Source organism: Janthinobacterium sp. RA13, from assembly GCF_000745325.1.
GTDB lineage: Bacteria > Pseudomonadota > Gammaproteobacteria > Burkholderiales > Burkholderiaceae_D > Janthinobacterium > Janthinobacterium rivuli.
The window spans coordinates 3,945,324-4,060,666 of sequence record NZ_JQNP01000001.1 but is presented as its reverse complement, the minus strand read 5'-3'; the positions used below and the strand labels follow the sequence as shown (position 1 = coordinate 4,060,666).

Sequence of the window (115,343 nt, the reverse complement as noted above, 5' to 3'; positions counted from 1 at the left end):
ACTTCCGCGGCCGCGATGCCACCGTGGAACCATTGCTGGAACGCCGCGGCTTGAACGCCAAGTAAGACGTCCTCATCAGAAGCTTGCGTTGCGTTGACCTGGCGCACGCAAGCTTTCTGTGTCGGCGGCGTAGAATTGAGTAAGATGTAAACAAGAAGGCAGTCGAAAGAAAGAGTTTATGAGTCAGCAAGATTTGAATGGCATTACCCTGGAAGGTATCGTGACGCGCCTGCAAGCCCATTACGGCTGGGATGGCCTGGCCAAGCACATCGATATCAATTGCTTCATCAGCGATCCCAGCATCAAGTCGAGCCTGAAGTTTTTGCGCAAGACCCCGTGGGCCAGAAGCAAGGTGGAACAATTGTTCCTGGACACGCAATTTACCGACTGACAGGAAAAAACATGGATAGCAAACTCAAGGAATCGTTGCAACAGCTGCAATCGACCATCGCATCTGGCGATCCTGTGGATGAAGAAACGCATGGTTTGCTGCAAAAGCTCAATGGCGATATTCAGCAACTGCTGGAAAAGCGCGCCGCGCAGGAGCAGGAAGAAGAGTCGATCACCTATGGCCTGGCCGAGCGCAGCCAGGAATTGTCGGCCAAGTTTGCCGTCAAGCATCCGAAACTGGAGCCGGCGTTGCGGGAATTGGGTGAGATTTTAGCTAATATGGGGATCTGATGTAACCCAGGGAAAAGCTGGGGTCAGACCCCGGAAGGGTCTGACCCCAAGGGCCTTTTTTCCTCAAGTGATTGAAAAATAAACGTTTTTTGTACTGAAATCCAACAGTAAAAAGCAGGCCGTCAGGTTGGAAATGGCCAATTCCGGTACAATCCGTACCCTATGAGCTCCCCTACCAATTTATTTGCGACCGTTCCCAAGCGGTCTGCCCGCGCTGCCGTGGCGCCTTTCCTGCCGATGTCGCGTGCCGAGATGGACGCGCTGGGCTGGGACCAGTGCGACGTCATCCTCGTCACGGGCGACGCCTACATCGACCATCCGAGTTTCGGCATGGCCCTCGTTGGCCGCCTGCTCGAAGCGCAAGGTTACCGCGTCGGCATCATCAGTCAGCCGGACTGGCTGTCGGCCGACGCCTTCCGCATCCTCGGCAAGCCGCGCCTGTACTACGGCATTACCGCCGGCAACATGGATTCCATGGTCAACCAGTACACGGCCGACCGCAAGATCCGCTCCGACGACGCTTACACGGCGAACGCGGAACCGAATAAACGCCCGGACCGCGCCGTCACCGTGTACGCCCAGCGCGCGCGCGAAGCGTATCCCGACGTGCCCATCGTCATCGGCAGCATCGAAGCGTCCCTGCGCCGCATCGCCCATTACGATTACTGGTCGGACAAGGTCCGCCGTTCCGTCTTGCCCGATTCCAAGGCCGATTTGCTGATCTTCGGCAATGCCGAGCGGGCGCTGGTCGACCTGACGCATCGCCTGGCCGCCGGCGAACACATCAAGGATATCCGCGACTTGCGCGGCACGGCCTTCATGGTGCCGTCCGGCTGGTTGCCTGGCGACGACTGGGGCGTGCACAACTCCACCCGCGTCGACGTGCCCGGCAAGGTCGATCCGCACTACAGCCCGTACGAGATGGTGCAGGAAGACAAGACCGCCTGCGCCACGGAAAATGCGTCGAAATCGGCCGAAGTCATCAAGCCGATCCGCATCATGAGCCGCGAAGAGCGTCTGGCCATGGCCAAGGAAAAGCACGACAAGACGGTGGTGCGCCTGCCCGCGTATGACGTCGTCAAGGATGACCCCGTCATGTATGCGCACGCCTCGCGCGTGTTCCACCTGGAATCGAATCCCGGCAATGCGCGCGCTATGGTGCAGGCGCACGGCGAGCGCGACGTGTGGCTCAACCCGCCGCCGCTGCCGCTGGCCATGGACGAGATGGATGGCGTGTACGACATGAATTACGCGCGCGCCCCGCATCCAAGTTATGGCAAGGCGCATATCCCCGCCTGGGAAATGATCCGCTTTTCCGTCAACATCATGCGCGGCTGCTTCGGCGGCTGCACCTTCTGCTCGATCACGGAACACGAAGGCCGCATCATCCAGAGCCGCTCGGAACCGTCGATCCTGCGCGAAATCGAGCATATCCGCGATAAAACCAAAGGTTTTACGGGCACCATTTCCGATATGGGTGGCCCGACGGCGAATATGTACCGCCTCGCCTGCAAGGAAAAAGAGATCGAAGTGTCGTGCCGCCGCCTGTCGTGCGTGTACCCGTCCATCTGCGTGAACCTGGGCACGGACCACAGCAAGCTCATCTCGTTGTACCGCAAGGCGCGCGCCATTCCCGGCATCAAGAAAGTGCTGATCAGCTCAGGTCTGCGCTACGACCTGGCCGTGCGTTCGCCCGAATACGTCAAGGAACTGGTGACGCACCACGTCGGTGGCCTCTTGAAAATTGCGCCCGAGCACACGGAAGAGGGGACTTTGTCGAAGATGATGAAGCCCGGCATCGGCGCGTATGACGAGTTCAAGGAAATGTTCGACCGTTTCTCCCTGGAAGCGGGCAAGAAGCAGTATCTGATCCCGTATTTCATTGCCGCCCATCCGGGCACGACGGACGTGGACATGCTGAACCTGGCCCTGTGGCTGAAGAAAAACAATTTCAAGCTGGACCAGGTGCAAACTTTCATGCCCACGCCGATGGCCATGGCGACGACCATGTACCACACGCGCAAGAATCCCTTGCGCAAGGTCACGGCGGATTCGGAAGTGGTGGAAACGGCCCGCAGCGGCAAAATCCGCCGCACGCATAAAGCCTTCCTGCGCTACCAAGATCCGGCCAACTGGCCGATCCTGCGCGAAGCTCTGGTCAACATGGGCCGTGGCGACTTGATCGGCAATGGCGACAAGCATTTGATTCCGGCCTGGACCTCGTCCGAGTCGGGCGGCCTGGCCGCAGGCGAACGCAGCCGCCAGACGCATGGTGCCGGCACGCCGGACAAGTTCAAGGTCACGCCGGGCAAGAACCGCATCGCCCTGGGCGGCACGGCCGCCGCGCCGAAGGCGACAGCCGTCGAATCGAAAGTGCGTCCATCGATCCTGTCGACCATCAAAACGAAGGCCAAGCCGGCCGCCGTGCCGATGGGTCGTGGCGGCAAGCCGCCAGCCAAGGGCGGCCATGCCGCACCGGCACGGGGCGGACGCAAGTAAGCCAGCGTCACTGTCCCCGGCATCGACTGAGAACCCGGCAACGCATACAGCGTTGCCGGGTTTTTTGCCATCTGCGCACCAACATGGGGCGCAGCACGCCATGCTGGCAGGATTTTTACCAATATTTAAAAATTGAATAGAGCAAAAGGCAATTTTCCCTTGTGGCAACTTGGTATTTGAAAATATACTCGTTGAACATTTACCCGTACGTCAACAATACTGCCATTCTGGCAATCGCCAGCGTACGCGGCTCCCAGCGTTTAGATGAAAAGAGATGCCAATTGAAATGCCTTTCCTGCCAGGCCGAGAATAAGCCGGGCGCCAAATTCTGTTCTTCCTGCGGCACGACGTTTGCCGTTGCCACGACCGTTGCCGCGCCGGTGCCGGGAAAATCCTGTGGCCAGTGCGGCCATGACTGCAAGCCGGACGCCCGGTTCTGCCCCAAGTGCGCGTTCAGCTTTGCCGTGGCGCCGGTGGCCGCAGCGGTGCCGCCGCCGCTGCCAGAGCCGGTCATCGCGCCGGAGATTGCTCCCGTCATTGAACCTGTCATTGAACCCGTCATTGAACCCGTGTCGGTGCCTGAGCCTGCCCCGGCACCGGTGGCGGAACCGGTCGCGCCACCTGCGCCGCCGCCGGTGCTGGAAAAGCGCCGTGCTGATCCTGTCCCTGCGCCCGCCCCTGCACGGGAACCAGAAGCCGCTCCCGCAGCAGTGACAGACAGGGTTCCCGACACGCCGGATGACAGCCTACCGGCTGGCAAGCGCATGAAACTGATCGCCGCGGCCGTCGCAGCGGTGGTGCTGCTGGGCGGTGCGGGCGCTTACTATTTCTTGTCAGGCAAGCCGCCTGTTGCCGTGCCTGAACCGGAGCCAACCTTGGCAGTGCAGGAAGACCCTGCGGCTGCCGCCGAGCAGCCGCTGGCCATCGATGACGCTGCGCTCGATGGCGGCTCGGCGGGCGACCTTGCCGCGACACCTGCAGCCGAGCCTGAGCCAGAGCCAGCGGCAGCGCCTGCTCCGGCACCCGAGCCGGCTCCAGCAGCGGCCCCAGCCCCTGTCGTGGAAAAACCGGCCAAGCCCGTCAAGGTGACCCCGCCACCGGCGCCTGTCAAACAGACGACCGGCCTGGAAAGCGTGATCACGGACAGCCTGTCGGAAGCGAGCCACTGCATGAGCCAGCGCAAATACGACTGTGCCATTGCCAATGCGAATGCCGTGTTGCGCATGGACAAGGGCAACCGCCCTGCGCAGGACATCAAGCGCAAGGCGAAGGAAGCGCAGGACAAGGCGCTGTCGCAAATTCAGATCGAGTAAGCCGCGGCTTGCCTCCCATTCCTATTTTGATTCTTTCGGAGAATAACGTGAAAAACTTGAAACAAATGGCCAAGCCCCTAGTGGCGATGCTGGTCGTGTCGTCGATGCTGGCCGGCTGCGCCGCGCCGGGCGGCCCTGGCGCCACAGGCAATACCACCACCGCAGGCACGGAAGCGGCCAGTGGCGAATGCAATACGGCCATGCTGGCCGGCATCGGCGCCGTCGTGGGCGGCTTGCTGGGTGGCGGCAACAACACCGTGCGCGGCGCGGCCCTGGGCGCCAGCCTGGGCGCGCTCGCCTGCGTGGCCCTGAATTATCAAAGCCAGCAAGTCAAGACGGCGCAGCAGGTGCAGACCGACTACAAGGTGGCCAACAAGGGCAAGCTGCCCGAGCAGTCGACCCTGGTGAAATACGAGACGGGCTTTACGCCGTCCTCCGTGCGTCCGGGCCAGAAGGCGCAGACCAATTCGTACATCGAAGTGGCGGCCGGCACGCGCGATCCGAACCCGCTGGTGGAAGAGGAATTGAGCCTGTACAAGCCAAATGGCGACCTGATCAAAACCGTGCGCAAGGTGGTCAGCAGCAATAACGGCAGCGGCGCCTACAAGGGCGGCTTCTCGATTCCCATGCCTGAAGGCGTGCCGCAGGGCATTTACCCGGTACGCACGGCGCTGTACCTGAATAGCAAGCGCGTCGGCGGCCAGGACGTCAAGCTGCAGATCGTCCAGCGCCAGGCGCCCGCGAACGAGTTGCAACTGGCGCTCGCCTACTGACACAGCATGACCATGGGACGGCCAGGCAGGCCGTCCCCTCCCGATTCACCCCTTCCAGGCCAGACATGACCATTTCCACACAAACACATCAACCTCTTCCCTTTTCCTCCGCCGTGGGCTCGCTGATCGAAGCGACCGACGCCATCAGGAACTTTCGCGCGATTGCGCTGCTGGCCCTGACCTTCATCAGCGCCGTGCTCGTCGGTGGCGTGCTGACGATGCTTGCCGGCGGCATGAGCAGTCCGCTGCTGGTCTTTGTCGGTGGCCTGATGGCTTTCCTCGTGATGTTTTACGGCTCCAACGCCGTCGGCATCATGCTGATGCGCGATGCGCAAGGCCAGCCTGGCATGAGCCTGGTTGATGCCATGCTCGTTTCGCTGTACACGAGCCACCGCCTGATCGCGGTCGTCTTCCTTGAATTTTTGATCGTGCTGGCGGCCATGATCACCATCGCCATCATCTTGTTTGTATGCAAGATTCCCGTGCTCGGCCCCGTGCTGTACACGGTCGTCTTCCCGCTGTCGGCCATCGTGCTGGGCGTGCTGGTGTTTGCGCTGTTCTACGTGATGCTGCCGCTGGCCGGCCCTGCCGCCTGGTCGGGCGCCACCATATTCCAGATCATTGCCCGCCTGAACCTGATCGTGCGCACCAAGCTGGTGTCCGTGATTCTGCTGGAAGTGCTGCTGTTCCTGATCACGACGTTTGTGGCGCTGCTGATCTTTGGCGTGGTCGGTACCGGCGTATCGCTGACCAGCGGCATGTCCGCAGGCATCCTGGGCCTGGGCGGCCAGATGAATATGTACACCCTGGCTTCGGGTCTGAATGGCGGTTCCGGCTACATCATCGCAGCGGGCCTGGGCGGCGGCTTGCTGCTGGCGGCCGCGGCCGTGGTACCTGGCCTGATCTTCACCAAGGGCGTGTGCATCATTTACCTGAACGCCACGCGCAATGTCGATTTCAGCGCCTCGGAAGCGAGCCTGAACGACGGCCTGGCCACGGTCAAGAAAAAAGCCGAGGAAGCGCGTGACCGTGCGCGCGCCCTGGCCGAGCAAGCTGCGGCACCGGCCACGCCAGCCGCTCCCGCTGCTTCGGCCGCTGCGCCGGCCGACAGCCTGCAATGCCCGAGCTGCAAAGCGCCGGTCGCGTCCGATGACGTGTTCTGCGGCGCATGCGCGCATAAACTCAAGTAAGGCACACCATGGCTCACTTCTGCACCAAATGCGGCACCGCCCATGTCCCCGGCGCGCGCTTCTGCGATGAATGCGGCAAGGCTGTCAACGCCGCACCGGCGCCCGCGTCCGCTCCTGTACCGGCATCCGCACCAGCCGCGACGCCGGCGCTGTCCGGCGTGAAGCGGCGCCACGTGGTGATCGCCGGCGGCGTGCTGGCGGTGGTCGTCGTGGCTGGCGGCGCCCTGGCGTGGCTGCTGAAGCCAGAGGCGGCCTCGGCCAGCAGTTTTAGCCGCGCCATCGATGCCCACCTGGCCGCTGACGAGGCGGTGCGCGACAAGCTGCTGTGCCTCACCAACTTGCCGTACCAGAAGGAAGAGATCCGCGTGGCGTCGTACGACAGTTCGACCCGGCAATGGCTGGATATCCTCGTGCGTAGCGGGCTGTACAACGCCCCCGTCGAACAGGGCAGCGGTGGTTGGGTTGCGCAATCGCAATTTGTCTACGCGCTGGCCGCGCCGGGCAAGGCGGCCTTGCGCGGTGACAAGCTGTGCGTGGCCAAGGGCGTGAAAGTGGCCAAGGTCAGCGGCTACGATCAGGTGCGCGACCTGGGCGTACAGCAAGTGGCGATGGCCAAGGCCACCCTGACGCTGACCGATGAGGCGGCGTGGTTCGCCAAGTCTGCGGATCGCGCACTGATCCTGCAGCGCTTGCCGGACGGCGATCTGCAAGTGCGACTGCCGATGGCGCTGGTCGACAAGCAATGGCAAGTCATCGACGAAACACAGATGAGCCAGGCGGCCATGAGCGGTGTGATAGGCAAAGCGCCAGCCGCGCAGGGTGCGGGCATGCTGGACAAGCTGAAAAGCGTGTTCAGCTTTGGCGGCCACCCGGCGGTGGGGAAATGGCAGGCGGCGATGGGCAACGTCCTGGAATTTACAAGTGACAGCGTGATCAATAACGGCACCTCGACCAAGGCCACCTTCACCACCAAGGGCAATACCGTGACGATCGCTCCGGAAGGCGCGGGCGAAGCGGCCATGGATATTATCGTCAGCGACGATGGCAGCACGGCGCAGATCAGCATGGGCGGCGTGCGGGTAACGACCCTGCGCCGCGTGCGCGATTAAATCTGTCAGGCGGCGCAGCTTGCCGCCTGATCTGCTTCCCCGAGCCCGGCCATGCCGGGCTTTTTTACGTCCGCAGGCAGCGGCGCGCACGCCCATTTGTCTTGACATCAAGATAGTTCGCGTCCACACTGAGTTTTTATCTTAGTGTCGAGATAGTTGTATGGCTTCTTCTTCCGTCCGCCCCGCCTGGGGCGATATTCTGCTCACGGCGCTGGCGCCCCTGATCTGGGGTTCCACGTATATCGTCACGTCCGAACTGCTGCCGCCCGACCGGCCCTTCACGGCGGCCCTGATCCGCGTGCTGCCGGCCGGCTTGCTGTTGCTGCTGGTCATGCGGCGCCTGCCCGCGCGGCGTGACTGGATGCGCGTGCTGATCCTGTCCGCGCTGAATATCGGCGTATTCCAGGCGCTGCTGTTCGTGGCCGCCTACCGCTTGCCGGGCGGCCTGGCGGCCGTGGTGGGCGCCATCCAGCCGCTGCTGGTAATGGGCCTGGCCTGGGGCGTGGAAGGGCGCCGTCCGGCCCGCCTGGCCCTGGGGGCCAGCGTGCTGGGCGTGGCTGGCATGGGTGTTTTGTTGCTGTCGCCGCGCACCGTGTGGGAACCGATCGGCATCGCCGCCGCGCTGGGTGGCACGGCCTGCATGGCGGCCGGCACCTATCTGACGCGGCGTTGGAAGCCGGACTTGCCCGTGCTGGCGCTGACGGGCTGGCAATTGCTGCTCGGCGGCCTGATGCTGGCGCCCGTCGCCTGGCTGGCCGACGCGCCCTTGCCGGCGCTATCCCTGCAGCAAGTGCTGGCCTACGCCTACCTGTGCCTGGCCGGCGCCCTGCTGGCGTACGCCTTGTGGTTCCGTGGCATCGCCAGGCTGTCGCCCGTGGCCGTCTCCTCGTTGGGACTGCTCAGTCCCCTGATGGCCGTCGTGCTGGGCTGGGCCTTGCTGGGCCAGACCATGACGGGCTGGTCGATGCTGGGCTTGCTGCTGGTGCTGGCCAGCGTGCTGGCCGTGCAGTGGGCCAGCGCCCGTCCCGCAGCAAATTCCTGAATCCACGCATTTTCCCTCGCCAGGCTGATCGCATCAGCCTGGATGTTTCCCTCTGGGCGCCGCCTTTTTGCTGCACCGCACATACAGTTTTGCTTGCACTGTAATAGGGCATTGAGGCACTATTCGCTTCGCGCAAACGTTTGCGCGCAACGAATTTCCTAAAAAGCATGCAGTACACGTGCTTGACCAACAACTCTGGAGACGCTCATGACATCCCGTATTCGCCTGAAAATGATTGCCGCCGCTGTCCTCGTGTGTGCCTTGCCCGCCGTGCCGGCGATGGCGCAGACACCTGCCAAACCGAAGGTCGCATTGGTGATGAAGTCGCTCGCCAATGAATTTTTCCTGACCATGGAAAATGGCGCCAAGGCGCATCAGAAGGCCAATGCCGCCAAGTACGACTTGCTGTCGAACGGCATCAAGGATGAAACGGATACGTCGAGCCAGATCAAGCTGGTCGAGCAAATGATCGTCTCGCGCGTCAACGCGCTGGTGATCGCCCCGGCCGATTCGAAAGCGCTGGTGCCGGTGCTGAAGAAAGCCATCGACGCGGGCATCATCGTCGTCAATATCGACAACAAGCTCGACGAAGGCGCCCTGAAAGAGAAGGGTATTTCCGTACCGTTCGTTGGCCCGGACAACCGCAAGGGCGCCAAGGTCGTCGGCGACTTCCTGGCCAAGCAGATCAAGAAGGGCGACCCGGTCGGCATCATCGAAGGCGTCTCCACCACCTACAACGCGCAGCAGCGCACCCTGGGCTTCCAGGACGCCATGAACGCGGCCGGCGCCAAGGTCGTCAGCGTGCAGTCGGGCCAGTGGGAAATCGCACCCGCCAATACGGTCGCGGCCGCCATGCTGAACGCCAATCCGAACATCAAGGCTTTGCTGTGCGGTAACGACAACATGGCCATCGGCGCCATTTCCGCCATCAAGGCGGCCGGCAAGACGGGCAAAGTGCTCGTCGTCGGCTACGACAACATCAACGCCATCAAGCCGATGCTGGCCGATGGCCGCGTGCTGGCTACCGCCGACCAGTTCGGTTCGCAGCAAGCCGTGTTCGGCATCGAGACCGTGCTGAAAGCGCTGGCGCAGAAGAAGAAACAGGTCGATCTGGGTGGCGTCATCGAAACCAAGGTCGAACTGGTCGCCAAGGGCGCCAAGTCCTGATCGTTTGATCCCGCCGGGGCCAGCGCCATCGCAACCTTGCTGGCGCCGGCCCCGCCGTCTTTTTCCGCGGAGTTTTATCATGCCCATCGACATCCCCCCGGCGCCATCAGCCGCCACCCCTCTATTGACCCTGGATAACATCGGCAAGTCCTATGTCGGCCCCGTGCTGGGCGGCGTGGGTCTGCGCTTCGCCCCTGGCCAGGTGCTGGCGCTGACGGGCGAGAACGGCGCGGGCAAGAGCACCCTGTCGAAGATCATCTGCGGCCTGGAGCAAGCCACCACGGGCACGATGCTGCTCGACGGCAAGCCCTACCAGCCCGCCTCGCGCGGCGCCGCCGAGGCGCTGGGCATCCGCATGGTGATGCAGGAACTCAATTTGATTCCCACCCTGTCGATCGCGGAAAACCTGTACCTGAAAAACCTGCCGCAGCGCTTCGGCTTCATCGACCGTACGCGCCTCGAACGCGACGCGCGCGAACAGATGGAAAAAGTGGGCCTGGGCGGCCTCGATCCGTGGACCCTCGTGGGCGAACTGGGCATCGGCCACCAGCAAATGATCGAGATCGCGCGCAATTTGATCGGCGCCTGCCGCTTGCTGGTGTTAGATGAGCCGACGGCCATGTTGACGCACCGCGAAGTGGAATTGTTGTTCCTGCAAATTGAACGCCTGAAAGCCGAAGGCGTGTGCATTATCTATATTTCCCATCGCCTGGAAGAACTCAAGCGCGTGGCCGACCGCATCGCCGTGCTGCGCGATGGCCAGCTCGTCTGCGACGACGATATCGCGGGCCATTCCGCCGCCGACCTGGTCAGCCTGATGGTGGGCCGCTCGGCCGACGATGCGGTGGACTTGAGCGGGCGCACCATCGGCGCGCCGCTGCTGCGCGTGCGGGGACTGGCGCGCGGCAAGGTCGTCAACCCGACCTCGTTCGACTTGCGCGCCGGTGAAATCCTCGGCATCGCCGGCCTGATCGGCTCTGGCCGCACGGAATTGCTGCGCCTGATCTTCGGCGCCGACCGTGCCGATGCCGGCGACGTGTTCCTTGGCGACAGCGAAACGCCGGCCGCCTTGCACTCGCCGCAGGCAGCGGTGAAGGCCGGCATCGCCATGATCACGGAAGACCGCAAGGGACAAGGCTTGTTGTTGCGCCAGTCCATCGCCGTCAACACGACCCTGGCGGCGCTCGACACGGTCAGTGGCGCGGGCTGGCTCAACGACGCGTCCGAAGCCTCGGTGGCCGACGATTATATTCAACGCCTGGGCATCCGTTCGCGCAACAGCGCGCAAACGGTGGCTGAATTGTCCGGCGGTAACCAGCAAAAGGTGGTGATCGCCCGCTGGCTGTACCGCGACTGCCCCGTGATGTTGTTCGACGAGCCCACGCGCGGCATCGATATCGGCGCCAAGTTTGATATTTATCAGGTGCTGGCCGAACAGGCGCGCCAGGGCAAGGGCCTCGTCATCGTATCGAGCGACTTGCGCGAACTGATGCTGATCTGCGACCGCATCGCCGTCATGAGCGCCGGCAGCATCGTCGACACCTTCGAGCGCGGCGCCTGGAGCCAGGACGCGCTGCTGTCGGCCGCCTTCTCCGGCTATTTGACCCCCACTTCCACTCCAGCTGCGGCCTGATCCGCCGGAAAGATTCCCATGACCACTACCTCTTCCCCATCGTATCTGCAGCGCAGCCTGGCCGACCTGAAAAACTATGCGGGCCTGATCGGCGCCCTGGTCGCCATGTGCGTGCTGTTCTCGTTTGCCAGCGAAAACTTTTTCACTCTGGCCACCTTGAGCACCTTGTCGAACAATATCCCGACCCTCGTCGTGATGGCCGTCGGCATGACCTTTGTCCTGATCATCGGCGGCATCGATTTGTCGGTCGGTTCCGTGATGGCGCTGGCCGCGTCCGTGCTGTCGCTGGCCGTCGTGCACTGGGGCTGGCCCGTGTGGAGCGCGGCCCTGCTGGGCATGTTCGTTGCCGCCCTGTGCGGCGCCACGACGGGCCTCATTTCCGTCGGCTGGCGCATTCCCTCGTTCATCGTTTCCCTGGGCGTGCTGGAAATGGCGCGCGGCATGGCGTATCAGGTGACGAACTCGCGCACGGAATACATCGGCAGCGCCGTTGACGGCATCAGCTCGCCGATCGCCTTCGGCCTGTCGCCCGCCTTCATCGCCTCGATCGCCATCGTCGTCATCGGCCACCTGGTGCTCACGCGCACGGTGCTGGGACGCCACTGGATCGGCATCGGCACGAATGAAGAAGCCGTGCGTTTGTCCGGCATCAATACAAAACCATCGAAAGTGCTGGTGTTTGCCTTGATGGGTTTTCTCGCCGGCGTGGGCGCGCTGTTCCAAGTCTCGCGCCTGGAAGCGGCCGACCCGAACGGCGGCGTGGGCATGGAATTGCAAGTGATCGCCGCCGTCGTGATCGGCGGCACGAGCCTGATGGGCGGACGCGGTTCCGTCATCAGCACGTTTATTGGCGTATTGATCATTTCCGTGCTGGAAGCGGGCCTGGCGCAAGTGGGCGTGTCCGAACCCGTGAAACGCATCGTCACGGGCCTGGTGATCGTCGCGGCCGTCGTGCTCGATACCTACCGCCGCCGCGGTGAACGTTCATAATACTGGCCCATGGCAACCATCAAACAAGTGGCGCAGGCGGCGGGGGTGTCGTTTACCACCGTGTCGCACGTCCTCAACAATACCCGCCCCGTCAGCGACGAGGCGCGCCGCGCCGTGCTGGCGGCGGCGGAGGCACTGCATTACGTGCCCAGCGCGCTGGCGCGCTCCCTGCGCAGCCGCAGCACGGGCACCATCGGCCTGATCATTCCGAATAATACGAACCCGTATTTTTCGGAAGTGGCGCGCGGCATCGAAGACAGTTGCTACGCGGCCGGTTACAGCGTCATTTTGTGCAATTCCGATGACGACCCCGTCAAGCAGCGCGACTATTTAAATGTGCTCTTGACCAAGCGCTGCGACGGCCTGATTTTGTCCGCGCTGGCCGACAGCGATGGCGAATTGCTGCGCAAGATGAAGGTACCGGCCGTACTGCTCGACCGCGCGCCCAGCGACCTGTCCATCGATGCCGTGGCCGTCGACAACCGCGCCGGTGGTGCGCTGGCCGCGCGCCATCTGCTGGGGCTGGGACGCCGGCGCCTCGCCTGCATCGCCGGCCCGCGCGAAGTGAGCATTTCCAATGACCGCATCGCTGGCGTGCGCAGCGCCATGGCGGACGCAGGCGTAGTCCTGGCCGATACGCTGTGCCGCCATAGCGATTTCACGAGCGCGGGCGGCTATGCTGCCGCGCTGGACTTGCTGGCGCTGCCGCCAGGCCAGCGCCCGGACGCCTTGTTCTGCTGCAATGACTTGATGGCCTTTGGCGCCTTGCGCGCCGCCGCCGAGCGCGGCATCGCCGTGCCCGGTGAACTGGCCGTTGTCGGCTTCGACGATATCGACCTGGCCAGCTTCGTACATCCGGCCTTGACCAGCGTGGCGCAAAATACGCGCGAGCTGGGCCACATCACGGCCGCCTGCCTGCTGGCGCGCATCGCCGACCCCGCCTTGCCGCGCCAGCAGCGCAGCATCGCACCCGAGCTGCACGTGCGCGGCTCCAGTGTCGCCGCAGTGCCTGCTTCTGTACCTACTTCTTTACCTGCAACTGAACTGATGGGAATGACATCATGATCGTGGTTATCGGCAGCATCAATATGGACCTGGTCTTGCGCGTACCGCGCATGCCCCTCCCCGGCGAAACCCTGACGGGCGGCGCTTTCCGTACGATTCCTGGCGGCAAGGGCGCCAACCAGGCCGTGGCTTGCGCACGGCTGAGCGGCAAGGTGGCGGGCGCCCAGCAAGTGGCCATGGTCGGCTGCGTGGGCGACGATGCGTTTGGCGCGACCTTGCGCGCGGCGCTGGTGGGCGACGGCATCATCGACAGCCACATCACCACCTTGCCGGGCGTGGCCTCGGGCATCGCTTCCATCCTCGTCGACGACAATGGCCAGAACAGCATCGTGATCGCCGGCGGCGCCAACGATCTGCTCAGCCCCGCGCACATTGACGCGGCAAAAGAGCTGATCGAACAGGCGGACATCGTCGTGCTGCAGCTGGAAACGCCGATGGCCACCGTCGTGCATGCGATCAAACTGGCCCGTTCCCTGGGCAAGACCGTGGTGCTCAATCCCGCTCCGGCGGCCAGCCTGCCGGCAGGCGTGCTGGAACTGGTCGACTACCTGATTCCGAATGAAATCGAAGCGGCCATGCTGGCCGGCGTCAGCCCGGAAGGCGCGGACGCCAAGGCGCTGGCCGCCGCGCTGCAAAAGCTGGGCAGCGACAACGTCATCATTACCTTGGGCTCCAAGGGCGTGCACGCGGCCCTGTATGGCGGCGATTACACCTTCCCGGCCGAAGTGGTGCAAGCCGTCGACACGACGGCTGCCGGCGACACCTTCATCGGCGGCTTTGTGGCGGGCCTGGCATCCGGCATGGACGAGGCGGAAGCGATCCAGCAAGGCCAGCGCGCGGCCGCCTGGAGCGTCACCAAGCCCGGCGCGCAAACCTCGATTCCCCACTTGCACGAGCTGTTCTGAACCCATGAAAAAATCACCGCTGCTTAATATCGCACTGTCGCAACTGATCGCTTCGCTGGGCCATGGCGACATGCTCGTCATCGGCGACGCGGGCTTGCCGTCGCAACCGGGCGTGCCCCTGATCGACCTGGCCCTGACGCGCGGCATTCCCGGCTTCATCGATACCGTGAATACCGTGCTGAGCGAAATGCAGGTGGAATACCATTTGCTCGCCAGCGAATTGCCGCAGCATAATCCGGCCATGGCGGCGCAGGTGGCGGCCCTGGCCTTGCCCGATGCGCGCCAAGTGACGCACGAGGAGTTCAAGCAATTGAGCAAGGGCGCGCGCGCCATCGTGCGCACGGGCGAGTGCAGTCCGTACGCCAACATCATTCTGGTGGCCGGCGTCGTGTTCTAGCGCAAACAATGGCGACATTGTTTGCCAAAAACATCAACGCTATTGTCCTCACTGAAATAGTTATCCATTGGCAAAAGGGGCGGCTACAATAGCCTTACCCCTGCCAGCTTGGCAGCTTCCTGTGGTGTTGCGCCATGCCGATGAAAGCCCCCGACGCTTTCCGCTGCTGTTTCTTCCTGCTGCTGTGCCTGGTCACGCCTGCGCGGGCGCTGGAACCCGTCTCCCTGCATCTCAATTTCACGCACCAGTTCCAGTTCGCCGGCTATTACGCAGCCATCGAGCAAGGCTATTACCGCGAGGCGGGGCTGGAGGTCAAACTGGTCGAAGGCGGTGGCGGACAAATCGCCGAGGCAGCCGTGCTGGCGGGGCGGGCCGAGTATGGCGTGGGCAACAGCACCTTGTTGCTCAGCCGCCTGGCGGGCAAGCCCGTGGTGGTGCTGGCCGTCGTGTTCCAGCATTCGCCCAGCGTGCTGCTGATGCGCCAGCAGGGCGGCGCGCCCGACGTGCGCAAACTGGTGGGAGCGCCCGTGATGATCGGTGCGGCCAGCGACGTGGCCCTTGCCTCCGATGAAGTGTCGCTGTTCCTGGCGAAAATGGGCGTCGCGCCGCAGCAGATGCGCCACTTGCCGCCCAGCTACCGGATCGAGGATTTTATCAATGGCAAGGTCGATGCGATTGCCGCGTACTCCACCAACGAACCGGACTACCTGGACCGGGCGGGCTTTCCCTACTACCAATTTACGCCGCGCACGGCCGGCATCGATTTCTACGGCGACAACCTGTTTACCAGCGAGCAGGAACTGCGCCGCCATCCCGAGCGTGTCAAAGCGTTCCGCGCGGCCAGCCTGCGCGGCTGGCAATACGCGATGGCGCACCGCGAGGAAATGGCGCAACTGATCCACGCCAAATACAGCCAGCGCCACGACCGTGCGCACCTGCTGTACGAGGCGCAGCAGATGGAATTGCTGCTGCAGCCCGTGCTGGTGGAGCTCGGCTACATGAATCCCCAGCGCTGGCAGCACATCGCCGACACCTATGCCAGCATGGGGGTGCTGCCGCGCCATGCCACGGACAGCCGCGCCTACAAGGGTTTTCTGTACCGCCCCGTGCCGGGCGCCGACCTGGGCTGGCTGTATCTGTCGCTGGGCCTGGCGGGCAGCCTGCTGGCCGTATCGGCCGCCTTTCACTTCAACAACCTGGCCCGCGAGCGCCGCCGTACCGAGGAAACCATCCGCCAGGGGGAATTGCGCTTTCGCACCATGTTCGAGGAAGCGCCCATGGGCATCGCCCTGATCGATACCGTGAGCGGACAGTTTCTCGACATCAATCCACGCTACCTGGCCATCAGCGGGCGCAGCCTGGAACACATGAAACAAACGAGCTGGATGGAGATCAGCCATCCCGATGATGTGGCTGGCGAACTGGAGCAGGTGGCGCAGTTGCTGGCGCGCAGCTTGCACGGCTTTCGCCACGCCAAGCGCATCGTGCGGCCCGATGGCGGCGTGGTGTGGGTCGACGCGTCGGTGACGGCCATCGCCACGGCGCGCCATGGCGAACCGCACCACCTGTGCATGCTGGAAGACGTGACGGACAAGCGGCAAACGGAAGCGCTGATCTGGCAGCAAGCCAATTTCGATACCCTGACGCAATTGCCGAACCGGCGCATGTTCCACGAACGCTTGCGCCAGGCCTTGGCCCAGGGCCGGCGCGATGCGAGCCGCGTGGCCATCCTGTTCATCGACCTCGACCATTTCAAGGAAGTCAACGATACGCTCGGCCACCACCAGGGCGATATCCTGCTGATCGAGGCGGCGCGGCGCATCCGCGTGGGCGTGCGCGAGACGGACACGGTGGCGCGCCTGGGCGGCGATGAATTCACGGTGATCCTGTCCGACCTTGATGATCTGCAGCAAGTCGACCGCATCGCGCGGCAGATACTCGACGGCTTGCTGGCGCCGTTCCTGCTGGGGCAGGAGCAGGCGTTCGTCTCGGCCTCGATCGGCATCACCCTGTATCCGGACGACGCGGGCAATATCGAGGACTTGCTCAAGCAGGCGGACCAGGCCATGTATGTGTCGAAAGGGGCGGGGCGCAACCGCTACAGCTACTTTACGCCCGCCATGCAGGTGGCGGCCGTCAACCGCATGCGCCTGGGGGCGGACTTGCGCACGGCCTTGCGCGAGCAGCAGATGCAGCTGTATTACCAGCCCATCGTCGAGCTGCACAGCGGTAAACTTGCCAAGGCGGAAGCCCTGCTGCGCTGGCAGCATCCGCAGCGGGGCGTGGTATGCCCGCCGGATTTCCTGGCGCTGGCCGAAAGCAGCGGCCTGATCGTGGAGATCGGCGACTGGGTGCTGCACACGGCGGCTGCGCAACTGCTGCGCTGGCGCGCGCAAGGCCAGGCCATCGGCTTGCCGGGGCTGCAACTGTGCCTGAACCAGTCGCCGCTGGAATTGCAGCGCGAAGTGGAGGCGCCCGGCACCTGGCTGCGCCAGCTGATGGCGCTCGATGTGCCGGCCTCGGCCATTGTGCTGGACATGCGCGAAGATGTACTTTTACCTAACGGCAATAGCATGGCGCCACGCCTGCAGCACCTGCGCGAAGCGGGTCTGCAGATCGCCCTGGACGATTTTGGCAGCGGCCATGCCTCGCTGACGCAGCTGCAGCAGTGCGGCATCGATTACCTGAAGCTCGATGGCATGCTGGTACGCAAGCTGGCGGACGGCAGTAGCGAGCTGGTGCTGTGCGAAGCCATCGTCACCATGGCGCATAAACTGGGTTTGCAAGTCATCGCCGAGGGGGTGGAGACGCAAGCACAGCGCGCGCTGCTGCTGGAAATCGGCTGCGATTTTGCGCAAGGCGAGCTGTTTGCGCCGCCGCTGTCCATCGAAGCGTTCGATGCGCTGCTGCACGCGCAGCGGCCCTTGCACCCTTGAAACAGGCATCGCCCGCCACCAGATTTCATCCAGGCCTGCGGGACGGGGCTCCCGGCTTGAACGGGCTTATACTCGACGGGCTGGCGCCTGCGCCCGGCTTTGCTGTCACCGGTAGCTAACGGGGTGCGCAGGCAATATTTCTTCCATTCACTCAACTCGAGGTGACCTCATGGGCATTTTCAGCAATATCTACAATAAAATCTTCCACCATTCATCCGACGCCGCACCAGCCGCCACGCCGGCCGCCGCCACGACCGCAGCTGCCGCAGCACCGGCGGCCGCACCTGCCGCGCCAGCGGCTGCCGCGCCCGTGGTGGACGTGGAAGTGGTGCTGGTCGACCTGGCCAGCAAGAACGCGGAAAAACTCAATTGGCGCACGTCCATCGTTGACCTGATGAAACTGCTTCAACTCGACAGCAGCCTGGCGTCGCGCAAGGAACTGGCGCAAGAGCTGCATTTCACGGGTGACACCAACGATTCGGCCAGCATGAATATCTGGTTGCATCGCCAGGTGATGATCAAGCTGGCGGAAAACGGCGGCAAAGTACCGGACGAACTGAAGAACTAAACACCTGGCGGCGGCAGGGGTATCCACTGTCACCGCTATCCAATCGCGTGGGAACTGCCTATCATGGAGTTCCCATGATGTCGTGATAGCTAAAACCAATTGAAACTATTGTGACAATCAATTTTGCATATGGGTTAAAACCCCTTACACTAGAGTCTTACTGATTCACCACACGAGAGGAAATGAAATGTCGCTGATCAATACCCAAGTTAAACCATTCAAGGCAACCGCATACCACAATGGCAAATTCGTCGACCTGACGGAAGCGTCGCTGAAAGGCAAGTGGTCGGTATTCGTCTTCTACCCAGCCGACTTCACCTTCGTTTGCCCAACCGAACTGGAAGATCTGGCCGATCACCACGCTGAATTCCAGAAGCTGGGCGTCGATGTCTACGGCATCTCGACCGATTCGCACTTCGCGCACAAAGCATGGCACGACACCTCGGACGCGATCAAGAAAGTGCAATACGCACTGATCGGCGACCCAACCGGTACCCTGTCGCGCAATTTCGAAGTCATGATCGAAGAAGAAGGCATGGCACTGCGCGGTACCTTCGTCATCAATCCGGACGGCTTCATCAAAGTGCTGGAAGTGCATGACAACGGCATCGGCCGTGACGCATCGGAACTGTTGCGCAAAGTGAAGGCAGCTCAATACGTTGCCGCTCACCCAGGCGAAGTGTGCCCAGCCAAATGGACGGAAGGCGCAGCAACCCTGACCCCATCGCTGGACCTGGTCGGCAAGATCTAAGTCTCGATGCAACACGTAGCAAACAAGTAGTTACCGCGATGCCGGACCGGGCGTCCGGCCCGGCATTCGCCTAAATATTTGTAAAGGAAGAAAAAATCATGTTAGACGCAACCCTCAAAACCCAACTGAAATCCTACCTGGAAAAAGTGGTGTATCCGCTTGAGCTGGTCGCTTCTCTCGATGACAGCGCAAAAGCCCGCGAGATGAAGGAATTGCTCCAGGAAATAGTCCTGTTGAGCGACAAGATCACGCTGGTCGAGCGCCTTGACGCTGGCGTACGCGCCCCGTCGTTCAGCATCAACCGTGCAGGCTCCGACATCGGCGTGCGTTTCGCCGGTGTGCCGCTGGGCCACGAATTTACCTCGCTGGTGCTGGCGCTGCTGCAAGTGGGCGGCCACACCATCAAGTTCGACGAGGCCGTGATCGAGCAGATCCGCAACCTCGACGGCGATTACGAATTTGAAACGTTTATTTCGCTCTCCTGCCATAACTGCCCGGAAGTGGTGCAGGCCCTGAACGCCATGGCCGTGATCAATCCGCGCATCAAGGTCACCACCATCGATGGCGGCGTGTTCCCGAAAGAAGTGGAAGAGCGGCAAATCATGGCCGTGCCGATGATGTTCCTCAATGGCCAGCACTTTGGCCAGGGACGCACGAATGTCGAGGAAATCCTCGCCAAGCTCGACACCAATGCCGGCGCACGCCAGGCCGAAGCGTTGAACAAGAAAGACGTGTTTGACGTGCTGATCGTCGGCGGCGGCCCAGCCGGCGCGGCAGCGGCCATCTACGCGGCCCGCAAAGGCATCAAGACGGGCGTGCTGGCCGAGCGTTTCGGCGGCCAGGTACTCGACACCCTCGCCATCGAAAACTTTATTTCGGTCAAGGAAACCGATGGTCCGAAGTTCGCCATGGCGCTGGAACAGCACGTCAAGGAATACGAAGTCGACATCATGAACACCCAGCGCGCCGCGAAACTGACGCCGGGCAAGTTGGTGCAGATTGAAACGGCCAATGGCGCCATCTTGAAAGCCAAGACCGTCATCCTGGCCACCGGTGCCCGCTGGCGCGAAATCAACGTGCCGGGCGAGAAGGAATACCGCAACCACGGTGTCGCCTACTGCCCGCACTGCGATGGCCCGCTGTTCAAGGGCAAGCGCGTGGCCGTGATCGGCGGCGGCAACTCGGGTGTGGAAGCGGCGATCGACCTGGCCGGTCTCGTGAAACACGTGACCCTGATCGAATTCGGTGCGGAATTGCGCGCCGATGCGGTGCTGCAACGTAAGCTGCACAGCCTGCCTAATGTGACCGTGATCACGTCGGCGCAAACGACCGAAATCCACGGCGACGGCAAGATCGTCAATGGCCTCTCCTACACGGACCGCGTCAGCGGCGAGTCGAAAAAGGTCGAGCTGGAAGGCGTCTTCGTGCAAATCGGCCTGGTGCCGAACACGGAGTGGCTCAAAGGTACTGTAGCGTTGTCGCGCCACGGTGAAATCGAAGTGGACGCCCGCGGCCAGACCTCGATCCCCGGCGTGTTTGCGGCCGGCGACGTCACCACGGTGCCGTACAAGCAGATCATCATCGCCACCGGTGAAGGCGCCAAGGCAGCGCTGTCCGCCTTTGACCACCTGATCCGCTCGGATGACGAGGAAGTGGTCGAAGAGTCGGCAGCGAAAGAAGCATTGACGGCGTAAATCTTTACGCTGAAAAAACCGGAACGGCCGCGAGGCCCTTCCGGTTTTTTTATGCGTAGAAGAAACTTAGCTGCCCGCGTACAGGGGATTGGCGGCCACATACACCCGGATGCCATCGACGGCCATGTCCTTCGGCGCGATGTCGCTCAGGGCGAAGACGGTCTTGTTGTTGAAAGTTTGCACGTGCCATGTAAAACGCTGGCCGGCGCGCGCGATGGTGACGGTTTCGCCGCGCGTGACGTTGATGTGGCGCGTGTCGGGCTGCAACTCGATGCCGCGCTGGGCGGCGGCGTGCGGGGCGCTGCTGCCATAGTCGGCGGCCGTGCCCGTGGGGCCGGCAGCGATGGCGGAGGTGGCAAAGGCGGCGCACAGGATGGCCAGGGCGCGGCGGTGGGTGTTCAACATGCTGATCTCCAAGAATAGGCTGGACGCGGTGAATAACCGCGCCGTTTTATGGTGGTGGCTGCACCGGGATCGCCGGTTTTTGCAACACGGCATCGTAAGCTGTCCTTGGCCGATCTGCAAAGCTGTATTTCCTGTCTATATTTCCACCGTCGCCGCCAGCGGCACGTCCGGCGCCAGGTGGCTGGTCAGCACGATGCACTGGCGCGCCAGGCGGGACGGGTCGGACAGGCGCTGGCGCAAGTACGCCATGGCGGATGCATCGAGGCCGTTGAACGGTTCATCGATCAGCAGCAGGCGCACGGGCAAGGCCAGTGCCAGCGCCAGTTGCAGCTTTTTGTGCTGGCCCAGGGACAGGGCGTTGATGCTTTGCTGCAGGGTGGACGTCAGGGCAAACGCGCTCAACTCGTCGTTCAGCAGGGCCTGGTCGCAGCCCGGATACAGGGCCAGGTGCAGGTCCAGAAACTCGTGCACTTGCAGCCAGGGCAGGGCGGGTAGGTCGCCGCCGCAATAGAAGGCTTGCGCGCGGTAGGCCAGCGGCATGCAGCCACTGTCGATAGCGTCCAGGCGGATGGTGCCGCGCGCGGGCAGCAGGGCGCCGCCCGCCAGCTTCAGCAAGGTCGTCTTGCCGGCCCCGTTCGCGCCGCGCAGCCAGCTGATGCCGGGACCGCATTGCAGATTGAATCCCTGGAACACGCTGTGCGTGGGGAAGTGAAAATCGAGGTGCTCGATGTGCAGCACGGGAGAGGTGGCATTCAATTCCATAATTCGCTTCCGATGGCGCTCAAGGCAAGGATGGAGAAAACGACGAGGGCGACGCGTCCGCGCGCCGTGAGGCGGGGCAGGCCGACGATGGCCAGCAGGGCGGCGCAGGCCGTGATGGCGTAGACGCTGGTCACGCGCTGCTGCAAGGTTGCCGGATCGATGACGTACAGCAAGACGCCGGCGCCCAGCAGCACGGTCAACGCCGGCAGCAGGCTGGCCGCGCAGGCCAGGCGGATGAGGTTGCCGCTGGCCAGGGGCCAGGCGTTGAGCACGGGACGCAGCACGGCGATCTGCTCGCGCACGGCCTTGTCGCCGCGGTCCGTCACGATGACCAGGCTGGCGCTGGCCAGCAAACCGAGCAGCGGCGCGGGCACGAGCGGTGCGCGCAGCAGCCAGGCCAGCATGCTGGCGCCAGCCGTGGCCAGCAGCACGCTTTGCTGCAGGCCGGTCACATTTTCGTTGCGCCAGAACGGCAGCCAGAATAGCTGTCGCCACAGGAACACAGTGCGCCAGCGGAGCCTTTGCGGCACGTATGCCGTCATCGTTGACGGGCGCGCCGCTTGGGCGGGCCGCGGCGCGCGCAGGCGCTGCGCCACGATCAGCGTCGTCAACAGCCAGGTCAGCAGCCAGACGGCGATGGTGGCGGCAATGCCGGGCGCGGCGACCGGACGCAGCCAGGGTGGCGACTGCGCCAGCCAGATGCTGGCCGAGACGGCATAGGCCAAGCCCAGCGGCAGCATCAGCAGGCCGGCCACGGCGATGTCGGCCTGCCAGCGCAGGCGCGGCGGCAAGGGCAGCTGGCGCAGCCAGGCGGCGGTACTGGCTGGCAACAATCGCTTGCGCAGCAGCCAGGCGGGCATGCACATCAGCAGCACTTGCGCACCCAACAGGCCCAAGGCGGCGGGCCAGGGTAAGGTCATGGCGAGGAAACCGGGCAGGGCGATGACGCTGAGCAGACCCAGCAGGACGGGAGCGGCCAGGAAAAAGAAGATCTCCATGGAACTCGTCAGGCTGGCGGCAAATTGCAGCAAAGCATGATGGGCCAGGCGCAAGCGCAGGGCAAGATAGGGGGAAAAGCTGCGGGGCAGGCGCATCAGGCAGGAGTGGAGTCAGGGTAGCGCTGATTCTAGAGCATTTGCGGCCCCACAATGGGAAAAGCCCTTCGGTTCAGAGAACCAAAGGGCTTTTCTTTTATTGGCGGAGCGGACGGGACTCGAACCCGCGACCCCCGACGTGACAGGCCGGTATTCTAACCAACTGAACTACCACTCCAAGCTCGTATGATCTGTGTTGCTGATCCATGAAGCACTGGATAATTTTCTGTATTGGTGGTGGGTGCTGAGAGGCTCGAACTCCCGACCTACGCCTTGTAAGGGCGCCGCTCTACCAACTGAGCTAAGCACCCGCATACCCAGAAAACTATCCCGACGTTTGTCACCACGTCTGGAAGAGGCACTATTATAGGGGGCGCTTTCGTGCTTGTGCAACTATTCTTATGGGATAAAAGCATTTTTTTGCTGAAAAACGCAAAAATGTTGAGGCGAGGGGGGATTGGCGTGTTTTTGGCTTCTGAAATGGGAAAAGCCCTTCGGTTCAGAGAACCAAAGGGCTTTTCTTTTATTGGCGGAGCGGACGGGACTCGAACCCGCGACCCCCGACGTGACAGGCCGGTATTCTAACCAACTGAACTACCACTCCAAGCTCGTATGATCTGTGTTGCTGATCCATGAAGCACTGGACAGTTTTCTGATTTGGTGGGTGCTGAGAGGCTCGAACTCCCGACCTACGCCTTGTAAGGGCGCCGCTCTACCAACTGAGCTAAGCACCCGTTGCTTGTCTCAGAAAACCATCCCGACGTTTGTCACCACGTCTGGAAGAGGCGCTATTATAGGACGGCTAAAATCCTTCTGCAAGCGCTTTTTTCACATTATTCCGTGATATTCCACTGCGACAGCATCCACGCCATATTGAATGCGTTCTCGGCGATGGCGTTATAGCGGCCCGAGGCACCGCCGTGGCCTGCACCCATATTCGTTTTCAACAGCAGGGGATTGCCGTCCGTTTTATACGCGCGCAGCTTGGCCACGTATTTTGCCGGCTCCCAGTACATGACCTGGCTGTCGTTCAGGCCCGTCGTCACCAGCATGGCGGGATAATTCTTGCGCGCAATGTTGTCGTAAGGCGAGTAGCTGAGCATGTAGTCGTAGGCGGCCTTCTGGTTCGGGTCGCCCCATTCCAGATATTCTCCCGTGGTCAGCGGCAGGCTGGCGTCCATCATGGTGTTCATCACGTCGACGAACGGCACGGCCGCGTGCACGGCGTGGAACAGGTCGGGGCGCATGTTGACGACGGCGCCCATCAGCAAGCCGCCCGCGCTGCCACCCTGGATGATGAGGCGGTTCGGGCTGGTCCATTTTTCGCGCACCAGATAGTCGGCGCTGTCGATGAAGTCATTGAAGGTGTTTTTCTTCTTCATCAGCATGCCGTCTTCATGCCACGCTTCGCCCATGTCCGTGCCGCCGCGGATATGCGCCTGCGCATAGATGACGCCCCGCTCCAGCAGGCTGATGCGGCTGATGGAAAAACTGGCTTCCGTCGAGATGCCATACGAGCCATACGAGTACAGCAGCAGCGGCGCGGAACCGTCGAGTTTCACGCCCTTCTTGTAGACGATCCACAGCGGCACTTGCACGCCATCGCGCGCCTTGACCCACAGGCGCTGCGTCGTGTAGCGGCTGCCGTCAAAGCCGCCGACGATTTCCTGCTGCTTGAGCACCGTGCGCTTACCATCTTGCATGCTGACGTCGATGACGGTGGGCGGCGTGACGGGAGACTGGTAAGACATGCGAAATTGCGTGGCGGAAAACTCGGGCGTGCCGGCCGCCGTGGCCAGGTAGACGGGGTCGTCGAACTGCACCGTTTTCCAATTCTTTTGCGCAAAATCAAGGATGCGGGCGCGGTTCAGGGCGCGCGCCTTTTCCATCACCACCAGGTAGCCCTGGAAGACGTCGATGGACTGGATCACGGCATCCTTGTTGTGCGGCACGACGCTCTTCCAGTTCTTCGGCTGCGGGGCAGCCACCGGCGCGCTGACGACACGGAAATTCTTCGCCTCCTTGTTGGTCAGAATATACAACTGGCCGTCGCGGTGCTCGATGCCGTAGCGGTGGCCTTTTTCGCGTTTCAGCACGCTCTGGAAACTGCCTTGCGGCGTGCTCGTTGGCAGCAACAGCACTTCGCTGGTATCCGTGCTGCGCGCGGTGAGCACAAAGTAGCGATGGTCGCGCGTGCGGCTCACGCCGATGGCGAACTGTTCCACCGGCTCGTGGTAGACCTGCTGCAAGGTGCCGCCCAGCGGCAGGCGGAACAATCGGTCCGCGCGCTTGGTGGTGGCGTCTTCCTGCGTCAGTATCAGGGTGGCGTTGTCGGCCGCCCACGCCAGCGACGTCACGCGCGGCATGCTGTCGCCCAGCAGTTTGCCCGTTTTCAAATCCTTGACATGCAGCTCGTACTGGCGGAAACCCGTCGTGTCGGTGGTGTAGGCCAGCAACTGTTCATTCGGGCTGACGCTGAAGGCCCGCACGGCAAAGAATTTGTGGCCTTCGGCCAATTGATTCTGGTCCAGCAGGATTTCTTCAGCCGCCTGCGCATCGTAGGCGCCACTGGCGCCGACGGGGCGGCGGCAATGGATCGGGTATTGCTTGCCCGCTTCCACGCGCGTGTAATAGTAGAAATTGCCCTGGCGCGCGGGCACGGACAGGTCCACTTCCTGCATGCGGCCCTTGATTTCCGCATATACCTTGTCGGCCAGCGGCTGGATCGGGGCGGTCACGGCCGCCGTGTAGGCGTTTTCCGCATTCAGGTAGTCGATGACGGCAGGATCGGTTTTCTTTTGCAGCCAGCGGTAGTCGTCCGTGACGACCGTGCCGTGGCGCGTTTCCTGCCAGGCCGTTTTGGCGGCGACCGGTGCGCTGGCGGCTATGGTGGTGGTGTCGGCCAGCGCGGATGGCGCCAGGGTGGACAGGAGCAGGGCCGGCACGATGGATGAGCAGACGGCCAGTTGGCGTAAGACGTGAGGTACTGTGGACAAGGCAACTCCCTAGGTTTCGTTGTTGTGCAGCGATTCTATTCTTGCTAAATAGAAAAGCCAATCATGATTTCAATCAATACCGTCCCGGTGCTTGCATCCACTGGCATTTGCAGCGATACTGTATATAATTACAGTATCCGACAGCATCCCGCCGCGAGGTGTCCTTGACCGCATCTGCCCCTACATTGCCTGAATCCCGCCGCTGGATAGCCCACCTGGACATGGACGCCTTCTTCGCCTCCGTGGAACTGTTGAAATATCCGGAACTGCGCGGCGAAGCCGTCGTCATCGGCGGCGGGCGCTTGCAGCAGCCGGTGCTGCAGGAAGATGGCACGCGGCAGTTTGCGCGCATGCGCGACTACGTGGGGCGCGGCGTCGTCACCACCTCGACCTACGCGGCGCGTGCGTTTGGCGTGTTTTCCGCCATGGGCATCATGAAGGCGGCGAAACTGGCGCCCGACAGCATCCTGCTGCCGGCCGATTTCGAGGCTTACCGCGACTATTCGGCCCGCTTCAAGCAGGCCGTGGCCCAGTTGTGCCCCATCATCCAGAACGTGGGCATCGATGAAATCTATGTCGACCTGACCGAATACGGCGAGCAGGCGCCGGCCATGGCGGCGCGCCTGAAGGCGGCCGTGTCCGAGGCGACGGGCCTGTCGTGCTCGATCGGCCTGGCGCCGAACAAATTGTTGGCGAAAATCTGTTCTGACCTGGAAAAGCCGGACGGCCTCACCATTTTGTCGCCCGAAGATATCGCCACGCGCGTGTGGCCCTTGCCGGCGAAAAAGATCAACGGCATCGGCCCGAAGGCGACGGCCAAGCTGGAAGCCTTGGGCATTGTCACCATCGGCGAGCTGGCGCAGGCCGACATGGCCATGCTGCGCACGCAGTTTGGCGACCTGTACACGGGCTGGCTGCGCCAGGCGGCGCTGGGCATCGACGAGCGGCCCGTGCAGACGAGCCGGGAAACCAAGTCCGTCAGCCGCGAAACGACGTTCGAGCGCGACTTGCAGGTGGTGCGCGACCGCGCCACCTTGTCGGAAAAGCTGGAAAGCCTGTGCACGCGCGTGGCCGGCGACCTGGACAAACAATCGCTGGCGGGGCGCACGGTGGGCATCAAGCTGCGCTTCGAGGATTTCAGCACCGTCACGCGCGACATCACCTTGCCCAGCGCCACGGCAGACGCCGCCGCCATCCTGCGCGCCAGCCGCGATTGCTTGCGGCGCGTGCCATTTGAAAAGAAAATCCGCCTGCTGGGCGTGCGCATCTCGACCTTGTCCGATCCGGCCATCGTGACGCGGCAGGCGCCGGCCCAGGCGGAGCTGTTTCCCGCCCTGTAGCGGCATTCCCCACGCATCAACTACACCGCGCCAGTCCGCGCTTTTGACGGCATTCCCGTGTCGAAAGTGTAGAATGGCGTTCCCCTGGCACTACTGAAACAAACGGAAGACAAAAACTATGTGGTTCAAGAATCTTCAGATTTACCGCCTGCCCGCACCATGGGCCTATACGCCAGAACAACTGGAAGAGGCCTTGTCCTCGAACAAATTTACGCCGGCGACCAGCATGGATCTGATGCGCCAGGGCTGGGATACGCCACGCCCGAACGGCGGTCTGGTCCACGTGGTCAACAAGCAGATGCTGATCCTGCTGGGCACGGAAAAGAAACTCTTGCCAGCGACCGTCATCAACCAGGTGGCCAAGGCCCGCGCTGCCGAGATGGAAGAAGCGCAAGGCTTTGCGCCTGGTAAAAAGGCCATGAAGGAATTGAAGGAGCGCGTGGCCGACGAGCTGCTGCCGCGCGCCTTCAGCATCCGCAGCAACGTCTGGACGTGGATCGACCCCGTCAATGGCTGGCTGGTGGTCGATGCCGCCAGCCCGGCAAAAGCCGATGAAGTCATCAAGCTGCTGTTGAAAGCCGTCGACAAACTGCCGCTGGAAAGCCTGCGCGTGCAGCGTTCGCCCGTGGCGGTGATGACGGAATGGCTGCAAGCGGACGATGCGCCGGCCGGCTTCACGGTCGACATGGATACGGAATTGCGCGCCACGGGCGAAAGCAAGGCCACCGTGCGCTACGTGCGCCACACCCTGGAAGCGGACGACGTGCGCCGCCACATCGCGGCCGGCAAGCAGTGCACGCGCCTGGCCATGACGTGGAACGACAAGATTTCGTTCGTGCTGACGGAGTCCCTGGCCATCAAGAGCGTCAAGCCGCTGGACGTGATCAAGGAAACGGAATCGAGCACGAAGAACGACGAAGAGCGTTTCGACGGCGACGTGATGCTGATGACGGGCGAGCTCGCCAAGCTGATGGCCGACGTGGTCGAAGCCCTCGGCGGCGAAGCGACTGCATAAGCGTAGCCATGCCGGTACGAAAAAGGAGCTGCGGCTCCTTTTTTTCGCCTATGCAATGTGTTGCTGCATAAAAAAAGCGCCTTGCACGGTGAGGTGCAAGGCGCTTTCGAGACCAGCTAATTCACAACGTCAAATTAGAACTTGTAGTTGCCGGTGATGTAGAACGAACGCAGCATTGGATCGGCGTAACGTGGGTCGAAACCAACCTGGTGGCCCGACGAAGCGCGCAGCGACAGCGGCGGTGCACGGTCAAACAGGTTTTTGATGCCTGCGCGGATCGTGGTTTGCTTGTCAAAGGCGAAACGTGCTTGCCAGTCGAACGTCGTGTACGACGGTACTTGCAGGCGGAAGTCCTCTACTTTGGCTTTGGTGTCCTCGTTGTACACGGTTGCTGCCGCATCGGTGTAACCGTTACGGTAGTTGACCGTTACCGTGTTGCTCAGGCGGCCCGTATCCAGGGTCGTCGTCAGCTTCATCAGGTTGCGGAACGTGACTTCGTTGGTGTCGCCGAAGAAGTCCATGTTGCTGGTGAACACGTTGTTGCTGCCTGCCTTGGTGTAGTTCGCGTGCAACATGTGCGTACCGCTCAATTGAGCAGTCAGCTTACCGAAGGAAAATTTGTGGTTGGCCGACAGATCCCAGTCGATACCACGGTATTCCTTCTTACCAACGTTGACCGACAGTTTCTTGAACGCGTAGTAGGTATTGCCGGTCGATGGCTCCTTGTATTTGTCGAAGCTCGTCGCATATTTGACCGGATCGGCAAATGCTTGCTCTTCGGTGATTTCCGAGACGGCATTGCGCAGTTTCACGTCCCACAGGTCGGCGCCGAACGAGAAGGCCGCGCTAGGCTCAACACGGAAGCCCAGGGTGAATTGCTTCGATTTTTCCGATTGCAGTTCTGGATTGCCTTCCGATACAGCATTGTATTGAATCGGTTCGCCGCGGCAGAACTCGGTACCTGGGTATGGGCAGGCAAATTTCTTGGCGGTAAAGCCGGCATTGACCAGTGGCTGAGCGATGTCCAGCATGCTTGGCGCCTTGAAGCCCGTGCCGTAGGAACCGCGGATCAGCACGGTTTGTACCGGCTGCCAGCGTGCCGATACCTTGTAGGTATTGGCGCTGTCTTTTTTGCCGACTGTTTTTTTGTTCAGCTTGTCATCGATCGCCTTGACCGCATCGTAACGGCCGCCAACGGTCATTTCGAACGACTTGGTCAGCGGTGCCAGCAACTCGACGAAGGCGCCGTAGGTGTCGCGGCTCATGTCGTAGGCGGCCTTCGTATTGAAGTTGTAGAGGTCATCGCCAGTGGCATTGCTGCCTGGCGATTGCTCATAGATATAGGTGCGGTAGTCGCCACCGATACCGAGGCTGGCTTTGCCGCCTGGCAGGTCGAACAGTTCACGCGAGCCGTGCGTGTCGATGCCGCGCATGGTGGTCGATGCGGTACGCACGGAGCCGACGAACTGTGCGCCGGCGATTTGCGCTTGCACGGATGGTTTTTGCGTCGTTGCAAACGCATCGAAATCCGGATTGGCGAGGATGTCCTTGAAGCCCTGATTTGTCGCGTAGCCGCCCGTGTAACGCTCGTTGATCGAGTTTTGCGACCAGGTCAGGCCGCTTTCGAAGTTCCACGCGCCCAGTTCGCCTTCGACGCCCAGCACAATGTGCTTGGTTTCGGTGATGGTGTTGCTGGCGCGCAGGCCGAAGTCGTTGCTGCGGTAGTTGGCCGTGACCGATTTGATATCGCCCTGTTGCGCTGGCGACAGGTAGGGTTGTACGTAATTGGCGTAGGCTGATGGATTGTTGAACACCAATTTCTCAACGCCGGTGACAGGGTCTTTTTCCGTTTGTGCGATCGAGATGGGGATCGGGTTGGCGGCGATACGCGCCGTCAGGTCGTAGCGCGAGTAGGCCAGTTCGGCGAACGCGTTCAGGCTGTCATTGAGCTTGTACGTTGCTTTGGAAAACAGGCTGTCGCGTTTCGATTGTGGCACGATTTCCACGGTGGAACCCGTGTCGAAGCCGCACGCGCGTGCATTGCCGGCCGTGACGAAGGAATCGTCAGGGCAATTTCCTTTGTTTTGCAGTAAGTAAGGCGTGAAGGAAGTCGATGAGCTGTTCTTCGTTTTGTACGCTACAGTGGCGCCTGCTGGCGATGCCGAGGTGCTGGTGCGGTCCCAGATGTAGTTCTTGCCGCCGCGGTTGAATTTCAAGTACGACGTATCGGCGAAATTGCGGTCGGTGGCGCGCAGTTTCGACTGCTCATCATGGCGGTACGACAACAGTACGTTGAAGCGGTCTTCTTCCAGGTCGCCGAAACCATAGGTGACGCTGGTGTTCCAGGCGTTACCGCCCTTGGCTTCCGGAGCGCTGTAAGTGGCTTCCAGGGTGGCGCCTTGCTGGTTTTTCTTCAGAATGAAGTTCAGTACACCGGCAATGGCGTCCGAGCCGTACAGGGCCGAAGCGCCGTCGGTCAGGATTTCGACGCGCTCAACGGCGCTCATCGGGATGGCGTTCAGGTTGACCGTGGTGCCGGAACCTTGTGGCGCGATGCGGCGGCCGTTCAACAGCACCAGGGTGTAGGACTCGCCGATACCGTGCAGCGATGCACTGGTATTGCCGCCCGAATCAGAACCGGCAGCAACTGCGCCGATGGTGAAGCCTTGCATGGCTGGCAGAGCCTGGATCAGGTCGGCTACCGAAGTGGCGCCCGATTTGGCGATCGCTTCTTGCGACAGACGCTGCACAGGCAAAGCGCCTTCGACAGCGATACGCTTGATGCTCGAACCGGTAATTTCAACTTTTTGAATTGCTTCGTCCGCCATGGATTGGCCAGAGAACAAGACGCTACCTGCCAGAACGGTCAGGGCCAGGCGTACGCTGCGTACGCCAATTTTTTCTTTAAATGCCATTGTAACAATTACTCCGTAGTAGTTTTAATAACGACAAGCAGTACACGAGCACGTATAAGCCATCGGATAGATGACCAGCGGTGCTCGTGTACGGTAGGCGGAACCACGTCGGTGGGAGGTGGAAGACTACTTAGCGCAATATTGTTATAAATGCACTTTTGACTTGTCGAGGCGAACATTATGTCGTCTCAGCAAGAAAAAATGCATATCAACCGTGTCGGATTTGGCAATAAATTACGGATACAGAAGAATATTTAAGTTAATTGTTAAATTGCAGTTTTATATTTAATAATATCGGTGTTTTTAAAAATGATGAATGGCGTTTTTTTACAACATAAAATTATTGTATTGGCAATTCGATGTTTTACCTGCAATAATTCGACGAAATCTGTCGCATTGCAGAATTTTTGAAAGGCAAAAAAACGTAAAAAAAGCCCGTTGAAAACGGGCTGGTCGAATTGTGACAACGTGCCAGTCAGACCGTGTGCCGGTCTGCCTGCCGCGTCCTGTCCGGCATCGGCTTACAAAGGCTGGAATACGCCGGCGGCGCGGTTCTTTTGCACATTGTCCCAGGCGAAGATCTGGCCATTCATGGCCACGTACACGCCGGCTGGCAAGGTTTGCGCCACGCCGCAGGCAAAGCCGAGGTTGAACAGGGCGTCGGAATTGTCGATTTCGTAGGGAATCATGGCGCCCGTCAATATCACCGTTTGCTGCAGGTTCGCCGCGCCCAGCACTTGCGCCGTTTCGCGCATGGTGTCGGTGCCGTGGATGATGACGATGGCTTTCTCCTGCGCCGCGCGGCACGAGGCCAGCACGCGCTGGCGGTCCGCATCTTGCATGTCGAGTGAATCGAGCAGGGGCAATTGCTCCAGCGCCACGGGGGCCGTCATGCGCGCGCGGGCAATCGCTGCCGGCAAATGACTGTCGGAAAAGCCCAGGGTACCGTTCAATTCGTTGTAGTGTTTGTCGAAAGTGCCGCCAGTGGCGAGTATGCGCAAAGTCATGATGTGGTCACGATGTCAGTGGAGAATGACGCGCATGATAGCGTGGATTGTGTGCCTTGCGTGAATGGCGGGCCGCGGCGGGCCGTTGCGGATCGCATCTGGAAAATTTGGCCATCTGTGAGTACACTGGTTTCTTTGTTTGCCTGCCACCCCGACTCCGTATGAAAGCGCTCGCTCCCGGCACCGTCATTTTTCACCGCCACCGCGGTTACGGGGTGATCACGTCCGTCAATTTGCTGACGGGCTGGATCGCCGCCCGTTTCGGCAGCGAAGCGCGCACCCTGGACCTGAACCTGTCGACCGACGACGTGCAGTTTGCCGATGGCGAAGCGATCCTGTTTAGGCGCGCGCCACCGGACCGCATGCCGCACGCGCGCCTGATGGCCATGGTGCGCGAGCTGCACCAGGCCGGCTATCAAAAACTGTATCTGTATTCCTGGCCCAAGCCGTCGGGGCTGCACTGGCGCTGGCATTTGTTTACGGGGCCGCGCGACTGGATGCAGCGGCCCTGGCGCGAAGGCTGGTACGGTTCGGGCGCCGATTACAACGTCAACCCCGTGATGGGCTGGGGCGATACGCCCGGCGCCACCACTGGCGAGCTGATCGACGCCCTGGCCCGTTTCGACCCGCAAGGCCTGGCGCAGGCGCTGGGACGCGACGACGACCATAGCGCGTGGTTTGGCCGTGTCTGCGACGCCTTATTACCCAATTACATGTACAGCCTGGACATGCAGCGCACGCCAGGCGAACCCTTGCCCGACATGCCGCCCGTGCCGGTCGTGGCCGTGCGCGCCGGCGTGGCGCCGTACCGTGGGCCGGACATCGCCTGGCCGCCCGGCTGGGCCGGCCTGTGGCGCGGCCGCCACGTGCTGCCCGCGCCCGCCATCCGCATCACGGGCGAGCCGGACTTGCTGAAGGGCTTTCAGCGTTCCTGAAGGGCTTGCCGCGCATGCTGCAATGCTTCGGGATTGAGCAGGCGCGTGCATTGACCCTGCGTAAAATCAACGATGTTTTGCAAGGCGTAGCGGAAATACAGCTCATAGCTGTCACGCTCGACGTAGCCCAGGTGTGGCGTGGCCAGCACGTTCGGCAGCAGCAGCAATGGCGAGCCTGGCGGCAGCGGCTCGTCCGTAAACACGTCCAGCGCGGCGGCGCCCGGGCGCCCCTGCGGCAACGCCGCTTCCAGCGCGCCATCGGCGACCAGCTCGGCGCGGCTGGTGTTGACGAACAGGGAAGTGGGCTTCATGCGCGCCAGGTCCTCGCTTGTTACCAGCCCGCGCGTGGCGTCGGATAGGCGCAGGTGCAAGGTCAATACGTCTGCCTGTTCAAAGAAGGCCTCGCGCGATGTTGCCGCCGTATCGCCGGCCGCCACGGCCGCCGCTCGGCTCGCTTCGCTGCCCCACACGAGGATGGTCATGCCGAAAGCGCGGCCATAGCCGGCGATCAATTGACCGATCTTGCCGTAGCCCCAGATCGCCAGAGTGCGCCCCTTCAATACCGTGCCGAGCGTGTTGCGCTGAGGTTCCAGCGACGACGTCTGCCACAGCCCTTCCTGTAAATGTTGCGCGTAGGGCACGATCTTGCGCTGCGCCGCCATGATCAGCGCCCACGTCAGTTCGGCCGGCGCCGTGGGCGAGCCGATGCCTTCCGCGATGGCGATGCCCAGCTCGGTGGCGGCCGGCACGTCGATGTGTCCACTGACCTTGCCCGTTTGTGAAATCAGTTTCAGGTTCGGTAACTTCGACAGCAAGGCCCGGTTGAAACTGCTGCGTTCGCGGATCAGCACCAGGGCGTCGAACGGCGCCAGGCGGATCGCCAGCTGGCCCAGTCCCCGCGCCGTATTGCTGAACACTTTGACCTCGTGGCCATCGAGCAACTGGAAACAATCGAGGCCGCGCACGGCATCCTGGTAATCATCAAGTATGGCAATTTTCATGGTGGATGGCCGATTTTAGTGAGGATTTGGTAGGGAAATAACAGGATACGGAAAATGCTGAATAGCCTACTACATTAGTCAAGCTATTCTCCTACATTTTTGCGAGAATAGCTGTTACGCGGGTGTACAATCGCCGGCACTTTTGAAGCTTCCTGATTATAGTTATAGCGCAAACTGTTCCTGCAGCCTGGGTGCATGATCCAGGTACACGACACCAGAGCCCTGCCCGCGTGGACACACCGCCCGCAGTGAGCCGCAGCCACTTCTCAACGATGCTGCCTGTCTTGCCGGAACGACCAGAATTTCTTTTATTGGTATTGGAGGTAATATGAATCAGCCCGTCATGGGTGGCGTCGCCGCACTCAACGTCCCAGCTTATATTAAACAACAGAAACTGATCAACTGGGTGGCCGACATTGCCGCGCTGACCAAGCCAGAGCGTATTTACTGGTGCGATGGCTCGCAAGAAGAGTACGAGCGCCTGTGCGCTGAAATGGTTGCCAGCGGCACCATGAAAAAACTGAATGCCGAGAAGCGCCCGAATTCCTACCTGGCCTGCTCCGATCCGAGCGACGTGGCCCGCGTCGAAGACCGCACGTATATCTGCTCGGCAACGAAAGAAGCGGCTGGCCCGACGAACAACTGGACCGAGCCTGGCGAAATGCGCCACACCTTGAACGGCCTGTTCGACGGCTGCATGCGTGGCCGCACCATGTACGTCGTGCCATTCTCGATGGGCCCGCTGGGCTCGCCGATCGCGCACATCGGCGTGGAACTGTCCGATTCGCCGTATGTCGCCGTCAACATGAAGATCATGACCCGTATGGGCCGTGCCGTGTACGACGTGCTGGGCACGGATGGCGAGTTCGTGCCGTGCGTGCACAGCGTGGGCGCACCGCTGGCCGCTGGCCAGGCCGACGTGAAATGGCCGTGCAACAGCACCAAGTACATCGTGCATTTCCCTGAAACGCGCGAAATCTGGTCCTTCGGTTCCGGCTACGGCGGCAACGCCTTGCTGGGCAAGAAATGTTTCGCCCTGCGCATCGCCTCGAACATGGGCTACCAGGAAGCGCAAGCATCGGACAACAATCCGGGCTGGCTGGCCGAACACATGCTGATCCTCGGCGTGGAATCGCCGGAAGGCAAGAAGCATTACGTGGCGGCGGCGTTCCCGTCGGCTTGCGGCAAGACCAACTTCGCCATGCTGATCCCGCCGGCAAGCTTTAACGGCTGGAAAGTGACCACCATCGGCGACGATATCGCCTGGATCAAGCCCGGTGCCGATGGCCGTTTGTACGCCATCAACCCGGAAGCCGGTTATTTTGGCGTGGCGCCGGGCACCAACGAAAAAACCAATTACAACTGCATGGCGTCCATGCGCGACAACACGATCTTCACCAACGTGGCGCTGACGGACGATGGCGATGTCTGGTGGGAAGGTTTGACGAAAGAAGCGCCTAGCCACCTGATCGACTGGCAGGGCAAGGACTGGACGCCAGCGTCCGGCACCAAGGCCGCGCACCCGAACGCGCGCTTTACGGTGGCGGCAACGCAAAACCCGGTGATCGACGCAGCCTGGGACGATCCGGCCGGCGTGCCGATCTCGGCCTTCATCTTCGGCGGCCGCCGCTCGACCACCGTACCGCTGGTGACCGAAGCGCGCAACTGGGTCGAAGGCGTCTACATGGCCGCCACCATGGGCTCGGAAACGACGGCCGCGGCCGTGGGCCAGATGGGCGTCGTGCGCCGCGATCCATTTGCCATGTTGCCGTTTATCGGCTATAACATGAGCGATTACTTCCAGCACTGGCTGGACATGGGCGTCAAGGTGGGCAAGGTCAACCCGGCCGCCCTGCCGAAGATCTACTGCGTCAACTGGTTCCGTACGGACGAGGCTGGCAAATTCGTCTGGCCTGGCTTCGGCGACAATATGCGCGTGCTCAAGTGGATGCTCGAGCGTATCGAAGGCAAGGCGGGCGGCGTGGAAAACCTGTTCGGCACGACGCCGCAGTATGGCGACCTGAACTGGGATGGCTTGCCATTCACGCAGCAACAGTTCGACACCATCACGTCGATCGACAAGGCCGCGTGGGTGGAAGAGTTGAAATTGCATACGGAGTTGTTTGAAAAACTCGCGTATCATCTGCCGCAGGAATTGGCAGATCACAAGGCTGCGCTGGAAAAGCGGCTGAGTGCATAACTAAGTTAGCGTAAAGCGGCATCTGACCAGCGCAGTAGCTTGTCAGGTGTTGAGAGTTGTAGTGGGGGAGAAACACGCTGGCAAAGACTGGCGTGCGATAAATGACACGCCGGCAATGACTGGGGTGCTATCAAAAAGAGAAACGGCGCGGATTGCATGAGCAATCCGCGCCGTTTTTTATTGTGCTGCCACCCTTATTGCTTGAGCAGCGGTCCCAGGTACTTGCCCGTCACGCTGGCCGGGTTCAGCGCCACATCTTCCGGCGTACCCGAGGCGATGATCTGCCCGCCGCCGGCTCCCCCTTCAGGGCCCAGGTCGACGATCCAGTCGGCCGTCTTGATGACGTCGAGGTTGTGCTCGATGATGACGAGGGTATTGCCCTGGTCGCGCAGACGGTGGATGACTTTTAATAATAAATCGATGTCGTGGAAGTGCAAGCCGGTCGTCGGTTCATCGAGGATGTACAGGGTGCGGCCCGTGTCGCGCTTGGACAGTTCCAGCGACAGTTTCACGCGTTGCGCCTCGCCGCCCGAGAGGGTGGTGGCGCTCTGGCCCAGCTTGATGTAGCCGAGGCCCACGTCGAGCAGGGTTTGCAGCTTGCGCGCGATCAGGGGCACGGGTTTGAAGAATTCATGCGCTTCTTCCACCGTCATGCCCAGCACTTCCGTGATGTTCTTGCCCTTGTATTGCACTTCCAGGGTTTCGCGGTTGTAGCGCTTGCCGTGACAGACATCGCACGGCACGTAGACGTCGGGCAAGAAGTGCATCTCGACCTTGATCACGCCATCGCCCTGGCACGCTTCGCAGCGTCCACCCTTCACGTTGAACGAGAAGCGGCCCGCGCTGTAACCGCGTTCCTTGGCCGTCGGCACGGTGGAGAACAGGTCGCGGATCGGCGTAAACAAGCCCGTGTAGGTGGCCGGGTTCGAGCGCGGCGTGCGGCCGATCGGCGCCTGGTCGACGGAAATGACCTTGTCGAAATGCTCCAGGCCGCTAATCGAGTCGTGCGGCGCCGGCTCCGTCTGCGAACCATACAAATGGCGCGACAGGGCAGGATATAACGTATCGTTGACGAGCGACGACTTGCCCGAGCCGGATACGCCCGTCACACACGTCATCAAGCCCACCGGCAAGCTCAGCGACACTTTTTTCAGGTTGTTGCCCGTCGCGCCAGTGATGACCAGCTGCTTTTCCGGATTGCTGGCGTGGCGCTTGGCCGGCACGGCGATTTTCAGCTTGCCGTTCAGGTACTGCGCCGTCAGCGATTTCTTGTTCTTCAAGATCTCGGGCAGGGTGCCTTCGGCGATGATTTCGCCGCCGTGCACGCCCGCGCCGATGCCCATGTCGACGATGTAGTCGGCCGTGCGGATGGCGTCTTCGTCATGCTCGACCACCAGCACGCTGTTGCCGATGTCGCGCAAGTGTTTCAAGGTTTCGATCAGGCGGTCATTATCGCGCTGATGCAAACCGATCGACGGTTCATCGAGCACATACATGACGCCCGTCAAACCGGAGCCGATCTGCGATGCCAGGCGGATGCGCTGTGCTTCGCCGCCGGAAAGCGTGTCGGCGCTGCGGTCCAGCGACAGGTAGTCGAGGCCCACATTGTTGAGGAATTTCAGGCGCGAAATGATTTCCTTGACGACCCGGTCCGCGATTTCTTTCTTGGCGCCCGTCAGTTTCAGCTTTTCAAAGAATTCCAAGGTCTCGCGCAGCGGTTTTTCGGCCACTTCATAGATGGCCCGTTGCTGCTTGCCCGTGCCGACCTTGACGAAGCGCGCTTCCACGCGCAGGCGCGCGCCGTCGCATGAGGGACAGCATTTTTCATTGATGAACTTGGCCAGCTCTTCCTTGACGGCCATCGAATCCGTCTCGCGGTAGCGGCGCTGCAGATTGTTGACCACGCCTTCGAACGTGTGTTCCTTGATGACGGTGCGGCCCCGTTCGTTCACATAGCTGAACGGAATTACTTGCTTGCCGGAACCGTACAGCACTGCTTGTTGAGAATTGAGATCCAGCTGCTCGAACGGCATGTCCAGGTCGAACTCGTAAAAGGCGGCCAGGTTCGACAGCATCTGGAAGTAAAACTGGTTGCGGCGATCCCAGCCCTTGACGGCACCGGAAGCGAGCGACAGGTTCGGGAACGCGACGATGCGTTTCGGGTCAAAGAATTCAATGTGTCCCAGGCCGTCGCATTCAGGGCAGGCGCCCATGGGGTTGTTGAACGAGAACAGACGCGGTTCCAGTTCCTGCAGGGAATAGCCACACACATTGCAGGCGAATTTATTCGAATACACGTGCTCCTGGGCCGTATCCATCTCGTAGGCAATGGCGCGGCCGTCGGCCAGGCGCAGGGCCGTCTCAAAACTTTCCGCCAGGCGCTGTTTGATCTCCTGGTTCACCTTGACCCGGTCGATGACGACGTCGATCGTGTGTTTTTCCGTCTTCTTTAATTTCGGGAGGTCATCGACTTCATAGATTTTGGCCGCATGCGTGCCGCTCTGCACGCGAAAGCGCACGAAGCCCTGCGCCTGCATCTGCTCGAACAGATCGACGTGTTCGCCCTTGCGGTTGGCGACGACGGGCGCCAGGATCATCAGCTTGGTGTCTTCCGGCATGGCCAGCACGGCGTCGACCATTTGCGACACGGACTGGGCCGCCAGCGCGTTTTCCGGATGGTCGGGGCAGTACGGCGTGCCCACGCGCGCATACAGCAGGCGCAGATAATCGTGGATTTCCGTCACGGTGCCGACCGTCGAGCGCGGGTTGTGTGACGTTGCCTTCTGTTCGATGGAGATGGCGGGCGATAAGCCTTCGATCAGGTCGACGTCGGGCTTTTCCATCAACTGCAGGAACTGGCGCGCATACGCCGACAGCGATTCGACGTAGCGGCGCTGGCCTTCCGCGTACAGGGTGTCGAAGGCCAGTGAGGACTTGCCGGAGCCGGACAAGCCGGTAATCACGATCAGCTTATTGCGCGGCAAATCGAGATTGATATTCTTGAGGTTATGCGTGCGAGCGCCGCGAATGCGGATCTGTTCCATGTGATTGCCTTGCTTTCAGTGAGTGGTGCGGCCGGCGCATTGTGCCTGGGTGCGGATGAGGAGCCACAACGGGTCAACCTGTAACTATAGCCGGGTTTTGCTCTGCATGCCTGAGGCAGTCACGGGCGGATTGCGCCGCCAGGCGAACGTGCCCCGACAAAGTTTGATACAGATGCGTGCAGACGTTTAAACACTGTATATAATACCAGTATTCAAGTTTCTTGTTTTCACCTGCCGTGAAAAAAACGTGCTGTCGCGCAGGAGAGGGCGTCCGCCAGAAAGCGGATGCTTTGCGCCGCGTGGTCGCTTATAATCCTCGTTTAGTACACTAAACTAACGCGCGGGACACCGGCTCCCGCTGCAGTTCATCAGGAGTTATTCATGGCATCAGTCAACAAAGTCATCATCGTCGGCAATCTGGGCCGTGACCCGGAAATCCGCTACATGCCTAGCGGCGACGCGATCGCCAACATCGCCGTGGCCACTTCGTACAAATCGAAGGACCGCAACACGGGCGAACAAAAAGAATTGACAGAGTGGCACCGTATCTCGTTCTTCGGCCGCCTGGCGGAAATCGTCGGCCAATACCTGAAAAAAGGTTCGTCCGTCTACGTCGAAGGCCGTCTGCAAACCCGTAAATACACGGACAAGGACGGCGTCGAGAAGTACGCAACCGACATCATCGCGGAACAGATGCAAATGCTGGGCGGCCGTTCCGGCATGGGCGGCGACGCCGGCGGTGGCGATGACAGCTACGGCGGTGGCGGCGGCTACGAAGCCCCGGCCCCGCGCCAGGCGCCAGCCCCGCGTCCAGCCCCGGCGCCGGCGCCACGCCCGGCACCGAAGCCAGCACCGAACTTCTCGGACATGGACGACGATATCCCGTTCTAATTCGTACTAAATCGCAGTTTTGTTGATGCAGGCCCGTTTCTCTTAGTGAGAGCGGGCTTTTTCTTTACCCACACAATATTTTGTGGCTTGCTACCTATTTAACTGAACTACTAGTTGAAAGACTTTGTGGGTTTGATACCCCATGTTTGTGCCTTATGTAACATGGGTTGCTTTTAGGGCCGCTTGATGGAGGATTCGTCAAGCTAACGACCTGCAGTCCAAGTTGTGCAGGCGCTTGGGGATGATGAAGTCACCGATATGGGACATTGAAAAACGACAATTGATACACGACGAAGCTATGCTAGAATTAAAACGGGATGAGGGGTGGTTCCCTTCCGCAGCAAGTTCCGTAATTGCGGGCTTAGAGAGAATAGACTGTACAACTTAGTCCCTCAAAATTTTACAGCTGATTGAGGCTGGCGACTATTCGGTCGCGAATCGCGCACTGGCACCGCTGTCCCGGAGCGCTCTTTGGCAACTCGCCAAGGGGTGTTCATGCTCTTCATATTTTATTATCCCTATCCCCCATCTTCTCAGGTATTACCCCTGGCGCCCGCGCGCATCGGCATAGCGCAATTACGCCTCGGGAATTTCAAGACGTTCTACTCGTTCAGTCTCCCGGCCCCCTTCGGTCACTCTTCGTTTTTACCACGCTATCAACGCAGGTTTCTATACCTTGATAGATACCGAAGGAAGGGGCGAGTGGCCAACACGACTCACTTCGTCTGCGCCAGCCGGAGCTAAGCCGATTGGCGTCGGCAGTCCAGTATCGAGTCGTAGACCTTGAAGAAATGAAGAAAGACGCAGGAAGGTCCAATGTCATCCACATCGGGCGCATGGGTCTACGCAGGAAGAGCGATGACAAACCGCGCCGGCCGGTGGATGTTCAAACGCAAGCGTCACGTTTTCCTTACATTGCTACCTCCGGCCGATAGTCAGTTGAATAATCAAGTTCTGAAAATTGTATCCACACATTATGTGGACCGCAGCGGCCGGTAGCCGCGATATCAAGGATTTCGTCACATGCTGAAATGGGAATACATCAACCAAAATCGTGCAGCTTGTTTCTGTGAGTATGCGACTGGTTTTATCAATGGCCGGGAGGTGTTGGTCGTCAAGCAGACCGCACATTCGAAGACCGCTATCATGAACATGATGGAAGAAATTACCTCTGGTTTGCTTGCTGGGCCGCTACGTGCCACTGACGCCACGCAATTGCGCGTGTTCACATTCTGCCCATCGGAGAAACCCTCTGAGCCTCAGTGGCAGGAAGTGTCGTTCGGAACCATCGTCCGGCGCCCGACCGAGCAGGGACTTGTGCAAGCAATAATAAATTCGCTGTTCCCGCTTAAGCAGCCCTATGTGGTCTCGGAAGCACAATGGGACAGGGTCTCATCTGCCATACAAGTTCAATTGGAAAACATTGATCCTGACAGACTGGCTCGTTAGGTTGGCTTCGTTCATTGACACAACTTTTTATGCCAATACTTGTTAGTAGGCATAACCGTTCTGATCGGATTACCCCGATCACTAAGCAAAGCCCTGCACATCCTTGATGTGCGGGGCTTTTTTTTGCGGCGGACAGGATGGGTTGCCACGCCAGCAGGCGGGCGCGTCCTGTGCACAATATTTTCCAGGGGTAACAAAAAACCGTGGCTTGCCGCTTTACTGTCCAGTCGTGACAAAACGAGAGAATGTCGTAGATGAAAGCTTATAAAATAATCTACGCCACCGTTTGCCGGTGGCCGGAAGCGTGCTTTTTTTGCGGTTCCGAGCGCAGGTCCATCACTCAAGGAGAAACTTATGATTAGTAACACCCAAGTGGTTCATGGTACCGGGTCTTTCAACACCTCTGGCTATTCCCTGAAACGCGCCAGCCGCGACATCGCTGCTGCCAGCAATGTCGCCGTGGCCGCACTGGATATTGCCGCGCTGGAAAACAGCCGCATGCACGGCGCCGCGCCGAAATGCTCGCGCAATAACCTCGAGTGCATCGTCGGCCCGAGCACCGTGCTGTCGTCGATGTAATCACTGACTGTGCCCAAGGTGGTGCTAGCCCCTAGCCCACCTTGGGCTTTCTCCGAGGGAGGCTCAATGAATCGAGAATTAATTGTAGTAACGACCCATGGAACATCCAGTTTTGACATCGGCGAGGATGAGCGCGTGCTCGATGCCCTGGCGCGCAATCATGTGCCCTGGACGGCGGTGGCCACCTACCTGCGCGATCCCTCCGGCGCCTATAGCCTTTTTCCTTGCTTGAGTGAAACTGGCAGCGCGATCCCGCCGGACCGGCAAGTCTATGCATTTTTTCAAAGAAATATTGATCCTTTCCTGCATACCAACAACACCTTGCAGGTGTCGCCGCCGGCCAACAATGAAGAAGCCGTGGCTGAATATATCTACGCCAACGGCGCGGCAAAGGGCGGCCCGAATATCCTGAAACGCCTCTCGTCGAACGAGTGCAAGCTGGCCGTGCGCGATGCCGTGGCACAAACGCTGCGCGACACCTTGTCGCCTGGTGACAAGCTGGTGGTCGGCGTGAGTGGCGGCGGCGACAGCAATGCCTTGCTGTATGCCTTGTCGCAATTTGACGAATTCCCGATTGACATCCATCCGGTCATCATCGAAGGACCGGGCGAGTGGAATTCCGGCGTGCCGCGCGCGCGCGAGCTGGCGCAGGCCTACAATCTGCCGCTGACCGTGGTCTCGGAAGAAGAATCGAAAGCGATACTCGGCGCCAGCGCTGGCGGCCTGGGCATCACCGACCGGTTTGCCCGGGAATTTCCCGACGATGACTTCGAATTCCTCGGCACCCTGATCATCCGGCGCGTACTGACGAGCGTGGCCAAATCGCTGGACGCGAAATTTATCGCCACCGGCCTCAATTTCGAAGACTTGCTGGGCGAGATGTTCGCCATCATGGCAACCGAACGGCGTTTATTGCCGCTGCCGGCCCGCCCGATCGGCGATGTCACCCTCGTCTATCCGCTGTGGATGACGCCCAAGAAAATTATCGACGGCTGCTTCCCCAAGTATTCATTTTCGAATTACGCAGACCGTTATCCGGGCTATGCGGAGGGACGCAACGCGTACTATTCGATGGCGTACTGGATGGCGTCGGCGTTTCCCGGCCTGCCCGAAAAAATGTTGCGCTGGGCGGCAAAGGAAGGCTCCGCCGGGGAAACGGTGTTCCCTGTGGATGAGGTGCTGGGCTATGAGACGCTCGAGCCCGTGAACTGGGCGCTGCGGGAACGCTTCCTCAGGATGTTGCGCACCACTGCCTAGGCTGCCGGACAACCGCTGGCGCGCCTTGCCCAGGGCAAGCTTCGCATCGCCGCGCGCCACGGTTGTTCGGCCGTTATTGATACTCGATTATCTACCGTTGGGAATGCTATGTCCGTCATCACAGAACACACGGCACGCCTGGCTGCCGCCGCGCACGCCCTCACGGCCATCCGGAACGCCTCGGCGCACGCGCTGATCACGGAGCGCGAGGTGGCTGGCAAGATCGCCTGGTCCATGACCTTGCATGCGGCGCAGCAGGCGCTGTCGACGGTACAGGATTGCTGCCATAGCTTTGCCCTGGGTGCGGCAGCCGCCAATCCGCATGGCGCGGACGAGGGCGTGCACATCGACGCGCATTTCGCCACCCTCCGGCACAGCATGCAGGCGCTCGCCTCGCTTGGCTTGTGGGCCAAGAGCGAACTGGCGGCACAGAAAGTCCTGTGGCTCCTGCCTGCCATGCACAGCGGCTGCCAGCGCCTCGAAGGCCAGGTGCTGCCGGCGCAGTGGGATTGTCCGGAGTTGCCCGGGCGCCCCGAGCAGCTGGAAATCGTCGACTACGTGCGCTATGAGCTGGACCGCGATTATCCGCGCAGAAAATTGCACCAGCAAATTTTTAATGTGGAAGTGTGCGCCGGTGAAGTGTGCGCCATGCTGGTGCTGCGATTCCCGGAGTTGCCGGGCGACGTGGCCGAATCGCTGACCTTGCAGTGCGTGGAAGAATTCCGGCACGCGCAGCTGCTGCTGGGCGCATTGGCGAACGAAGGGGGCGGCATCGGCGAAACGCCGGTGTCCCTGGGCATCTGGAAAAGCTGCCGCGCGGCGCAGAATGCGGCCGATTGCATCGGCCTCGAGCAAGTCATCGGCGAAGGCTTTTCGCTGGGCGCCGACCTGTACTATGCAGAGCTGTACCGTGCCATCGGCCGCGCCGATATTTCCCTGCTGCATGAATGCATTTATATCGACGAGGTCAACCACGTGAAGAATGGCCTGGCCAGTTTTCACACGCTGCTGGGCGCGCAGGCCGTGCAGCGCCTGCGCACGCTGGAAGAGTCATCCAAGGTGAGCGTGGTTGGTGGGCGGTTTTTCAATGCCGCCGCGCGCCAGTATGTCGGTTTCAGCGCGACGGAAATCGAACGCCAGCGGGACCGTTCGCAAGCGGTGGAGTTACCTGACCTGCAGGGGATGATGGAATGAATTTCGACGCAGCCCGCCAGTTGGTGGAGCAACACATCCTGCCCGCCTATCCGCATGCCGTAGCGGCGATCATCGGCGGCTCCATCGCGCGCGGCCAGGGAACGGCCACCTCGGATATCGATCTGCTCGTGTTGTTCGAGAACGTGCCGCATGCCTGGCGCGAGACGCTCAAGCTGGGCCAGCAGACGGTGGAATTGTATGGCCATGACCTGCACTCCTTCGATTACTTTTGCCGCAAGATGGATCGTCCCGGCGGCCGCATACCGATGGCGATGATGGTGATCGAAGGCAGGAATCTCTTGCCGCAGACGACCACATCCGCCGCCCTGTACCGGCTGGCGCAAGCCATGTACGACGAAGGCCCGCCGGCGCTGACGGGCGATGCCCTGGCCAGCCGGCGCTATGAAATCACGACCTTGCTGGAAGACCTGGTCGACAGCACGGTTGCCGAGGAAACACTGGCGATCGCCACCAAGCTGTATGACGTGCTGGCCAATTTCGTGCTGCGGGCCGGTGGCGCATGGAGCGGCGTCGGCAAGCATCTGGCGCGCCGGCTCAGGGCCTACAGCCCGGTGATCGCGGACGACCTGCATGCCGCCATGCGCGCGATCCTGCTCGACCCGCCGGCCGGCAAGCAGGCGTTTGGCGACCTGGTCGCGCGTGCGCTGCAGCCGTATGGCGGCCCTTTGCTCGACGGGTTTGCCCTGCATGCGCCGGCGGAATGGAAGAGTGACACGCCAGCGCTTGCCGCCTGAGGCGGCTGGCACCGTGTTGATGCGCACGGTGCAGGGGCGGCCGGTACAGCTATTCGGTTTTCCGCTGGTCTTCATGACCGTCCTGATCGACGTCCTGTGCGCGGGACTGGTGGCCCCCGTCTTGCCGCGCCTGCTGCTGCAATTGAGGGACAGTCCCGCCCAGCCCGTGTTATGGCTCGGTTACCTGGGGATGCTGTTTTCGCTGTCGCAAATGTTTGCCTTGCCACTGCTGGGGGCGCTGTCGGACCGCTTTGGCCGGCGCCCGCTGCTGCTGCTGTCGAACCTTGGCGTGGCCGTGTATTTTTTCTGTCTGGCCGATACGGAAACGCTGGCCCAATTGGTGCTGGGGCGTATCTTGTGCGGCATCACCGCCTCCAGCTTTGGCATCGCCTATGCGTTTATTGCCGACTGTTCCGAGGGCGCCGCGCGCAACCGCGCGTTTGCCTCGATGGGCGCGGCCTACAGCATGGGACTGGTGGCCGGGCCGGCCCTGGGCGGTTGGCTGGGCAATATCGACGTGCGCCTGCCCTTCTATCTTGCCGGCTGGCTGTCGCTCGGCAATCTCGTGTACGGCGTGCTGGTCTTGCCTGAATCTTTGCCGCCGGACAAGCGCGTTCCCGTCAGCTGGCGCATGAGCAATCCATTCGGCGCCGTGTGCGAGCTGGCCAGGCGTCCCGAACTGCGTTTCCTGACCCTGGCGTATCTGCTGGTGGCCAGCGCGCACTGGTCGATTGCCGTGGCGTTCGTGTTTTACACGCAGCAGCGCTATGGCTGGGACTCCACCCAGGTCGGCTTGATGCTTGCCGTGCTGGCAGGCTGGGGCGGCGTGGCGCAGCTGAAATGCGCCCCGTTTCTGATGGCGCGATACGGCCCGCGGCGTACGGCCATGCTGGCCTATGCCGGCTGCTGTGCCGGCTTCTTGTGTCTTGCCCTGTCGCGCCAGTCGGCGGGGGCGTATCTGGCCATTTTTTTGCTTGGCGTGGGAGAAATGGCCAACCCGGCGCTGCAGGGTCTGCTGACGAGTGCCGTGTCGGCGCGGCAGCAGGGCTGGCTGCAGGGCGCCGTCAAGAGCGCCGGCAGCCTGGCGGGGCTGGCGACACCGGCCCTGTTCGCCATGCTGGTCGCCGTCGATCCTGCCAGCCACGACAGCGGTGCTGCCTTTGTCCTGGCCGCCATCCTCTTGCTGGCCGCCTGCCTGGCGCTCGCCGCCAGCAAATACGCGGCGGGCAGCAAGCCGGCGTGACGTGGATCAATGCGCCGCGGCTTCTTTGATGCTCATTTCCAGGCTGTAATTCGCCACCGCATTCCTGCGCGCCGCATTGCGCATCAAATACACCTGCACCGCGTACTCGCCATCGGCCGGCAGTGCCGCCTGGTAAGTGTTGCCGCTGGTCGAGCCGATGAACAGGGCTTCATCCTGGCCTTGCTGGCGGATGTTGAAGTAGTTCGATGGCTGATTGGTTTTCAGCTTGATGCTGAGAGTCTTTCCCGCCTTGCCTGACACCGTGTATTCGGCCGTGGCATAGCCCTTGATCTTGCCCTTGACCGTATGCGTGGCCTGGTTCGCCGTCAATGTCACGTTTTCCTTGTGGATGGGATCGGCGCTCCAGGCGGGCGTGGCAAAGACGAGTGCCGCCAGCAGCAGGCAGGCGTGGATGGGCAATGGACGATGCGGCATGCGGTTTTCCCCTTGAAGTGGACACCAGCGCGGTTGCTGGCGATGCTTGCCATCTTACGCCAGGCACAAAAACCGGCCGCGCACTGGTCGAAGGCGCGGCCGGTTTTTGTTGCATCAATTGCGTTGACGCAAGCCTAATTGAAACTGACTTCCTTGCGGTTATCGCGCGCCACCCGGTCGATCATCTTGTTGTACGGATCGACACCCACCTCAAACGGTTTTTCCTTCACCGTGATGGTGATCACGGGGTCGCTGCCCGACAGCACACGCTTGTCCGTGAACAGGACCTTTTCATCCTTCTCCTTGCCGCCCGGCGCGCGCGCGAAGATGGCGATCTCTACCGGTTCGTCGTAGGCGCGCGGGCTTTCCTTGCCCTTGCCGTCCGATTCCAGCTTGGCCAGGTGCAGCTGCATCGTGACGTCCCACTGGCCATCCTTGCGCTGCACGGCTTTCGCTTGCGTCACGCGGTTGTCGTAGAAGACGATCTTCTCGAACAGGTCCGTGATCAGGGCCTGCTTGTCCTGCGGCGTTTCGGCGCGGATGTAGGCCAGCAATTCCGACGACGTGGTGAACGGCGCCTGCTGGTAACCCTTGTCCTGCAGATAGCGTTTCAGGGCACGATTCAGCGCTTGCTCGCCGATTTCATCGCGCAGGCGGTAGAACACCAGGCTGCCCTTGTTGTAGTGGATGTATTGCTGTCCCTCCACGCGCGCCAGCGGCAATTCCTCGATGGCTTCGCCGCCGCGTCCGCTCAGGTAGCGGTCCAGTTCATAGCGCAGGAAGCGGCGCATCTTGTCGCGGCCGTATTCCTTTTCCATCACCATCAGGGCCGAGTATTGCGCCAGGGACTCCATCAGCATGGTGGCGCCCTGCACGTTGGCGCCGATCACCTGATGGCCCCACCACTGGTGCGCCATTTCATGCGCCGTGACGTAGAACACATAGTCGATGTCCTCCTTGTCGCGCAGGTCGGCGATGAAGCCGATGCCTTCCGAATACGGGATCGTATTGGCGAACGACTGCGCAAAGCTCTGGTAGCCCGGGAATTCCAGAATACGCACCTGCTTGTGCTGGTAGGGCGTGAACTCGGTGCTGAAATAGTCGAGCGACTTTTGCACGGACGTGATCATGCGGTCCGTGTTGTAGCCGTGTTTCTTGTCGAAATAGACCTCGATCGGCACGCCGTGCCAGTCGCCCTTCTTCACGTCCCAGCGCGCCGACAGGTAGGCGAAGAATGGCAGCATCGGCTGGTCCATCTTGTAGCGGTAATAGCGGCGGCCATCCTTTTCCCAGCTGCCTTGCAGGTAGCCGGGCGCCAGGGCGATCTGCTCGCCGCTGGTGGACACCGTCGTGTCGAAATGGATCCAGTCGGCATCGCCACCCAGCACCGTGTCGCCATACGCTGACTTGTCTTCCAGCTTGGCCATGCGCTGCGGCTCGCCCAGGCCCCGCTTGCGGCGCTCGTTGCGGTCCGTCAACTCCATTTCCTTGGCATAGCCGAAGTGCGGAAAATACGCCTGGTTGTTGAAGAAGCTGCCGTTCAGGTTGACCTGGTCCGGCGTGCCGCTGTTGGTAAAGCCTTCATGCGTGACGGCCACCGTGAAGTCGAGCGGCAGGGTGGCGCCGGGCGCCAGCGGCTGCGCCAGCTTGAGGATGCTGAAGCCGAGTTCCTCGTCGTTCAACGTCACCTTGTGCTCAGGCAAGTTCAACCAGTGCGTTTCCAGGTCTGGGTTGCGCTGGATGCGCAAGGTGTCGAGCGCTTGCTGCGTCTTGTTTTGCAGCACGTAGTGGCCCTTGATCAAGACTTTGCGCTGTTCCGGATAGATATCCACGTTGGCCTGGATGTCGGTGATCTTCGGCTGCGGCAAGTCCTTGTACTGCTTGTACAATTTCTCATAGCGGGCCTGCTTGTCCATGCTGACGTCGGACGATTCGTACTGGTTCAGCACATTCGTGTTGTAGAAGATCCAGCCGCCCGTGCCGGCCCAGCACAGCAGCACCACGGCCAGCGCAGCGCCGGCGCGGCCGTGCAGACGCTGGCGCGCCAGACGCACGCGCGCGCGCCAGTCGGCGGACAGGCCGCGCACCCAGAAGGCCCGCGCCAGCATGACCAGCGCCACGGTAAACAGGCACCAGTACAGCGCAAACCAGGCCCAGCCGGTCAGGAAGTGGCCATAGCCATTCATGTCCGAATACTTGATGGCCGGCGTGGCGGCGAAGTTGTACAGGTTGTGCTCGAAGTGCAGCATGCCCAGCACGGCTTGCGCCACCATCAGCAGGATCACCAGCAGGTAGCCGATGAACTTGTTATTCGACAGCACTTGCAGGGTGAGGGCGCACAAGCCCATCAGCACGAAGAAGAGGGCGCCCAGCAGGGTGCCTTTCAGGTATAGGCCCAGTTCCACGGGCGCGCCGCCCTTGACCAGCTGGAAACCGATGGCGGTGATGATGCCCGCCAGCAGGTAGCCGGCGATGACGCCGATCAGCGCCGTGCACTTGGCCAGCAGGGGGACCCAGTTGGGCACGGGCATGGCGTCGCTGACGTCGGCGATCCTGACGTGACGTTCCTTGAAGATCAGTTCACCCGCATAAAAGGTGACGATGATGATCAGCATGAAGCTGAAGCTGTTGCTGATATTTTGCAGCATCAAATGCGTCATCGGATACACGGCCGTACCGTACATGTTCTTGCCGACATTCGCGCCGGCGATCAGGTTGATCACGGCGAACAGCAGCATGACGAGGAAGGGCACGCTCTTGAAGACGCCGGCCGCGTCGAAGCGCAGGATTTGCCACCACTGGCGCCAGGCTGTCGCCGCGGTGAAGCGGGGCAGCGTGCGCGGCAGGTGCAGCGGCGCCGAGATGGCGGGGGTGGCCGTCTGCACCTTGTGCTTGCCGAACAAACGCTTGCCCGTACCCGTGCGCTGCGGCTTGAACAGCGCCACCGTGGCGAGGAACAGCACGGCCGTGATGCCGATCCACAGCAGGCGGTTGGCCAGCAGGAAGCCGGACAGGGGCGGCAGGCTGGCATTCGATTCGGCGGACGTGAAGTAGCGCGTCATGCGGCCAAAGGCGCGCAAGCCGAACGGGTCGAGCAGGACGGCAATCCATTCATTGTTGATGTCGCGCGTAAAGACGCCGGCCATGGCCCACAGCACGAAAAAGCCCAGCACGCCCACGTAGACGAGCATCATCGAGCGCGTGGTGGCGGCCAGCAGCATCAGCAGGGCGCCGATGAAGAGCAGGTTCGGAATGACGATGACGGCAAAGCTCCACACATACGTGTGCAGCGAAAACGCGCCCACGCGCTGTGCATCGACCCAGGGCATGAGGGGGCCGAGCATGGTGGCCAGGGCGATGGCGGCGAAGATCACCAGGCAGGCGACAAAGCCGGCGGCGAAACGGCCGAACAGGTAGTCCCACTTGCGCATGGGTGTGGCGAACAGCATGTCGGCCATGCCCACTTCGCTATCGCGCAGCACGGCGCCGGCGATGAAGACGGTGACGAGGAACATCGACAGCAGGCTGAAAATGCCCAGCATCTGCGCCACCACGGTGGGTGCATTGCGGTTGATGTTGCCGATGGCACCGCCGATCTGAATCGAATCGCTGCTGCTGGCGCCAAAGGCCAGCAAGGCCATGATGGCGGCAAATACCCACAGCAGCGGCTGTTTCAGCTGATAGCCGAGGTCAAACTTGAAAAATTCCTTCCACATGACGCGCTCCTCAGGCCAGAACGGCGGCTGGGGCTGCGGCTGGCGCGGCGGCGCCGTCGCGGGCAGCGTTGCGCACGTGCAGGAAGTACACGTCTTCCAGATCCGGGGCGATCTGCGCGAAGCCGCTGTCGGGCTGGTTGTCGGCATACACATTGATTTGCGGCTTGCCGCCCACCAGGCGCGTCGACAGCACATTCAGGCTTTGCTGGTATTGCGCCAGCTCTTCCGTCGTGACGCTGCGGCGCCACACCTTGCCCAGCAGCGTGTCGATGGCCGCCTGCGGCTCGCCCTGCACCAGTACTTGACCCTTGACGATCATGGCCATGCGTGGGCACAGGTCCGTCACGTCGTCGACGATGTGGGTCGACAGGATGACCACCACCTGCTCGCCGATCTTCGCCAGCAGATTCAGGAAACGGTTGCGCTCGTCCGGGTCCAGGCCCGCCGTCGGTTCATCGACGATCACCAGGCGCGGCGCACCCAGCAGCGCCTGGGCGATGCCGAAGCGCTGGCGCATGCCGCCCGAGTACGTGCCCAGGTTGCGCTTGCGCGCTTCCCACAGATTGGTTTGCTGCAACAACGCTTCCACGGCTTCCTTGCGCGGCCCCTTCTCCGTCAAGCCTTTGAGCACGGCAAAGTGGTTGAGCAGGTTTTCCGCGCTGACTTTCGGATACACGCCGAAATCCTGCGGCAGATAGCCGAGCTGGCGGCGCAGGCCGGCCTTGTCAGTGAGTACATCGACGCCATCGAAATGGATGCTGCCGCTATCGGGATCTTGCAATGTCGCAATGGTGCGCATCAGCGAGGACTTGCCCGCGCCATTTGGCCCCAGCAGGCCGAACATCCCGTTGGGAATCTCCAGGCTGACATTGTTGATGGCCTTGACGCCATTGGCATACGTTTTGTTCAGCTGTTTGATCGATAGCATGTGCAGCACTCTCCAGAGCTTGGGTATGAAAGCCGGCAGATGCATGTCTGCCGGTCTGTGGAAGGGGATCGCCCTTGTTTTGCAGCCGCGATGGCGGATGTTACTTAAAAACAATAATATATAGCCAATTGGGAGAAAATTAATTTTTTTGCGACCAAGTGAGGAAAGGCAGGCATGAAATGCCGGAGGGCGGGGATGAGTGACGCAGTGCTACACTCGCCCGCTTCAGTGACGCCATGGTGCGGAAAGGATGGGGATATGCCTGCAATGCCAGTAAACATGACTTTGCGCGCCATTGCATCGGGCGAAGAGGCGGCATTGGCGCAGCTGTTTCAACTGTACTGTTATGACAATTCCGCCTGGAGCGCAGAAAGCGTGCTGGCCGATGGCCGCTACGACGTGTGCGATGCGGGGCTGGCGTCGTATCTGCATGCCACCGGCCACACGGCCAGCTGGATCGAGGTCGATGGCGAGCTGGCCGGTTTTTTCCTGACGGAGCCTGGCATGGCGGGTGGGTTGCCGGTGCAGGAATTCAGCGACTTTTTCATCCTGAAGAAATACCGGCGCAGGGGCGTGGCGCTGGAAGTGCTGCGGCGTGTGCTGCTCGGTAGCGCGCAGACGTGGCTGGTGGCGACGTTTCGCGACGATGCCGCTGCCTGCGCGTTCTGGCGGCAGGCGTTTGCGCGCCTGCCGTTTGCCAGTGTCGAGGCGTACGACGATCCGGCCTTGCCGCAGTTCCAGCTGACCTTGCTGAAACCGGCGGCCTGAGCGCGTTTAGAAGCGCACTTTCACATACGCAGAAGGTCCCGTCAGGCGCACGTTCAAGTCCGCATCGCGTTCGCTGTCGCGGTGCAGCTTGATTTTCGAGATGCCGTAATCGGCCACGAAACCGATATTTTTGAACGGAAACCATTCCACGCCGATATTGCCGCCGTAGATGTGGCCGTTGATGCGCCCGCCATTTTTCTTGATGCCCGATGCTTCCGCATACATGCGCAAGTCCGGCGTGAAGGCATGGCGCCAGCCCACTTCCAGCAGTGGCGCGAACGCGTGCTCGCCGATGGAATCGCGCGCCGTGGCCGTCTCGCCATTGACGATGCCGGTGGCCGTGCCGTTCAGGTTTGCATTGTAATAGGCCGCACCCAGGCCGATGCCGAAAGTGTCGTTGCCGCTGCCCAGCCACCACCGGTACGACATCTTGGCCAGGTCCAGTTTCAGATCGGCATCTGCGCTGGCCGTGCCCGTCACGGGCTGGCCATTGATGGTGGTCTGGCCGCTGAGCGTGGGGGTATAGGATTTGTCATAGCGGTAGTAGTCGAACGCCAGGCCATGGCGGTCGCCGATCAGCAATTCGGCCTTGATGCGCGGAATGGTCGTATGTTTGGGATTCGATTCGGGCGCATCGATGCGGCCAAACTGCGTGTCGGCGCCGATATTGATGCGCGGATCGGCGGAAAACGCCCCCACCGACAGACTGACACGGTCCAGTGCCGGCGATGGCTCGGCCCGCGCCGTGGCGGCCGCCGTGGCAATACCCAGCACACCCAGCATCATGGCGCCGCGCAAGGCGAGGTGGTGCGGGCGTGGTGGGGACAGGCGGGTGGACACGGACATGGCAGACATGGGCAACTCCTCAAAATAAAGTGAAAACTGTCGCAACGCTTGGGCGACCAACGCTGGGCAACAGTGCGATGAGGAAATGGTAGCAACTGTTACATTTCAATCACGTAGCCGCACGGCGCAAATTACCGTCGGATTTGTCCTACCGCGTGTAACGGCTGGTACATGCCGACATTGCCTGCGATGGGGAACGCGGGCAAAATGGTGCGCAAGAGGAGGAGACACCGCATGAGAATCGCCGCCATATCCGATATCCACGGCAACCTGGACGCGCTGAACGCCGTGCTGGCCGACATCGCCCCGCGTGGCGTGGACGTGACCGTCAACCTCGGCGATATCGTCTCGGGCCATCTGCAACCGCGCGCCACGGCGGCGCGCCTGATGGGGCTCGGCCTGCCCACCATCCGCGGCAACCACGAGCGCCAGCTGCTGGGCGACCCGGCCCGCATGGGCGTCTCGGACGCCTATGCGCGCGCGCAACTGTTGCCGGAGCAACTAGCCTGGATCGCGGCGCTGCCCGCCACCTTGCGCCTGCGGCATGACGTGCTGCTCGTGCATGGCACGCCCAGCAGCGACCTCGTGTATTTTCTCGACAGCGTCACGCCGCAAGGCAGCCGTGCCGCCACTCCGCAAGAGGTGGCCGAACGGGCCGGTTCGGCCGACGCGGCCTTGATCCTGTGCGGCCACACGCACATGCCGCGCCAGGTGCGTTTGGCCGATGGGCGGTTGATCGTCAATCCGGGCAGCGTGGGCTTGCAAGCCTACGACGACGACCATGGTTATCCGCACCTGATGGAAAACGGCACGCCGCATGCGCGCTATGCCATCGCCGAACAGGGAAGCGATGGCGCCTGGACGGCACAGCTGCACAGCGTGGAATATGACTGGGAAAAAGCGGCCGGGCTGGCGCTGGCGAACGGGCGGCCCGACTGGATCACGCCCTTGCGCACGGGCCGGGTTGGTTGATCAGCGGAACTCTTCGGCCACCAGGTTGTACTTCTGCATCTTGTGATACAAAGTCTGTTTCGGCAAGCCGAGCACGGCGCTCACTTCGCTGACGTTGCCGGAATATGCACGCAGTTCCTGCTCGATCAGCGCGCGTTCGAAGCCGTTGACCTGTTCCGCCAGCGACAGGGGGCTGGCCAGTCCGGCCGCCAGCAAGCTCGAGGCGCCGCCGGCGATGCCCAGCACGAAGCGGTCGGCGATGTTGCGCAATTCGCGCACGTTGCCGGGCCAGGAATGGGCCATCAGGTTGCGCATCTGCGCGCTGGAGACCACGGGCGCGGCACGGTTGTAGCGGGCGGCGGCGGCCAGCACGAAGTGTTCGAACAGGATGGGAATATCCTCGCGCCGTTCGCGCAGCGGCGGCAGATGCAGCACGATCAGGTTCAGGCGGTAGTACAGGTCGCTGCGGAATTTCTGTTGCTGCGACAAGTCCTCCAGGTCCAGCTTGGCCGCCGCGATGACGCGCACGTCGACGGGCGTGGGCACGTTCGAGCCCAGCCGTTCGATATAGCGTTCCTGCAGCACGCGCAGCAATTTGACTTGCAAGGACAGGGGCAGCGATTCGATTTCGTCGAGGAAAAAAGTGCCTTGATCCGCGTGCTCGATCTTGCCCACCTGCCGCTTGGCCGCGCCCGTAAACGCCCCCGGTTCGTGGCCGAAGACTTCGCTTTCGAATATGCTTTCGGGAATCGCGCCGCAGTTGACGGCGACGAAGTTGTGCTTGCGGCGGTGGCTGAAGTCGTGCAGGCAGCGCGCCACCATTTCCTTGCCCGTGCCCGTGTCGCCGTAGATCAGCACGTCGGCCGGTTCGTCGGCAACGTCGAGTATTAGGCGCCGTATGTCGCGCATCGCCACGGAATTTCCCAGCAGGCGCGATTCAATGCCGCCGCCGTCTTCCAGCTGGCGGCGCAGGCTGTGCACTTCCAGGGTCAGACGGCGCGTTTCCAGCGCGCGCAGGATGACGTCGACCAGTTGCTCGGAAGAATACGGCTTTTCGATGAAATCATAGGCGCCCGTGCGCATGGCGTGCACGGCCATCGTGATGTCGCCGTGGCCCGTGACGAGGATCACGGGCAGGTTGGCATCGAGCGTCTTGACCGCTTGCAGCAATTCCAGGCCGCTCATGCCGGGCAGACGCACGTCGCTGACGACGATGCCGGGAAAATCGGGCGTCAGCAGTTTATAGGCCAGCTCGGCCGAGTGAAACGCCAGCACGTCCAGGCCGGCCAGCTGCAGTGCCTGCTCGCTGCCTTCGCGTACGGTGGGGTCGTCCTCGACCAGCAAGACCTTCAAGCCGTCAAACATGTTTTTCCTCCTGCGTTGCAATCTGTAGTTCGATGGTGAAGATGGCGCCGCCGCCAGGGGCGTTCTCGGCGCGCAGCACGCCACCGAACTGGCGCGTGATCTGTTCGGAAATGGCCAGTCCCAGGCCCAGGCCCAGACCCTGCGGCTTGGTCGTGAAGAACGGTTCGAACAGGTGTTCATACACCTCCGTCGACAGGCCCGGCCCCGTGTCGGCCACGTGGATCAGCACGTGCTCGGGCGTGCATTCGACGGCCACACGCAGGCTGCGCACGTCGCTGCCGTTCATGGCGTCGAGCGCGTTCGCGTACAGGTTCACCAGCACCTGCTCGAGGCGGTTGCTTTCGCACATGGCGAAGATGTCTTCGGGCGGCAGTTGCAAAGTAAAACGCACACTTTCCACCTGCAGCCGGCGCTCGACGAGGAACAGCGCATTGCTGATCGCCGTGGGGATCGAGACGGAGGTCAGGCTGGTCGTCGATTTGCGCGCAAAAATCTTCAATTGACCCGTAATGGTCCCCATCCTGGCCGCAATTTGCGAGATCTTCGCCAGGTTGCGCCGCGCGTCGTCGAGCCGGCCCCGTTCCAGCAGGATGACGGCATTGTCGGACATGGTGCGCAGCGCCGTCAGCGGCTGGTTCAGCTCATGCGTGATGCTGGCCGACATTTGTCCCAGCACGGCCATCTTGCCGGCTTGAAACAGTTCGTTTTGCGTGATGTGGAGTTTCTGCTCGGCCTTGCTGCGCACCTCGATTTCCTGGCTCAGGCTTTGCGTCATGGCATTGAGTTCCGAGGTGCGCTCCTCGACCATGGCTTCCAGGTTGTCGTAGGCGTGTTGCAAGTCTTCGCGGGCGCGCAATTTTTGCGCCACGGCCGCGCGGCGCTGGCGCAGGTAAAAGAACAGCAGCATGAAAAAGCCCAGCAGCACGCAAGAGAAGGCGGCCGCCGCGCGCGCGCTGGCCTTGGCCTGCGCCAGGTCGGACAAATAAATGAAAGTCCAGCCTTGCGGCGATTTCAGCTTGATCTGCGTCATGACGCTGGAACTGATCTTCGGTGGCGCGTCGGCATGTTCCTGCTCGCGCACGCTGATCACGCGGGCGCCATTGCCCAGCTGGCGGTCGGAAACGAAGGGGATGGCGGCCAGCTGCTTCGAATAGTACTGGCGCGTGCGGTTGAGTTCCTCGACGATCGCCGGCGACAGCGGCGCCAGGGTCTTGTATTTCCAGTCCGCCATGGAGCTGAGAAAAATCACGCCGTGCTCGTCGGCCAGCATGACCTTGTCGGCGCCCTGCACCCAGCGTTTTTCCAGGGTTTCCAGGTTCACCTTCACCGTTGCCAGGCCCAGCATGTGGCCATTTTGGTAGATACCGTGGGCAAAGAAGTAACCGGGTTCGAGCCGCGTCGTGCCCACGCCATAGAAGCGGCCCGGCGTGCCGCGCAGCGCGTCCTGGGCGTAGGGGCGGAACGAGATATTGTCGCCAATAAAGCTGTCGGGCTGCTGCCAGTTGCTGGCGGCCCGCGTGTTGCCGTCGAGGTTGCTGATGAAAATGGTCGAGGATTTCGCCTGGGCATTCATCTGCTCGAGGTAATGGTTGACCGTATCGACCAGCACCGGGTCTTCCGGGTGCTGCAGCAAACGGATCACGTCGCGGTTCAGCTCCAGGGTCTTGGGCAGGAAGTCGTATTTTTCCAGCGCATTTTCCAGGCTGCTGACATACACCTCGAGGCGTTGCGCGCCGCTGGCCTGCAGCTTGCCGATGGCGATGCGCTCCGTCCAGAAATACACGAGCCAGACGGTGGCCAGACAGGCGGCCAGCACCACGCCCCAGGCCAGCGTTTCGCGGCCCGAACGTTGCGACAGGCGCTGGCGCCAGGAAAGGGAGGGTTTACTACTGCTATTCATAAAATCAGCTGCCAACTTGCAAGAACCCACAGTATCGCATTTAAATATTGCGTAAAAAGAAAAAGCCGCCGGACATGCATCCGGCGGCTCACGCTTTTATGTCACGGACAGTTCAAAGTCCTTAGAACGTATGGCGCATGCCCAGGTTAAAACCGCTGTTGCCGGTGCCATCGTCGGTGGCATTGCCAACCTTGTAGGTAGCGCCGTTCTTGTTGCTGATGTGGCCGTAACCTGTGTACAGGTCGCTGCGCTTGGACAGCGCATAGAAGGCGCCGATGGCCCACTGCTGGGCGTCACGGTTGGCATTGCTCTTGTCGTTGTGGCGGATGTACGACGCGACCAGCTTGGTGGCGCCGAACGGGGCGCTGAAGCCAACGAGGATGTCATTGCTCTTGCTGTCGTCGAGGGCGCGGTTGTCGGCGTAGCCGAAGTTGCCTTGCAGCACGCCAAAGTCGTAGCGCGTGGCCAGCAGGGTGTTGCGCGTTTGCTGGGTCGCCAGCGCATTTTCCTGGCGGTGGTGCGTCAGGGTCACGTTCAGCGGACCGTCGATGTAGTGCACGGCGCCGCCCATGCTGCGGTTTTTCGCATTGTCGCCGGCTACTTCGCCAAAGCCATACGCCAGGTCGGCCGACAGCTTGCTCCAGGTCGGCGTGCTGTATTGCACCATGTTGTCGATGCGGTAATTCGTCGCCATAATATTCGACGCCGTGCCGGCCAGGCCGATGACAAACGGATCGGCCACGTCGCGCAGGGCCAGGTAGTACGGCGTATATTGGCGGCCCAGGGTGACGGCGCCGGCGCTGCCGGTCAGGCCCACGTACGCCTGGCGGCCGAACAGCCGGCCGCCCTGGCCCGAGGTACCGGTATCGATATTGAAACCGCTTTCCAGCACGAAAATGGCGGCCAGGCCAGCACCGAGGTCTTCCTTGCCTTTGAAGCCGATGCGCGAGCCCGAGGCGACGCCGGAGGCGACGCGGTTCAGGCGGTCTCCAGCCGCATCCTTGTCAAACACCAGGCCGGCGTCAGCCACGCCATACATGGTCACGCTCGATTGGGCCATGGCGCCAGTGGAGGCTGCGCCGAGGGTCAGCAGGGTAAACAGGACTTTTTTCATGAAAATCTCTCTAATAAGTTGGAATGACTACTGATCGCACTACCTGACTGCTTGTTACTCAACATCGACAACAAATAAATGGCCCGCTTGTGGCGGGCCATGGCGCTATCAGGCTTTGCTAGCGTGATCCGCTTCGCCCCAATGGCTTTCCGTGTTCTGGCTGGCCGCGTTGGCCGCCGCGGCTTCTTCCTCGGTGGCCAGGCCACCTTCCCACTTGGCGACGACGGCCGTGGCGACGGCATTGCCGACCGCGTTGGTGGCCGAACGGCCCATGTCGAGGAATTGGTCGACGCCCATCAGCAGAAGCAAGCCCGCTTCCGGAATATTGAACTGGTTCAGGGTAGCGGCAATCACCACCAGCGAGGCGCGCGGCACGCCGGCCATGCCTTTCGAGGTCAGCATCAGCAGCAGCAGCATGGTGATCTGCGTGCCGATCGACAGGTCGATGCCGTAGGCTTGCGCGATGAACAGCACGGCGAAGGTGCAGTACATCATCGAACCATCGAGGTTGAAGGAGTAGCCCATTGGCAACACGAAGCTGGAAATCTTGCGGTCCACGCCGAACTGATCGAGCGCCGTCAGCAGTTTTGGATACGCCGCTTCCGAGCTGGCCGTCGAGAATGCCAGCAGGAATGGTTCGCGGATCAGGCCGACGAGTTTGAAGATGCGCGGGCCGATGACGACGAAGCCGGCGCCGATCAGCAGGGCCCACAGGCACAGCAGGCCCACGTAGAAGCCGCCCATGAACTTGGCAAACGTGACCAGCACGCCCAGGCCGTGGGTGGTGATGACGGAAGCCATCGCGGCGAACACGGCCAGCGGGGCCAGGTTCATGATGGTGCCGGTGATGCGCAGCATGACTTGTGCCAGCTGGTCGACGACGGCCGTCAGGGTCTTGCCCGATTCGCCCAGGCCGGCCAGTGCGCCGCCGAAGAAGATCGAGAACACCAGCACTTGCAGGATTTCATTGTTGGCCATGGCCTCGATCGGCGACTTCGGCACCAGGTGTGTGAAGAAATCTTTCAAGGTGAAGGCGGCCGTTTTCAGATTCGTCGACGCGTGGACGTCCGGCAATGGCAAGCCCAGATTGGTGCCCAGTTGCATCAGATTCGACAGCACCATGCCCAGCGCCAGCGAAACGAGCGAGGCGACGACGAACCAGCACATGGCTTTCAGGCCGATGCGGCCAGCCGTCTTGCCGTCGCCCATGTGGGCGATGCCGACCGTCAGGGTGGAGAACACCAGCAGCGCAATGATCATCTTGATCAGGCGCAGGAAGACGTCGGTGACGATGGAAATATTGCCAGCGATTTGAGCGCTGAGCTTGGCATCAGGGAAGGCGGTGTTGCATCCATAGCCCACGGCAATGCCGAGGATCATGGCAATCAGGATGTACAGGGTTAATGGCCGTTTCTTTTTCATTTTGACTCCTCCGGTGAAACGCCGCTGTGAGCGGATTATTGATAGCGAGCAACTCAAGCTTGGAGTCAATATTTCTCAAAAACAAGCCCTTGCGTGCCAGCGATTATTTGCAGCAAAACCTGTACATAGCAAAGGATATGCCTGAAATTGGAATTTGCTACATAACTTCTTAAGTTGTTGATTTAAGGTCGATTTTTTGTTGCTAGGATGTTGCAACTTTGCACGCTTGCGCGAAATATTGGACGCGCAAGCGCATCGCTGTATGACTTTTCATACGCTAGTCGCGGCGGGGTGGCGGTAGGCCCAACAAGGCAAGATTATCAGGACAATAAAAAAGCCCCTCCGAAGAGGGGCCCGATGTGGCGCAGTTTCTATGCTATTGATTTCAGAACTTGATATTCGCCGTCAGGCTGAACGAACGCGGCTGGCTTGGGGTGTAGCGGTAGCCGGATTTGTTGATGGCCGCCACATAGGTCTTGTCGGCCAGGTTGTAGGCATTCAGCTGCAAGTCGAGGTTCTTGTTGACGGTATAGGTTGCCATGGCGTCGAAGACCCAGTAGGCATCCACGCGGGCCGGCGTGCCGACGGCGCCATCGGTGCCGCGCAGCATTTCACCCACGTAACGCGCGCCGCCGCCGATCTTCAGGCCGAACGGCAGGGTGTACGAGGTCCAGCTGGTGAACGCCTGCTTTGGCGTGTAGGTGAGGCTCTTCTCGCCGCTGGCCGTGAAGACCTTGTTCGACTCGACCTTGGTATTCATGCGGGTGTAGCCGGCGCTGACCAGCCAGTTCGGCATGATCTCGCCCACCACGCCCAGTTCCAGGCCTTGCACGCGCTTCTTGCCGGTCTGGTAATAAATGGTCGAGATCACCGGATCTTGTTCCAATTCATTTTTGACGGTGGTCTGGTAGACGGCGGCCGACAGCGACAGTTTTTGCTTCAGGAAGTCCCACTTGGTGCCGATTTCCTTGGTGATGGTTTCCTGTGGGTCATAGTTCGGGTTTTGCGCGCTGTTGGCGGCGGCGTTCAGGTTGATGTTGACGCCAGGTGGCGCTTTCGACGTGGCCAGCAAGGCGTACACGCTGCTGTCCGGCGTCGGCTTGTACATGGCCGAGATCTTGCCGTTGGCCAGGGTGTCGCTCAGGGTCAAATGGGTAGGAATCGGCGTGCCGACCGGCAGTTTTTGTACCTGATCCTTGCCCACGGCCGCTTGCAGGGCGACGGCGTCATACGTGGTGTTGAAATGGTCGAAGCGCACGCCGCCGTTGAAGATCCACTTGTCGCCGAACTTGATGGTGTCGAACACATACAGGCTTTGCGTGTTGACTTCGCCTTCCGTGAAGGCGCCGCTGCGCACGGGATTGTGGCCGGTGACGGTGTCGCGCGGATTCGGATTGTACAGATTGGCATCCGGCAAGGTGCCCAGGCTGGCTGGCACATAGCTGTAGTTGGTCTGTTTTTCGCTCGTGAACTCGGCGCCGGCCACCAGGGAGTGCTTCAGCACGCCGGTGTCGAATTGCGCGCTGACCACGGTCTGGTTGGTCAGGATCGTGTTTTCCTGGTCCTTCACGGTGCGCAGCGAGCGCGCCAGGGTCCAGGTCGAAGGGTCTCGCATCACCCCGTTCGTCTCCGTATTCAGGTTGCCGGCGCTGCCCATGAAGGCCGTCAGCAGGTAGTCCTGCTGGGTCTTGCCGTAGCGCGTGGTGTTCTGGAGCTGCACGTTGGACGAGAAATCATGGTCGATGCGCAAGGTGCCCATGTCGGCCTTGATCTTGTCGTAGTCCGAGGTGGAACCGTAGAAATTCTTCGGATCGACCCTGGCGGCGCTGTTCAGGTAGCTGCGGATGATCGGCTTATCCTTCGTGGCGACGTCCGGCGTCGAGTAGCCTGGCAAGCCGATGGTCGGCACGCCGCCGTCGGGCACGTTGTTTTGATCCACGTGCAGGTAGCTGGCCGTGATGCGCGTTGGCTTGCCGATGCCGAAGGTGACGGTGGGCGCGAAGGCCCAGCGCTTGTTCTTGACTTCATCGCGCGCCGCGTTGCCGCTGTCCTGCGTCATCAGGTTCAGGCGCAAAGCCGTGCCGGTATCGCTGTCGAGGACGCGGTTCCAGTCGGCCGTGGCGCGTTTCTGCTTGCCGCTGCCCGCCGTCAGCAGCGAATTGAATTTGTTTTCCATGGTGGCCGTCTTGCTGACCAGATTGATCGAGCCGGTCGGCGAACCGCGGCCGCTGTCGGTGCCCGCCGGGCCCTTCAGTACGTCGATCTGTTCGATGTTGAAGACGTCGCGCGAGATGGAGCCCACGTCGCGCACGCCATCGACATAGATGCTGCCGGACGAATCGAAACCGCGCATGTAGACGGCGTCGCCCGTGTTCGTGTTGCCGTTTTCACCGAGGAAGAAGGTACCGACGCCTGGCGTGTTGCGCAGCGCTTCCGTCAGGGTCAGCGCGCCTTGCTGTTCGATCAATTCCTTCTTGATCACGACGATGGTTTGCGGCGTATTGACCAGCTCTTCCGTGTATTTCGGCGACGAGGCTTTTTCGGCCTTGAAGTCGTTTTCCTTGGAACCCACGACCTTGACTTCGTTCAGCATTTGCTGCGATGCCGGGGCACTTTGACCGGCCGGGTCGGCCGCCTGGGCGGCGACGGGCAGCAGCATCACGGCCAGGGCGGCGCCGATGTGCTGGTTGAAACGGGTTGGGGCGTGTTTGCGGCTCTTGATTGCCATCTTGCTCTCTCGATAAGGTCAGGGTAGTGGTTCCTGGCTGGCTCTGCGCCGCTGTGCTTGGGCACGCGGGCAAGTGGCTGGCGATGGAGACGGAAGGCCGTATTGTAATAAATGGGCGTTATTTCGTAAATGAGAATCGTTATCAGTATCGTTTACGCAACGGATTGGGTGTGCCGTAAAAAAAACACTGTCATGGCCCATGAATGCTTGCTTTGCGCCCCGGCCGCTGCTATGCGCGCAAGGCTCCGCCGGCGGGAGTATGATGAGCAACCTTTACAAATTTCCGCCGAGCATGCTGCAGACTCCCGATGCCTTTGTCCCCCTGATCGATGCCCCCGAACCGGCCCCGTCCGCCGAGCAGACGCTGACGTTTGTCTTTCACCGCGGACGTTTATTGCTGCGCACGCCCGAATTGACCCTGCCCACGGCCGCCGAGGCGGCCGCGCTCGATATCGACCTGAGCCGCGCACAGCCCGTGGGCCTGTGGCAGGGCCGCTATTGCCAGACGGTCTGGACCGACGAAGAGTTGCCGCCGGGCGCCGGCCTGGCCTGGCACGGCATGCGTTCGTTGTTCAATGCCGTCGACGACGCGTTCCTGGGCCTGGCCAGCCGCGCCGTGCAACTGGCCGAGTGGGCGCGCACGCACCGCCATTGCGGCGTGTGCGCCACGCCCATGCAGCGCACGCGCGGCGAACGCTGCTTCACCTGCGCCGCCTGCGGCATGCTCGCGTATCCGCGCATTTCGCCCGCCATGATGGTGCTCATCCGCAAGGGCGACCAGGTGCTGCTGGCCATGCACAAGCACTCGCCATCGCAGCGCTTCAGTCCGCTGGCCGGCTTCCTGGAGGCGGGCGAATCGATCGAGGAAGCCGTGCACCGCGAAGTGATGGAAGAGGTGGGTTTGCGCGTGCATAACTTGCAGTACTTCATGAGCCAGTCCTGGCCATTTCCCCATTCGCTGATGATCGCGTTTACGGCTGATTACCTCGATGGCGAGATTCGTCTCGATGAAAACGAGATCGCCGAGGCGCGCTGGTTCGGCCCTGGCGATGTGTGGCCGGAAGCGAGTTCGAGCGTGTCGATTTCCGCGCTGCTGGTGGGCGCGCACCGGCCGCCGGCAGTGCCGTAAAGCGGGAGCTGCTCGGGCAGCTTGCCGCATTTTCTATATACTGGCGGCAATTGAAAATTTTAGGGTGGTGTAGCATGTCTCAAGAAGAATTCTCCGAAAACGACTGGCGCCGGCTGATCAGCAGCTTTGGCGAAGATCCGCAGCGTCCTGGCTTGCTGGAAACGCCGGCGCGCGTGGCCAAGGCGTGGAAGCACTGGACGTCCGGCTATGGCCAGGACCCGGTGGATTTGCTGAAAGCGTTCGAAGATGGCGCGGAACAGTACAACGAGCTGATCGTCGTGCGCGGCATCCCCGTCTACAGCCATTGCGAACACCATCTGGCGCCGTTCTTCGGCAAGGCCACCATCGGCTATGTGCCCAACGGCAAGATCGTCGGCCTGTCGAAACTGACGCGCCTCGTCGATTGCTTCTCCAAGCGTCTGCAAGTGCAGGAACGCATGACGATGCAGATCGCCAATGCCCTGATGGAAGTGCTGGAACCGAAATCGGTGGGCGTGGTCGTACGCTGCCGCCACCTGTGCATGGAAAGCCGCGGCATCCGCACGCCGGGCGAAGAAACCATCACCTCGGCCATGCTGGGCGAGATGCAGCCGAACCTGGCGCTGCGCACGGAGTTTCTGGCACTGGCGCGCGAAGTCTGATCTTCGGCGCCGATGCGGGACGAAGGCGGCATATGCCGCCTTTTTTTATATTCTTCCGGACTCCCGCTCCGCCAGGTAGCGCGCCGGCGGCTTGCCCACGGCCTTGCGGAACATGGTGACAAAACCGCTGGTGTTTTCATAGCCGAGTTCCAGCGCCACCGCTTTCACGCTGCGCCCTTGCGCCAGCCGTTGCAAGGCCAGGATGACGTGCAATTGCCGGCGCCAGCGGCCCACGCTCATGCCCATTTCCTCCAGTGACTGGCGGGTCATGCTGCGCTCGCTCATGCCGATGCGGCTGGCCCACTCGGCCAGGGTGCTCTTATCGGCGGGCTGCGCCAGCAGCAGCGCGGCCAGGCGGCGCAAACGCGCATCGCGCGGCATCGGCAAATGCAAGTCTTCCACGGGCGCGGCCGCCAATTCATCGAGCAGGGTAAGCACCAGGCGTTCCTGCGCGCCCTGCAGCGCGGCCAGGGTGGGAAAGCCGGCCGCCTTGGCGATCAGTTCGCGCAGCAACGGCGAGACGGCCACGGTGCAGCAAACGGAGGGCAAGGCCGGCGCCATGGCCGGCTCGACAAACAGGCAATAGCACTCCGCTTCGCCCACGCCCTGCGCCGAATGCATCAGGCCGCCTGGTATCCACACGGCGCACTGGGGCGGCACGATCCACACACCGCTTTCCACCTTGCAATGCATCACGCCGCGCGTGGCATACAGCAACTGCCCCTTGCGGTGCTGGTGCGGCGCCTGCTCCGCCTCCTCGGGCACGCTGGCCAGGCCCACGGCCAGCAGCGGACGCAACACGCCATCGATGTCGAAATCCATGAGGGACGCGGTGGCGTCCAGGCCCAGCTCGGTGGTGAGCATGCTGGGCTGCAATAGATGGGGCATGGGGACGCTTTGGCTGGATTGAATAATATTGTGGCTATTTTATGCAATGACGTCCGGCCGCGCCATCGGTATCGTGTGCTGATCCGCAGCCCCGCTTCAACGGCAACCGCCGCCGCCAGTGTTCTGATGAAGGTAAGGAGGAACGGCAACCCTTTGAAGGAGTCATCATCATGCAGCTTGATCTATCCAATTTCCCCCTCGTCTGGATGCGCCGCGAGGCAGCGCCTGTCCAGCCCGATATTCTGTTTGCCCAGTTTGACGCGCTGCTGGCGCGCCGCCAGGCGTTTGTCATTCTCAGCGAGGAAGGTTTTGACGAGGACGGGCATGAACACCCGCAGGAAGAGCGCAAGCGGGCATCACTCTGGATGAAGCGGAACAAGGCGGCCATCCGCGCGTATATCCAGGGCATGGTGCTGGTTGAACCGAGCGCCGCCAAGCGCCTGGCCGGCAAGGCCTTTGCCGTGATGTTCGGCAAGTTCTGGGGCTATCCCCTGCATTTCGGCACCAGCCGCGACGACGCGCTCGACATCGCGCAACACCTGATCAAGGCGTGGCTGCCGCCAGCCGACGGCGGCACGGCCGCGCATCAGTAACGATAATCGTTAATAAAATGTTTGGTGAAGTTGTACTTGCTGCCGCCGTCGAGCAAGTCGACCAGGCGTTTCGGTGCCGAGGCCGACATGAAGGCGTCGGCCGCGCCGCCCGTGCTGCGGAACCGCATGCCGGGGCTGAGGATCTGGTTGGCGCCGATTTTCAGGTGCTGGAAGCTTTTTGTTTTCTCATTGTTGAGAATAAAATGCAATTCCTGCTTGAAGGTCAGGAAGGGGATCTTCAGCCACCAGCCTTCGTCCGTGCCATAGCTGGCGACGCTGGCAAAATGCGTGTTCTTGTCCGTCAGGGTGGGTTTGCCCAGGCGGTCGTTGATGCGTTTCATGGCTTCATTCTTGGTCATGCTGTGCTTTCGTGATTCATCAAGTATATGGCGTGCATTTTGACACAGGCACGTCACCCCCGCCTGCCTTGCCGCCCCTATCTGCAGGCTTTTTTACTGCAATGCAGCATCAATTCTCATCAATTGTCGCAACGCATTAACAACACCGGGCAAAAATCATTGCTTCCCGGCATTGTAAATATCGGTCGTTCGAGCGTATGCTGGAGTCGTCTGAACGGTGCCGCCAGAGCACCGTCGCCGCCGCATTCCTGGCCAGCCGGGCAGGAAGCGGGCCACACCCCTTCGCCGCACAATAGAGAGTTGGAGACACAGCATGAAGAAATTGACGTTCCAGCAGAAGTTATGGATTCCCCTGATTTGCAGCCTGTTGTGCATCACCGTTATTTTTGTCTATAACGCTCTGGAAGTGCGCAAGATCCGCATCGAAGAACGCAGCGCCGACCTGAGCAATGCCGCCGACCTGGGCCTGGGCGCCGTCAAGATGTTCGGCGACCTGGCCGCCAGCGGCGCCCTGACGAAGGAAGAAGCGCAGAAGCAGGCCACGGCCGTCATCAAGAGCATGCGTTTCGGCGAGACCGGTTATTTGTCCATCATCAACCTCGACGCCGTCGTCGTGATGAATCCCGCCGCGCCGCAAACGGATGGCAAGAACATGTCGGACTTTAAAGATGCCAACGGCACCTATCTGTACCGCGACATCGTGGCCGTCGGCAAGAGCGATGCGGGCAAGGGCTTCGTCCACTATTATTTCCCCCGTCCCGGCCAGAAGACCCCCGAACCGAAGATGAGCCGCGTGGTGGCCTACAAGCCATGGAGCTGGACCATCGTGGTCGGTGTGTACATGGACGATATCGACGCGGCCTTCCGCCAGTCGCTGTTGACCTCGCTGGGCGTGCTGGTGCTGGTGTGCGGCCTGCTGGCGGGCGTCGTCGTGGTGATCAACCGCAGCTTGCGCCATGCGCTGGGCGGCGATCCCGAGTATGCGGCCGATGTGGCGGAAAAGATCGCGAATAACGATTTGAGCGGCGTCGTGCGCACGCATGCCAACGACCGTCACAGCGTGCTGTACGCGATGAAAACCATGCAAACCAACCTGGTCGATGCAATCAGCGAAATCCGCCACAGCGCCGAGACGATTGCCACGGCATCGAGCGAGATTGCCAGCGGCAATATGGACTTGTCGGCACGCACGGAAATGCAAGCCAGTTCGCTGGAAGAAACGGCCGCCTCGATGGAGGAATTGACCTCGACCGTGACACAAAATGCGGGCAATGCCGTGCAGGCGAATGAACTGGCGCAGTCCGCTTCCGCCGTGGCGCGCCAGGGCGGCGCCGTGGTGGCGCAAGTGATCGGCACCATGGACACCATCAACGCCTCGTCGCGCAAGATCGTCGACATCATCGGCGTCATCGATGGCATCGCCTTCCAGACGAATATCCTGGCCTTGAACGCGGCCGTGGAAGCGGCGCGCGCGGGCGAACAGGGACGCGGCTTTGCCGTCGTGGCCAGCGAGGTGCGCAATCTGGCACAGCGCTCGGCGGGTGCGGCGAAGGAAATCAAGGAACTGATCGGCGCTTCCGTCGACAGCATCGCGGCTGGCAGCACCCTCGTTGCACAGGCGGGCACGACCATGGATCAGGTGGTCGCTTCCGTCTCGCGCGTGACCGACATCATGGCCGACATCACGGCCGCCTCGCACGAGCAAAGCACGGGCATCGGCCACGTCAACCAGGCGATCACGGAAATGGATAGCGTGACGCAGCAAAATGCGGCACTGGTGGAAGAGGCGGCGGCAGCGGCGTCGAGCATGCAGGACCAGGCGGCCGTGCTGGCGCAACTGGTGGCGCGCTTCAAACTGTCGGCGCAAGAGCCGGGAACATCGCCGCGCCTGGCGGCCACTTCGGCTGGCGCACCGCGCGCCGTGGCGAAAAAGCCGCTGCGCAGCCTGGCGGCGCGCTAAGGTTTTACTGGACTGGCGCTGCCGCTGGCGGCGCCGGTTCGAATTCCAGCTTGTCATCAACGACCACGTATTGCCCGACCGGCTGGCCCAGGTCGGCTTTCGGGTCGTTTTCCATTTCCGTCAGTTCATTGCAGGTATTCGTTTCTGCCTGCCACAACTGCTTGCCCATGCGGATATTCCACAGGCCATCGCCGGCCGCAAACAGCTCGACGGTGATGTCGGCCGGCGCATCCGTCGACAGGGTATGCAGGCGCTGGCATTGCGGCAGATTGGTCGCCATCAGCTGCACTTCCACGGTATCTTGCCAAAAATAACGTTGCTGGCGGCGCACGGTCAGGGAATGGTCCTGTCCATCGAACATGTAGATGGCGAAGTCCTGGACACAGCCTGACAGCAGGACGGACAGCGTGACGATCAGGAGTTTGCGCATGGTCGGCTTTCGTTGATGGTTCTCGGGAATGGCGGCGTTCAATTCTTGCGGCGAGAGTGGGCGCTTGCGCTGCCTGGGCGCCGTCTTGTTTTTCGCTTACGTGGCATTATATCCATGCATATCAGTTGCGGCGCGACAATAGTTATGCCAAGTGCGCCTGCCCCTACTTATCTACCTGGAAAGACCACGATGATCGACCTGTATTACTGGACCACGCCCAACGGGCACAAAGTGACGATGTTCCTGGAAGAAGCGGGCATCCCCTACAAGCTCATTCCCGTGCATATCGGCAAGGGCGAGCAATTCAAGCCCGAGTTTCTTGCCATCGCGCCCAACAACCGCATCCCCGCCATCGTCGACCAGGCGCCGGAAGATGGCGGCGCGCCGCTGTCCCTGTTCGAGTCGGGCGCGATTTTGCAATACCTGGCCGAGAAAAGCGGACAATTCCTGCCGGACGATGTGCGGGGACGTGCCGAAGTCATGCAATGGCTGTTCTGGCAAATGGGCGGCCTCGGCCCCATGGCAGGGCAAAACCACCATTTCGTGCAATACGCGCCCGAACCGATCGACTATGCGATTACGCGCTACGTCAACGAAACGAACCGGCTATATGGCGTGCTGAACAAGCGCCTGGCGGACCGCGCATTCGTGGCCGGCGACAGCTATTCCATCGCGGACATGGCGATCTACCCGTGGATCGTGCCGCACGAGCGCCAGCGCCAGAAACTGGAAGATTTCCCGCACCTGGCGCGCTGGTTCGCGGCGATTGCCGCCCGTCCCGCCACCGTGCGCGCATATGCGCGGGCGGCGGAAATCAATGTGCAGCCGACCGTCAGCGGCGACGCGAAAAGCGTGCTCTTCGGGCAGACGGCGAAGACGCTCGGCTAAGCTTAATTTCCCCGATACGTGGAAAAGCCGAAAGGGCTGAGCAGCAGCGGGATGTGATAGTGCTGCTCGGTCTTTTCCACGTGGAATTGCACGGGGATTTCCGGGAAAAAAGTTTCCTGCTTCAGGCGGGCATAGTGCTCGCCTGTCTTGAACACGATGCGGTAGTCGCCCGCCTGCATGGGCGCATCCACCGGATACATGGCCGCGATGCGCCCCTGCGCATTCGTCACGGCGCTGCCCAGTTGTTGCCAACCGTCGCCCTGCTTTTGCTCCAGGGTCACCGTCACGCCCGCCGTCGGCTGTCCGCTCTGCAAGTCGAGGATGTGCACGCTCAAGGGATTGGCGGCGGCCAGGGCCATGCCGGACAGGCTGGCGAAGGCCAGGGCGGCGGTGATTTTTTTCAGATAGGTCATCGTTGCGTCTTTCAAAGGGTGGGGGAATCGAGTTCAGGAATGGCGGCCAGGGCGGCATGGGCGCAGGCACGGTCTTGCAGGGCGCCGCCGCCACCGGCCACGCCGATGGCGCCCACTACTTCGCCCTTGGTTCGCAAGGGCAGGCCGCCGCCCAGCAGCAACAGTTCCGGCAGTGTCGTCAAATTGGCCATGTCGGGGTTGTCGCGCGCGGCCACGGCCAGCGCCTGGGTATCGTTTTTCGTCGACAGGGCCGTGTAGGCCTTGCGCCGGCTGGCATCCGTGTTGTGCGGTCCGACGCCATCGGCGCGCTGCACAGCGACAATATTGCCGCCACGGTCCAGTACGGTAACGACGATATGCCGTCCTTGCGCCTGGCAAGCGGCCATGGCCGCGTTGGCCAGCTTGTTGGCCGCCGTCAGAGAAAGGTCATCGACCTTGCGCAGCTGGGCGTGGGCTGGACCGGCCAGCAGGCACAGCAGGGTACTGCCGAGTAACAGGGTTTTCATGTGGCTGTCCGTTGAGTAAAGTGACGCCAGTATGGCCAGTGTTACCCTACGAGAAGATGATCGCCGCATGACATTTTTATCATCCGCGGCCGTCTGCGCGCGGCGTAAAATGGTTTTATATTCTTTTAGAAAGTGGCCATGCGCATCCTGGTAATCGAAGACGAACCGAAGACGGGCGACTATCTGCTGCGCGGCCTGGCCGAGTCCGGCTTTACGGTGAGCCTGGCGCGCAATGGCCGTGACGGCCTGCACATGGCAAGTACGGAGTCCCCCGATCTCATCGTGCTCGACGTCATGCTGCCCATCATGGATGGCTGGCAAGTCTTGCGCGCGCTGCGGCTGCAGGAAGGCGGCGCGGACGTGCCCGTGATTTTCCTCACGGCGCGCGACGAGGTGCAGGACCGCGTGAAGGGGCTGGAGCTGGGCGCCGACGATTACCTGGTGAAGCCGTTCGCGTTTGCCGAACTGGTGGCGCGCATCCGTACCCTGCTGCGGCGCGGGCCGCCGCGCGAAGACGACGTCATCCGCATCGGCGACATGGAAATCGACGTGATGAAACGCAAGGTCAGCCGGCAAGGCCAGCGCATCACCCTGACGGCGAAGGAATTCGGCTTGCTGCATTTATTGGCGCGGCGCCAGGGCGAAGTGCTGTCGCGTTCCATCATCGCCTCGCAAGTGTGGGACATCAATTTCGAGAGCGACACCAACGTCATCGACGCGGCCATCCGCCGCCTGCGCAGCAAGCTCGACGACCCATTCGAACCCAAGCTGATCCACACCTTGCGGGGCATGGGCTATGTCTGCGAATTGCGCGCGCCCACGGTGGCTGATAACGGCGCGCCCGCATGAAACTGGCGCAACTTCGCCACTCGCTGACCCTGCGCGTCACGCTCGTCTTCGTGCTGATCGTGGCCCTCGTGTCGGCCGGGCTGGGCATGCATTTGTACCGCTCGTTTGTGGCGGAAATCGAGCGCCGCGACGATATTTTGTTGCTGGGTAAACTGCGGCAGATCCAGCAATTGCTCGGTAATGCGGGCACTCTCGACATCATCCGCGAGCGGCCCCAGTATTTCCGCGACACCATGAGCGGACAAGAGAACTCCCTGGTGCGCATCGTGCGCGCCGATGGCACGCGTTTGATCGATGTCAATCCGAACGGCGAGACGGTGGCGCATGCTGTTCCTGTCGCCGTCGATGCGCCCGTCACCGACGGCGCCATCGTCAGCTGGACCAGCCGCGACGGTTATCCTGCCAGGGTGGTGGCTGCCAGCGCGCGCATTGGCGAGCCGGCACAGATGGCCGACATTTCCGTCGCCCGGGTCTACGGCGACCGCACGGCCATGTTTGCCGCCTACCGCTGGCAGATTGTCGTCTCGGTGGCCGTCAGCGCGCTGGTGGCGGCACTGCTGGCGAGCTTGATGCTGCTGCGGGGATTGCGGCCACTGCGCAATATCGCGGCCCATGCGGCCCTCGTGCGGCCGGGCAAGCTGGAGCAGCAGCTCGATGCGCGCGGCGCGCCCACGGAACTGCTGCCCCTGATCCAGGCCTTGAATGCCATGCTGGCGCGGCTGCAGGAAGGCTATGCACGGCTGTCGCAGTTTTCCGCCGATCTGGCGCATGAATTCCGCACGCCCGTCACCAATCTGCTGGGCCAAAGCCAGGTGATGCTGGCCCGCCCGCGCAGCGCGCACGAGTATGAACAGCTGGTGTCATCGAATGTGGAGGAGCTGGAACGGCTGTCGCGCATGATCGACAGCATGCTGTTTCTGGCGCGCGCGCAGCAGGATGAAATGGTGCTCGTCAAGCAAGTCTTGCCTGTACAGGACGAGTTTTTGCGTCTGGCCGATTTCTTTGAAGGCCTGGCCGAGGAGCGCGAGCTGGCGCTGGCTTGCCACGGCAGCGGCAATGTGACGGCCGAGCCGCAACTGCTGCGCCGCGCGCTGGGTAATTTACTGTCGAACGCCATTCGCCACGCGGCGCCAGGCAGCACGATTTTGCTGCGTTCGCACGCGACGAACGAGGGCGTGGAACTGAGCGTGAGTAACCTCGGCCCCGCCATCCCCGCGCGCCACTTGCCGCACCTGTTCGAGCGTTTCTATCGCGCCGACCCGGCCCGTAGCGATTCGGCCGCCTCTACCGGCCTGGGCCTGGCCATCGTCACGGCCATCATGCAGTTGCATGGCGGCAGCGCGAGCGTGGCGTCGGATGCGGCCGCCACGACGTTCACTTTAGTGTTTCCGCTCGAGGACCGTAGGTCGGATTAGCGCGCAAGCGCGTAATCCGACATCACGCGCCAACCATATTGTCGGATTACGGTCCTGCGGACCTCGGCGGCCCCACCTAATCCGACCTACGCCGTAAAGCATGGTCATGGGGCCGTCAACCCATCTCCACCAAAAACTCATGCATCCCCGTATGCGGCAACTGCGCGCACGCTGGCGCAAAGTGCGGCAACTGTCCCCACAGCAAGGGGTTGCCGACGACGTACACATAGTGCTGCGCGCGCGTCAGGGCCACGTTGAGCAGGTTGGACGTGGCGGCAGCCCATTGCGCGGCGCCCACCGTGCTGTCGTCGGCGCCAAGGACCAGCATCACCACGCTTTGCTCCTTGCCCTGGAAGGTGTGCACGGTGCCCACCATCTGGCTGCTCCACTGGCGCAATTCGCGCGCCGTGGGCGCCTTGCCGTAGCCGAGGCGGCGGTCCCAGTCCATGTCGACGATGCGCGAACGCAATTCATTGCGCACGGCCTTGAACGGCGTAATCACATACATGTCGGGCAGCTTGCCATCGCGGCGATACAGTTTCAGCAGCACTTCCAGCACGAAATCGAGCTGCACGGGCACGACCTGCTTGTAGCTGACGGCGCCGACGGCGTCGATCCAGCGGCTGGGGCCACGCGTGAGACCCCGCGCGCCGGCCGGCGGCGTGCGGTCAGCCAGCCCGTAGACCATCTTGTCTTCGTAGGCGATGCTGTTGGCCAGCGAAAACATCGGTTCCACGCAGCGGCGGTGCACGCGCAAGGGGCTGCCTATCCACAGCGGCTGTGCGCTGCCGGCGCCGACCTGCGCGCCATAGCGGTTGGCCTTGTCCGCCAGCGTCTGCACGGAAACGCTTGTCGGCGCATAACTGCCATCCTGCGTGTGCGGCGACAGGGCGGATAACGTTTGCACGAGACGGCCCGGCACCGTGAACACAGGTTCGATCTGCAGCGGGTCGCCGACGACGACGGCGCGCTTGGCGCGCCACAGGCTGCCCAGCGCCGCCTGTGGCACGGCCTGGCCCGCCTCATCGATGAACAGCCAGCCCAGCGATTCAGGACCCATGCCCTGGAACTGGCGCGCGAACGAGGCAAACGTGGTCGACACGACGGGCACCACCATGAACAGGCTGTGCCAGACCATGGCGATGTGCGACTGGTCGTAGGCGCGCTTGTTTTTCAGTAATTTCGACACGGCCAGCAAGTTGCCGCCAAAGCCGGGACCACCCTTCTTTGCCACTTCCGCCAGCCACGCTTCATGCAGGGCCAGGGCCTTGGCGAACAGGCGCGAGCGCAGGCGCGCCAAGGCCGGTTCATGCCACAGGCCGCCAATTTGCAGGGCGTCGCCGTCCAGCTCGTTCAGGGTCGCTGGCGCGATGATGGTGGGGAAACGCATGCGCGCGCGGCGCAGCAGTTCCGTGCTGTCATCCCATTCGCGCTGGCGCGATTGCGCCGTGCGCAGGGCGATGTGCAGGCTGTTGCGGGCGCGCTCGCAGCGCGGCTCCAGCTCGCCTTTGAGCAGCAGCTTGATGGCGGACACGTCGCGCGCGGCCTGGCGTTGCGCTTCGGCATTGGCGACGACGGCCTCCTTGTAAGCACGCGCAGGTGCCGTGCGGAACAGCCGGGCAAAGAAACCGGGTTGCGTCAGCGCCACCAAGCGTTCCTCTTCCAGCAATTCCTTCTTGCTGGCGAGCAAGGTATCCTGCTGCGCCAGCGCGTCGGTCAGGGCGCCATTCGCCGCATCCATCTCTTGCTCAGCGGCGATCAGCGCTTGCTGGCTGGCCTCGATGAAATCTGCTTCCGTGCAGGTACCCACGGCTTGCCACAGGGCCGCGTATTGGGCGTGCTCGGCCAGGGCCTTTTCCACCACATGTTCCGTCTCGCGAAACTCGCGCGCCGCCTGGGCGAAGCTCACGCCCTGGTAGTTGGCCAGCCACTGGCGGATATTCTGCGTGTTCGGCGTCTTGCGCGCCGTGGTTTTGTCCCAGTCGTCGTCATAAAAATTGCTGACGAAGCGGCGGCGGTTGGCGCTATTGCCCAGCGCACAAGACATCAGTCCCCACGGCGCTTCCTGCTCGTTCAGGGCGCGGTTGGCGCCATTGCCGTCGGCCACGACCCGGCGCGCCACGCTTTCAAAATAGCGCGTGCGCGCCCATTCCTTGCCCAGCTGCTTGGGTTTTGGCAGGTCGCCGGAAATGTTTTCTACCGCTGCATTGTTCGACGAGGCGACGACCATTTCAAAGCCCGTCAGTTCCGGGCGCAAGCGGGCGATGGTGATCGGGTCGCGCACGCCTTCGAAGGCCACGGCCACCTTGCCGATGAAGGCGTCGCCGGCGCGGTCCAGGCAGGACAGCACGCTGGCGCGGCGCACGATGTTGTCGGCGAACAATTCGCGCAGCAAGGTCGTCTTGCCCGTGCCCGGCGGACCGTTGACGGAAAAGATGCCCCGTTCGCTCAAGCCCGTGCGCGCGCCATGGATGGCGAACTGCTGCATCAGGCTCATGGCGTAGCTGGCGTCTTCCAGCCAGTGGCCCCGGTTCATGTTGGCCGGATTGAGCATGGCGGCCAGCGCCTGGCGTCCGGCCGGGCTGTACAGATCGATGCGCTCATCCTGCGCCAGCGGCGTCAGGTAGGCGGCGACCGTCGCGGGAAGCTTGCCGCCACGTAAGGCGCGGATGATCTGTTCCAGGTCATCGAGGTAAAAACTGTTGAGAATGTCGACGCTTGCTTCCACCGCGTCGCCAAAATCCAGCGTACGGTTCTGGCTGGACTCCAGCGTATCGGCTTCCGTCACCGCAGCGCGTTTCTTGCGTGTGCGCACTTGCAGCACGGCCAGCGGTTGGCCGGCCGACGGATGGAAGCCGGCCCAGTCGCGCAGCAGATCGGCCAGGGCCGCGATTTCCATGCCGGACAGGGGCGACGAGACATTGCCGGCCTCGTCCGTCACCTGCTGTGGCGTGCGGCTGGCCGCGAAGTTGCGCAGGCTGTCTTGCAGCGCCAGCTGGCTGTCGCTGAAGGCGTCCAGGCTCAGGCCGGACCAGTCCGGCGTACGGGCGCGGCCCAGCGCCCACGGCAAGGTTGACACGGAGACGGGATCGAACTGCGGCTCGCCCAGCGCATTGAGGTTCAGGCGGGCAAAGCACGAGCGTCCCAGCAGTTCTGTTTTTTCTGTTTCGGCCATGTTTTCCGGGCCGTTGGCCGGCGGGCAAGCCTTGTTGATTTCGGCCTTGTCGAACACGCCGAGGAACAATGAGTAGCCGTCGATCTCGCGGTCGGACGGCACTTGCCATTGCGTGGCGAACTGCAGCGGCAATTGCGCCAGCTGTTCGCGGTGCAGGAGACGCACGGTGGACTGGTCTTCAACGTCCGTGATTTGATTCAGGTCAAACGGGATAAAGAATTCGATCTTGTGCCAATACTCCAGGATAGCCAGGAGGCGCTGCTGTTCTGCCTGATTCATGATGACCAATATTTTGTAAAGCGAGCGAGGATTGTAAAGCGTATGCGCGGTGCACGTTTTGCACTTTCGCCTATTGCGCGGGCTTTGCCGCAAAAAAAGTGGTGATTGCGGACGAAAAAAAGCCAGGCAGCAACTTCCTGCCTGGCTTTCTTGCGGGGAGGGTGTTGCTATTCGTTAAAACTCTTCCCATTCGCTCTCGGCGCTGGCATTGCTGCGGCGCGCCGGCGCGGCCGTGACGGCCTTGCGTGCGGGTGCGGGTTTGGCTGCGGGGCGGGCGATGGCGGGCGCTGCTGGTGTTGTGCGCACTGGCGTCAGCTTGGCTGCGCTGGCGACATGGTTGCCGGTTTTAAAGAAGCCCACCACGTGCGCCAGTTCGCCCGCCTGTTCCTGCATGCTTTGCGAAGCGGCCGCCGCTTCTTCCACCAGCGCCGCGTTTTGCTGCGTGACTTCATCCATCTGGGCAATGGCCATGTTGATCTGCTCGATGCCGATGGTCTGCTCGTGCGTGGCGGAGGTGATTTCGCCCATGATGTCGGTCACGCGCACGATGCTGTCGACGATGTCGCCCATGGTCTGGCCCGCTTCGTTGACGAGGCGCGAACCCGTGTCCACGTTGGCGACGGAGGCCGCGATCAATTCCTTGATTTCCTTCGCTGCGCCAGCCGAGCGTTGGGCCAGATTGCGCACCTCGCTGGCCACGACGGCAAAGCCGCGTCCCTGCTCGCCGGCGCGCGCTGCTTCCACGGCCGCGTTCAAGGCCAGGATATTCGTCTGGAAGGCGATGCCGTCAATGACGCCGATGATGTCGACGATCTTGCGCGACGAGGCGTTGATGGTGCCCATGGTGTCGACCACTTGCGAGACGATGCTGCCGCCGCGCACGGCCACTTCCGACGCGCTTTTCGCCAGTTGGTTGGCCTGGCGCGCATTGTCCGCGTTCTGCTTCACGGTCGAGGTCAGCTCTTCCATGGCAGAGGCCGTTTCTTCCAGCGAGCTGGCTTGCTCTTCCGTGCGGGACGACAGGTCGAGGTTGCCAGCGGCAATTTCGCTCGATGCCGTGGAGATCGCCTCCGTGCCGTGGCGCACTTGCGCCACCACGCCCAAGAGGCTGGTGTTCATGGCTTTCAGGGCGCCCAGCAGGCGGCCCGTTTCATCGCTGGAATTGACGACGATGTGCGACGACAAGTCGCCCGAAGCCACGGTTTCGGCCACGCTGACGGCCGCATTGATGGGCTGGGTGATCGAGCGCGTGATGATCCAGGCAACAAAAGCGCCCAGCAGCACGGCCACGCTGCCCAGGGCAATCATGGAGGCGCGCGCGCTGGCGCTCAGCGTTTCGGCGTCCGTTGCGGCCTGCGCCGCCTGCTGCGCTTCATACGCGACCAGGCTGTCAAGCGCGCCCAGCACGATCTTCAGGCTCGGTGCCGCCTGCTGCGTCAGAAAGGCGATCGCCTCTTCCGTCTGCCCCGCATTGCGCAGCTCGATGACCTTGTTGTTCAGCGGCGCGCCCGATTTCAGGGCGGCATCGAGTTCGGCCATCAGCGCCGTTTCCTTGTCCGTCGAGATTTTCTTTTGCAAGGTTTCCTTGGCTGCGCCGTATTTCTTGCGCGCTTCGCCAATTTTCGCCAGTTCCGCCTGCACCAGCGCTTCCGTCGGCGCCACCACAATGCTCGTGATCGCCAGGGTAATATTGCGCACGTTGTCGCTCATGGTATTGGCGGCCGCCATCTTGACGTTCTTGTCGGCCACGATGTCGTGCGTGCGCGAGCTCAGTTGCCCCATGGAATACAGGCCGACGAGCAAGACGGCGACCAGCAGACCGAGGACGACAGCAAACCCGATCCCGAGCCGGGTGCCGATTTTGAATTGTGTGAGTGACATGATTGCTTTCGTGTTGCGGAAGTGAGGGAAAACGGCGACAGGCCACGGCTACGGGTTTATACGTAGCCACGGCCAGTCTGTAATTGTTCCTCAAAATTCCGCACTGCAATACAAAAACTTGTATCAAGTCCGCGAAAAGCTGAAAAACTGGTAGCAACTTAACTAAGTTGTCGTGTGGAAACAACGAGCGCGGCGCTGGATGCGGGCTTAGTTTTTCGGAAACACGTGGGTGGCCAGGAAATCGATGAAGGCGCGCAGTTTCGGCGTCAGGTGGCGGCTGCTGGGCCACAGGATGCGGAAGGTGCCATCGTGCTGGCGGTGCGCGTCCAGCACCGGCTGCAAGCGGCCTGCGGCCAGCGCGGCGCGCACGGCGAAGTCGGGCAGGGCGGCGATGCCCAGGCCGCTTTCGGCAAAGTGCAGCAAGGTGTCGACATTGTTGCAGTTGAGCAGGGCCGGCAAGCCGGCCGCCTGCAGGGCAGGCCACTCGGGCAAGGGCCAGGCCTCGACCTTGCCGCTACTGGGAAATTTGTACAGCAGACAAGTGTGCTGCGCCAGGTCGGCGGGAAGCCGCGGCGTGCCATGTTGCGCCAGATAGGCGGGTGCGGCCACCAGTTGCAGCTGGAACTGGCCCAGCTGGCGGCTCATCAAACGGCTGTCGGCGCTCTCGCCCGCGCGCACGACGGCGTCGTAGCCTTCCTCGATCACGTCGACCCGGCGGTCGCTGAAGTCGAGGTCGAGTTCCACCAGCGGATAGGCGCGCGCGAACGCGGCCAGCACGGGATTGAGCAGGCTGCCCACCTGCGGCAGGCTGACGCGCAGCCGCCCTTGCGGTGCGCTCTTGCTATTGGATAACTCCAGCTCGGCCGCTTCGATCTCGCCCAGGATGCGCCGGCAGCGTTCCAGGAACACCGTGCCCTCGCTGGTGAGCGCGATGCTGCGCGTGCTGCGCTGAAACAGGCGCACGCCGAGGCGCTCTTCCAGCCGCGCGATGCTCTTGCCCACGGCCGAGGCGGAAATGCCGAGCACCCTGCCCGCCGCCACGAAACTGCGCGTTTCGGCCGCCTGCACGAAGGCCGTGAATCCCGCCAGGTTGTCCATGTGGTTCCTCTTTGATTGCGGATGCCAACGTCCGCACAGACAGAAACTATAGCCTGTTTTTCTTTGATCGCGCCTGGCTTACCTTGGCAGCCTGATCATTTGAAAGGCTACGCCATGATGTACAACTTCTCTCCTGCGGCTTTGTCCGCCCGCATCGATCCCTTGCTGGACGTTGTGTTGCACCAGCAGCGCCTGGTGGGCGCCGTGGTGCTGGTGCGCCAGCGTGGCCAGGAAATTTACCGCCGCGCGGCCGGCTACCTGGACCGCGAGGCGGGCACGCCCATGGTTGAGGACGCCGTCTTTCGCCTGGCGTCCGTGAGCAAACCCATCGTCTCGGCGGCCGCGCTGGCGCTGGTGGGGCAGGGCCGCCTGGGCCTGGACGACCTGGTGACGCGCTGGCTGCCGTATTTTTCGCCGCGCCAGCCGGACGGTGCCGTGGCGGCGATGACCGTGCGGCATCTGCTCACGCACACGGCCGGCCTCGACTATGGCTTTTTCCAGCCGCCGGGCGGCGCGTATGCGCAGGCCGGGGTGTCGGACGGCATGGATGCATCCCGCATTTCCCTTGAGGACAACCTGCGCCGCCTGGCCACGGTGCCGCTCGCGTATGCCCCCGGCGAGCGCTGGGCATACTCGATTGCCACCGACGTGCTGGGCGCCGTCATCGAACAGGCGGCCGGCATGCCGCTGGCGCACGCCGTGGAATACCTGGTGACCGTGCCACTGGCCATGCGCGACACGGGTTTTGTGGCGAGCGACCCGGCGCGCCTGGCCGTCGCGTATGCGGACCGGGCAGCGGGAGAATCCCGGCCGCGCCGCTTGCGCGACGAGGGCGAAGACCATCTGCCGTTTCTCGATGGCATGGCAGGTTTTACCCTGTCACCGGCGCGTGCCCGCGATGCGCACGCCTACCCGTCCGGCGGAGCCGGCATGGTCGGCTCGGCGCCTGACTTCATGTGCCTGCTGGAAACCCTGCGCCTGGGCGGCGCGCCGTTGCTGCCGCCGGCGCTGGCGCGCCAGATGGGAGAAAACCAGACGGGCGGCTTCGACTTGCCGTTCTGGCCTGGTCGTGGCTTCGGCTTGGGTTTTACGATCTTGACGGACCCGCTTGCCGCCTCCACGCCGGAATCCACGGGCAGCTGGCGCATGGGCGGCACGTATGGCCACTCCTGGTTTGTCGACCCGGCGCAGGAATTGTCCGTGGTGGCGTTCACGAATACGGCATTGGAGGGCATGGCGGGGCTGTTCGTCGCGGAACTGTGCCAGGCAGTATATGGTGCAAAGGAAATGCCATGACACGCCCGCACCCGATCGTCTTCCTCGCGCTTGGCTTGTTCGGCGTCTACTGCATCGAGTTTGGCGTGGTCGGCATCTTGCCGATGATTATGCAGCGCTACGGCGTGACGGCCGCGCAGGCGGGGTCATTGGTGAGCCTGTTCGCCCTGGTGATCGCCGTGGGCGGTCCCTTTCTCGTGCTGCTGGCCACGCGCTGGCGCCGCAAGCCCGTGCTGATCGTCTCCCTGCTGGTGTTCGCGCTGGCCAGCGTGGCCTCGGCGTATGCGCCGCGCTTCGGGCTGCTGCTGGCGCTGCGCGTCGTGCCAGCCCTGTTCCACTCCGTGTATTTCTCGCTGGCCATGGTGGCGGCCGCCGCCCTGTATCCGCCGCAGCAATCGGCGCGGGCCGGCGCGCACGCATTTACGGGCACCAGCATGGGCATGGTGCTGGGCATTCCGCTCACCACGTGGATCGCCGCGCAGTATGGCTACGAGGCATCGTTCCTTGCCTGCGCCCTCGTCAATGCCCTGGCGGCGCTTGGTTTATATGTGTTCTTGCCGGACACGCCGCAGGAAGCGCCGATGGCGTATGGCCGCCAGCTGGCCGTGCTGCGCAAACCGGCCCTGTGGTTCACTATTGCCGCCGCTATGCTCGTGTTTGCCGCCATGTTTGCCGTGTATGCGTATGCGGCCGCGTACCTGCAGCAGAAAGCGGGCTTGTCGGCGCGACAGACGGGGCTGGCGCTGGTGGTGTTTGGTGTCGGTGGCGTGGCCGGCAATCTGTTCGCGGGGCGCCAGCTGGGCACGCAGGTGCTGCGCACGGTCCTGCTGCAACCCGTGCTGCTGGGACTGGCGTACTGGCTGCTGTACCGCTATGCGGGCAGCGGTATCGGCTGGGCGCCCATGGCGGTGCTGCTGCTGTTCTGGGGCGCGGCGCACACGAGCGGGCTGATCGTCACGCAAGTGTGGCTCAGCAGCGAAGCGCGCGAGGCGCCCGCGTTCGCCATCGGCGTGTACATCGCCGCCATCAACCTGGGTGTGACGGTCGGTGCATTGGCGGGAGGCATGGCCATCGAGTCCTGCGGCATGCCGGGGGCCTTGGCCTGCGGCGCGCTGCTGGGTGCCTTGGCGCTGGCGGCGATTGCCGTGAAAGCGTGGCTGTACCGGCCGTCGTCAGTCTTCGATATGGTTGGGGATGCGAAACAGTAAATCCGTGTCGCCGATATCCACGCCCGCTTGCGACAGCAGGGTGCTGGCCTGGCCCCGGTGGTGCGTCTGGTGGTTGAAGAAATGCATGAGCAGGCTGAAAAACGCGCGCCGGTTCGGCCCCTTGCTGTTGCGGTAATCGAGCAGGTGGTCCAGGTCTTCTTCGCGGATGGAGGCGGCCCAGGCTACGATGAGCTCATCCAGCCATTGCCGGTGCGCGTGCATGGCGGCAAAATCCTCGGCCGTGAACAGCGGGTGCGTGAGCGAGGCGGGCGGCGTGATGGCGCGGATGGGGTCGAGCAGGGGGAAGCCGGCCGGGTGTTTCGCATAGCGCTGCAGCCACAGCGTGTCGCCCACCATCACGTGGTTCAGGGTGGCCAGCAGGGAACCAAAAAAGGCGCCCCGCTCGCGCTGCAGCTCGCCGGGCGGCAGGCTGGCCGCCGCCGCATAGACCTTGGCATTCATCCACTGGTTGTAATCGGCCATCAGGCAAAGGTGGGCGCAACGGCTCATGCTGGACTCCCTCAGTGGATGAATGACAATATTAAACGGATTTCAGGAACGCGCGTATGCCGGCCAGCAACATTTCTATGGCCATCGCCGTCAGGATCAAGCCCATCAGGCGCTCGAACGCCGTCATGACCCTTGGACCCAAGGCCCGCTGCAAGCGTTCGGCGCACAGGAAGACGGCCAGCCAGACGACGGCCACGGCCGTCAGCCCCGCCACGTGGGCGATGACTTCGTTCATTTCATGCGAGGAAAACAGCAGCACGGTGGCCAGCGCCGACGGGCCAGCCAGCGCGGGGATGGCCAGCGGCACGATGAACGGCTCGCCGCCCATCTCGTGGTCGCTATTGCCCGCGTTTGGCTGTGGAAACACCATGCGCATGGCGATCAGGAACAAAATCACGCCGCCGCCGATGCGCAGGGCCACTTCCGACAATTGCAAGGCGTTCAGGAAATGGCGGCCGAAGAACATAAACAGCAGCAAGATGCCGAAGGCGATCAGGCACTCGCGCACGACGACTTTCCAGCGCCGCTCGATGGGCACCCGTTTCAGGGCATTGACGAACAGGGAAACGTTGCCGAACGGATCGGTGACGAGCAAGAGCAGGATAAATGTCTGGAAGAAATTCTGTGTCATGGTGGTATGAATGAGGTCAACACCGCTGCCAGGATGGGCGCGGTGCGATAAGGCTTGCGATGATAACAAGAGCGGCGGCTATCGCCCATGATTATTGATGCATAGCAGCATTTTTTTTATGCAGCGATGACTTTAGCCTGGTAAAACGCGGTCGGCGTGGTGCCGAAATGCTTTTTGAACATGGCCGTGAACGCGCTTTGGCTCGTGTAGCCGTTGTCCATGGCCACGTCGATGACCTTGCTGCCGTGCGCCAATTGTTCCAGCGCCCGCAGCAATCGGGCTTGCTGGCGCCACTGGCCAAAGCGCATGCTCGTCTGTTTCTGGAACAGTCGGTGCAGGCTACGCTCGGTGATCGCCAGTTCCTGCGCCCAGTGCGCCACCGTCTGCTGTTCGCCCGGTTGTTCCATCAGCCGCGCGCAAATGCCGCGCAGGCGCGCATCGGTAGGTAAGGGCAGATACAGGGGCAGCACGGGCAGGCTGTCGAGCTCGTGCAACAGCAGCTGCAGCAGATGCCAGTCGCGGCTGCCTTCCGTGAAATCGGGCGCGATGTCGACGGCCGCCACGATCAATTGCCGCAGCAGCGGACTGATGTCGAGCACGCAGCTGTGGCTAGGCAGCAATGGAGAATTGGCGCAGTTGACGAACACCGTGCGCATTTTCACCGCGCCGCTCATGCGCACCTTGTGCGCGATGCCGGGCTGCAGCCACACGCCGCGCGTGGGCGGCACCACCCAGCGCCCGCCCTGCGCCTCGATGGTCATCACGCCCTCGATGGCATACAGCAACTGCGCATGCGTGTGGCGGTGCGCGGAAATCACGTGGCCGTGCGCATAGTCGACGGCCAGCGCCATGGCACGCGCCGTAACGGGCAGCAATTCCTGAAAGGCGTGGGAGGAACAATCCATCAAATAAGGTCAGTTTTGCGACAGGTATGGACATCTTAGCGCGAGAAAGCACAATGTGCCTGCGGCATGATGGTTCCCCGCAATGATTTATGGAGTTACGCATGCCTGTGCGCGCTTATCTGTATCCGTTCCTGGCCATGTTGCTGTGGGCCGGCAACGTCGTCGTCTCGAAGCTGGCCGCGTCCAGCATCGCCCCCACGGCCATCACTTTTTATCGCCTGGTGCTGGTCTTGCTGGTGATGACGCCGTTTATCGCCCGCCCCCTGTGGCGCAACCGCGCCGCTATCCGCCGCCAGTGGTGGCAGCTGGCCCTGTGCGGCCTGATGTCGATGGCGCTGTTCCAGAGTTTGTCCTACCGCGCCGCGGAAAGCACCACGGCAACGAATATGGCCATCGTCACGGCACTGGCGCCCCTGATGACGGCCCTGCTCAGCGTGCTGCTGCTGGGCGAGCGCCTGACGGTCGGCATGGCGGCCGGCGGCGTGCTGTCGTTTGGCGGCTTGCTGTACCTGGTCGGACGTGGCGACGTGCTGGCGCTGCTGCATCAAGGTGTGCATGCGGGCGACGCGCTGATGCTGCTCGCTTGCCTGAGCTTTGCCCTGTACGGCGTGCTGCTGCGCCGCTGGCGTCTGTCCATTCCCGCTTGGCAAGCTATTTATTGCCAGGCCCTGGCGGCGCTGGCGTGCATGCTGCCGTTCTTCCTGCTGCTGCCGCCCGGCAGCGCCAGGCTGGACGCCACCACCTTGCCGCTGATCGGCTACGCGGGCATCGGTTCGTCCATCGTGCTGTCCTACCTGTGGATCGAAGGCGTCAAACTGCTGGGGCCGAACCGCTGCAGCATCTACGTCAACCTCCTGCCCCTGCTGACGGCCCTGCTGGCCATCGTCTGGTTGCACGAAAGCATGCATGTGTACCACCTGGTCGGCGGCGGCATCTCGCTGCTGGGCGTGCTGCTGGCGCAGACGGTGCAGCGGCCCCTGTTTGGCCGGCGTCCTGGCGTGAGCGGTCTTGCCTGAACGGCCATGCATAATGGCGGTTTTCAGGCAGTGGAGTGGGCATGCGGCAAACTTTTTGGATGAGCACGATGGCGGCGCTGCTGGCGCTGGGTAACTTGGCGCCAGCGCAGGCGGCGGTACGTTTCTATGAAGGCCAGCCCATGGCCTACGCCACTGCCGTCGAGCGCCGCGACGGCGGCGTGGTGCTGGCCTTCCTGCGGGAAAGTGGCGAAGTCAACGGCTACTACTGCCAGTGCAACGGGGTCAGTGAAAAACGCATGAACCTGGACAAGTACGGCAAGGCCAGCATCGCGGCCGTGTTCCAGCTTGACCTCGACAGCGAGGGCGAAACGACGTTCGTGCTCAGCCGCAACGGCGGTCAGTACGGCTTGCATGCCTACCGCTACGAGCGCAGCGGCGGCAGGATGTTCAAGGTGACCACCTTGCAGCCGACCCTGGACGCCATCGTGCGCGGTGCGAAAACCATGGACGAGGCGCGGGTGCGCGCTGCGCTGGCCCGCTTGCAGCTGATCGACTACAGCATCGCCTACGCACCGACGGGCGTGGCCGAGTTCGACGCCATCGAGCATGGCCACGGTACCCTGGTCGGCTATTTCAATATCGATGGTGACTTGTTGCCCGGCAAGCCGGCCGATGCGCCCGCGTTTGCCTATAAAAAAACCTTCGGGGAAAAGGATGGCCATTTCCTCACGGTGACCTATCTGCTGGGCAAGGGATGGGAAGGGGGCCGCGCGCCCAGTTATCACATCAAGTGGATCACCTGGGAAACGCAGCCGCAGCGCTTTGCCGCCAGCCAGGATGGACTATTTATCGAATACGACGTGAATTGCTGCAGGGGCAGCGTGTTTGCCCGCGGCCTGTATGCGCAGGGCAAGCGCACGGGGCAGTGGCACTATGAAGAGCCGCTCACCATCCGCTCATTTGGCGCCTTTGTCGACGACAAGGCTGAAGGAGCATGGACGTATGTAAGCGGCGAAGAAACGACGACGGGCATGATGCAGCGTGGCCAGCGCACGGGCCGCTGGGAAGTGAGTCCGGGCGTCGAGGAATGGCGCGACGAGGGCAAGGGTAACTACCAGGGCTTCGATACCTACCTCAAGGACAGGCTGGATGGACCCAGTGAGCGCCGCGTCGAAGGCGTGGTGCACTGGCAGGGCAACTATGTCAATGGCAAGAAGCAGGGCCAGTGGGTGGAGCCTGGCGGTGGCGGCAACTACGTCAATGATGTGAAACAGGGGCCGTGGAAGAAAGCGGCGCCCGATGGCGGCTGGCAAGTGTTGACGATGGTTGACGGCAAGCCTGACGGCAAGCTGGAGCAATACGCGGCCAGCGGCCAGCTGGAACTGGCCGAACATTATCGCCTGGGCGAGCTTGAGGGCCCGATGGAGAGTTTTTATCCGGACGGCAAGCGGCGTTACCAGGGCAGCTTTGCCGGCGGCAAGCGCGACGGGGCGGAAACCCTGTTTTATCCCGATGGCGAAGTGCCGCAATTTCACCGCAACTGGCACAAGGGCGTGCTGCATGGCGTCAACATCGAAAATTTCCAGAACGGAAAACCGAAGCAGATCGGCGCCTATACCATGGGCAAGAAAACGGGCCGCTTCCAGTACTTCCGCGACGATGGCCAGCTCATCGAAGAAACCATGTATTAACTAATTGGCTAACATAAATGGCATTCCGGCGCGAGCGCGCACGATTGCGGAATGCCAGTTCTGCGCAAAAAACATCATCCGCTTGTTACAAAGCGTGAAAATCCATGCTGGATGTTGCTACTAGTAATCTTTCCCTGTATCTTGCAGTCAGGAAATAAAAGTACAGAAAACCTCAACCCTGTTGATCTGTCTTGCACTCCTGACGATATGCGCGGGCCGCCTTCCCCCCTGCCGCCGCACACGCCGTATCGACCTGTCCTGAACAATTCACGTGACCCGCCCATCTGGCGCTTGCTGCTATCCCGTTTGGTGAACGCAGGCATGGTTGCGCCCTTACCAAGGAAACTGCATGCTGTCGAATATAACAATAAAAATGCGCCTGATTGCCACCATGAGTGTGCTGGGCCTGCTGATCGCCTTGCTGGGCGTCATGAGTATCATCAGCCTGAAATCGGCCAACAACAGCCTCAACGAGGTCTACAGTAATCAGCTGGCATCGACGCAAGCGATCGGCGAATCGCAGATTCTGCTGGGCCGCGCCCGGTTCACGATGGACCGCGTGATGGTGCATCCCGATGCGGCCGACGCCAAGGATATCCTGGCCCGTGCGGAACAATTCATGGAAGCGTCCAACAAGTCCTGGAAGGTGTACCTGGCCTTGCCGCAAAGCACGGACGAAAAGCGCCTGTCCGACGACATGGACAAGAAGCGCAGCGATTACATGAGCAACGGCTTGCTGGTCATGAGCAAGGCTTTGCGTGAAGGCAACGTTGCACAAGCGGACGGTTTGATGATGACGGGGCTGACGCCGCTGTACCGTACCCTGGACCAGGCCGCTGAAACATTGACGCAATACCAGGCCACTTCGGCCGCCGCGATGTATGCGGCCAGCCAGTCCAGCTACCGCAGCCAGGTGGCCATGGCCATCGGCGGCATGATCGTCGGCGCCTTGCTGACCATTATTTCCAGCTTTTTGCTGCTGCGCGCCATCTTTAACCCGCTGGATCAGGCCCTGCGCCATTTCGGCGCCATTTCCGACGGCAACCTGGCCAACGACATCGTCATCACGCGCAACGACGAAATGGGCGCCTTGCTGACGGGCTTGCTGAAAATGCAGGAACGCCTGTCGACCACCGTGCGCGGCGTGCGCGACGGCAGCGGCGCCATCGCCACGGCCAGCAATGAAATCGCCTCGGGCAATCTGGACTTGTCCAGCCGCACGGAGCAGCAAGCGTCGAGCCTGGAAGAAACGGCCTCCTCGCTGGAAGAGCTGACCTCGACCGTCAAGCAGAATTCCGACAATGCGCGCCAGGCCAACCAGCTGGCCGTGTCGGCCTCGGACGTGGCGGTGAAAGGTGGCGCACTGGTGGCGCAAGTGGTCGATACCATGGGCACCATCAGCGAATCGTCGAAAAAGATCGCCGACATCATCGGCGTGATCGATGGCATCGCCTTCCAGACGAATATTTTGGCCCTGAACGCGGCCGTGGAAGCGGCCCGTGCCGGCGAGCAAGGCCGCGGCTTTGCCGTCGTCGCCACGGAAGTGCGCAACCTGGCGCACCGCTCGGCCAGCGCCGCCAAGGACATCAAGATGCTGATCGAAGCGTCGGTGCAGAACGTGGGCGCCGGCAGCGAACTGGTCAGCCAGACGGGCACGACGATGGACGAGATCGTGGCCAGCATCCGCCGCGTGACGGACATCATGGGCGAAATCAGCGCCGCCGGCCGCGAACAGGAACTGGGTATCGGCCAGATCAATCAAGCCGTGGCGGAAATGGATACCGTGACGCAACAGAATGCGGCGCTGGTGGAAGAAGCGGCAGCCGCCTCGGAATCCATGCAGGAGCAGGCGGCGGCACTGGCCGAGATGGTCAGCATCTTCAAACTCGACGCCAACCATAGCGGCCCTGCCGCCAAGCCTGCCTTGCGCAAGCCTGTCGTGGCTGCCGCCAGCACGGCCTTGAAACGCCCGGCGCTGCGCCTGGCGCCAACCCGCGCCGCCGCAGCACCTGCCGCTGCCGCAAAGCCGCGTCCCGCCAAACCCGCGGCCGATAATAGCGGCGAGTGGGAAGAGTTTTAAGTTACTGCGCCGGCAGGGTGGCCTTGCTGCCCTGTTCCTGCAAGCGCGCCGCCTCGGCCAAGGCCTGGGCGCGCGCTTCTTCCGCTGCCTGTTCCGCTTTCTCATGCGCATCGTGTCGTGCCTGCAATGCCGCCCGCGCGCGCACGAAGACGATCTTGATGGCCGCCATCACGGGCACGGACAGAAAGATGCCCACCACTCCCCCCAACTGGTCGCCGGCCAGCAGCCCGACGATCACCATCAGCGGGCTCACTTCCACGCCTTCGCTCATCAAGTACGGATTGACCACGTAATCCTGGAACAAACGGTAGGCGGCGATAAAGCCGATCAGCCAGAATACGTGCTCGAAGCCGCTGAAACCGGCCACGACGACGGCGATGACGGCGGCTGCCAGCGGGCCGGCAAACGGGATGAATTCCAGCAAGGCGGCCGCGCCGGCCAGCAGCAGGCTGTACGGTACGCCCATCAGGGAAAAGGCGATGCTGTAGGACACAAAGGTGGCGATCGACAACAGCAGCAGGGCGCGCACATAGCGCGACAGCAAGATGTCGAGGTCATCGATGATGGCGCCCCAGAGCTTCTTGTTCGGGCGGTTCAGCAGGGACAGCAAGCCGTCGCGCATGTCCGGCCCTTCCTTGATCAGCAAAAAGCTCAGCACGGGCACCAGCACCAGATAGATCAGGTTGCTGGCCGCATGCATGACGGTCAAGCCCAGTTCTTTCGCCAGTGGCATGGCTTGTCCCGTACCGCTGCTCAGCTGCGACTGCATGAACGACAGCAGGCGCGCGCGCAACGGTTCCATGAATTCCGGCAACGGGATGCGCTCGGCAAAATTATTCCCCTTGAGCAAGGTCGGCAACTGATCGCTGAGCTTGATCGCCTCTTCCTCGATGCGCGCGCCAAAGATGGAACCCAGTATCGCCACCAGCAAGATCACCACGAGAAAGACGATGCCGATGGCGGCCGTGCGCGGCAAGCGTTTCGGGCCATGGCGTTCCAGCAGGCCGATCAGTGGATACACGAGGTAGCTGAAGAAAATCGCAAAGACCACCACGATCAGGGTCGACGAGACCTTGTAGGTGAGAAATAGCAGGAAGGCGATGAGGAACGCCGTCCACACCATCTTGGCAACGCGCAAGTTAAAACCGAACATATGAATTCCTTAGGGCAGGAGGCGACGCAAGCGTGACTGGCTTGAAGGGCAGGGTGGGCAAGGCAGGGACAGGGCCGCGCCGCACGGCCGGAAATCATACCGCAAAATGCCAAAATGCCATGCTCTTGTGCGTAATGGCAATGCTTTCCCTGCTCTTGCGCTTATTTTTCCCGCCAGCTGGCCACGGTGATGACGACGCCATCGTCCTTGTTGGGCTCGCGCAAGGTCACCGTATAGCGGCCGCTCGTATCGCTGCCGGTGAACACCACCTTGTCGTCATGGCCCTTTACTTGTGCGCCCTTGGCCAGCTTGGCGTAGGTGTTGAGCACCCAGTGGAAGTCGGCATAGCTGCGCAGGGTGATGTCCGCATCGGGCATGGGCTCGTCGCCCGCCTCGGCCGCTTCCGTGGGCGTGCGCATGGGCAAACCGGCCAGGCCGGCCGGTGTGACGATCTTGCCGCCGCTGGAACTGCTGTTCAACTCCGCATTCGGTAGCAGCAGGTGCAGCAAGCTGGCGGGAAAGCCGGGCGGCACGTCGCGCGGCTCCCAGCCGGGCTGGTTTGGGCGGGTGGTGATGTATTCCACTGCTGCAATGCTTTGCCGCTGTTCCGGCGCAGCCTGTGCCAGCATGGCCGGCACTTGTCGCGCCCAGACCAGCAGCGGCGCGGCCGTCTCGTCCTCCGCGCCTGGCGGCAGGAACAGGGTCAGCACGGCGTGCGTGGACGGCAGGCAGGCGGGGGCGGCGTCGCCAGTGGCCTGGCAATGGCCGTTGACGAGGCCCAGTGCCAACAGCTTGCGTTGCGGATCGAACAGCATGGCGGCGCGCCATGCACCGTGCGTGCCGGCATCGATGGAGGCCAGCACCGAGCGTCCGTCAGGCAGCATGGTGCGCGTGATGTCATCGAGTGAATGCATGCTGTCGAGCACCTGGCGCGCGATCAGGGTGTTGCCTTGCGTATAGCTGCCGCGCGCATAGCCGAGCAGCTTGAAGACGTCGGCGCGGATCTCCGGGTGCGCACTCAGGCGCAGCGGCGGCGACGGCACGGGCACGGTGGCGGCCACGAAGGCGGCATCTTCGGCAGAAACGGCTTGTGCCATGCTGGAAAGCGGCAAGCACAGGGCGGCGCACAGCGTCAGCATGCGCAGAGTGATTTTTCCTGGGGTGTTCAATGGACATCCTTGTCGAGACGCCATGCCGGACCGGTTGCCGGCATGCGCGGGCCGCGATCTTAGCATTTCAGGAATAAATCCCTTTCTGCCAAGCTTGGCTATTGAATCACTGTCCCGTTGTCATGGCCAAGATCACCATTTCCATCCTCAAGATCGGCGCCCTGGACAGCTGGGACGAGGTGGACCCCGAGCAGCGCGATCCGTGGAAGATGGCGCCACAAGCTTTGCTGGCGCTGCTAGATGCCAAACCCGGCGGCAATGCCTAGGCGGCGTTGAGCACGTAGCGGTTCTTGCCGCTTTTCTTGGCCTGGTACAAGGATTCATCGGCGCGCCGGTAGCTGTGCGACAAGTCCGCTTCCTTGATCAGCTCCGCCATGCCGATGCTGACGGACACCTTGCGTTCCGGCACGAAAGCCGCCTCGACGCTGTCGACCAGTTGCGCGGCAAAGGCGCAGGCCGCGTTTTTTTCGCCCAGGTAAATGACGGCAAACTCCTCGCCACCCAGCCGGCCGCACAGGTGCTCGCCCGACAGTTCAGATATCACGTCGGCGATCTTTTTCAGTACCTCGTCGCCCACGTCATGGCCGTACACGTCGTTGATTTGCTTGAAGTCGTCGATGTCGATCATCAGGAAATACGCGGGCGTGCGCGCCGTGCGCTGCAGGGTGCGGGCGCCTTGCGTAAACATGCGGCGGTTGTTAAGCCCGGTCAAGCCATCCTTGTAAGCCATCGTCGCCAGGTCGCGCTGGGCACGGTAGTTATGAATGCGCAAGACGAGAAAATAGATATTCAGCGCCAGGCCGATGATCACACTGATGGTGACGGCCAGCACGGGCCAATGCTGGTCTGCCTGGCCCGCATGCACGGGAAACTGCCCCAGCCCCAGAATGGCCCACACGCACAGCGACACCCCCAGGTAATACGCGATGTCGCTGAAGATGGGCGCCGTCGTCAGGGTGATCATCACACCCAGCGGCAACACCCAGAAAGCGGGATCGTCCGTGCCCAGCATCAGCACGCGAAAACTGAAAGCGATGAACAGCACGCTGATGGTGCCGCTGACGATGATGGCCTGCAAGGACTTCGCATACTTGGTCAACACCAGCCCGAGCACCATGCCCGTCACGCCCAGCGCCGCCTGCGCATGATCGAGCGAGGCGCGCGGCAAGGTCAGGCTGAACGTGACCAGCCAGCAGACCAGGCCAAACGTCAGGATGGCTATCGAAATGAAATGCAGTTCCTTGAAAAAGCGCTGCTGCTGCTCCCGTTCTCCTGAAAAGAACAGGTAATAAAAGGCAGGAGACAGGCTGCGTGAAGTGAACATTGCATTTGTCCAGGCAGACAACACGCCTTGCGGCAGGGGCGCCTCCCGGCAACGGCAGGCGGTATGGCGCGCGCACAAAATAGTTGCGCTCAGGAACTAGTGTACTGGTTTCTTGGGGGGTGTGGGGGATTGAGGCGAGGAAAACGATGGGCAGTGTCCTGCTGCCGCCACAGTATGAAGGAAGGGCGCTTATTGCTCGATCAGTACAGTTATACCGAAGCCATGCTGAAAACCACCTGGCGCTGCAAGACCAATCAGGATATCACCGCCAGCATCGTCGGCGTCTTGACGCGATGTTGGGCGGCAAGTCGGAACAAGTGTTGTAAACCTTTGGGAAGTGCTGCTGCCGAAGGCGGCTTGATAGCGTCAACATAAAATAAGGATTTCATTATTTCACTTTTCACCTTAAGTTAAAGTAAGGCCTCTATTCATGTTAACTTCAGCGAATCTATGCAACGTGGACTCACAGGGAACGGATACGGCAAGGGCAGCCCATCAGTTTTCGATTGCTGACGGAAGTGTATCAAGCGCTGATGACGTTGGGCAGGGGCATACAGCGCAGTCCAGGCGAATTTCGTCGCAATCAGGTGTGGATCGGCGGCCATCGCGCCGACGAGGCAACGTTCGTGCCGCTGCCTGCCAGCCCGCTCGCTGACTGCTGGACGGCACTGGAAAACTTCATCAACGACGTGCCGCAGCCGAATGCCTGTAACTACGGAATGTAGACTACCGAAATCATGCCATCAGATGCTTTCCCAATTCTTGAATCTGCCACAATCGGCTGGATAACTCATCAAGTTCACGGGTGATCAAACATCGGCTTCCTACCGAGTAACCTATTCCAATATATCCTGTTGCATAGGAGGAGAGACGCCGGCATCGGCGCCTCTCAACAGAGCATAAACGATATCTCCAATTTTTTTCGCGAGAAGGGGAGGAACAGCATTTCCCACCTGATGGAACTGTTCGGTCCTGTTCCCCTGAAAAAAATAGTTGTCCGGGAAGGTTTGCAGTCTTGCTGCTTCCCGCACCGTCAAACTGCGGCACTGCGTTGGATCGTAATGGATGAAATAGTGACCATCCTTGGAAATGTGACTGGTAACCGTCGTGGCTGGCCGCCCGCGCAACTGGACACGGAATCGATCAGAAAACTTGCCCGTTTCCCAGTTATCATGATTAGGTCTCAATCCCTGCAGTGAGAATTCGCCATGTCCTTTCGGCGACCAGCCAAATGTGTCGGCAAACGCCGCCGCGTACGCATAGCGCCGCAGATCTGTGCGCATATGTCCCCGGGCGTCATGATTCAGCCAGACCGAAAGCATCGGATCGTAATACCAGCCATCGAGCAATTCCGGACTCTCTACATCCTGCGTCAGGATGCCAAGCTGCTTGTTACCTGTGCCGAGTCCTCGTTTGATCGAAACAGATGCTTCCCTGAGCACCTCCTGCAATCCAGCATCGCCATGGGCGTCTCTTACCTCACGTGCCATCTCGCTGAAATGGTTCGCCACCACGTCGCCCCAGCCTTCATCCGAGTCGGGCTCTTTGCTCAGCCGGCTGCGTAGCTTGGGAAGAGAGCCAATAACTTGCTCGACTGTAACCTCACCTGCTTTCTCGATCTGCGCGGGAATACCCAAGCCGATACCCTCGCGCACACCGATAAGAATCACGCGGTGTCGTGCCTGTGGTATTCCATGCTGTTCTGCTTTGATGACGAAATCGTGTACATCGATATTGCGTGGAGAGTCTTTGGCGGAATATCTGGTTGCACACGTAAGGGAATGGATGCGGTACCCACTTCCGGAAGCCGGCATTTCCATTGCTTTGTCGGGATCCGAAAGATCTTCAAGGATCGTCTCGAAAATCTTTTTCCCACCAACAGTTGCTGTGAGAATGCCTTTTACGTTCTCCATCACGAACACAGCGGGACGGTATTTCTGAATAATTCGCAGGTATTGCTTATAGAGGAAATGTCGATGATCCTCTTCAGGACGGTATTCGACATTGCTTCGGTTGCGAGCTCGCCCCACGATCGAGTAAGCCTGACATGGAGGGCCACCGATCAGCACCCATGGCGTGTCTGGACCAAGCTCATGTGCAGAAATTCTCCGGTCAAGCTGCTCGTTATCATGAGGCTTCCCCAGCTCCAGTTGTAGAGCTTCATCTCCTGCCTCCACCCATGCATCATGGTTGTTTTCGTCGTACGGACATTCCGATTCGCCGTTGCAAAAACGATAATAAGATTCGATGGAATTTCCACCTCGACGTTTGAGTAGGCGATAGAAAGCCCTCAGACGAAGTGTACTGTGCGCAGAGGAACTCATTTCTGCCGATACAATTATTCTGAAAGGGTCACTTTCTACTGACGAAAATCCTTCACCAAGACCTCCAGGCCCAGCAAAGAGGTCAACGATAGGAATATTTCCCGTAAAACTGGATTTCTGTTTGATGAGCAACTTTGCCTTGGATAAAAATTCGTATGGGTACGTAGGATACCAGGAAAAATGGACATAGTCGATTCAGCTACCCGGTCGAGAATGATGTCAGGGATTCAGTCGAAAAATACAAAACCCGAGATGCTCGTACGCCGATACCTTCATGCGCAGGGATTCCGTTATCGGCTGCATACGCGTGAACTACCTGGGTCGCCCGATCTTGTATTGCCAAAATACCACGTAGTGATTTTTGTACACGGCTGTTTCTGGCATCGACACGCGAGCTGCCGTTTTGCGACTCAGCCTGCATCCAATATCGAGCGATGGGAAACGAAGTTCCAGAGCAATTTGGAACGGGATGCCAAGAATATGGCTGCGTTGCAGGCAAAAGGATGGCGCGTGTTAGTGGTTTGGGAGTGTGAACTCAAGCGCGAACCCTTGGACAGACTTCAGCGGCTCGCTAGCGAGATCACGCAACAAACCATTGATCAGCTGGAATTCATCAAATTGCGTTCAGAATGCTCTGGTTGATGGGACGTTGAAGTAATAGCATCCGATGTGAGCGTGCCAGAAACAGCAACGGACAAAAATGGCGATCTTCCTACCAAATAGAACAATGTCGGGAGTGCCCGGTAAATCATGGCGGTGAAGTCGGAAAACGTAAGCCCGCAGTAAAGATAAGCTCTTTACAAAAACTTTCGGTTTGGGGTTTTCTCCCTTAATGTCAAACATCGTCCGACTTCAAACATATGGTTTAACGATGTCTGTCATTAAGCTACCTATCCCCGACGAATTGGCTTCTACATTGCCTTGAGTTCTGGTATGTCAGTAGCCGGCGCGGAATAACTGGCATTCATGACCTCGTCCTTGCACTCAGGCTTCTTGGCCCATTCCGATACCATACGCCCACCGGCAGAATTATGTAGCACTTCATTCACTTCATTGGCCCACACAGCCAGTTGAGCGAGAAACTCAGGCGATACAGATTGCTTGGTCCAAATACGTTCCAAGTCGATGCGGCTTCCAAGTTTCTCTGACATGAGCGCTACGGTATAAGCCGTGACGTTGGCTTGGAACGCCGGGAACATAGGCCGTAGATGTTTTTGAGCATCGCGGTAGATCTTCGCCTTGGCGATCATCGCTTTGAAGTCCTGAACATTTGGCAGTGGAATTTCTTGGCCTTCAGCGGGGGTAAGACTCGCCATAAAGCGATCGAAATTCTTTTGTGATCCCAAGCTTACGATATCTGGCTTACGGTCCCACGCGGTCAAATACTTCGCCAAATCGGTTTTTGTAATACGACGAGCAGTAGGGATTGCATCTTTAAGTGCTTTGAGTTTTGCTGGAGTGGAGCCCTCGCGGGTAAGCAGGGTGTTATAGCTACCCGACGCTCGCTCGTAGAACCACTGGCCGACGCCATCTGGGCAATAGATTGAGCGAGACAGTTTTTCAATCTCAACATGGAACGGCTTGTTCGCAGACAAGTCCGATTGTTTCACCGCATTCTGACTGTTCGCAAACCGAGAGATGTCCGAGACGAGAGCCTCCTCCTTCGAGGCATCCGTCGTCTTCATGACAATAATCTTGGCTGGAACCCGCACATGGCTCAAGTCCGTCGAAGGAAATTTCTTTTTAGTGAAGTAGAGGGAGGCCGTAGTCTGGCCGCCATTGACGATTTGTAGGCCTTTGAGCCATGCGATGCCGGAGGAACCGTCATTCGCTTTTCCAAGTATCATCTCATCGGCTACAACAACAATACCGTTGTTATAGGCCATAAATCGCTCAGGTGCTGATCGCAGCGTGCTTTGAATCCCCGCATTTACGCCTTTGCCTTTTACACTCAGGAAGGAACGCACGTTTGCTTCAAGCAGCCGTGCACCGAACCGTTCATAGAGAAGACGCAAGGCCTCACCAGGCACGGCAGTTAGGGCGTAGTCGTAGTCATCATTTTCACCAGGCACAAACACACAGGGCAGAGGTGCGCCCGATACCTCGGCAAAGTCCACCACCAGCTCATCCCGTGGCTTCCCTTCGGACCAGTGTCGATGCAGCCTTTCTATGTCCATGACTTCGAGGCGAACGGACTTGCCGCCGACTTCTCGAGTCTTGAAGCTCTTGGATTTCGCTACCTTGTCTGTGATCACATAGACTCGGATCTGCTCCAAGTCGTTATAGATAGCTTGTAGGGTCTCTGCGAGAGACCGAACGTTGGTGGATGGGTCCAGCTTGGGCGCCATCTTTCCTTCGGCGCAAAGCGTCAGAAAGCGAAGGCATTGTTCGACTGCGGTTTTGGTCTCGGAGTCCGGGATCGGCGTCGGATCGTCAACGCCGGCATAGAGGCTGACGAATAAATCTAGCTGATCCAAGTCCTCCGAAATTGCATAGCCGCTAAGACGCAAATTTGCTGAGCCGAACTTGCCTTCAAAGTGGCATTCAACCGGCTCGAATGTCATGCCGATTTCCGACATGTGATCCATTACAATGCCCGAAAAAACCAGCTCCTCATATAGCGCACCTTCTCGCATTTGCGAGCGAACACTAGCCTGCGTTTCACGCAAAAAATCAGTCAAATTCATATCTTCATTGCCCCTAATTTTTTCAATGCTTCATCGATCTCAACCACTTTGCCTGCGGCCTTATCCAGATCGATCTCGTAGCTTGCTTTCGTGATACCCAATGGGACATTTCCGAGAGTCAGACGTGGGAAATCTTCGCTCACCTCAATGATGCGAGTGCTAGCTTGTGTAAATCGTCTGGTATATCGCTCAGCGTGTTGCTCGATATACCCTGCGGCAAGCAGTCTCTCCGAGATAAGGCGCTCAGCTTCGGCGTCCCCTTTGACAATGCACTGCATCTCATCGACTATCTCTGGCATGGTCTTGCCGGTGGTGATTTGTTTCAATCGAACACTGATCACAAACAGCGGCTGCCGAACAGAGTCTTCAAGCTGCTCAAGAGATCCTATCTTTGCGGGGAACCCAATAGCAGACAGTGTAGACTTTACTTCTAATGCCCCGGTTCCCAACTCAAAATCTTGAAGTGCGTCGAGTGGGCCACACCATGAATCAACAGCGACTGGCGCTGGGACCCCCGCGTCGATGATTAATCGAAGCACATAAAGCTCTCCAACCAATCCAATTTCTGCTTCAGGACTGAGGGTCTGAAATCCTTTCCTCATGAACTCTTGCCAAGCTCCGACGCGGCCCAGAAACACACGCAGTAGTTTTTGCTCGTTCGCTCTCGCAGCCACTGCATCATCGAGTGCTCCGACCACATCCGAGGCCATGCTAGCGAAGAGATCTTCGCTGCCTGTGGGTTTTCGTGTCAACGCAAGCCACATCTTATTGTCACCTTGCGGGTCCACTCGCTCAACCGCAAAGCCTTGGCCCTCCGGCAGCTTGTCGGCTGCTGATAAATGTATTGACGGGAACCCGACAAATACAGCCTCTGCGTTATCTGGCGAGCGACGGCCTGCCCGTAGCTCAAGCGGCAATGCTGGAGCAATAGGAATGGCTTGCCAGCCCATCTCTTCACCGAGGCCGGAAAGAGATGACCACGCCATTAAGAATTCATCACTCTGACGGGCCATATTCTTGGGTCCAGTATAAAAGATTGACTTTGTAATCCACGCTGATAGGCTTTTCGCTTGCAGGAAACGCGATGGCGAAAGCCATGATAGGTTTTGTCCATCCTGGCACAATTGGATCTTTCTTCGTATTGTATGGGGTCAGTGGATACAACAGCAGCAGTCCTCTGTCGGCGCTCGCCCCCAAGTTTTTGCGTGCCTCACGAATGCCTTTCCCGCTCGGCTCTGTGGGAGGATTGACTCGACCGCGAGCTGGCTCAGGTTTCCATGCCGCCCGAGTTAAAGCTAGAGCCTCTCGCCATTGCTCATCATTTAGATCTATGCCTTCATCCTTTGGATCCGTCAAAACTCCAATTGCAAATTTTGAAGGTTCTTTTTTTTCAGGCGTTTCGTCTAGTTTTCGAAATGGAAATGAAGACACTTTAATCTGACCGAATTGGTGAGCGTCACCGTCCCCGCTGCCACTGCCGATGAGTGCTACACTCCACTTTTTGAGCTGATCAGTGTCATTCATCCGGGTAATGAAATCGGAAAGTACAGCAGCTTTGGCACTTGTTGCAGCTGGATCTGTCACATAGTTTTCCAAGAAAGTTATGATGCTGGCTGCATCGACATCTCTCCATAGTCCCGTGTTATTCCATCGTTGAGCTTCGCCATCACGCTGATATTCGATATCATGCTGAGATGGAGCTCCAAGATGGCTGATGAGCATATCAGTAGCATCCAGATTTTTTTTCTGAACGTCTGCGTCTCTGCGAAAGAGAATCGTTTGAGGTCTCGTTCCGCTGTAAGTGAGTGACAGCGTTTCAGAATTTCGCATCTTTAGTGGAGACGTAACAGTCAAAAGTTCGTGAGACTTGACCTTCAGCCCGTATTGTTCTGGCGTCAGCTTCGCCTCTGCCATGAAGTCAAATTCTTCACGCAGCTCTTCAGATGCGTCAGCTATGTGTTCAAACCACTTTATTAGGTCTGGTGATGTGTACAGACGACAGAGATCCAAGTAGCCTGGTCGATATCCAAACCAACGGCCCATCTGCATCAAGGTGTCATACATTTTCGTAGTTCGGACGAAGTAGCTAACACAAAGGCCTTCGAGTGTCAGACCTCGTGCAAGTTTATCACCTCCCACTGCGATAACTTTTAATGCAGCACCCGGCGTAGCGTAATCCAAGGCATCCTTTGCCGTTCCGTTGATGGAGCGGACTTGTATATCGTGGAGGATGTTGGGGAGAACAGCTACTACGTCTTCCCATGCAGGTAATACGGGTGGTTGTTCTTCATTAGTAGATAGCTTAGCCACTTCATCGCGTGTCCGAGAAAAATCACTTTCCCACAATTTATACAGTTGAACTAAAAGAGTCTCGGAATCAGTTCCTCTAATGATTCGCTGTTTCATGCGGCGGACAACTTCTTCAACCTGAACTCTCACATGTTTTTGTACATCTACGTATCGTGTGACGTGAATTAGCATGGAACTATGCTGCTTTCCCTGTCCGCGAAGCTCACGCACAGCACTGGCCAACACAAATGAATGTATTGCTTCATGTAACGACGGTGGAACGGTCTCCTGACCTTCATAAAGCGGCTCGTGAGTCTTTTTATGATTAGGTGGCATCCATCCTGATAGAGTCTTCTTGTCGTAGTCGTCCAAGATTTTTCGCGACAAAGGTAACGCTCCCTGACGACCATCTTTGGTTATCCGCCCGAACATGCGAGCTGGACCTACATAGTTTGAAGGTGCGGACAAATTGATGATGAACGCCTTTGGGAATAGGTCCGGGCCCTCTTTTTTTGTGCTGCCTTTTTGATGAATAAAAATGTTTGCAAAGGGTGTAGCTGTGTAGCCTACATAAGCTTTACGACTGAATGCATGTAGAATTTGGCGAATCAGACTATTAATTGTCTTCGGCTTATATTCCTCATTAGGCAGCCCATTTTCATCTACGATATCTTCGCCAGTGTCAACCGATGCATTATCGGCTTCGTCATCAATGACAAGCAACGGTAGCTTTGTCACTAGCTTTCGACCGTCTTCTGAATCTGTGGAGTCTGCGACACGATTCTGGATCCATTTGAGCAAGGCTGTTAGAACGGTTTTCTGCTTCTTGACTACAAACAGCCATGGGCGTGCTTCAGGAGAAATGCCTTGGAAATGGCTCGCGATGGCCTTACTAAAATCGCCGTTGTCTGCACGTGTTGTCGCGGAATGTGTCTTTAGATCTCCACCAAATTCTGCGACGCCTATAGGCATGCCCGGGGATCGATCTAGAGTAGTCTCATAACCTAAAAAACTTTCTTCAAGACGCATCTGGGTCTGTGACCGTAGATTGTTGTGAAGGCCAGCAAGCACAATGATAATTTTGTATTCGGCATCAGCAGCTTTGCAGATTAGACCGGAGTAGTTACTTGTCTTGCCTGATTGGACGTGACCCACGACGAGACCTCGACGATCCCATGAGTCTGTCCGCTGCGGATCCTCTAACAACTCAAGGATGCTATCCGTGGCTTCGTCAATGCCCTCCACAACGGTATCCGATAACTTGGATTCCAAGAAGTCTTGGTAGCGACGCCAGTATTGCCAGTTCGTTTTACGAGCAGCATTCAACCAATCTTTATGGTTGGTGTTGTCCTTCATAGTAGTAGACTTACCCATCCAGTGGCTAAATCGCTGGATCAAAATAGAGATCACCACCTGTTGGTCGATGATGATCGGTTCGTCTTCCGTGAACATGTCCACCGCCTTTTGCACTTTGGCCGCAATGTATCCGGGCGTGACTTTTGACTTGTCTTTCTCGGCTCGAATCAGTCGCTGTGCAGTAGCGATGACATTTTCGATTAACTCGTTCTGTGCTGCGTCCTCTTCAGATACAGTCATGTTTTAGCTCCCAGTTTTGCCACAAGTGTTGGATATTTTTGGAATGGCTCAGTGCGTAGCATAGACTTGCGCGCCTCCTCCACACTGAGACCTTTGCGTTCAATGAGATCGTCAAAAAGAACGGCCGCAACTTCGACGATGGCTGCGTTTGGCTCTCCATCAAAGTTGGTCCGAGGAGTCTCTTTATTCTCTGCGGTATCGAGCCAGATACGTTGCACCGGCACAGTTTCTTCGATGACGCGAAGCATTGACTTAATGAGTGGTTGAAGCTCTCCCGCACTTGCCAAGACCGCTGCAATTGATGGGTGATTTTGATCTATTCGATAGCGTATGCCGGCTTTGAGGCGATCCACACGCCAAGCTTGTTCAATGGGCACATTGCCCTGTGCCGGAGCGGGTGTCCCTCGGTATGCAAATACCCGCCGTGCTCGTTCGCGAGTGTTTTCGGCGAGCGACATCAACCAAGGACGCAGTGATACCGGTGGCCGTGCAGTGGATTTTCGAACATCAATTTTCCAATCGGCGTCTGCCGTATTCGGGATATCGAGTCGAATTCGGGCAAGGCGATGGGCCTCTTCTCGGTTCCAAGCACGAGCGTTGCCCAATCCTAGCCATCCGCCTGCGACAAGAAGGCGCTCATTTCGATACACGTAAAAGCCCTGCTGTGCGGTCCAGCCTTCAGGGCCTGCATTCTCCTCAAATTCAGCAGACGTTAGCTTGTCGCGGTGCGGTAACACATGACATTGAACTGCGACATTCCCGTAACTGGTCGAGTGGTTCGTGACTGGCGAGGTCCATGACTTCGCAGAATGACCTGACATAAATGGATCCCAAGGAGCTACAGCTCTGCCGTTGAGTAGTAGTTTGAGCTTGGCACGCGGACCTTGAAGCAGGCGATGAAAAATCATTGCCAAATGCGATTCAATTGTATCGATCAGGTCATTAAAGTTATCAGCTGTATAGCCATCCGTAACGATTCGATCCATCAACTCCCAGAGTACCAGCGTGCCAGATTTCGCGGCGATGAATGCGTTGATATAGGCGGACGAGCCAGAAGCCGGGCCTTCAAATAAAAGCCAGCCACCCTCCGGGTTTGCCGCCAACTCGTCCAAGTCCCAACGCAAGCAGCTGTCGGTTTCGTTTTTTATGGTCTTTACAGTTAGGCGGCGGCATTGCGAAAACGACGCTGTTTTTAGCCCCATCCCAAAGCGACCAAGATCATGCGAAGCACGAACATCAAGTGGATTTTTATCACCCAGTCGCATCGCACTTTCTAACTCGGCATCGGTCATACCTCGGCCGTTATCCAAAATGGAAATGCGACTCGCAGTGCCCTCCCAAATGAAATCAATGCGGACTTCGTTTGCTTCGGCAGAGATGCTGTTGTCGATGATGTCAGCCAGTGCCGCAGACGTTGAATAGCCTAAACCCCGGAGAGCCTCAAGCATTGCCATTGCGTGAGGTGGTGCACTACGTGTTTTTAACGTCATTTCCAGTAGCCTTTTCCTGGCGAAAACTCAAAACCGACAGCCAACAGCTTGCGAACGAGTTTGCGATATTGCCCATCGCTGGTGTGCGCCACGTCTACCCAAATTTTTCCTGACGTCCCTTGGCGATCATCTAACACATGAACACCTGCGTCCTCCATTTGGGACAACAGCCGACCTAAAGACTTTGATGGCATCGGCAATTGGATGAGTGCACTAGATTCATGAGCTTCATTAGGTGAAGACGTCTCTACATAAGTGATTGTGTCTTCATTGATCTCGCTGAAAGGATCTATCCTAGGCGTTTGGCCGACTGCCGTAATGATCTCCTCTACGATGGCACCGTCTGCCTCATCAGCTTCATCTGCTGACACGTCGCAACTTAGCGGTTCTTTCCCTCTCACCGGCAGACTTCCATAGAGCGCCAATAAGAGCCGATTTGAATAAATAGGATTGCGTAGCTTTCGAAGAGATTTGGCTTCGATCTGACGGATGCGTTCTCTTGTAACTCCGTAAGCCACGCCAACCTCTTCAAGAGTGAACGAGTTATTCACTCCGATACCAAAGCGGAGGCGAGTCACCTTCTCTTCTTTCCGTTTGAGCGTCAAAATTACAGAGTCCACTGTCCGGCAGAACTGTGATTCTGCACAGGACTCGAACGGATCTGGCGACACCAGGCTGTCATAAGCACTCGCATCGATCAGCTCCTCATCAAAGTCATCATCAATGGATGTCGGCTCTTGCGGAATTCTCTCAAGTGTTCCGAGAATCCGTAAGCTGATACCCAGACTCTCTGCGATTTCTGCTGGCTCCGGTGGACGCCCATTTTCCGATTCAAAGGCTCGCGTTTCTTTTGAGAGTTTTTGAAGCTTGTCGTGAACATGAACAGGAATTCGTATTGTGCGGACAGTATCTGCAACGGCACGGCCGACTTGCTGGCGTATCCACCAAGTCGCATAAGTCGAGAACTTATAACCTCGTCGCCAATCAAAGCGTTCGACCGCCTTCATCAGACCGATATTTGCTTCTTGGGCCAAGTCGTCAAGAGGCTCGCCGCTATATAGATATTTTTTGGCGATATGGAATGCCAGTTTCAAGTTGGCAGCAGCCATCTGTTCACGAGCTTGCAGATAGCCCGTAATTGCGGCTACAAATGCATCAGCCGATTCATGAGAGTCCGTAGCTGCGGTCTTGGCTAGCCCGAACAGGAATGAGGTAGTAAGTCTCAGCGAATCAAGATGCTCTCTGATTTCATCAGTACTGCTAGCCGACACCGGATTTGTCACCGATTCACTTAAGCGAAGCAGGGCATCGAAGAAAAGACTGGCTGCGTTGTCGGATGTTATAGGAGACTCTTCGGCTTCCTCATCGCTCTCATCACTACTGCTCTCCACTGCAGCCAAAATGACAGGTTCGTCGTCTGTATCGTTTAATTCAGGTTGTGCCTCAAGCGGCCCCATCGACATGGAGAACAGCGTTCGCTTCTTGGCCTGAACCAAGCGACCGGCAGCCAATACCTCCTCGACACCATATGGCCAGAGAGCCAAGGCATACAAGGCTCGCTTGTGTTGTTGTTCCATTCGCTGAGCGAGTGCAACCTCTTCGTCGCCAGAGATCAACTTGATCTTTTGGAAGTCCCTGAGATAGAGGCGTAATGGTTCGGCTCGTCGGGATGCTGTACTGTCGATAAAGTGCATGGCGTTGTCGATGCGTTCTTCTTCTTCCTCACTCTCTTGAGGTGAGACAAAAATAGTGAAATCTTCGTCGGGTGCTGCATACTCAAATCGCTCATCGACCTCGGCCCCCAAATCGTTCACGACCAAGGTCAGCAAGGCTTCAAATTCTGGGTTGGCACTGCCGTCCGCATTCATCGATAAGGATTCGATTTCCATGCTCGGCACGCTGCCTTCTCTATACGCTCTCAAAAGCAGTAGTCGTAAGTGGCTCCTTGTTTCAACGTCGTCTTTGCGTATGAACGGAACGGATTGTTCAGGCAGGAATGCATCGACATCATCCCAGTCTGCCGACGAGTCGATCGGTTCGTGTGCTGAGATGGCGGCTTGAGCTGCACTGGCTTCTGCCACTAATACTGGGTCCAGCTCAGGCGGAAGAAGCTCATCTTCGGGCTCCCAGTCGAACAGGGAAAATCCTTCCTCGTCATCTTCTAAAATGGGGGGAGGCATTGGGGCGGCGATGGACGCTTGCGGGCTTTCTTCGGCCGAGGCTACATCAAAAGTCGGCTCAGCGACGCTCTCATGATCAGTGAGGGTAACGGGGACGTCATCAATCGCCGGTGCCTGTGCTGGTTCAGATATCGTCAGGGGCTCAGGGACTAGGGGCTGTAACACCTCAACTGCTTGTTGAGCACCCGCTGCAATCGCGATCGCATGAGCGGTTCGACCTACCGAGTCAAGCAAAGCACCGTCAGCTCCGGCGTTCAGCAATAATCGGCACATGGCAGCTTTATTCTTGGCGGCCGACAGCATGAGCAAAGTTAACCCGTTCGAGTCGCGGGCATTGATATCATCGCCGCGATCGATATGGAGCTGGACGGCACTTTCCACGCCAGCCATAACTGCCATTTTAAAAAATTGATTGAGAGGAGTCATGCTATCTGCGCCCATATTGTGGTGAGCGTGACTTGCCAGCGTCCTGATTCCCTGCATTCATGTAGGCTAAAAAGTATTATAAATAACAATTATATTTTATCAATTCTACAGTAATTGCTTTCAGTAAACATAAAATAATGCAGAGTGATGATTTAATGTTGGTGATGTCCAATGTATATTTGGCCAGCATCAGAAATTATTTGAGAGTTTATCTCAAAATTTTTTGGGTTTGGATACAAAAACGGCGGCCATTTTGCGTGGCCGCCGATACTTTAAATAATGAAATCTATTTCATGTACTTTGGAATCCTAAACTACAACATGCTTATACATCAATATTCCCCGCCCGCAGCGCATTATTTTCGATGAACGCCCTGCGTGGTTCCACATCATCGCCCATCAGCGTGGTAAAGATCTGATCCGCCGCAATCGCGTCTTCGATCTGTACCTTCAACAAGCGGCGCACGGTTGGGTCCATCGTCGTTTCCCACAGTTGATCCGGGTTCATTTCGCCCAGACCTTTGTAGCGCTGTTTCGAGACGGTGCGTTCGGCTTCGTCGCGCAGCCATTGCATGGCCTGGTGGAAGTCGACGACGGCGATTTCCTTGATGCGCTCGCCTTCGCCGCGGCGCACGAAGGCGCCTTCGCCGATCAGGCCTTCGAAGGTGGCGGCGCCGCTGCTCAGCACGGCGTAGTCCGGGCCTTGCACGAAGTCGGCGTCGATGGCGCTGACTTTGATGTTGCCGTGGTGCATGCGCTCGATGCGCAGCATGTGTTTTTCCGACAGGTCGTCGGAACGCACGTGCACTTTTACGGCGCTGTCGTTGATGGCCGTCTGCAGGGCCAGGGCGGAGGTTTCCGCCAGGTCCAGGGTCGACAGGTCCAGCTGCACGCCCGTCATGATGGCCGTCAGGGCGGCGCGGTCGATGACGCGCGTCAGACGGGTCATGATGGTGTTCGACAGGTTGAACTTGCGCACCAGTTCCGTCAATGTTTCGCCGGAAATGCCTTCCGCGCCGGTGCGCGGCACCAGCACGGCCGTGTTCAGCGCCACCGTCATCATGTAGCTCGCTTCTTCGGCGTCATCTTTCAGATAGCGCTCGTCGCGGCCGGCTTTGACTTTGTACAGCGGCGGTTGCGCGATGTAGATGTGGCCGCGCTCGACCAGTTGCGGCATCTGACGGTAGAACAGGGTCAGCAGTAGGGTACGGATGTGGGCGCCGTCGACGTCCGCATCGGTCATGATGATGATGCGGTGGTAGCGCAGTTTCTCGACGTTGAATTCGTCCGGTCCGATCGAGGTGCCGAGCGTGGCGATCAGGGTGGTGATCTGCTCCGACGACAGCATTTTTTCGAAACGGGCTTTTTCCACGTTCAAGACTTTACCGCGCAGCGGCAGAATCGCCTGGAACTTGCGGTCGCGCCCTTGTTTTGCCGAGCCACCTGCCGAGTCACCCTCGACGATGTACAGTTCGCACAGGGCGGGGTCTTTTTCCTGGCAGTCGGCCAGCTTGGCCGACAGGCCCAGGCCGTCCATGATGCCTTTGCGGCGCGTCAAATCGCGGGCCTTGCGGGCCGCTTCACGGGCGCGCGCCGCTTCGACGATCTTGCCGCAAATGATCTTGGCGTCGTTCGGTTTTTCTTGCAGGTAATCAGCCAGGGTCTTGGCGACGATCTCTTCGACCGGGCCGCGCACTTCCGACGACACCAGCTTGTCTTTCGTCTGCGACGAGAATTTCGGTTCCGGCACTTTCACCGACAAGACGCAGGTCAAGCCTTCGCGCATGTCGTCGCCGCTGATTTCCACTTTCGCCTTCTTGGCGAACTCGTGTTCATCGATGTATTTGTTGATGACGCGTGTCATCGCCGCGCGCAGACCCGTCAGGTGGGTGCCGCCATCGCGTTGCGGGATGTTATTCGTGAAGCACAGCACTTGTTCATTGTAGGCATCGTTCCACTGCATCGACACGTCAACCGAGATGTTCGTTCCCTGGTCCGACAGGCGCTCGCCCGTGGCCTGGAAAATGGTCGGGTGCAAGACCGATTTGGCCTTGTTGATGTACTCGACGAAGCCGCGCGTGCCGCCTTCGAAGGCGAAGATTTCTTCCTTGCCCGTGCGCTGGTCGGACAATTTGATCTTGACGCCATTGTTCAGGAACGACAGTTCGCGGATGCGCTTGGCCAGGATTTCGTAGTGGAATTCCACGTGCGTGAAAATCTCTTCATCGGCCCAGAAATGCACGTCGGTGCCGCGCTTGTCCGTCTCGCCGATGACCTTGATCGGCGAGGTGGCGATGTCACCCACCATGACGATCTGGCGGTCTTGCGGCACGCCGCGCACGAATTCCATGTGATGCACTTTGCCATCGCGGCGGATGGTCAGTTTCAGCAATTTCGACAGGCCATTCACGCAAGACACGCCCACGCCGTGCAAGCCGCCCGATACTTTATAGGAGTTCTGGTCGAACTTGCCGCCCGCGTGCAGCTCGGTCATGACGATTTCCGCCGCCGACCGCTTCGGATCGTGCTTGTCGTCCATTTTCAGACCGGTCGGCACGCCGCGGCCATTGTCGGTGATCGAGATCGAATTGTCGCTGTGGATGGTGACGTTGATGTCCGTGCAGTGGCCGGCCAGCGATTCATCGATGGAGTTGTCCAGCACTTCGAAAACCAGATGGTGCAAGCCGGTGCCGTCCGAGGTGTCGCCAATGTACATGCCCGGGCGTTTGCGTACGGCTTCCAGGCCTTCCAGGATCTGGATGGAGGAGGCGCCGTATTCTTCCGTTTTGGCCTGGATCGGGGTGTCTTGTGGATTCTCGGACATGGACTGCTTTCTCAATTAACTAGTACTGTTCCGGGGTCAGAGCCTGTTGGGTCTGACCCCAGCTTTTCATTGGGTTTCTTGATTGCGTGATATCGCATTTCAACCCAACGGCGAAATGCTGGGGTCAGACCCGGCGGGTCTGACCCCTGATTTAAATCCGCATCGGCATGACGACATACTTGAAGTCGGCATTGTCCGGGATGGAGATCAGGGCGGACGAGTTCGAATCACCGAGCGCGATGTTGACGTATTCGCATTTCAGGTTGTTCAGCACGTCCAGCAGATACGTCACGTTGAAGCCGATGTCGACGGAGTCGCCGCCGTAGTCGATTTCCAGCTCTTCGACGGCTTCTTCCTGGTCCGCATTGGTCGAGCTGATCTTCATGCTGCCCGGGGTGATGATGCAGCGCACGCCCTTGAACTTGTCGCTGGTCATGATGGCGGCACGTTGCAGCGAGCGCAGCAGTTCATCGCGGCCGATGGTGAAGTCGTTTTTGTAGCCTTTTGGAATCACGCGCGTGTAGTCGGGGAACTTGCCTTCCACCAGCTTCGAGATCAGCTCGATGTCGGCAAAGGTCAGTTTCACCTGGTTGGCGGCGATGTCCAGTTGCACCGGCTCATCGTTCTCTTCCAGCAGACGCTGCAGTTCGATGATGGTCTTGCGCGGAATAATGACTTCCTGGCGCGCGAAGGTCTGCTCGGTGGCCACCTGGCAAAACGCCAGGCGGTGGCCGTCGGTGGCCACGGCGATGACATTATTGCCATCCAGAACCAGCAGCAAGCCGTTCAGGTAGTAGCGGATGTCTTGCTGCGCCATCGAGAAATGCACCATGTTGAACAGGTGTTTCAGCGTTTTTTGGGGCAGGGTGACGGACGCGTTGTAGCTTTCCGCCTGTTGCACGGTCGGAAACTCTTCCGCCGCCAGGGTTTGCAGGGCGAAACGCGACTTGCCCGTTTGCACGGTCAGCCGCTTGTTCAGCAGGGTCATCGTGACGTCGCCCGATTCGGGCAGGGCGCGCAGGATGTCCAGCAGCTTGCGCGCGGCCACGGTGGTGCCGGTGACGTCCGCGCCGGAACCGATTTCCGCGTGCGTGGTGATCTGCACTTCGGTGTCGGTCGACAGGAAGGAGACATTTTCACCGTCTTTGCGGATGAGGATATTGGCCAGAATCGGCATAGTGTGCCGACGCTCGACAATACCGCTCACGATCTGCAGTGGCCGGAGAAGGGTATCTCGGGTGGTTTTGACCAATTGCATATTTATCCTCAATGTATAGGTTGAACAGTACGACGTTTAACGTATTAATTTAACAATTGTTGCCATGGGGAGCCCCGACAGACCGGCTGCGGCGCCCTCCCAGATGATAAGGGTAAAGCACGTTTTGAGCCAGTCTTGCCCAAGCGGCCTTAGCCTTTTAGTGTTTGCTCCAGCACATGCAATTCATGGTTGCATTCCGGGTTCTTGGTGCGGTCCAGCGCGATCTTGCGCACGGCATGCAGCACCGTGGTGTGGTCGCGGCCGCCGAACAGCTCGCCGATTTCCGGCAGGCTCTTCTGTGTCAATTCCTTGGCCAGGTACATGGCGATCTGGCGCGGCCGGGCGATATTCGCCGGGCGGCGCTTCGAATACATGTCGGCAACCTTGATATTGAAGAAGTCGGCCACGGTTTTCTGGATGTTTTCCACGGAAATCTGGCGGTTCTGCACCGACAGCAAGTCCTTTAGGGCTTCCTTGACGATATCGATGGTGATGTCTTTGCCATGGAAACGCGAGTACGCGAGGATCTTGCGCAGCGCGCCTTCGAGCTCGCGCACGTTTGAGCGCAAATGCTTGGCGACAAAGAAAGCCACGTCGTCGGAGAAGGTCACGCCTTCCTGCTTGGCTTTTTTCAGCAAAATTGCCACGCGCATTTCCAGTTCCGGCGGTTCGATGGCCACCGTCAGGCCCGAGTCGAAGCGCGAGATCAAACGGTCGTCCATGCCCGTGATTTCCTTCGGATAGGTATCCGAGGTGATGATGATCTGTTTCTTCGCGGCAATCAATGCCTCGAACGCATAGAAAAACTCTTCCTGCGTGCGGCTCTTGCCGCCAAAGAACTGGATATCATCGATCAGCAGCATGTCGAGCGAGTGATAGTAGTGCTTGAAGTCGTCGAAACCCTTGCGCTGGTAAGCGGTCACTACGTCGCGAACGTACTGTTCTGCGTGGATGTAGCGAATTTTTGCACCCGGATTGTCGGCCATCACCTGGTTGCCGATGGCGTGGATCAAGTGGGTTTTACCGAGGCCGACGCCGCCATAGAAGAACAGCGGGTTATACGACACGCCCGGATTGTTCGCCACCTGGATGGCGGCGGCGCGTGCCAATTGGTTGGCCTTACCGGTCACGAAGCTGTCGAAGGTCAGGTCGGTGTTGATGCGGCTCTGCTCGCGGCGCGGCGCCGCGCCGATGCTCAGTTCCGGCACGCTGGGCTGCGGTTCCGCGGCGCGCGCGCTGGGCGCGCCGCCATTCGGATCGCTGGCCGGGGTGCTGGCGGTGACGGGTTTCTTCGGCAGGGCCAGGCGCGGGTCGAGCACGAACTGCACTTCCGTCGGCGCTTCGAAGTACTGAATGGCCAGGGCAGTGATGCGGCTGGCGAACTGGGTCTTGACCCAATCGAGCTTGAAGCGATTGGGCGCAGCAATGCGCAGCTTGCCCTCTTCGTAATCGAGAGGGATAAGCGGTTTGATCCACGCACTGAATTGTTGCGGTGTCAGCTCCAGTTCCAACTGCGCGGAACAGGCCTGCCAGAAATTATCCATGTATGTCTATGTGAAAAGGTGTGGGAGGGCGTATCGATTCTGCCCTGCGTTCACCGTGTTGCAAGGCCGGCGTCGCGCGAGGGCTCGCCACACGTAACGCGCTATTCTACTCCCGACTGAGAAAGTTATCCACAGGCACGACGCTTATTTTTCTGTGGCGGGGTGGGGCGCCGTGTGCATAAGAGGCGACTTATCCCCCGGTTATCCCGTCACAGGCAGTGCTGGCGCGGCCTGTGGCGGGGCCTTGCAAGCAGATGGGGGTCGGCGCGCAAATTTCCAGACGATCACGGCAATCCTTGACAAGAGGGGGGCATATGCTGAATAATTCAGGGTTCCCCGCCCGTATTCCGTGTTTATTCATTTGGAACGACAATATGGACTAAGCGTGGATTAAGCGGGCGATGAGATTGGCCAGCTTGTGCTTTGGCATAAGTGCGCGATTGTCATTGGCACCAAAAACTGACGGGACGTCAGACCCGATTTTGCATTTTTTTTGTTTTTAGCGAGACCAACATGAAACGTACTTACCAACCTTCCGTCGTTCGCCGCAAGCGTACGCACGGCTTCCGCGCTCGTATGGCTACCCGTGGTGGCCGTGATGTGCTCAACGCACGTCGCGCAAAGGGCCGCAAACGTCTGGCCGTCTAGGCTTGTCGTTGACAGCTGATCGCGTGGCTAGCTGTACTCCAGTCGGCAATCAACGCGAAGGTTCACACGACTTCGCGCGCTTTCGGCGTATCGTTAAAACGGATGAATTTTCATCCGTTTTTCGTTTGCGCCCTTCGCAAAAAACAGCGCATTTTGTGCTGTACACCCGACACAATCAATTGCCGCATGCGCGGCTGGGCGTCGTTGTGGCCAAGCGTTTCGCGCCGCGCGCGGCGACCCGCAACACGATCAAGCGCGTCACGCGCGAGCTGTTTCGCAACAGCGCGATGCCGCCGGTCGACTGCGTGGTGCGTTTGTCACGCGCCGTCAACAGCAAGGATGGCCCGGCTACCACGACCCGGCTCAAAGCCGAGCTGCGTGAGGAATTGAGCCGCCTGTTTGCGGCGCAAATCGCCGCCCAGGCCCGTTCTGTTGCTGCGCCACCACCATCCGCGCCATGAAAACCCTGCTGCTGTTACTGCTGCGTGCTTATCAGTTGCTGATCAGCCCCATGCTGGGACAGAATTGCCGTTTCTATCCGAGCTGTTCGCATTACGCGATGGAAGCGCTGCGCGTGCACGGTACGGCCAAGGGCAGCCTGCTGGCTGCCAAGCGCCTGTGCCGTTGCCACCCCTGGAATGAAGGGGGCGTCGACCCGGTGCCGCCGGCCGATGGCAAACAATCTTCAACGACCGCTTGCGGTTGCAACCACTCCTGACAAATACCCTAATGGATATCAATAAACGTACCATCCTGTGGATCGTGTTTTCCGTCTCGCTGGTAATTCTCTGGAACGAATGGATGATCTCGAACGGCAAGCCGTCGATGTTCTCCGCGAACACGGAACAAACCGCCAAGGCGCCTGCGACCCCTGCCAAGACGGCTGCTCTGGCTGCCTCGGCTGCGGCAGGCGTGCCTGCCCTGCCGGGTGAGGCTGTCGATCCCGCCGCGTTCAAGCGCGAAGTGATTACCATCACCACCGACGTCATCAAGGTCGATATCGACACTCTGGGCGGCCAGGTCAAGCGTCTGGAATTGCTGAAATTCAAAGGCGCGGGCAATCCGGGCTGGTTTGGCGGCTGCTTCGGCCTGTTCAAGGTATGCCAGCCTGATGACGGCAAGCAGAATGAAGTGCTGTTCGATGAAGGCGCGAACCACACCTACCTGGCGCAATCGGGCCTGGTCGGCGGTCCTTTCCCTACCCACGCGAGCGGTTTCACCGTGCAGCCTGGCGTGCGCACCATCGGTGACGGCAAGCAAGTGCAACTGGTGATGGAAGCGGTTGAAGGCGGCGTCAAGCTGACCAAGACGTTTACCTTCAAGCGCGGCGACTACGTCATCGACGTGCGCCACGACGTCTCCAACATGGGCGCGGCACCTGTCACGCCGCAGCTGTATCTGCAACTGACGCATGACGGCAACAAGCCGGTCGGCGACTCGTTCTTCAACAGCAGCTTCACCGGTCCGACGCTGTACACGCCGCAAGACAAGTACCAGAAGCTGACGTTCGAGAAAATCGAAAAAGCGGCCGTGGAAGACGAGAAGAAGGGCAACGACAACGCCATGAAGGGCCTGCACCCGGCCACGGCGAATGGCGGCTGGTTTGCGATTTCGCAACACTTCTTCGTGTCCGCATTCGTTCCGCCCGAGAACGCCAAGCGCGACATCTTCACGAAGAAAGTCGGCCCCAACCTGTACGCCATCGGCAACGTGCTGCCGCTGCCTACCCTGGCGCCAGGCGCCTCGGCCAGCATGGACAGCAAGCTGTACTCGGGTCCGCAAATCGCGCACCTGCTGGAAAACGTCTCGCCTGGCCTGGAACTGGTCAAGGATTATGGCTGGCTGACCATCATCGCCAAGCCGATGTTCTGGGTCATGGAACAGATCCACAGCGTGCTGGGCAACTGGGGCTGGACCATCATCGCCTTCACGATCCTGATCAAGCTGCTGTTCTTCCCGCTGTCGGCCGCCGGCTACCGCAGCATGGCGAAGATGAAACTGGTCACGCCGAAGATGCAAGCGATCCGCGAACGTTTCAAGGGCGATCCGCAAAAGATGAACCAGGCCACGATGGAGCTGTACAAGACGGAAAAGATCAATCCGCTGGGCGGCTGCCTGCCGATCCTGATCCAGATGCCCGTCTTTATCGCGCTGTACTGGGTCTTGAACGCGTCCGTGGAAATCCGCGGCGCGCCATGGATCGGCTGGATCACCGACCTGGCCCAGCATGACCCATGGTGCATCCTGCCCGTGCTGTACGCGATCTCGATGTTCATCACGACCAAGCTGAACCCGGCCCCGGCCGATCCGATGCAAGCGAAGATGATGCTGTTCATGCCACTGGCATTCTCGGTGATGTTCTTCTTCTTCCCGTCGGGCTTGGTACTCTACTGGGTCGTCAACAACGTCCTGTCGATCGGCCAGCAATGGGTGATCACCAAGAAATACGCGCCTGCCGTCAAGTAAGTCCGGCCAGCGAATCGAAAGCCCGCCGAGTGCGGGCTTTTTTTTAATCTACAATATCCCCATGAAACTCGACTCTTCCCCTATCGCCGCCATCGCCACCGCTCCGGGTCGTGGCGGCATCGGCGTGGTACGCGCCTCCGGCAAAAACCTCGCTCCGCTGATGACGGCCCTGTTCGGCGCGCAGCAACTCAAACCGCGCAACGCCACCTATCTGCCATTCACGGAAGCCGACGGCGCCATCATCGACCAGGGCATCGCCATCCACTTCAAGGGTCCGCATTCGTACACGGGCGAAGACGTGCTGGAATTGCAGGGCCATGGCGGCCCCATCGTGCTGCAACTGCTGCTGGCGCGCGTGCTGGAAGCGGGCCGTGACAGCGGCTTGCGCCTGGCCGAACCGGGCGAATTCACGCGCCGCGCGTTTTTGAATGACAAGCTTGACCTGGCGCAAGCCGAAGCTGTGGCCGACCTGATCGACGCCTCGACGGAAGCGGCGGCCAAGTCCGCTTCGCAATCGCTGTCGGGCGCGTTCTCGAACACCATCCACGCGCTGGTGGAACAGGTGACGGGACTGCGCATGCTGGTCGAAGCGACCCTGGATTTTCCGGAAGAAGAAATCGATTTCCTGGAAAAATCGAATGCGCGCGGTCAATTGAAAGCCGTCATCGAAGCGTTAAACAAAGTGTTTGCGCAGGCGGCGCAGGGCGCGCTGCTGCGTGAAGGCTTGAATGTCGTGCTGGCAGGCCAGCCCAACGTGGGTAAATCGTCGCTGCTGAACGCGCTGGCCGGCGCCGACGTGGCGATCGTCACACCGATCGCCGGCACCACGCGCGACAAGGTCAGCGAAACCATCCAGATCGAAGGCATTCCGCTCAACATCATCGACACGGCCGGCATTCGCAGCGCGGGCGACACCATCGACGCCGTCGAGCGCATCGGCATCGAGCGCACCTGGGGCGAGATCGGCAAGGCGGACGTGATCCTGCACCTGCTTGACGCCGACCACGGCCCCACGTTGGCCGACGAAACCATCGTCGCCGCCTTCCCAGAAGGCGTGCCGGTGGTGCGCGTGTGGAACAAGATCGATCTGTCCGGGCATAAACCCGGCGTCGATAGCATGCCGGACGCCACCCACGTGTATCTGTCGGCGCACGAGCACATCGGCATTGACCTCTTGCGCGCCGAGCTCTTGCGCATCGCAGGCTGGCAGCAGACGG

93 protein-coding genes, 4 tRNA genes and 1 pseudogene (2 of these 98 cut by a window edge) are annotated in these 115,343 nt (G+C 60.4%); 53 read left to right on the top strand and 45 right to left on the bottom strand.

The annotated features are described in order from the left end of the window. From FG13_RS17970 to ahpF, 20 genes and pseudogenes are all read left to right on the top strand, one after another. Positions 1–65, top strand: partial view of a M3 family metallopeptidase gene (locus FG13_RS17970; protein ID WP_035823072.1) — the 3' end only. The gene continues 2,089 nt to the left of window position 1, outside the view; the window shows 65 of its 2,154 coding nt (coding positions 2,090–2,154); its start codon lies beyond the left edge, outside the window; it ends in the stop codon at positions 63–65. Positions 66–178: 113 nt separating this feature from the next. Beyond that, entirely contained in the window at positions 179–391 is a 213-nt protein-coding gene (locus tag FG13_RS17965) for a VF530 family DNA-binding protein (protein ID WP_034753881.1), read from the top strand. Positions 392–402: 11 nt separating this feature from the next. Further along, complete coding sequence (locus tag FG13_RS17960) at positions 403–681, top strand: DUF4404 family protein (protein ID WP_035823070.1); 279 nt, start codon at positions 403–405, stop codon at positions 679–681. Between the two features lie 237 nt (positions 682–918). Next, the gene (locus FG13_RS17955) at positions 919–3,180 is read left to right on the top strand and encodes a YgiQ family radical SAM protein (RefSeq protein WP_035828431.1); all 2,262 of its coding nucleotides are present in this window, start codon (positions 919–921) and stop codon (positions 3,178–3,180) included. A 161-nt stretch (positions 3,181–3,341) separates the two neighbouring features. Next, positions 3,342–3,569: pseudogene (locus FG13_RS31275) on the top strand (zinc-ribbon domain-containing protein); the annotation flags it as partial. A 375-nt stretch (positions 3,570–3,944) separates the two neighbouring features. Then, complete coding sequence (locus tag FG13_RS30965) at positions 3,945–4,493, top strand: hypothetical protein (RefSeq protein ID WP_035823066.1); 549 nt, start codon at positions 3,945–3,947, stop codon at positions 4,491–4,493. 65 nt (positions 4,494–4,558) lie between these two features. Continuing rightward, positions 4,559–5,266 carry a hypothetical protein gene (locus FG13_RS17940; RefSeq protein ID WP_035823060.1) on the top strand — a complete coding sequence of 236 codons (708 nt, stop codon included), beginning with the start codon at positions 4,559–4,561 and terminating at the stop codon, positions 5,264–5,266. Between the two features lie 65 nt (positions 5,267–5,331). After that, positions 5,332–6,456, top strand: a complete 1,125-nt coding sequence (locus FG13_RS17935) for a zinc ribbon domain-containing protein (protein WP_152598802.1) — start codon at positions 5,332–5,334, stop codon at positions 6,454–6,456. Between the two features lie 8 nt (positions 6,457–6,464). Continuing rightward, positions 6,465–7,565, top strand: a complete 1,101-nt coding sequence (locus tag FG13_RS17930) for a zinc ribbon domain-containing protein (protein WP_035823054.1) — start codon at positions 6,465–6,467, stop codon at positions 7,563–7,565. 160 nt (positions 7,566–7,725) lie between these two features. Then, positions 7,726–8,607: an EamA family transporter gene (locus tag FG13_RS17925; RefSeq protein WP_035823052.1), complete on the top strand. Its 882-nt coding sequence runs from the start codon at positions 7,726–7,728 to the stop codon at positions 8,605–8,607. A gap of 207 nt (positions 8,608–8,814) precedes the next feature. Next, a complete protein-coding gene (locus tag FG13_RS17920) occupies positions 8,815–9,774 on the top strand; it encodes a sugar ABC transporter substrate-binding protein (RefSeq protein WP_035823050.1) in 960 nt (319 codons plus the stop codon). 79 nt (positions 9,775–9,853) lie between these two features. After that, complete coding sequence (locus FG13_RS17915; protein WP_035823048.1) at positions 9,854–11,407, top strand: sugar ABC transporter ATP-binding protein; 1,554 nt, start codon at positions 9,854–9,856, stop codon at positions 11,405–11,407. An 18-nt stretch (positions 11,408–11,425) separates the two neighbouring features. Further along, positions 11,426–12,397 carry an ABC transporter permease gene (locus tag FG13_RS17910; RefSeq protein ID WP_035823046.1) on the top strand — a complete coding sequence of 324 codons (972 nt, stop codon included), beginning with the start codon at positions 11,426–11,428 and terminating at the stop codon, positions 12,395–12,397. A gap of 9 nt (positions 12,398–12,406) precedes the next feature. Then, the gene (locus FG13_RS17905) at positions 12,407–13,462 is read left to right on the top strand and encodes a LacI family DNA-binding transcriptional regulator (RefSeq protein WP_035823044.1); all 1,056 of its coding nucleotides are present in this window, start codon (positions 12,407–12,409) and stop codon (positions 13,460–13,462) included. Continuing rightward, positions 13,459–14,367: a ribokinase gene (gene rbsK, locus FG13_RS17900; RefSeq protein WP_035823041.1), complete on the top strand. Its 909-nt coding sequence runs from the start codon at positions 13,459–13,461 to the stop codon at positions 14,365–14,367. Before FG13_RS17905 ends, rbsK begins: the two co-directional genes overlap by 4 nt. Positions 14,368–14,371: 4 nt before the next feature. After that, positions 14,372–14,764 carry a D-ribose pyranase gene (rbsD, locus tag FG13_RS17895; protein ID WP_035823039.1) on the top strand — a complete coding sequence of 131 codons (393 nt, stop codon included), beginning with the start codon at positions 14,372–14,374 and terminating at the stop codon, positions 14,762–14,764. A 134-nt stretch (positions 14,765–14,898) separates the two neighbouring features. Beyond that, positions 14,899–17,700: an EAL domain-containing protein gene (locus FG13_RS17890; RefSeq protein ID WP_235211761.1), complete on the top strand. Its 2,802-nt coding sequence runs from the start codon at positions 14,899–14,901 to the stop codon at positions 17,698–17,700. A gap of 169 nt (positions 17,701–17,869) precedes the next feature. After that, positions 17,870–18,268, top strand: a complete 399-nt coding sequence (locus tag FG13_RS17885; protein WP_035823037.1) for a DUF3597 domain-containing protein — start codon at positions 17,870–17,872, stop codon at positions 18,266–18,268. Between the two features lie 187 nt (positions 18,269–18,455). Next, complete coding sequence (ahpC, locus tag FG13_RS17880; protein ID WP_034753905.1) at positions 18,456–19,019, top strand: alkyl hydroperoxide reductase subunit C; 564 nt, start codon at positions 18,456–18,458, stop codon at positions 19,017–19,019. 98 nt (positions 19,020–19,117) lie between these two features. Continuing rightward, entirely contained in the window at positions 19,118–20,713 is a 1,596-nt protein-coding gene (gene ahpF, locus FG13_RS17875) for an alkyl hydroperoxide reductase subunit F (protein ID WP_035823034.1), read from the top strand. Between the two features lie 66 nt (positions 20,714–20,779). Here ahpF and FG13_RS17870 read toward each other — a convergent pair whose 3' ends face one another. The 8 genes from FG13_RS17870 to FG13_RS17835 form a co-directional block, all read right to left on the bottom strand. Beyond that, a complete protein-coding gene (locus FG13_RS17870) occupies positions 20,780–21,118 on the bottom strand; it encodes a CzcE family metal-binding protein (protein ID WP_051959203.1) in 339 nt (112 codons plus the stop codon). A 135-nt stretch (positions 21,119–21,253) separates the two neighbouring features. Further along, a complete protein-coding gene (locus tag FG13_RS17865) occupies positions 21,254–21,880 on the bottom strand; it encodes an ABC transporter ATP-binding protein (RefSeq protein ID WP_035823033.1) in 627 nt (208 codons plus the stop codon). Next, positions 21,871–22,974: a hypothetical protein gene (locus FG13_RS17860; RefSeq protein ID WP_035823031.1), complete on the bottom strand. Its 1,104-nt coding sequence runs from the start codon at positions 22,972–22,974 to the stop codon at positions 21,871–21,873. Before FG13_RS17860 ends, FG13_RS17865 begins: the two co-directional genes overlap by 10 nt. Positions 22,975–23,075: 101 nt before the next feature. Next, a tRNA-Asp gene (locus tag FG13_RS17855) sits at positions 23,076–23,152 on the bottom strand. Between the two features lie 57 nt (positions 23,153–23,209). Next, positions 23,210–23,285 (bottom strand) — tRNA-Val (locus FG13_RS17850). 216 nt (positions 23,286–23,501) lie between these two features. Then, a tRNA-Asp gene (locus tag FG13_RS17845) sits at positions 23,502–23,578 on the bottom strand. Between the two features lie 54 nt (positions 23,579–23,632). Further along, positions 23,633–23,708: transfer RNA gene (locus FG13_RS17840), tRNA-Val, on the bottom strand. Between the two features lie 99 nt (positions 23,709–23,807). Then, the gene (locus FG13_RS17835) at positions 23,808–25,970 is read right to left on the bottom strand and encodes a S9 family peptidase (RefSeq protein WP_235211760.1); all 2,163 of its coding nucleotides are present in this window, start codon (positions 25,968–25,970) and stop codon (positions 23,808–23,810) included. 185 nt (positions 25,971–26,155) lie between these two features. Between FG13_RS17835 and dinB the strand changes: the two genes are divergently transcribed. Then, on the top strand, positions 26,156–27,310 hold the full coding sequence (gene dinB / locus FG13_RS17830; protein WP_035823028.1) for a DNA polymerase IV: 1,155 nt from the start codon (positions 26,156–26,158) through the stop codon (positions 27,308–27,310). A 118-nt stretch (positions 27,311–27,428) separates the two neighbouring features. Further along, positions 27,429–28,325 (top strand): recombination-associated protein RdgC, encoded by an 897-nt coding sequence (locus FG13_RS17825; RefSeq protein ID WP_035823026.1) that lies wholly within the window; start codon positions 27,429–27,431, stop codon positions 28,323–28,325. 134 nt (positions 28,326–28,459) lie between these two features. On the opposite strand, the gene FG13_RS17820 is transcribed toward FG13_RS17825, so the two are convergent. Together FG13_RS17820 and FG13_RS17815 are read right to left on the bottom strand one after the other, a co-directional pair. Beyond that, positions 28,460–31,153: a TonB-dependent receptor gene (locus tag FG13_RS17820; protein WP_235211759.1), complete on the bottom strand. Its 2,694-nt coding sequence runs from the start codon at positions 31,151–31,153 to the stop codon at positions 28,460–28,462. A 608-nt stretch (positions 31,154–31,761) separates the two neighbouring features. Next, positions 31,762–32,247: an asparaginase domain-containing protein gene (locus FG13_RS17815; RefSeq protein WP_034781194.1), complete on the bottom strand. Its 486-nt coding sequence runs from the start codon at positions 32,245–32,247 to the stop codon at positions 31,762–31,764. Between the two features lie 161 nt (positions 32,248–32,408). Between FG13_RS17815 and FG13_RS17810 the strand changes: the two genes are divergently transcribed. After that, on the top strand, positions 32,409–33,182 hold the full coding sequence (locus tag FG13_RS17810) for a hypothetical protein (RefSeq protein WP_035823019.1): 774 nt from the start codon (positions 32,409–32,411) through the stop codon (positions 33,180–33,182). Here FG13_RS17810 and FG13_RS17805 read toward each other — a convergent pair. After that, entirely contained in the window at positions 33,170–34,183 is a 1,014-nt protein-coding gene (locus FG13_RS17805) for a D-2-hydroxyacid dehydrogenase family protein (RefSeq protein WP_035823016.1), read from the bottom strand. The two genes, FG13_RS17810 and FG13_RS17805, sit on opposite strands and share 13 nt — an antisense overlap. Before the next feature lie 328 nt (positions 34,184–34,511). Here FG13_RS17805 and FG13_RS17800 point away from each other — a divergent pair, with 328 nt between their 5' ends. Further along, positions 34,512–36,383, top strand: coding sequence for a phosphoenolpyruvate carboxykinase (GTP) (locus FG13_RS17800; protein WP_035823014.1), 1,872 nt, complete (start codon positions 34,512–34,514; stop codon positions 36,381–36,383). A 194-nt stretch (positions 36,384–36,577) separates the two neighbouring features. Here FG13_RS17800 and uvrA read toward each other — a convergent pair whose 3' ends face one another. Further along, the gene (gene uvrA, locus FG13_RS17795; protein WP_035823012.1) at positions 36,578–39,427 is read right to left on the bottom strand and encodes an excinuclease ABC subunit UvrA; all 2,850 of its coding nucleotides are present in this window, start codon (positions 39,425–39,427) and stop codon (positions 36,578–36,580) included. 381 nt (positions 39,428–39,808) lie between these two features. On the opposite strand from uvrA, the gene ssb reads away from it, so the two are divergent. The 7 genes from ssb (at position 39,809) to FG13_RS17760 (ending at position 46,795) form a co-directional block, all read left to right on the top strand. Continuing rightward, the gene (gene ssb / locus FG13_RS17790; protein ID WP_034781209.1) at positions 39,809–40,318 is read left to right on the top strand and encodes a single-stranded DNA-binding protein; all 510 of its coding nucleotides are present in this window, start codon (positions 39,809–39,811) and stop codon (positions 40,316–40,318) included. 1,023 nt (positions 40,319–41,341) lie between these two features. Beyond that, positions 41,342–41,767 carry a hypothetical protein gene (locus FG13_RS17785; protein WP_035823010.1) on the top strand — a complete coding sequence of 142 codons (426 nt, stop codon included), beginning with the start codon at positions 41,342–41,344 and terminating at the stop codon, positions 41,765–41,767. Positions 41,768–42,121: 354 nt separating this feature from the next. Continuing rightward, on the top strand, positions 42,122–42,346 hold the full coding sequence (locus FG13_RS17780; RefSeq protein WP_035823006.1) for a hypothetical protein: 225 nt from the start codon (positions 42,122–42,124) through the stop codon (positions 42,344–42,346). Positions 42,347–42,355: 9 nt separating this feature from the next. After that, complete coding sequence (locus FG13_RS17775) at positions 42,356–43,603, top strand: hypothetical protein (protein ID WP_152598800.1); 1,248 nt, start codon at positions 42,356–42,358, stop codon at positions 43,601–43,603. Between the two features lie 108 nt (positions 43,604–43,711). After that, positions 43,712–44,797 (top strand): DUF455 family protein, encoded by a 1,086-nt coding sequence (locus FG13_RS17770; protein ID WP_035823003.1) that lies wholly within the window; start codon positions 43,712–43,714, stop codon positions 44,795–44,797. After that, a complete protein-coding gene (locus tag FG13_RS17765) occupies positions 44,794–45,552 on the top strand; it encodes a nucleotidyltransferase family protein (protein ID WP_035823000.1) in 759 nt (252 codons plus the stop codon). Before FG13_RS17770 ends, FG13_RS17765 begins: the two co-directional genes overlap by 4 nt. Then, positions 45,527–46,795, top strand: a complete 1,269-nt coding sequence (locus tag FG13_RS17760; protein ID WP_051959199.1) for an MFS transporter — start codon at positions 45,527–45,529, stop codon at positions 46,793–46,795. The genes FG13_RS17765 and FG13_RS17760 overlap by 26 nt, the downstream gene beginning before the upstream one ends. Positions 46,796–46,801: 6 nt before the next feature. On the opposite strand, the gene FG13_RS17755 is transcribed toward FG13_RS17760, so the two are convergent. From FG13_RS17755 to FG13_RS17745, 3 genes are all read right to left on the bottom strand, one after another. Continuing rightward, positions 46,802–47,230: a hypothetical protein gene (locus tag FG13_RS17755; protein ID WP_051959196.1), complete on the bottom strand. Its 429-nt coding sequence runs from the start codon at positions 47,228–47,230 to the stop codon at positions 46,802–46,804. Positions 47,231–47,364: 134 nt separating this feature from the next. Beyond that, a complete protein-coding gene (locus FG13_RS17750) occupies positions 47,365–50,946 on the bottom strand; it encodes an ABC transporter permease/M1 family aminopeptidase (RefSeq protein ID WP_035822999.1) in 3,582 nt (1,193 codons plus the stop codon). A gap of 10 nt (positions 50,947–50,956) precedes the next feature. Next, the gene (locus tag FG13_RS17745) at positions 50,957–51,874 is read right to left on the bottom strand and encodes an ABC transporter ATP-binding protein (protein ID WP_035822998.1); all 918 of its coding nucleotides are present in this window, start codon (positions 51,872–51,874) and stop codon (positions 50,957–50,959) included. 258 nt (positions 51,875–52,132) lie between these two features. Between FG13_RS17745 and FG13_RS17740 the strand changes: the two genes are divergently transcribed. Further along, positions 52,133–52,642, top strand: a complete 510-nt coding sequence (locus FG13_RS17740; protein WP_152598799.1) for a GNAT family N-acetyltransferase — start codon at positions 52,133–52,135, stop codon at positions 52,640–52,642. 6 nt (positions 52,643–52,648) lie between these two features. Here FG13_RS17740 and FG13_RS17735 read toward each other — a convergent pair whose 3' ends face one another. Next, positions 52,649–53,497: a MipA/OmpV family protein gene (locus tag FG13_RS17735; protein WP_051959192.1), complete on the bottom strand. Its 849-nt coding sequence runs from the start codon at positions 53,495–53,497 to the stop codon at positions 52,649–52,651. A gap of 225 nt (positions 53,498–53,722) precedes the next feature. Here FG13_RS17735 and FG13_RS17730 point away from each other — a divergent pair, with 225 nt between their 5' ends. Further along, positions 53,723–54,460: a metallophosphoesterase family protein gene (locus FG13_RS17730; RefSeq protein WP_035822997.1), complete on the top strand. Its 738-nt coding sequence runs from the start codon at positions 53,723–53,725 to the stop codon at positions 54,458–54,460. Here FG13_RS17730 and FG13_RS17725 read toward each other — a convergent pair whose 3' ends face one another. The 5 genes from FG13_RS17725 to FG13_RS17705 form a co-directional block, all read right to left on the bottom strand. After that, entirely contained in the window at positions 54,461–55,804 is a 1,344-nt protein-coding gene (locus tag FG13_RS17725; protein ID WP_035822995.1) for a sigma-54-dependent transcriptional regulator, read from the bottom strand. Beyond that, positions 55,797–57,704 (bottom strand): sensor histidine kinase, encoded by a 1,908-nt coding sequence (locus tag FG13_RS17720; RefSeq protein WP_035822993.1) that lies wholly within the window; start codon positions 57,702–57,704, stop codon positions 55,797–55,799. The genes FG13_RS17725 and FG13_RS17720 overlap by 8 nt, the downstream gene beginning before the upstream one ends. Positions 57,705–57,825: 121 nt before the next feature. After that, a complete protein-coding gene (locus FG13_RS17715; protein ID WP_051959190.1) occupies positions 57,826–58,818 on the bottom strand; it encodes a porin in 993 nt (330 codons plus the stop codon). A 108-nt stretch (positions 58,819–58,926) separates the two neighbouring features. After that, positions 58,927–60,240, bottom strand: coding sequence for a dicarboxylate/amino acid:cation symporter (locus FG13_RS17710; protein WP_035822991.1), 1,314 nt, complete (start codon positions 60,238–60,240; stop codon positions 58,927–58,929). Between the two features lie 385 nt (positions 60,241–60,625). Further along, a complete protein-coding gene (locus FG13_RS17705; protein ID WP_035822988.1) occupies positions 60,626–62,968 on the bottom strand; it encodes a catecholate siderophore receptor Fiu in 2,343 nt (780 codons plus the stop codon). Positions 62,969–63,260: 292 nt separating this feature from the next. On the opposite strand from FG13_RS17705, the gene nudC reads away from it, so the two are divergent. Together nudC and folE are read left to right on the top strand one after the other, a co-directional pair. After that, positions 63,261–64,097 (top strand): NAD(+) diphosphatase, encoded by an 837-nt coding sequence (gene nudC, locus FG13_RS17700; RefSeq protein WP_081922829.1) that lies wholly within the window; start codon positions 63,261–63,263, stop codon positions 64,095–64,097. 74 nt (positions 64,098–64,171) lie between these two features. Then, positions 64,172–64,738 (top strand): GTP cyclohydrolase I FolE, encoded by a 567-nt coding sequence (gene folE, locus FG13_RS17695; protein WP_035822985.1) that lies wholly within the window; start codon positions 64,172–64,174, stop codon positions 64,736–64,738. A gap of 45 nt (positions 64,739–64,783) precedes the next feature. Here folE and FG13_RS17690 read toward each other — a convergent pair whose 3' ends face one another. Continuing rightward, a complete protein-coding gene (locus FG13_RS17690; RefSeq protein WP_051959188.1) occupies positions 64,784–65,602 on the bottom strand; it encodes an AraC family transcriptional regulator in 819 nt (272 codons plus the stop codon). 194 nt (positions 65,603–65,796) lie between these two features. Here FG13_RS17690 and FG13_RS17685 point away from each other — a divergent pair, with 194 nt between their 5' ends. Then, positions 65,797–66,219, top strand: coding sequence for a hypothetical protein (locus FG13_RS17685; protein WP_035822980.1), 423 nt, complete (start codon positions 65,797–65,799; stop codon positions 66,217–66,219). On the opposite strand, the gene FG13_RS17680 is transcribed toward FG13_RS17685, so the two are convergent. Then, the gene (locus FG13_RS17680) at positions 66,213–66,578 is read right to left on the bottom strand and encodes a hypothetical protein (protein ID WP_035822978.1); all 366 of its coding nucleotides are present in this window, start codon (positions 66,576–66,578) and stop codon (positions 66,213–66,215) included. The genes FG13_RS17685 and FG13_RS17680 overlap by 7 nt on opposite strands. A gap of 313 nt (positions 66,579–66,891) precedes the next feature. On the opposite strand from FG13_RS17680, the gene FG13_RS17675 reads away from it, so the two are divergent. Then, complete coding sequence (locus FG13_RS17675; RefSeq protein ID WP_035822977.1) at positions 66,892–68,538, top strand: methyl-accepting chemotaxis protein; 1,647 nt, start codon at positions 66,892–66,894, stop codon at positions 68,536–68,538. A gap of 4 nt (positions 68,539–68,542) precedes the next feature. Here the strand turns inward: FG13_RS17675 and FG13_RS17670 are convergent, their stop codons facing one another. Beyond that, positions 68,543–68,968 (bottom strand): hypothetical protein, encoded by a 426-nt coding sequence (locus FG13_RS17670; RefSeq protein ID WP_035822976.1) that lies wholly within the window; start codon positions 68,966–68,968, stop codon positions 68,543–68,545. A 189-nt stretch (positions 68,969–69,157) separates the two neighbouring features. Between FG13_RS17670 and FG13_RS17665 the strand changes: the two genes are divergently transcribed. After that, a complete protein-coding gene (locus FG13_RS17665; RefSeq protein WP_035822974.1) occupies positions 69,158–69,856 on the top strand; it encodes a glutathione binding-like protein in 699 nt (232 codons plus the stop codon). Positions 69,857–69,858: 2 nt separating this feature from the next. Here FG13_RS17665 and uraH read toward each other — a convergent pair whose 3' ends face one another. Then, positions 69,859–70,269 carry a hydroxyisourate hydrolase gene (uraH, locus tag FG13_RS17660; RefSeq protein WP_035822971.1) on the bottom strand — a complete coding sequence of 137 codons (411 nt, stop codon included), beginning with the start codon at positions 70,267–70,269 and terminating at the stop codon, positions 69,859–69,861. Positions 70,270–70,280: 11 nt separating this feature from the next. Then, complete coding sequence (locus tag FG13_RS17655; protein ID WP_035822969.1) at positions 70,281–70,775, bottom strand: GlcG/HbpS family heme-binding protein; 495 nt, start codon at positions 70,773–70,775, stop codon at positions 70,281–70,283. Between the two features lie 138 nt (positions 70,776–70,913). On the opposite strand from FG13_RS17655, the gene FG13_RS17650 reads away from it, so the two are divergent. Further along, entirely contained in the window at positions 70,914–71,624 is a 711-nt protein-coding gene (locus FG13_RS17650) for a heavy metal response regulator transcription factor (protein ID WP_035822967.1), read from the top strand. Continuing rightward, a complete protein-coding gene (locus tag FG13_RS17645) occupies positions 71,621–73,039 on the top strand; it encodes a heavy metal sensor histidine kinase (protein ID WP_035822964.1) in 1,419 nt (472 codons plus the stop codon). The genes FG13_RS17650 and FG13_RS17645 overlap by 4 nt, the downstream gene beginning before the upstream one ends. A gap of 115 nt (positions 73,040–73,154) precedes the next feature. Here FG13_RS17645 and FG13_RS17640 read toward each other — a convergent pair whose 3' ends face one another. The 3 genes from FG13_RS17640 to FG13_RS17630 form a co-directional block, all read right to left on the bottom strand. Then, positions 73,155–76,493, bottom strand: a complete 3,339-nt coding sequence (locus tag FG13_RS17640; RefSeq protein ID WP_035828413.1) for a DEAD/DEAH box helicase — start codon at positions 76,491–76,493, stop codon at positions 73,155–73,157. A 174-nt stretch (positions 76,494–76,667) separates the two neighbouring features. Further along, entirely contained in the window at positions 76,668–78,374 is a 1,707-nt protein-coding gene (locus FG13_RS17635; protein ID WP_035822962.1) for a methyl-accepting chemotaxis protein, read from the bottom strand. 207 nt (positions 78,375–78,581) lie between these two features. Beyond that, complete coding sequence (locus tag FG13_RS17630) at positions 78,582–79,472, bottom strand: LysR family transcriptional regulator (protein WP_035822960.1); 891 nt, start codon at positions 79,470–79,472, stop codon at positions 78,582–78,584. Between the two features lie 114 nt (positions 79,473–79,586). Here FG13_RS17630 and FG13_RS17625 point away from each other — a divergent pair, with 114 nt between their 5' ends. Continuing rightward, positions 79,587–80,768: a serine hydrolase domain-containing protein gene (locus tag FG13_RS17625; protein WP_200880292.1), complete on the top strand. Its 1,182-nt coding sequence runs from the start codon at positions 79,587–79,589 to the stop codon at positions 80,766–80,768. After that, entirely contained in the window at positions 80,765–81,955 is a 1,191-nt protein-coding gene (locus FG13_RS17620; protein WP_051959184.1) for an MFS transporter, read from the top strand. The genes FG13_RS17625 and FG13_RS17620 overlap by 4 nt, the downstream gene beginning before the upstream one ends. Here FG13_RS17620 and FG13_RS17615 read toward each other — a convergent pair. From FG13_RS17615 to FG13_RS17605, 3 genes are all read right to left on the bottom strand, one after another. Further along, the gene (locus FG13_RS17615) at positions 81,920–82,465 is read right to left on the bottom strand and encodes a DinB family protein (protein ID WP_035822958.1); all 546 of its coding nucleotides are present in this window, start codon (positions 82,463–82,465) and stop codon (positions 81,920–81,922) included. The two genes, FG13_RS17620 and FG13_RS17615, sit on opposite strands and share 36 nt — an antisense overlap. Before the next feature lie 31 nt (positions 82,466–82,496). Next, on the bottom strand, positions 82,497–83,096 hold the full coding sequence (locus FG13_RS17610; RefSeq protein WP_034781292.1) for a MarC family protein: 600 nt from the start codon (positions 83,094–83,096) through the stop codon (positions 82,497–82,499). A gap of 116 nt (positions 83,097–83,212) precedes the next feature. Further along, positions 83,213–84,001: an AraC family transcriptional regulator gene (locus tag FG13_RS17605; protein WP_081922626.1), complete on the bottom strand. Its 789-nt coding sequence runs from the start codon at positions 83,999–84,001 to the stop codon at positions 83,213–83,215. A 101-nt stretch (positions 84,002–84,102) separates the two neighbouring features. Here FG13_RS17605 and FG13_RS17600 point away from each other — a divergent pair, with 101 nt between their 5' ends. The 3 genes from FG13_RS17600 (at position 84,103) to FG13_RS17590 (ending at position 88,749) form a co-directional block, all read left to right on the top strand. Next, positions 84,103–85,017 carry a DMT family transporter gene (locus FG13_RS17600; protein ID WP_035822956.1) on the top strand — a complete coding sequence of 305 codons (915 nt, stop codon included), beginning with the start codon at positions 84,103–84,105 and terminating at the stop codon, positions 85,015–85,017. 41 nt (positions 85,018–85,058) lie between these two features. After that, positions 85,059–86,669 carry a toxin-antitoxin system YwqK family antitoxin gene (locus FG13_RS17595; protein WP_152598798.1) on the top strand — a complete coding sequence of 537 codons (1,611 nt, stop codon included), beginning with the start codon at positions 85,059–85,061 and terminating at the stop codon, positions 86,667–86,669. A gap of 349 nt (positions 86,670–87,018) precedes the next feature. Further along, the gene (locus FG13_RS17590) at positions 87,019–88,749 is read left to right on the top strand and encodes a methyl-accepting chemotaxis protein (RefSeq protein WP_035822952.1); all 1,731 of its coding nucleotides are present in this window, start codon (positions 87,019–87,021) and stop codon (positions 88,747–88,749) included. A gap of 1 nt (position 88,750) precedes the next feature. On the opposite strand, the gene FG13_RS17585 is transcribed toward FG13_RS17590, so the two are convergent. Then, complete coding sequence (locus FG13_RS17585; RefSeq protein WP_035822949.1) at positions 88,751–89,902, bottom strand: AI-2E family transporter; 1,152 nt, start codon at positions 89,900–89,902, stop codon at positions 88,751–88,753. 161 nt (positions 89,903–90,063) lie between these two features. Continuing rightward, entirely contained in the window at positions 90,064–91,071 is a 1,008-nt protein-coding gene (locus tag FG13_RS17580; RefSeq protein ID WP_152598797.1) for a hypothetical protein, read from the bottom strand. 122 nt (positions 91,072–91,193) lie between these two features. Here FG13_RS17580 and FG13_RS30485 point away from each other — a divergent pair, with 122 nt between their 5' ends. Then, a complete protein-coding gene (locus tag FG13_RS30485) occupies positions 91,194–91,337 on the top strand; it encodes a hypothetical protein (protein WP_161784189.1) in 144 nt (47 codons plus the stop codon). On the opposite strand, the gene FG13_RS17575 is transcribed toward FG13_RS30485, so the two are convergent. Then, on the bottom strand, positions 91,334–92,395 hold the full coding sequence (locus FG13_RS17575; RefSeq protein ID WP_051959183.1) for a GGDEF domain-containing protein: 1,062 nt from the start codon (positions 92,393–92,395) through the stop codon (positions 91,334–91,336). The genes FG13_RS30485 and FG13_RS17575 overlap by 4 nt on opposite strands. A gap of 506 nt (positions 92,396–92,901) precedes the next feature. Between FG13_RS17575 and FG13_RS17570 the strand changes: the two genes are divergently transcribed. Next, the gene (locus FG13_RS17570) at positions 92,902–93,120 is read left to right on the top strand and encodes a hypothetical protein (protein WP_035822944.1); all 219 of its coding nucleotides are present in this window, start codon (positions 92,902–92,904) and stop codon (positions 93,118–93,120) included. Positions 93,121–93,231: 111 nt separating this feature from the next. On the opposite strand, the gene FG13_RS17565 is transcribed toward FG13_RS17570, so the two are convergent. Next, positions 93,232–94,851, bottom strand: a complete 1,620-nt coding sequence (locus FG13_RS17565; protein WP_235211758.1) for a DNA cytosine methyltransferase — start codon at positions 94,849–94,851, stop codon at positions 93,232–93,234. 48 nt (positions 94,852–94,899) lie between these two features. Between FG13_RS17565 and FG13_RS17560 the strand changes: the two genes are divergently transcribed. Beyond that, the gene (locus FG13_RS17560; RefSeq protein ID WP_035822942.1) at positions 94,900–95,361 is read left to right on the top strand and encodes a very short patch repair endonuclease; all 462 of its coding nucleotides are present in this window, start codon (positions 94,900–94,902) and stop codon (positions 95,359–95,361) included. Here FG13_RS17560 and FG13_RS31270 read toward each other — a convergent pair. From FG13_RS31270 to dnaA, 9 genes are all read right to left on the bottom strand, one after another. Continuing rightward, positions 95,344–95,562, bottom strand: a complete 219-nt coding sequence (locus FG13_RS31270; protein WP_081922625.1) for a hypothetical protein — start codon at positions 95,560–95,562, stop codon at positions 95,344–95,346. The two genes, FG13_RS17560 and FG13_RS31270, sit on opposite strands and share 18 nt — an antisense overlap. 68 nt (positions 95,563–95,630) lie before the next feature. Then, positions 95,631–97,406 carry an AIPR family protein gene (locus tag FG13_RS17555; RefSeq protein ID WP_035822938.1) on the bottom strand — a complete coding sequence of 592 codons (1,776 nt, stop codon included), beginning with the start codon at positions 97,404–97,406 and terminating at the stop codon, positions 95,631–95,633. After that, on the bottom strand, positions 97,403–98,419 hold the full coding sequence (locus FG13_RS17550) for a PD-(D/E)XK motif protein (RefSeq protein ID WP_035822934.1): 1,017 nt from the start codon (positions 98,417–98,419) through the stop codon (positions 97,403–97,405). Before FG13_RS17550 ends, FG13_RS17555 begins: the two co-directional genes overlap by 4 nt. After that, a complete protein-coding gene (locus tag FG13_RS17545; RefSeq protein ID WP_035822932.1) occupies positions 98,403–101,291 on the bottom strand; it encodes a Z1 domain-containing protein in 2,889 nt (962 codons plus the stop codon). Before FG13_RS17545 ends, FG13_RS17550 begins: the two co-directional genes overlap by 17 nt. Then, on the bottom strand, positions 101,288–102,781 hold the full coding sequence (locus FG13_RS17540; RefSeq protein ID WP_035822930.1) for an ATP-binding protein: 1,494 nt from the start codon (positions 102,779–102,781) through the stop codon (positions 101,288–101,290). Before FG13_RS17540 ends, FG13_RS17545 begins: the two co-directional genes overlap by 4 nt. Beyond that, on the bottom strand, positions 102,778–105,387 hold the full coding sequence (locus FG13_RS29085) for a sigma-70 family RNA polymerase sigma factor (protein WP_161784188.1): 2,610 nt from the start codon (positions 105,385–105,387) through the stop codon (positions 102,778–102,780). Before FG13_RS29085 ends, FG13_RS17540 begins: the two co-directional genes overlap by 4 nt. A gap of 324 nt (positions 105,388–105,711) precedes the next feature. After that, positions 105,712–108,210 carry a DNA topoisomerase (ATP-hydrolyzing) subunit B gene (gyrB, locus tag FG13_RS17530; protein ID WP_035822927.1) on the bottom strand — a complete coding sequence of 833 codons (2,499 nt, stop codon included), beginning with the start codon at positions 108,208–108,210 and terminating at the stop codon, positions 105,712–105,714. A 151-nt stretch (positions 108,211–108,361) separates the two neighbouring features. Next, on the bottom strand, positions 108,362–109,468 hold the full coding sequence (gene dnaN, locus FG13_RS17525; RefSeq protein WP_034754341.1) for a DNA polymerase III subunit beta: 1,107 nt from the start codon (positions 109,466–109,468) through the stop codon (positions 108,362–108,364). A gap of 149 nt (positions 109,469–109,617) precedes the next feature. Then, the gene (dnaA, locus tag FG13_RS17520) at positions 109,618–111,012 is read right to left on the bottom strand and encodes a chromosomal replication initiator protein DnaA (protein ID WP_034781304.1); all 1,395 of its coding nucleotides are present in this window, start codon (positions 111,010–111,012) and stop codon (positions 109,618–109,620) included. Positions 111,013–111,525: 513 nt separating this feature from the next. Here dnaA and rpmH point away from each other — a divergent pair. From rpmH to mnmE, 5 genes are all read left to right on the top strand, one after another. Next, complete coding sequence (gene rpmH, locus FG13_RS29560) at positions 111,526–111,660, top strand: 50S ribosomal protein L34 (protein ID WP_010401996.1); 135 nt, start codon at positions 111,526–111,528, stop codon at positions 111,658–111,660. Between the two features lie 8 nt (positions 111,661–111,668). After that, positions 111,669–112,121 (top strand): ribonuclease P protein component, encoded by a 453-nt coding sequence (gene rnpA, locus FG13_RS17515; protein ID WP_081922828.1) that lies wholly within the window; start codon positions 111,669–111,671, stop codon positions 112,119–112,121. Continuing rightward, complete coding sequence (gene yidD, locus FG13_RS17510; RefSeq protein WP_035822925.1) at positions 112,118–112,378, top strand: membrane protein insertion efficiency factor YidD; 261 nt, start codon at positions 112,118–112,120, stop codon at positions 112,376–112,378. The genes rnpA and yidD overlap by 4 nt, the downstream gene beginning before the upstream one ends. Before the next feature lie 11 nt (positions 112,379–112,389). Further along, positions 112,390–114,126, top strand: a complete 1,737-nt coding sequence (yidC, locus tag FG13_RS17505; RefSeq protein ID WP_035822922.1) for a membrane protein insertase YidC — start codon at positions 112,390–112,392, stop codon at positions 114,124–114,126. 61 nt (positions 114,127–114,187) lie between these two features. Continuing rightward, positions 114,188–115,343: the 5' portion of a tRNA uridine-5-carboxymethylaminomethyl(34) synthesis GTPase MnmE gene (gene mnmE, locus FG13_RS17500; RefSeq protein ID WP_035822920.1), read on the top strand. Its footprint extends 224 nt past the window's final position; only the first 1,156 of its 1,380 coding nucleotides appear in the window; it begins with the start codon at positions 114,188–114,190; the stop codon falls past the right edge of the window.

What these genes read in the sequence shown, in the direction of transcription:
- FG13_RS17965 (WP_034753881.1), top strand. Translation starts at nt 179, where the DNA reads ATGAGTCAGCAAGATTTGAATGGCATTACCCTGGAAGGTATCGTGACG.
- FG13_RS17960 (WP_035823070.1), top strand. Translation starts at nt 403, where the DNA reads ATGGATAGCAAACTCAAGGAATCGTTGCAACAGCTGCAATCGACCATC.
- FG13_RS17955 (WP_035828431.1), top strand. Translation starts at nt 919, where the DNA reads ATGTCGCGTGCCGAGATGGACGCGCTGGGCTGGGACCAGTGCGACGTC.
- FG13_RS30965 (WP_035823066.1), top strand. Translation starts at nt 3,945, where the DNA reads ATGAAACTGATCGCCGCGGCCGTCGCAGCGGTGGTGCTGCTGGGCGGT.
- FG13_RS17940 (WP_035823060.1), top strand. Translation starts at nt 4,559, where the DNA reads ATGGCCAAGCCCCTAGTGGCGATGCTGGTCGTGTCGTCGATGCTGGCC.
- FG13_RS17935 (WP_152598802.1), top strand. Translation starts at nt 5,332, where the DNA reads ATGACCATTTCCACACAAACACATCAACCTCTTCCCTTTTCCTCCGCC.
- FG13_RS17930 (WP_035823054.1), top strand. Translation starts at nt 6,465, where the DNA reads ATGGCTCACTTCTGCACCAAATGCGGCACCGCCCATGTCCCCGGCGCG.
- FG13_RS17925 (WP_035823052.1), top strand. Translation starts at nt 7,726, where the DNA reads ATGGCTTCTTCTTCCGTCCGCCCCGCCTGGGGCGATATTCTGCTCACG.
- FG13_RS17920 (WP_035823050.1), top strand. Translation starts at nt 8,815, where the DNA reads ATGACATCCCGTATTCGCCTGAAAATGATTGCCGCCGCTGTCCTCGTG.
- FG13_RS17915 (WP_035823048.1), top strand. Translation starts at nt 9,854, where the DNA reads ATGCCCATCGACATCCCCCCGGCGCCATCAGCCGCCACCCCTCTATTG.
- FG13_RS17910 (WP_035823046.1), top strand. Translation starts at nt 11,426, where the DNA reads ATGACCACTACCTCTTCCCCATCGTATCTGCAGCGCAGCCTGGCCGAC.
- FG13_RS17905 (WP_035823044.1), top strand. Translation starts at nt 12,407, where the DNA reads ATGGCAACCATCAAACAAGTGGCGCAGGCGGCGGGGGTGTCGTTTACC.
- rbsK (WP_035823041.1), top strand. Translation starts at nt 13,459, where the DNA reads ATGATCGTGGTTATCGGCAGCATCAATATGGACCTGGTCTTGCGCGTA.
- rbsD (WP_035823039.1), top strand. Translation starts at nt 14,372, where the DNA reads ATGAAAAAATCACCGCTGCTTAATATCGCACTGTCGCAACTGATCGCT.
- FG13_RS17890 (WP_235211761.1), top strand. Translation starts at nt 14,899, where the DNA reads ATGCCGATGAAAGCCCCCGACGCTTTCCGCTGCTGTTTCTTCCTGCTG.
- FG13_RS17885 (WP_035823037.1), top strand. Translation starts at nt 17,870, where the DNA reads ATGGGCATTTTCAGCAATATCTACAATAAAATCTTCCACCATTCATCC.
- ahpC (WP_034753905.1), top strand. Translation starts at nt 18,456, where the DNA reads ATGTCGCTGATCAATACCCAAGTTAAACCATTCAAGGCAACCGCATAC.
- ahpF (WP_035823034.1), top strand. Translation starts at nt 19,118, where the DNA reads ATGTTAGACGCAACCCTCAAAACCCAACTGAAATCCTACCTGGAAAAA.
- FG13_RS17870 (WP_051959203.1), bottom strand. Translation starts at nt 21,118, where the DNA reads ATGTTGAACACCCACCGCCGCGCCCTGGCCATCCTGTGCGCCGCCTTT.
- FG13_RS17865 (WP_035823033.1), bottom strand. Translation starts at nt 21,880, where the DNA reads ATGGAATTGAATGCCACCTCTCCCGTGCTGCACATCGAGCACCTCGAT.
- FG13_RS17860 (WP_035823031.1), bottom strand. Translation starts at nt 22,974, where the DNA reads ATGCGCCTGCCCCGCAGCTTTTCCCCCTATCTTGCCCTGCGCTTGCGC.
- FG13_RS17825 (WP_035823026.1), top strand. Translation starts at nt 27,429, where the DNA reads ATGTGGTTCAAGAATCTTCAGATTTACCGCCTGCCCGCACCATGGGCC.
- FG13_RS17820 (WP_235211759.1), bottom strand. Translation starts at nt 31,153, where the DNA reads ATGGCGGACGAAGCAATTCAAAAAGTTGAAATTACCGGTTCGAGCATC.
- FG13_RS17815 (WP_034781194.1), bottom strand. Translation starts at nt 32,247, where the DNA reads ATGACTTTGCGCATACTCGCCACTGGCGGCACTTTCGACAAACACTAC.
- FG13_RS17810 (WP_035823019.1), top strand. Translation starts at nt 32,409, where the DNA reads ATGAAAGCGCTCGCTCCCGGCACCGTCATTTTTCACCGCCACCGCGGT.
- FG13_RS17805 (WP_035823016.1), bottom strand. Translation starts at nt 34,183, where the DNA reads ATGAAAATTGCCATACTTGATGATTACCAGGATGCCGTGCGCGGCCTC.
- FG13_RS17800 (WP_035823014.1), top strand. Translation starts at nt 34,512, where the DNA reads ATGAATCAGCCCGTCATGGGTGGCGTCGCCGCACTCAACGTCCCAGCT.
- uvrA (WP_035823012.1), bottom strand. Translation starts at nt 39,427, where the DNA reads ATGGAACAGATCCGCATTCGCGGCGCTCGCACGCATAACCTCAAGAAT.
- ssb (WP_034781209.1), top strand. Translation starts at nt 39,809, where the DNA reads ATGGCATCAGTCAACAAAGTCATCATCGTCGGCAATCTGGGCCGTGAC.
- FG13_RS17785 (WP_035823010.1), top strand. Translation starts at nt 41,342, where the DNA reads ATGCTGAAATGGGAATACATCAACCAAAATCGTGCAGCTTGTTTCTGT.
- FG13_RS17780 (WP_035823006.1), top strand. Translation starts at nt 42,122, where the DNA reads ATGATTAGTAACACCCAAGTGGTTCATGGTACCGGGTCTTTCAACACC.
- FG13_RS17770 (WP_035823003.1), top strand. Translation starts at nt 43,712, where the DNA reads ATGTCCGTCATCACAGAACACACGGCACGCCTGGCTGCCGCCGCGCAC.
- FG13_RS17765 (WP_035823000.1), top strand. Translation starts at nt 44,794, where the DNA reads ATGAATTTCGACGCAGCCCGCCAGTTGGTGGAGCAACACATCCTGCCC.
- FG13_RS17755 (WP_051959196.1), bottom strand. Translation starts at nt 47,230, where the DNA reads ATGCCGCATCGTCCATTGCCCATCCACGCCTGCCTGCTGCTGGCGGCA.
- FG13_RS17750 (WP_035822999.1), bottom strand. Translation starts at nt 50,946, where the DNA reads ATGTGGAAGGAATTTTTCAAGTTTGACCTCGGCTATCAGCTGAAACAG.
- FG13_RS17745 (WP_035822998.1), bottom strand. Translation starts at nt 51,874, where the DNA reads ATGCTATCGATCAAACAGCTGAACAAAACGTATGCCAATGGCGTCAAG.
- FG13_RS17740 (WP_152598799.1), top strand. Translation starts at nt 52,133, where the DNA reads ATGCCTGCAATGCCAGTAAACATGACTTTGCGCGCCATTGCATCGGGC.
- FG13_RS17735 (WP_051959192.1), bottom strand. Translation starts at nt 53,497, where the DNA reads ATGTCTGCCATGTCCGTGTCCACCCGCCTGTCCCCACCACGCCCGCAC.
- FG13_RS17730 (WP_035822997.1), top strand. Translation starts at nt 53,723, where the DNA reads ATGAGAATCGCCGCCATATCCGATATCCACGGCAACCTGGACGCGCTG.
- FG13_RS17725 (WP_035822995.1), bottom strand. Translation starts at nt 55,804, where the DNA reads ATGTTTGACGGCTTGAAGGTCTTGCTGGTCGAGGACGACCCCACCGTA.
- FG13_RS17720 (WP_035822993.1), bottom strand. Translation starts at nt 57,704, where the DNA reads ATGAATAGCAGTAGTAAACCCTCCCTTTCCTGGCGCCAGCGCCTGTCG.
- FG13_RS17715 (WP_051959190.1), bottom strand. Translation starts at nt 58,818, where the DNA reads ATGAAAAAAGTCCTGTTTACCCTGCTGACCCTCGGCGCAGCCTCCACT.
- FG13_RS17710 (WP_035822991.1), bottom strand. Translation starts at nt 60,240, where the DNA reads ATGAAAAAGAAACGGCCATTAACCCTGTACATCCTGATTGCCATGATC.
- FG13_RS17705 (WP_035822988.1), bottom strand. Translation starts at nt 62,968, where the DNA reads ATGGCAATCAAGAGCCGCAAACACGCCCCAACCCGTTTCAACCAGCAC.
- nudC (WP_081922829.1), top strand. Translation starts at nt 63,261, where the DNA reads ATGCTGCAGACTCCCGATGCCTTTGTCCCCCTGATCGATGCCCCCGAA.
- folE (WP_035822985.1), top strand. Translation starts at nt 64,172, where the DNA reads ATGTCTCAAGAAGAATTCTCCGAAAACGACTGGCGCCGGCTGATCAGC.
- FG13_RS17690 (WP_051959188.1), bottom strand. Translation starts at nt 65,602, where the DNA reads ATGCTCACCACCGAGCTGGGCCTGGACGCCACCGCGTCCCTCATGGAT.
- FG13_RS17685 (WP_035822980.1), top strand. Translation starts at nt 65,797, where the DNA reads ATGCAGCTTGATCTATCCAATTTCCCCCTCGTCTGGATGCGCCGCGAG.
- FG13_RS17680 (WP_035822978.1), bottom strand. Translation starts at nt 66,578, where the DNA reads ATGACCAAGAATGAAGCCATGAAACGCATCAACGACCGCCTGGGCAAA.
- FG13_RS17675 (WP_035822977.1), top strand. Translation starts at nt 66,892, where the DNA reads ATGAAGAAATTGACGTTCCAGCAGAAGTTATGGATTCCCCTGATTTGC.
- FG13_RS17670 (WP_035822976.1), bottom strand. Translation starts at nt 68,968, where the DNA reads ATGCGCAAACTCCTGATCGTCACGCTGTCCGTCCTGCTGTCAGGCTGT.
- FG13_RS17665 (WP_035822974.1), top strand. Translation starts at nt 69,158, where the DNA reads ATGATCGACCTGTATTACTGGACCACGCCCAACGGGCACAAAGTGACG.
- uraH (WP_035822971.1), bottom strand. Translation starts at nt 70,269, where the DNA reads ATGACCTATCTGAAAAAAATCACCGCCGCCCTGGCCTTCGCCAGCCTG.
- FG13_RS17655 (WP_035822969.1), bottom strand. Translation starts at nt 70,775, where the DNA reads ATGAAAACCCTGTTACTCGGCAGTACCCTGCTGTGCCTGCTGGCCGGT.
- FG13_RS17650 (WP_035822967.1), top strand. Translation starts at nt 70,914, where the DNA reads ATGCGCATCCTGGTAATCGAAGACGAACCGAAGACGGGCGACTATCTG.
- FG13_RS17645 (WP_035822964.1), top strand. Translation starts at nt 71,621, where the DNA reads ATGAAACTGGCGCAACTTCGCCACTCGCTGACCCTGCGCGTCACGCTC.
- FG13_RS17640 (WP_035828413.1), bottom strand. Translation starts at nt 76,493, where the DNA reads ATGAATCAGGCAGAACAGCAGCGCCTCCTGGCTATCCTGGAGTATTGG.
- FG13_RS17635 (WP_035822962.1), bottom strand. Translation starts at nt 78,374, where the DNA reads ATGTCACTCACACAATTCAAAATCGGCACCCGGCTCGGGATCGGGTTT.
- FG13_RS17630 (WP_035822960.1), bottom strand. Translation starts at nt 79,472, where the DNA reads ATGGACAACCTGGCGGGATTCACGGCCTTCGTGCAGGCGGCCGAAACG.
- FG13_RS17625 (WP_200880292.1), top strand. Translation starts at nt 79,587, where the DNA reads ATGATGTACAACTTCTCTCCTGCGGCTTTGTCCGCCCGCATCGATCCC.
- FG13_RS17620 (WP_051959184.1), top strand. Translation starts at nt 80,765, where the DNA reads ATGACACGCCCGCACCCGATCGTCTTCCTCGCGCTTGGCTTGTTCGGC.
- FG13_RS17615 (WP_035822958.1), bottom strand. Translation starts at nt 82,465, where the DNA reads ATGAGCCGTTGCGCCCACCTTTGCCTGATGGCCGATTACAACCAGTGG.
- FG13_RS17610 (WP_034781292.1), bottom strand. Translation starts at nt 83,096, where the DNA reads ATGACACAGAATTTCTTCCAGACATTTATCCTGCTCTTGCTCGTCACC.
- FG13_RS17605 (WP_081922626.1), bottom strand. Translation starts at nt 84,001, where the DNA reads ATGGATTGTTCCTCCCACGCCTTTCAGGAATTGCTGCCCGTTACGGCG.
- FG13_RS17600 (WP_035822956.1), top strand. Translation starts at nt 84,103, where the DNA reads ATGCCTGTGCGCGCTTATCTGTATCCGTTCCTGGCCATGTTGCTGTGG.
- FG13_RS17595 (WP_152598798.1), top strand. Translation starts at nt 85,059, where the DNA reads ATGCGGCAAACTTTTTGGATGAGCACGATGGCGGCGCTGCTGGCGCTG.
- FG13_RS17590 (WP_035822952.1), top strand. Translation starts at nt 87,019, where the DNA reads ATGCTGTCGAATATAACAATAAAAATGCGCCTGATTGCCACCATGAGT.
- FG13_RS17585 (WP_035822949.1), bottom strand. Translation starts at nt 89,902, where the DNA reads ATGTTCGGTTTTAACTTGCGCGTTGCCAAGATGGTGTGGACGGCGTTC.
- FG13_RS30485 (WP_161784189.1), top strand. Translation starts at nt 91,194, where the DNA reads ATGGCCAAGATCACCATTTCCATCCTCAAGATCGGCGCCCTGGACAGC.
- FG13_RS17575 (WP_051959183.1), bottom strand. Translation starts at nt 92,395, where the DNA reads ATGTTCACTTCACGCAGCCTGTCTCCTGCCTTTTATTACCTGTTCTTT.
- FG13_RS17560 (WP_035822942.1), top strand. Translation starts at nt 94,900, where the DNA reads ATGGACATAGTCGATTCAGCTACCCGGTCGAGAATGATGTCAGGGATT.
- FG13_RS31270 (WP_081922625.1), bottom strand. Translation starts at nt 95,562, where the DNA reads ATGTTTGACATTAAGGGAGAAAACCCCAAACCGAAAGTTTTTGTAAAG.
- FG13_RS17555 (WP_035822938.1), bottom strand. Translation starts at nt 97,406, where the DNA reads ATGAATTTGACTGATTTTTTGCGTGAAACGCAGGCTAGTGTTCGCTCG.
- FG13_RS17550 (WP_035822934.1), bottom strand. Translation starts at nt 98,419, where the DNA reads ATGGCCCGTCAGAGTGATGAATTCTTAATGGCGTGGTCATCTCTTTCC.
- FG13_RS17545 (WP_035822932.1), bottom strand. Translation starts at nt 101,291, where the DNA reads ATGACTGTATCTGAAGAGGACGCAGCACAGAACGAGTTAATCGAAAAT.
- FG13_RS17540 (WP_035822930.1), bottom strand. Translation starts at nt 102,781, where the DNA reads ATGACGTTAAAAACACGTAGTGCACCACCTCACGCAATGGCAATGCTT.
- FG13_RS29085 (WP_161784188.1), bottom strand. Translation starts at nt 105,387, where the DNA reads ATGACTCCTCTCAATCAATTTTTTAAAATGGCAGTTATGGCTGGCGTG.
- gyrB (WP_035822927.1), bottom strand. Translation starts at nt 108,210, where the DNA reads ATGTCCGAGAATCCACAAGACACCCCGATCCAGGCCAAAACGGAAGAA.
- dnaN (WP_034754341.1), bottom strand. Translation starts at nt 109,468, where the DNA reads ATGCAATTGGTCAAAACCACCCGAGATACCCTTCTCCGGCCACTGCAG.
- dnaA (WP_034781304.1), bottom strand. Translation starts at nt 111,012, where the DNA reads ATGGATAATTTCTGGCAGGCCTGTTCCGCGCAGTTGGAACTGGAGCTG.
- rpmH (WP_010401996.1), top strand. Translation starts at nt 111,526, where the DNA reads ATGAAACGTACTTACCAACCTTCCGTCGTTCGCCGCAAGCGTACGCAC.
- yidD (WP_035822925.1), top strand. Translation starts at nt 112,118, where the DNA reads ATGAAAACCCTGCTGCTGTTACTGCTGCGTGCTTATCAGTTGCTGATC.
- yidC (WP_035822922.1), top strand. Translation starts at nt 112,390, where the DNA reads ATGGATATCAATAAACGTACCATCCTGTGGATCGTGTTTTCCGTCTCG.